Annotated in this window: 109 protein-coding genes, 2 tRNA genes, 1 pseudogene, 1 CRISPR repeat array and 3 other annotated features (2 of these 116 cut by a window edge); of the genes and pseudogenes, 91 read left to right on the top strand and 21 right to left on the bottom strand. The window is 41.1% G+C overall.

All coding sequences use genetic code 11. The features are described 5' to 3' along the window. The 17 genes from M594_RS02375 to trpA form a co-directional block, all read left to right on the top strand. A protein-coding gene (locus M594_RS02375; protein ID WP_094753359.1) for a CPBP family intramembrane glutamic endopeptidase crosses the window boundary here: on the top strand, positions 1–840 show its 3' portion. The gene continues 60 nt to the left of window position 1, outside the view; only the last 840 of its 900 coding nucleotides appear in the window; the start codon falls outside the window, past its left edge; it ends in the stop codon at positions 838–840. Further along, positions 824–1,111: an autorepressor SdpR family transcription factor gene (locus M594_RS02380; protein ID WP_000006510.1), complete on the top strand. Its 288-nt coding sequence runs from the start codon at positions 824–826 to the stop codon at positions 1,109–1,111. The genes M594_RS02375 and M594_RS02380 overlap by 17 nt, the downstream gene beginning before the upstream one ends. Further along, entirely contained in the window at positions 1,092–1,733 is a 642-nt protein-coding gene (locus M594_RS02385; protein WP_094753358.1) for an SdpI family protein, read from the top strand. Before M594_RS02380 ends, M594_RS02385 begins: the two co-directional genes overlap by 20 nt. A 126-nt stretch (positions 1,734–1,859) precedes the next feature. Further along, positions 1,860–2,315, top strand: coding sequence for a DUF3290 family protein (locus M594_RS02390; protein ID WP_000675331.1), 456 nt, complete (start codon positions 1,860–1,862; stop codon positions 2,313–2,315). Next, a complete protein-coding gene (locus M594_RS02395) occupies positions 2,312–2,947 on the top strand; it encodes a DUF421 domain-containing protein (protein ID WP_000174451.1) in 636 nt (211 codons plus the stop codon). The genes M594_RS02390 and M594_RS02395 overlap by 4 nt, the downstream gene beginning before the upstream one ends. 54 nt (positions 2,948–3,001) lie before the next feature. After that, positions 3,002–4,747: an ABC transporter ATP-binding protein gene (locus tag M594_RS02400; protein ID WP_173875862.1), complete on the top strand. Its 1,746-nt coding sequence runs from the start codon at positions 3,002–3,004 to the stop codon at positions 4,745–4,747. After that, a complete protein-coding gene (locus M594_RS02405; RefSeq protein WP_173875863.1) occupies positions 4,737–6,479 on the top strand; it encodes an ABC transporter ATP-binding protein in 1,743 nt (580 codons plus the stop codon). The genes M594_RS02400 and M594_RS02405 overlap by 11 nt, the downstream gene beginning before the upstream one ends. A 130-nt stretch (positions 6,480–6,609) precedes the next feature. After that, positions 6,610–7,302: a sugar transferase gene (locus M594_RS02410; protein ID WP_023943889.1), complete on the top strand. Its 693-nt coding sequence runs from the start codon at positions 6,610–6,612 to the stop codon at positions 7,300–7,302. Between the two features lie 42 nt (positions 7,303–7,344). Then, the gene (locus M594_RS02415; protein ID WP_020903539.1) at positions 7,345–8,574 is read left to right on the top strand and encodes a DegT/DnrJ/EryC1/StrS family aminotransferase; all 1,230 of its coding nucleotides are present in this window, start codon (positions 7,345–7,347) and stop codon (positions 8,572–8,574) included. Positions 8,575–8,608: 34 nt separating this feature from the next. After that, positions 8,609–8,840: a binding site (T-box leader), on the top strand. A 69-nt stretch (positions 8,841–8,909) separates the two neighbouring features. After that, the gene (gene trpB / locus M594_RS02420; RefSeq protein ID WP_000208440.1) at positions 8,910–10,088 is read left to right on the top strand and encodes a tryptophan synthase subunit beta; all 1,179 of its coding nucleotides are present in this window, start codon (positions 8,910–8,912) and stop codon (positions 10,086–10,088) included. After that, positions 10,079–10,310: a binding site (T-box leader), on the top strand. It overlaps the preceding gene by 10 nt. Positions 10,311–10,381: 71 nt before the next feature. Beyond that, a complete protein-coding gene (trpE, locus tag M594_RS02425) occupies positions 10,382–11,743 on the top strand; it encodes an anthranilate synthase component I (protein WP_173875864.1) in 1,362 nt (453 codons plus the stop codon). Further along, on the top strand, positions 11,740–12,306 hold the full coding sequence (locus tag M594_RS02430) for an aminodeoxychorismate/anthranilate synthase component II (protein ID WP_173875865.1): 567 nt from the start codon (positions 11,740–11,742) through the stop codon (positions 12,304–12,306). Before trpE ends, M594_RS02430 begins: the two co-directional genes overlap by 4 nt. A gap of 10 nt (positions 12,307–12,316) precedes the next feature. Next, the gene (gene trpD, locus M594_RS02435; RefSeq protein WP_000658706.1) at positions 12,317–13,321 is read left to right on the top strand and encodes an anthranilate phosphoribosyltransferase; all 1,005 of its coding nucleotides are present in this window, start codon (positions 12,317–12,319) and stop codon (positions 13,319–13,321) included. Beyond that, the gene (gene trpC, locus M594_RS02440) at positions 13,318–14,085 is read left to right on the top strand and encodes an indole-3-glycerol phosphate synthase TrpC (protein ID WP_173875866.1); all 768 of its coding nucleotides are present in this window, start codon (positions 13,318–13,320) and stop codon (positions 14,083–14,085) included. Before trpD ends, trpC begins: the two co-directional genes overlap by 4 nt. Further along, the gene (locus M594_RS02445) at positions 14,072–14,671 is read left to right on the top strand and encodes a phosphoribosylanthranilate isomerase (protein WP_173875867.1); all 600 of its coding nucleotides are present in this window, start codon (positions 14,072–14,074) and stop codon (positions 14,669–14,671) included. Before trpC ends, M594_RS02445 begins: the two co-directional genes overlap by 14 nt. Further along, positions 14,649–15,872, top strand: a complete 1,224-nt coding sequence (trpB, locus tag M594_RS02450; RefSeq protein ID WP_049491302.1) for a tryptophan synthase subunit beta — start codon at positions 14,649–14,651, stop codon at positions 15,870–15,872. Before M594_RS02445 ends, trpB (M594_RS02450) begins: the two co-directional genes overlap by 23 nt. Beyond that, positions 15,865–16,641 carry a tryptophan synthase subunit alpha gene (trpA, locus tag M594_RS02455; protein WP_084888814.1) on the top strand — a complete coding sequence of 259 codons (777 nt, stop codon included), beginning with the start codon at positions 15,865–15,867 and terminating at the stop codon, positions 16,639–16,641. Before trpB (M594_RS02450) ends, trpA begins: the two co-directional genes overlap by 8 nt. On the opposite strand, the gene M594_RS02460 is transcribed toward trpA, so the two are convergent. Beyond that, positions 16,613–17,272, bottom strand: a complete 660-nt coding sequence (locus M594_RS02460) for a prepilin peptidase (protein ID WP_000564998.1) — start codon at positions 17,270–17,272, stop codon at positions 16,613–16,615. The genes trpA and M594_RS02460 overlap by 29 nt on opposite strands. Positions 17,273–17,341: 69 nt before the next feature. Between M594_RS02460 and M594_RS02465 the strand changes: the two genes are divergently transcribed. After that, positions 17,342–17,797 (top strand): GNAT family N-acetyltransferase, encoded by a 456-nt coding sequence (locus M594_RS02465; protein WP_173876732.1) that lies wholly within the window; start codon positions 17,342–17,344, stop codon positions 17,795–17,797. Positions 17,798–17,845: 48 nt separating this feature from the next. On the opposite strand, the gene M594_RS02470 is transcribed toward M594_RS02465, so the two are convergent. Further along, positions 17,846–18,991 carry a low temperature requirement protein A gene (locus M594_RS02470; RefSeq protein WP_173875868.1) on the bottom strand — a complete coding sequence of 382 codons (1,146 nt, stop codon included), beginning with the start codon at positions 18,989–18,991 and terminating at the stop codon, positions 17,846–17,848. Positions 18,992–19,808: 817 nt separating this feature from the next. Between M594_RS02470 and M594_RS02475 the strand changes: the two genes are divergently transcribed. Both M594_RS02475 and M594_RS02480 read left to right on the top strand, forming a co-directional pair. Continuing rightward, positions 19,809–21,098 (top strand): hypothetical protein, encoded by a 1,290-nt coding sequence (locus M594_RS02475; RefSeq protein ID WP_004256070.1) that lies wholly within the window; start codon positions 19,809–19,811, stop codon positions 21,096–21,098. A 9-nt stretch (positions 21,099–21,107) separates the two neighbouring features. Further along, positions 21,108–22,196: an AI-2E family transporter gene (locus M594_RS02480; RefSeq protein WP_173875869.1), complete on the top strand. Its 1,089-nt coding sequence runs from the start codon at positions 21,108–21,110 to the stop codon at positions 22,194–22,196. A 140-nt stretch (positions 22,197–22,336) separates the two neighbouring features. Here the strand turns inward: M594_RS02480 and M594_RS02485 are convergent. From M594_RS02485 to M594_RS02500, 4 genes are all read right to left on the bottom strand, one after another. After that, positions 22,337–22,409: transfer RNA gene (locus M594_RS02485), tRNA-Lys, on the bottom strand. A 62-nt stretch (positions 22,410–22,471) separates the two neighbouring features. Beyond that, entirely contained in the window at positions 22,472–22,987 is a 516-nt protein-coding gene (locus M594_RS02490; RefSeq protein ID WP_033681462.1) for a DUF308 domain-containing protein, read from the bottom strand. Positions 22,988–23,338: 351 nt separating this feature from the next. Continuing rightward, positions 23,339–23,411: transfer RNA gene (locus M594_RS02495), tRNA-Lys, on the bottom strand. Positions 23,412–23,675: 264 nt separating this feature from the next. Further along, on the bottom strand, positions 23,676–24,947 hold the full coding sequence (locus M594_RS02500) for a replication-associated recombination protein A (RefSeq protein WP_173875870.1): 1,272 nt from the start codon (positions 24,945–24,947) through the stop codon (positions 23,676–23,678). 115 nt (positions 24,948–25,062) lie between these two features. On the opposite strand from M594_RS02500, the gene M594_RS02505 reads away from it, so the two are divergent. The 10 genes and pseudogenes from M594_RS02505 to M594_RS02550 all read left to right on the top strand — a co-directional run bounded on the left by M594_RS02505 (position 25,063) and on the right by M594_RS02550 (position 33,898). Next, positions 25,063–25,533, top strand: coding sequence for a DUF3013 family protein (locus tag M594_RS02505; protein ID WP_045605868.1), 471 nt, complete (start codon positions 25,063–25,065; stop codon positions 25,531–25,533). Between the two features lie 18 nt (positions 25,534–25,551). Further along, on the top strand, positions 25,552–26,619 hold the full coding sequence (locus M594_RS02510; RefSeq protein ID WP_049543075.1) for a M50 family metallopeptidase: 1,068 nt from the start codon (positions 25,552–25,554) through the stop codon (positions 26,617–26,619). Between the two features lies 1 nt (position 26,620). Next, on the top strand, positions 26,621–27,046 hold the full coding sequence (locus tag M594_RS02515) for an NUDIX hydrolase (protein ID WP_125454906.1): 426 nt from the start codon (positions 26,621–26,623) through the stop codon (positions 27,044–27,046). A gap of 3 nt (positions 27,047–27,049) precedes the next feature. Next, positions 27,050–27,946 carry a GIY-YIG nuclease family protein gene (locus M594_RS02520; RefSeq protein ID WP_173875871.1) on the top strand — a complete coding sequence of 299 codons (897 nt, stop codon included), beginning with the start codon at positions 27,050–27,052 and terminating at the stop codon, positions 27,944–27,946. 14 nt (positions 27,947–27,960) lie between these two features. After that, complete coding sequence (gene prmA / locus M594_RS02525) at positions 27,961–28,911, top strand: 50S ribosomal protein L11 methyltransferase (RefSeq protein WP_125453212.1); 951 nt, start codon at positions 27,961–27,963, stop codon at positions 28,909–28,911. Between the two features lies 1 nt (position 28,912). Beyond that, positions 28,913–29,656: a 16S rRNA (uracil(1498)-N(3))-methyltransferase gene (locus M594_RS02530; RefSeq protein WP_173875872.1), complete on the top strand. Its 744-nt coding sequence runs from the start codon at positions 28,913–28,915 to the stop codon at positions 29,654–29,656. A gap of 10 nt (positions 29,657–29,666) precedes the next feature. Then, positions 29,667–31,463: an oligoendopeptidase F gene (gene pepF / locus M594_RS02535; protein ID WP_173875873.1), complete on the top strand. Its 1,797-nt coding sequence runs from the start codon at positions 29,667–29,669 to the stop codon at positions 31,461–31,463. 20 nt (positions 31,464–31,483) lie between these two features. Continuing rightward, the gene (locus M594_RS02540; protein WP_125442967.1) at positions 31,484–32,266 is read left to right on the top strand and encodes a deoxyribonuclease; all 783 of its coding nucleotides are present in this window, start codon (positions 31,484–31,486) and stop codon (positions 32,264–32,266) included. A 61-nt stretch (positions 32,267–32,327) separates the two neighbouring features. After that, positions 32,328–33,119, top strand: a pseudogene (locus tag M594_RS02545) (DUF2785 domain-containing protein). Between the two features lie 110 nt (positions 33,120–33,229). Beyond that, positions 33,230–33,898 carry an MIP/aquaporin family protein gene (locus tag M594_RS02550; protein ID WP_173875874.1) on the top strand — a complete coding sequence of 223 codons (669 nt, stop codon included), beginning with the start codon at positions 33,230–33,232 and terminating at the stop codon, positions 33,896–33,898. Positions 33,899–34,061: 163 nt separating this feature from the next. Here M594_RS02550 and queF read toward each other — a convergent pair whose 3' ends face one another. The 7 genes from queF to M594_RS02585 form a co-directional block, all read right to left on the bottom strand. Beyond that, positions 34,062–34,553 (bottom strand): preQ(1) synthase, encoded by a 492-nt coding sequence (gene queF / locus M594_RS02555; RefSeq protein ID WP_000082575.1) that lies wholly within the window; start codon positions 34,551–34,553, stop codon positions 34,062–34,064. 18 nt (positions 34,554–34,571) lie between these two features. Beyond that, positions 34,572–35,288 (bottom strand): 7-carboxy-7-deazaguanine synthase QueE, encoded by a 717-nt coding sequence (gene queE / locus M594_RS02560; RefSeq protein ID WP_173875875.1) that lies wholly within the window; start codon positions 35,286–35,288, stop codon positions 34,572–34,574. After that, positions 35,281–35,724, bottom strand: a complete 444-nt coding sequence (gene queD, locus M594_RS02565; protein ID WP_070482978.1) for a 6-carboxytetrahydropterin synthase QueD — start codon at positions 35,722–35,724, stop codon at positions 35,281–35,283. The genes queE and queD overlap by 8 nt, the downstream gene beginning before the upstream one ends. Continuing rightward, positions 35,724–36,377 carry a 7-cyano-7-deazaguanine synthase QueC gene (queC, locus tag M594_RS02570; protein WP_000828768.1) on the bottom strand — a complete coding sequence of 218 codons (654 nt, stop codon included), beginning with the start codon at positions 36,375–36,377 and terminating at the stop codon, positions 35,724–35,726. The genes queD and queC overlap by 1 nt, the downstream gene beginning before the upstream one ends. A gap of 201 nt (positions 36,378–36,578) precedes the next feature. After that, positions 36,579–36,893 (bottom strand): thioredoxin, encoded by a 315-nt coding sequence (gene trxA / locus M594_RS02575; RefSeq protein ID WP_001029581.1) that lies wholly within the window; start codon positions 36,891–36,893, stop codon positions 36,579–36,581. Between the two features lie 15 nt (positions 36,894–36,908). Further along, positions 36,909–37,130, bottom strand: a complete 222-nt coding sequence (locus M594_RS02580) for a DUF4649 family protein (protein WP_000570256.1) — start codon at positions 37,128–37,130, stop codon at positions 36,909–36,911. Positions 37,131–37,229: 99 nt separating this feature from the next. After that, positions 37,230–37,610 carry a MarR family winged helix-turn-helix transcriptional regulator gene (locus tag M594_RS02585; protein WP_061590387.1) on the bottom strand — a complete coding sequence of 127 codons (381 nt, stop codon included), beginning with the start codon at positions 37,608–37,610 and terminating at the stop codon, positions 37,230–37,232. Between the two features lie 282 nt (positions 37,611–37,892). Between M594_RS02585 and M594_RS02590 the strand changes: the two genes are divergently transcribed. Further along, entirely contained in the window at positions 37,893–38,267 is a 375-nt protein-coding gene (locus M594_RS02590) for a CidA/LrgA family protein (RefSeq protein ID WP_000781325.1), read from the top strand. Continuing rightward, a complete protein-coding gene (locus M594_RS02595; RefSeq protein WP_001288952.1) occupies positions 38,264–38,959 on the top strand; it encodes an LrgB family protein in 696 nt (231 codons plus the stop codon). Before M594_RS02590 ends, M594_RS02595 begins: the two co-directional genes overlap by 4 nt. A 333-nt stretch (positions 38,960–39,292) precedes the next feature. Here M594_RS02595 and M594_RS02600 read toward each other — a convergent pair whose 3' ends face one another. Then, positions 39,293–40,156, bottom strand: a complete 864-nt coding sequence (locus M594_RS02600; RefSeq protein WP_173875876.1) for a helix-turn-helix domain-containing protein — start codon at positions 40,154–40,156, stop codon at positions 39,293–39,295. 187 nt (positions 40,157–40,343) lie between these two features. Between M594_RS02600 and M594_RS10090 the strand changes: the two genes are divergently transcribed. From M594_RS10090 to M594_RS02615, 4 genes are all read left to right on the top strand, one after another. Then, positions 40,344–40,517 carry a PhrA family quorum-sensing system peptide gene (locus M594_RS10090; RefSeq protein ID WP_000544605.1) on the top strand — a complete coding sequence of 58 codons (174 nt, stop codon included), beginning with the start codon at positions 40,344–40,346 and terminating at the stop codon, positions 40,515–40,517. Positions 40,518–41,079: 562 nt separating this feature from the next. Continuing rightward, positions 41,080–41,940 carry an ABC transporter ATP-binding protein gene (locus tag M594_RS02605; protein ID WP_001202678.1) on the top strand — a complete coding sequence of 287 codons (861 nt, stop codon included), beginning with the start codon at positions 41,080–41,082 and terminating at the stop codon, positions 41,938–41,940. Further along, positions 41,921–42,574, top strand: a complete 654-nt coding sequence (locus M594_RS02610) for an ABC-2 transporter permease (RefSeq protein ID WP_084930268.1) — start codon at positions 41,921–41,923, stop codon at positions 42,572–42,574. Before M594_RS02605 ends, M594_RS02610 begins: the two co-directional genes overlap by 20 nt. A 12-nt stretch (positions 42,575–42,586) precedes the next feature. Beyond that, positions 42,587–42,751 (top strand): hypothetical protein, encoded by a 165-nt coding sequence (locus M594_RS02615; RefSeq protein ID WP_153198681.1) that lies wholly within the window; start codon positions 42,587–42,589, stop codon positions 42,749–42,751. Positions 42,752–42,956: 205 nt separating this feature from the next. On the opposite strand, the gene M594_RS02620 is transcribed toward M594_RS02615, so the two are convergent. Genes M594_RS02620 through M594_RS02630 form a run of 3 tightly spaced genes read right to left on the bottom strand, consistent with a single transcriptional unit; the run spans position 42,957 to position 44,802 of the window. Continuing rightward, positions 42,957–43,721: a hypothetical protein gene (locus M594_RS02620; protein WP_125452812.1), complete on the bottom strand. Its 765-nt coding sequence runs from the start codon at positions 43,719–43,721 to the stop codon at positions 42,957–42,959. A 15-nt stretch (positions 43,722–43,736) separates the two neighbouring features. After that, on the bottom strand, positions 43,737–44,432 hold the full coding sequence (locus tag M594_RS02625) for an ABC transporter ATP-binding protein (protein WP_020903239.1): 696 nt from the start codon (positions 44,430–44,432) through the stop codon (positions 43,737–43,739). A gap of 4 nt (positions 44,433–44,436) precedes the next feature. Next, positions 44,437–44,802: a GntR family transcriptional regulator gene (locus M594_RS02630; protein WP_173875877.1), complete on the bottom strand. Its 366-nt coding sequence runs from the start codon at positions 44,800–44,802 to the stop codon at positions 44,437–44,439. Between the two features lie 139 nt (positions 44,803–44,941). Here M594_RS02630 and nrdR point away from each other — a divergent pair, with 139 nt between their 5' ends. The 24 genes from nrdR (at position 44,942) to M594_RS02745 (ending at position 72,158) form a co-directional block, all read left to right on the top strand. Further along, the gene (nrdR, locus tag M594_RS02635) at positions 44,942–45,415 is read left to right on the top strand and encodes a transcriptional regulator NrdR (RefSeq protein WP_001203672.1); all 474 of its coding nucleotides are present in this window, start codon (positions 44,942–44,944) and stop codon (positions 45,413–45,415) included. After that, positions 45,416–46,585, top strand: coding sequence for a replication initiation and membrane attachment family protein (locus tag M594_RS02640; RefSeq protein WP_173875878.1), 1,170 nt, complete (start codon positions 45,416–45,418; stop codon positions 46,583–46,585). Continuing rightward, the gene (dnaI, locus tag M594_RS02645) at positions 46,586–47,482 is read left to right on the top strand and encodes a primosomal protein DnaI (RefSeq protein WP_173875879.1); all 897 of its coding nucleotides are present in this window, start codon (positions 46,586–46,588) and stop codon (positions 47,480–47,482) included. Next, positions 47,479–48,192 carry an NADPH-dependent oxidoreductase gene (locus M594_RS02650; protein WP_173875880.1) on the top strand — a complete coding sequence of 238 codons (714 nt, stop codon included), beginning with the start codon at positions 47,479–47,481 and terminating at the stop codon, positions 48,190–48,192. The genes dnaI and M594_RS02650 overlap by 4 nt, the downstream gene beginning before the upstream one ends. 13 nt (positions 48,193–48,205) lie before the next feature. Then, positions 48,206–49,516, top strand: coding sequence for a ribosome biogenesis GTPase Der (der, locus tag M594_RS02655; RefSeq protein ID WP_001207696.1), 1,311 nt, complete (start codon positions 48,206–48,208; stop codon positions 49,514–49,516). 83 nt (positions 49,517–49,599) lie between these two features. After that, on the top strand, positions 49,600–49,935 hold the full coding sequence (locus tag M594_RS02660) for a hypothetical protein (RefSeq protein WP_173875881.1): 336 nt from the start codon (positions 49,600–49,602) through the stop codon (positions 49,933–49,935). Between the two features lie 65 nt (positions 49,936–50,000). Continuing rightward, a complete protein-coding gene (locus M594_RS10095) occupies positions 50,001–50,348 on the top strand; it encodes a hypothetical protein (protein ID WP_254597191.1) in 348 nt (115 codons plus the stop codon). 33 nt (positions 50,349–50,381) lie between these two features. Beyond that, on the top strand, positions 50,382–50,669 hold the full coding sequence (locus M594_RS02665; RefSeq protein ID WP_173875882.1) for a hypothetical protein: 288 nt from the start codon (positions 50,382–50,384) through the stop codon (positions 50,667–50,669). A 145-nt stretch (positions 50,670–50,814) separates the two neighbouring features. Next, positions 50,815–53,328 carry a preprotein translocase subunit SecA gene (secA, locus tag M594_RS02670; protein ID WP_045611122.1) on the top strand — a complete coding sequence of 838 codons (2,514 nt, stop codon included), beginning with the start codon at positions 50,815–50,817 and terminating at the stop codon, positions 53,326–53,328. A gap of 80 nt (positions 53,329–53,408) precedes the next feature. Continuing rightward, positions 53,409–54,440: a 3-deoxy-7-phosphoheptulonate synthase gene (locus M594_RS02675; RefSeq protein WP_049500894.1), complete on the top strand. Its 1,032-nt coding sequence runs from the start codon at positions 53,409–53,411 to the stop codon at positions 54,438–54,440. 1 nt (position 54,441) lies between these two features. Further along, the gene (locus M594_RS02680; RefSeq protein ID WP_140833763.1) at positions 54,442–55,473 is read left to right on the top strand and encodes a 3-deoxy-7-phosphoheptulonate synthase; all 1,032 of its coding nucleotides are present in this window, start codon (positions 54,442–54,444) and stop codon (positions 55,471–55,473) included. Between the two features lie 44 nt (positions 55,474–55,517). Next, entirely contained in the window at positions 55,518–55,880 is a 363-nt protein-coding gene (acpS, locus tag M594_RS02685) for a holo-ACP synthase (RefSeq protein WP_125458261.1), read from the top strand. Then, complete coding sequence (gene alr / locus M594_RS02690) at positions 55,870–56,973, top strand: alanine racemase (protein WP_173875883.1); 1,104 nt, start codon at positions 55,870–55,872, stop codon at positions 56,971–56,973. Before acpS ends, alr begins: the two co-directional genes overlap by 11 nt. 18 nt (positions 56,974–56,991) lie before the next feature. Beyond that, complete coding sequence (gene recG / locus M594_RS02695) at positions 56,992–59,007, top strand: ATP-dependent DNA helicase RecG (RefSeq protein ID WP_173875884.1); 2,016 nt, start codon at positions 56,992–56,994, stop codon at positions 59,005–59,007. 424 nt (positions 59,008–59,431) lie between these two features. Beyond that, positions 59,432–60,412, top strand: coding sequence for an acetylxylan esterase (locus tag M594_RS02700; protein WP_173875885.1), 981 nt, complete (start codon positions 59,432–59,434; stop codon positions 60,410–60,412). A 329-nt stretch (positions 60,413–60,741) separates the two neighbouring features. Continuing rightward, complete coding sequence (locus M594_RS02705) at positions 60,742–64,473, top strand: SIALI-17 repeat-containing surface protein (RefSeq protein ID WP_173875886.1); 3,732 nt, start codon at positions 60,742–60,744, stop codon at positions 64,471–64,473. Positions 64,474–64,727: 254 nt separating this feature from the next. Further along, entirely contained in the window at positions 64,728–65,426 is a 699-nt protein-coding gene (locus M594_RS02710; protein WP_001135679.1) for an N-acetylmannosamine-6-phosphate 2-epimerase, read from the top strand. Positions 65,427–65,539: 113 nt separating this feature from the next. Further along, complete coding sequence (locus M594_RS02715; RefSeq protein WP_120770461.1) at positions 65,540–66,868, top strand: ABC transporter substrate-binding protein; 1,329 nt, start codon at positions 65,540–65,542, stop codon at positions 66,866–66,868. A gap of 221 nt (positions 66,869–67,089) precedes the next feature. After that, positions 67,090–67,956, top strand: a complete 867-nt coding sequence (locus M594_RS02720; RefSeq protein ID WP_161683542.1) for a carbohydrate ABC transporter permease — start codon at positions 67,090–67,092, stop codon at positions 67,954–67,956. 15 nt (positions 67,957–67,971) lie between these two features. Then, positions 67,972–68,811 carry a carbohydrate ABC transporter permease gene (locus tag M594_RS02725; RefSeq protein ID WP_033676563.1) on the top strand — a complete coding sequence of 280 codons (840 nt, stop codon included), beginning with the start codon at positions 67,972–67,974 and terminating at the stop codon, positions 68,809–68,811. A 226-nt stretch (positions 68,812–69,037) separates the two neighbouring features. Beyond that, the gene (locus M594_RS02730; RefSeq protein ID WP_000575449.1) at positions 69,038–69,490 is read left to right on the top strand and encodes a YhcH/YjgK/YiaL family protein; all 453 of its coding nucleotides are present in this window, start codon (positions 69,038–69,040) and stop codon (positions 69,488–69,490) included. A 19-nt stretch (positions 69,491–69,509) separates the two neighbouring features. Next, positions 69,510–70,154, top strand: coding sequence for a YesL family protein (locus M594_RS02735; RefSeq protein WP_173875887.1), 645 nt, complete (start codon positions 69,510–69,512; stop codon positions 70,152–70,154). Positions 70,155–70,326: 172 nt separating this feature from the next. Further along, on the top strand, positions 70,327–71,244 hold the full coding sequence (locus M594_RS02740) for a dihydrodipicolinate synthase family protein (RefSeq protein WP_173875888.1): 918 nt from the start codon (positions 70,327–70,329) through the stop codon (positions 71,242–71,244). A gap of 17 nt (positions 71,245–71,261) precedes the next feature. Further along, positions 71,262–72,158: an ROK family protein gene (locus M594_RS02745; RefSeq protein WP_173875889.1), complete on the top strand. Its 897-nt coding sequence runs from the start codon at positions 71,262–71,264 to the stop codon at positions 72,156–72,158. Between the two features lie 109 nt (positions 72,159–72,267). On the opposite strand, the gene M594_RS02750 is transcribed toward M594_RS02745, so the two are convergent. Beyond that, on the bottom strand, positions 72,268–73,119 hold the full coding sequence (locus M594_RS02750) for a MurR/RpiR family transcriptional regulator (protein WP_173875890.1): 852 nt from the start codon (positions 73,117–73,119) through the stop codon (positions 72,268–72,270). A gap of 254 nt (positions 73,120–73,373) precedes the next feature. Here M594_RS02750 and pbp2b point away from each other — a divergent pair, with 254 nt between their 5' ends. From pbp2b to ileS, 14 genes are all read left to right on the top strand, one after another. Then, a complete protein-coding gene (pbp2b, locus tag M594_RS02755) occupies positions 73,374–75,416 on the top strand; it encodes a penicillin-binding protein PBP2B (RefSeq protein ID WP_302478539.1) in 2,043 nt (680 codons plus the stop codon). A 10-nt stretch (positions 75,417–75,426) separates the two neighbouring features. Further along, positions 75,427–76,023 (top strand): recombination mediator RecR, encoded by a 597-nt coding sequence (gene recR, locus M594_RS02760; RefSeq protein ID WP_000966748.1) that lies wholly within the window; start codon positions 75,427–75,429, stop codon positions 76,021–76,023. A 174-nt stretch (positions 76,024–76,197) separates the two neighbouring features. After that, complete coding sequence (locus M594_RS02765; protein ID WP_173875891.1) at positions 76,198–77,241, top strand: D-alanine--D-alanine ligase; 1,044 nt, start codon at positions 76,198–76,200, stop codon at positions 77,239–77,241. 84 nt (positions 77,242–77,325) lie between these two features. Further along, on the top strand, positions 77,326–78,699 hold the full coding sequence (locus tag M594_RS02770) for a UDP-N-acetylmuramoyl-tripeptide--D-alanyl-D-alanine ligase (protein WP_173875892.1): 1,374 nt from the start codon (positions 77,326–77,328) through the stop codon (positions 78,697–78,699). After that, positions 78,686–79,297 (top strand): NUDIX hydrolase N-terminal domain-containing protein, encoded by a 612-nt coding sequence (locus M594_RS02775; protein ID WP_173875893.1) that lies wholly within the window; start codon positions 78,686–78,688, stop codon positions 79,295–79,297. Before M594_RS02770 ends, M594_RS02775 begins: the two co-directional genes overlap by 14 nt. A gap of 90 nt (positions 79,298–79,387) precedes the next feature. Beyond that, complete coding sequence (locus M594_RS02780) at positions 79,388–80,092, top strand: TIGR02206 family membrane protein (RefSeq protein ID WP_173875894.1); 705 nt, start codon at positions 79,388–79,390, stop codon at positions 80,090–80,092. Positions 80,093–80,306: 214 nt separating this feature from the next. Further along, on the top strand, positions 80,307–81,686 hold the full coding sequence (gene ftsA, locus M594_RS02785) for a cell division protein FtsA (protein WP_033688313.1): 1,380 nt from the start codon (positions 80,307–80,309) through the stop codon (positions 81,684–81,686). A gap of 17 nt (positions 81,687–81,703) precedes the next feature. After that, the gene (ftsZ, locus tag M594_RS02790; protein WP_000144256.1) at positions 81,704–82,960 is read left to right on the top strand and encodes a cell division protein FtsZ; all 1,257 of its coding nucleotides are present in this window, start codon (positions 81,704–81,706) and stop codon (positions 82,958–82,960) included. A 4-nt stretch (positions 82,961–82,964) separates the two neighbouring features. Next, entirely contained in the window at positions 82,965–83,636 is a 672-nt protein-coding gene (locus tag M594_RS02795; RefSeq protein WP_173875895.1) for a YggS family pyridoxal phosphate-dependent enzyme, read from the top strand. 9 nt (positions 83,637–83,645) lie between these two features. Next, positions 83,646–84,179, top strand: a complete 534-nt coding sequence (locus tag M594_RS02800; RefSeq protein WP_049491094.1) for a cell division protein SepF — start codon at positions 83,646–83,648, stop codon at positions 84,177–84,179. Then, on the top strand, positions 84,179–84,442 hold the full coding sequence (locus M594_RS02805) for a YggT family protein (RefSeq protein WP_000576496.1): 264 nt from the start codon (positions 84,179–84,181) through the stop codon (positions 84,440–84,442). The genes M594_RS02800 and M594_RS02805 overlap by 1 nt, the downstream gene beginning before the upstream one ends. Next, the gene (locus tag M594_RS02810) at positions 84,439–85,224 is read left to right on the top strand and encodes an RNA-binding protein (RefSeq protein WP_173875896.1); all 786 of its coding nucleotides are present in this window, start codon (positions 84,439–84,441) and stop codon (positions 85,222–85,224) included. Before M594_RS02805 ends, M594_RS02810 begins: the two co-directional genes overlap by 4 nt. A gap of 8 nt (positions 85,225–85,232) precedes the next feature. After that, positions 85,233–86,018, top strand: coding sequence for a DivIVA domain-containing protein (locus M594_RS02815; RefSeq protein WP_173875897.1), 786 nt, complete (start codon positions 85,233–85,235; stop codon positions 86,016–86,018). After that, positions 86,019–86,230, top strand: a binding site (T-box leader). Positions 86,231–86,275: 45 nt separating this feature from the next. Then, complete coding sequence (ileS, locus tag M594_RS02820; RefSeq protein ID WP_173875898.1) at positions 86,276–89,068, top strand: isoleucine--tRNA ligase; 2,793 nt, start codon at positions 86,276–86,278, stop codon at positions 89,066–89,068. Positions 89,069–89,299: 231 nt separating this feature from the next. On the opposite strand, the gene M594_RS02825 is transcribed toward ileS, so the two are convergent. Further along, positions 89,300–90,091, bottom strand: coding sequence for a DUF4037 domain-containing protein (locus tag M594_RS02825; RefSeq protein WP_173875899.1), 792 nt, complete (start codon positions 90,089–90,091; stop codon positions 89,300–89,302). 478 nt (positions 90,092–90,569) lie between these two features. Between M594_RS02825 and M594_RS02830 the strand changes: the two genes are divergently transcribed. The 10 genes from M594_RS02830 to M594_RS02875 all read left to right on the top strand — a co-directional run bounded on the left by M594_RS02830 (position 90,570) and on the right by M594_RS02875 (position 106,920). Continuing rightward, positions 90,570–96,617, top strand: a complete 6,048-nt coding sequence (locus M594_RS02830; protein ID WP_173875900.1) for a ZmpA/ZmpB/ZmpC family metallo-endopeptidase — start codon at positions 90,570–90,572, stop codon at positions 96,615–96,617. 152 nt (positions 96,618–96,769) lie between these two features. Then, the gene (locus M594_RS02835; RefSeq protein WP_000240129.1) at positions 96,770–97,462 is read left to right on the top strand and encodes a phosphoglycerate mutase; all 693 of its coding nucleotides are present in this window, start codon (positions 96,770–96,772) and stop codon (positions 97,460–97,462) included. Between the two features lie 114 nt (positions 97,463–97,576). Then, the gene (locus M594_RS02840) at positions 97,577–98,278 is read left to right on the top strand and encodes an ABC transporter ATP-binding protein (RefSeq protein WP_173875901.1); all 702 of its coding nucleotides are present in this window, start codon (positions 97,577–97,579) and stop codon (positions 98,276–98,278) included. Then, a complete protein-coding gene (locus M594_RS02845; protein WP_173876734.1) occupies positions 98,274–100,982 on the top strand; it encodes an ABC transporter permease in 2,709 nt (902 codons plus the stop codon). The genes M594_RS02840 and M594_RS02845 overlap by 5 nt, the downstream gene beginning before the upstream one ends. A 144-nt stretch (positions 100,983–101,126) precedes the next feature. Beyond that, positions 101,127–101,396: a 30S ribosomal protein S15 gene (rpsO, locus tag M594_RS02850; protein ID WP_001018251.1), complete on the top strand. Its 270-nt coding sequence runs from the start codon at positions 101,127–101,129 to the stop codon at positions 101,394–101,396. Between the two features lie 505 nt (positions 101,397–101,901). Next, a CRISPR array of direct repeats spans positions 101,902–102,261; the repeat unit is 35 nt; unit sequence GTTTTATCGGTCACAATTTTGGAGACTACAAAAAC. A gap of 300 nt (positions 102,262–102,561) precedes the next feature. Further along, entirely contained in the window at positions 102,562–103,179 is a 618-nt protein-coding gene (locus M594_RS02855; RefSeq protein WP_173875902.1) for a CadD family cadmium resistance transporter, read from the top strand. A 234-nt stretch (positions 103,180–103,413) separates the two neighbouring features. Next, positions 103,414–104,460, top strand: coding sequence for a FecCD family ABC transporter permease (locus M594_RS02860; protein ID WP_173875903.1), 1,047 nt, complete (start codon positions 103,414–103,416; stop codon positions 104,458–104,460). 1 nt (position 104,461) lies between these two features. Further along, positions 104,462–105,217 (top strand): ABC transporter ATP-binding protein, encoded by a 756-nt coding sequence (locus tag M594_RS02865; RefSeq protein WP_173226952.1) that lies wholly within the window; start codon positions 104,462–104,464, stop codon positions 105,215–105,217. Positions 105,218–105,236: 19 nt separating this feature from the next. Continuing rightward, the gene (locus tag M594_RS02870) at positions 105,237–106,247 is read left to right on the top strand and encodes an ABC transporter substrate-binding protein (protein ID WP_173875904.1); all 1,011 of its coding nucleotides are present in this window, start codon (positions 105,237–105,239) and stop codon (positions 106,245–106,247) included. Next, positions 106,228–106,920: an alpha/beta hydrolase gene (locus tag M594_RS02875; RefSeq protein ID WP_173875905.1), complete on the top strand. Its 693-nt coding sequence runs from the start codon at positions 106,228–106,230 to the stop codon at positions 106,918–106,920. Before M594_RS02870 ends, M594_RS02875 begins: the two co-directional genes overlap by 20 nt. A 43-nt stretch (positions 106,921–106,963) precedes the next feature. On the opposite strand, the gene M594_RS02880 is transcribed toward M594_RS02875, so the two are convergent. Continuing rightward, positions 106,964–107,713, bottom strand: coding sequence for a lysophospholipid acyltransferase family protein (locus tag M594_RS02880; protein WP_045611210.1), 750 nt, complete (start codon positions 107,711–107,713; stop codon positions 106,964–106,966). Positions 107,714–107,845: 132 nt separating this feature from the next. Here M594_RS02880 and M594_RS02885 point away from each other — a divergent pair, with 132 nt between their 5' ends. The 6 genes from M594_RS02885 (at position 107,846) to M594_RS02910 (ending at position 114,953) form a co-directional block, all read left to right on the top strand. After that, positions 107,846–110,182 (top strand): cation-translocating P-type ATPase, encoded by a 2,337-nt coding sequence (locus M594_RS02885; protein WP_173875906.1) that lies wholly within the window; start codon positions 107,846–107,848, stop codon positions 110,180–110,182. Positions 110,183–110,282: 100 nt separating this feature from the next. Beyond that, positions 110,283–110,960: a tRNA (adenine(22)-N(1))-methyltransferase gene (locus M594_RS02890; protein ID WP_173875907.1), complete on the top strand. Its 678-nt coding sequence runs from the start codon at positions 110,283–110,285 to the stop codon at positions 110,958–110,960. After that, positions 110,947–111,744: a Nif3-like dinuclear metal center hexameric protein gene (locus M594_RS02895; protein WP_173875908.1), complete on the top strand. Its 798-nt coding sequence runs from the start codon at positions 110,947–110,949 to the stop codon at positions 111,742–111,744. The genes M594_RS02890 and M594_RS02895 overlap by 14 nt, the downstream gene beginning before the upstream one ends. Positions 111,745–111,760: 16 nt before the next feature. Then, positions 111,761–112,864 (top strand): NAD(P)/FAD-dependent oxidoreductase, encoded by a 1,104-nt coding sequence (locus M594_RS02900; protein ID WP_173875909.1) that lies wholly within the window; start codon positions 111,761–111,763, stop codon positions 112,862–112,864. Between the two features lie 102 nt (positions 112,865–112,966). After that, positions 112,967–113,986, top strand: coding sequence for a UDP-glucose 4-epimerase GalE (gene galE / locus M594_RS02905; protein WP_173875910.1), 1,020 nt, complete (start codon positions 112,967–112,969; stop codon positions 113,984–113,986). Beyond that, the gene (locus M594_RS02910; RefSeq protein ID WP_254597199.1) at positions 113,970–114,953 is read left to right on the top strand and encodes a glycosyltransferase family 2 protein; all 984 of its coding nucleotides are present in this window, start codon (positions 113,970–113,972) and stop codon (positions 114,951–114,953) included. The genes galE and M594_RS02910 overlap by 17 nt, the downstream gene beginning before the upstream one ends. Positions 114,954–115,010: 57 nt before the next feature. Here M594_RS02910 and M594_RS02915 read toward each other — a convergent pair whose 3' ends face one another. Beyond that, positions 115,011–115,208, bottom strand: coding sequence for a ferredoxin (locus M594_RS02915; protein WP_173875911.1), 198 nt, complete (start codon positions 115,206–115,208; stop codon positions 115,011–115,013). A gap of 45 nt (positions 115,209–115,253) precedes the next feature. Here M594_RS02915 and M594_RS02920 point away from each other — a divergent pair, with 45 nt between their 5' ends. Then, a protein-coding gene (locus M594_RS02920; protein ID WP_061590353.1) for an SAG1386/EF1546 family surface-associated protein crosses the window boundary here: on the top strand, positions 115,254–115,343 show its 5' portion. The gene runs 411 nt beyond the window's last position; 90 of the gene's 501 nt are visible here — the first part of the coding sequence; the start codon lies at positions 115,254–115,256; its stop codon lies off the right edge, out of view.

The raw sequence follows: 115,343 nt of genomic DNA on the forward strand, positions 1-115,343 counted from the left end.
ATATGGTTGGCACTATGGCTAAGTGGTGTTGGTCTAAATTCTCCATGGAGTCAACTTGCTAGTATTGTAGCCATGTGGATGCCTGCACTTGCAGTCTTTGTTTTAGGGAAAATCACGAATCAACCTAGTGGAATCAAATCTAAATTAGTCGTGAATCTCAAGAGGAACTGGCGCTTTTACTTACTAGCTATCTGGTTACCAGCAGTCATCAGTTTTTTAGGAGCGGGACTTTATTTTCTTGTATTTCCTAGCAATTTCAGCCTTGGTTTTGAATCTATTCAAGCCATCTTACAAGAAAAAGGTGTCTCTCAATCAGCCATTCCCTTATCTTCCTTGGTTTTGATTCAAATCCTAGCTAGTTTGACCTACGCTCCTTTTTTTAATAGTTTCTTTGCATTGGGGGAGGAAATTGGTTGGCGTGGCTATCTTTACCCAGTGCTAAGAGAACGCTTTTCACTAGTCCAGACTCATGTCTTACTTGCTCTCATTTGGAGTCTATGGCATTTACCAATCAATTTACAAGGATATAATTATGGTCTTACTTATTTTGCTTATCCCGTTTTGGGAGTTGTTGCTATGTTTCTATTTTGTTTTAGCGTAGGAATATTGTTGAGCTGGTTGTTGGAAAAGACAGGTTCTATCTGGGCTTCTGCCCTATTTCATGGGGCAATCAATGCAACTGCAGGTATTGGGTTACTCTTCCAATTACCAGGAGAAAAAGTTTCAAGCCTCTTGATTTTAGGCCCATCACCGACCGGAATGCTATCAGTTCTACCTTGCTTATTCCTAGCCCTACTAATATTACAAAGGGAAAGGAGTCATTATGAGTTTTGCAAATAGTTTTAAAGCCTTATCTCATCCAGTTAGGAGAGAGATTTTAAATTTACTCAAAGCAGGTAGATTATCTGCAGGAGAAATTGCCAGTCAATTTGAGTTGACTAGTGCAACTATTTCACACCATCTCACGATTTTGAAAGCAGCGGATTTGATTCATGAAATGAAAGAAAAAAACTTTATTTATTATGAGTTAAATACATCGGTTTTAGAGGACATAATGGTTTGGTTAGCAGATCTGAAAGGAGATCATTTTGATGAAGATAAAAATCAATAAGAAATTGGTATTATTTACGAGCATTCTCATCCTACTACCTTCCCTTGTAGGTTGTGTTTTCTGGAATCAATTACCAGAGGAGATACCCACTCATTTTAATCTACTGGGTCAAGCGGATGGCTACAATCATAAAATGTCTGCTATCTTTGGATTACCGACTCTCATGCTTTTGATGCATTGGTTGCTTCTATTTATAATGATTAAAGATCCTAAATCTAGCAATATCAGTTCAAAAATACAAGTTTTGATTTACTGGATTATTCCTTTTGTATCTTGTCTATTAATGATTTCTATCTTCGGAGAATCTTTGGGTTATTCCATGATGAGTGGGCTACTAGCTCAGATTTTTATGGGAGTCATGATGATCATAATTGGAAATTATCTACCAAAAACACACCGAAATTATATAATCGGTATTCGACTACCGTGGACCTTGGAGAATGATGAAAACTGGAGAAAAACGCATCGTCTAGCTGGAAAAATTTGGGTATTAGGAGGATTGTTATTGTTTCTAAATTCCTTTGTGCAACTATATGTTTACTGGGTATTCTTCTTGACACTTTTCTTTGTAGTGATAATTCCTAGTGTCTATTCTTATCAATTATCAAAATTAGAATCTTGAAACAGGTATTTGAGTCATTAGTTAGAGAAGTTGGTCTGATAAGTCTATTTCCCCAACGTATGGCTTGAAAAATCACTCTCTTTCGTTTATAATTAAGAATGATTTTATGAAAGGGAGTGAAAATAAATGAAATTTTACTCATATGACTATGTGCTTAGCCAAATCAGTCAACAAAATGGAATCATGATTGGCTTTGGAATTGTTCTCCTAGCTATCACAGGATTTTTTGCTTTTAAAGCCTATCGAGATAAAAAGGGGACTAAGTTTCGGGAATTGGTCATGATTTTGGCCTTGACCTTGGTGGCCATGCTTTTGGTGACAATCTCAAAATACCAGACCAATCAAGCCTCTAACAACCAATTTCAAACCTCCCTTCATTTCATAGAGGTTGTTTCCAAAGACTTGGGAGTGGATAAATCAGAAGTTTATGTCAATACTTCTGCAGCCACTGATGGAGCGCTTGTCAAGGTAGGTCCAAATTTCTACCGCGCCATGAACGGGAGCCAACCAGACAAGTATCTTTTAGAGAAATTAGAATTGCATCAAACAGACGCTATTGAATTGGTGGAGGTAAACAAATGACACTCAATTATATGGAAATTTTAATCAAACTGGCCTTGGGGCTCTTCTCGCTTGTTTTTGTTATCAATGTGACAGGAAAGGGGAACCTAGCACCTAACTCTGCGACAGACCAAATTCAGAACTATGTTCTTGGTGGTATCATCGGTGGGGTGATTTACAATAGTTCTATCAGCATTCTCCAGTATGCAGTGATTTTGATGATGTGGACGATTTTGGTCTTGACCCTAAAGTGGCTCAATAACAATGTTCGTTTTGTCAAACGCTTGATTGATGGAAAACCAACTCTCCTTATCAAAAATGGGCAGATTGACCCAGAAGCCTGTCGTTCAGTTGGTTTGTCTGCAGCAGAAGTTGCTCTCAAACTTCGTAGCCAAGGGATTTTCCAGATGAAACAGGTCAAATGCGCTGTGCAGGAGCAAAATGGCCAACTCATCGTGGTCCAAATGGGGGATGAAAATCCTAAGTATCCAGTTGTGACTGACGGTGTGATCCAAGTCGATGTTTTGGAATCGATTGGCCGTAGCGAAGAGTGGCTGCTTGATAATCTAAGCAAACAAGGACATGACAATGTGGCCAATATCTTTATCGCTGAGTATGACAAGGGTGCCGTCACAGTTGTAACCTATGAATAAGAAAAACCTGGGGTCTTGGCCTCAGGTTTCTATTTGCAATCAGAAAGGGATGTTATGTCCATTATTCAAAAACTTTGGTGGTTTTTCAAGTTAGAAAAACGCCGTTATTTAGTCGGGATTGTGGCTCTGGTCTTGGTTTCCGTCCTCAATCTCATTCCCCCTATGGTTATGGGGCGGGTCATTGATGCCATCACATCGGAGCAATTAACCCAGCAGGACCTTCTTCTTGACCTATTTTACTTGCTCCTTGCAGCCTTTGGGATGTATTATCTGCGCTATGTTTGGCGTATGTATATCCTCGGAACCTCCTACCGTTTGGGGCAGATTATGCGGTCTCGCTTATTTGAGCATTTCACAAAAATGTCTCCAGCCTTTTATCAGACCTATCGAACGGGAGACCTGATGGCACACGCTACAAATGATATCAATGCCTTAACCCGTCTGGCAGGCGGCGGTGTTATGTCTGCGGTGGATGCCTCCATCACAGCTTTAGTGACCTTGCTAACCATGCTTTTTAGCATCTCATGGCAAATGACCTTAGTTGCCATTTTGCCCCTGCCTTTCATGGCTTATGCGACCAGTCGTCTAGGGAGAAAGACCCACAAGGCCTTTGGTGAATCACAGGCTGCCTTTTCTGAACTCAATAATAAGGTGCAGGAGTCTGTATCAGGTATTAAAGTGACCAAGTCTTTCGGGTATCAGGCGGACGAGTTGATGTCCTTTCAGACAGTCAATGAATTGACCTTCCAAAAGAATCTCCAAACCATGAAATACGATAGTCTCTTTGACCCCATGGTTCTCTTGTTTGTTGGTTCGTCCTATGTTTTAACTCTCTTGGTCGGCTCTTTGATGGTTCAGAAAGGGCAAATCACGGTTGGGAATCTGGTCACCTTTATCAGCTACTTGGATATGCTAGTTTGGCCTCTTATGGCCATTGGTTTCCTCTTTAATATCACTCAGCGAGGCAAGGTTTCTTACCAACGGATTGAGGAACTTTTATCTCAGGAATCACCTGTAAAAGACCCTGAGTTTCCTCTGGACGGTATTGAAAATGGACGTTTGGAGTACGCTATTGACAGCTTTGCCTTTGAAAATGAGGAGACACTGACGGATATTCACTTTAGTTTAGAAAAAGGACAAACCCTAGGCTTGGTCGGACAGACAGGCTCTGGGAAAACGTCCTTGATTAAGCTCCTCTTGCGTGAATACGATGTGGATAAGGGAGCTATTTATCTAAACGATCACGATATTCGTGATTATCGTCTGACAGACCTTCGTGGTCTCATGGGCTATGTCCCTCAAGATCAGTTTCTCTTTGCGACCTCTATCTTAGACAATATCCGCTTCGGCAATCCTAATTTGCCCCTTTCAGCGGTCGAGGAAGCGACTAAACTAGCTCAAGTTTATAAAGATATTGTGGACATGCCTCAGGGATTTGATACGCTGATCGGTGAAAAGGGAGTCAGTCTCTCAGGTGGTCAAAAGCAACGTCTGGCTATGAGTAGGGCTATGATTTTAGACCCTGATATCTTGATTCTAGATGATTCCTTGTCAGCCGTGGATGCCAAGACAGAGTATGCGATTATCGACAATCTCAAGGAGACGCGCAAGGACAAGACAACTATTATTACAGCACATCGACTCAGTGCAGTTGTCCATGCAGATTTGATTTTAGTCCTGCAAAATGGCCAAATTATCGAACGAGGCAGGCACGAAGACCTGCTAGCTTTGAATGGCTGGTATGCCCAGACCTACCAGTCTCAACAGTTGGAAATGAAAGGAGAAGAAGATGCAGAATAAACAAGAACAATGGACTGTATTGAAGCGCTTGATGTCTTATCTCAAGCCTTATGGACTCCTGACTTTTTTGGCACTTAGTTTTCTCCTAGCGACTACAATCATAAAAAGTGTCATTCCCCTTGTGGCTTCCCACTTTATTGACCAGTATCTCAGCAATCTCAACCAACTCGCTTTGACCGTTTTGCTGGCCTACTATGGCCTTTATATCCTACAAACTCTGGTCCAGTATGTTGGCAATATTCTCTTTGCGAGGGTATCCTACAGTATTGTTAGGGATATTCGTCGCGATGCCTTTGCCAATATGGAGAAACTAGGCATGTCTTACTTTGACAAGACGCCAGCAGGCTCTATCGTCTCTCGTTTGACAAATGATACTGAGACCATCAGTGATATGTTTTCAGGGATTTTATCTAGCTTTATCTCAGCAGTTTTCATCTTTCTGACAACTCTTTATACCATGTTGGTATTGGATTTTCGTTTGACAGCATTAGTCTTGCTCTTTCTCCCCTTGATTTTCCTTTTGGTCAATCTCTATCGAAAAAAATCAGTGAAAATCATTGAGAAAACCAGAAGTCTCTTGTCAGATATCAATAGCAAGCTGGCTGAAAACATAGAGGGAATCAGAATAATCCAGGCCTTTAATCAAGAGAAGCGCCTACAGTCAGAGTTTGATGAAATCAACCAAGAACATTTGGTCTATGCCAACCGTTCTGTAGCCTTGGATGCCCTCTTTTTGCGTCCTGCCATGAGTTTGCTGAAACTCTTAGGTTATGCAGTCTTGATGGCTTACTTTGGCTATCGTGGCCTTTATCTGGGAATAACGGCAGGAACCATGTATGCCTTTATCCAGTATATCAATCGTCTCTTTGATCCTCTGATTGAGGTGACGCAAAACTTTTCAACCCTTCAAACGTCCATGGTGTCTGCAGGCCGTGTATTTGCCTTGATTGATGAGAGGACCTATGAGCCTCTTCAAGAAGATGGGCAAGCTAAAGTCAAAGAAGGCAATATCCGTTTTGAACATGTATGTTTCTCTTATGATGGCAAACATCCGATTCTGGATGACATTTCCTTCTCCGTTAACAAGGGTGAGACCATTGCTTTTGTGGGTCATACAGGTTCAGGGAAATCTTCGATTATTAATGTCCTCATGCGCTTTTATGAATTCCAGTCAGGGCGAGTTCTCTTGGACGATGTGGATATTAGGAACTATAGTCAGGAAGAGTTGAGAAAAAACATTGGTCTGGTCTTGCAGGATCCCTTCCTCTATCATGGGACCATTAAGTCCAATATCGCCATGTACCAAGAAATCAGTGATGACCAGGTCCAGGCTGCAGCAGCCTTCGTGGATGCAGATTCCTTTATTCAAGAACTTCCTCAGGGATATGACGCCCCTGTTTCTGAGCGTGGTTCGAGTTTCTCTACTGGTCAGCGTCAGCTTCTTGCCTTTGCCAGAACAGTCTCCAGTCAGCCTAAAATTCTGATTTTGGATGAAGCGACAGCCAATATTGACTCTGAAACAGAAAGTCTAGTTCAAGCTTCTCTGGCGAAGATGAGACAGGGGCGGACAACCATTGCCATTGCTCACCGCCTTTCTACCATCCAAGACGCCAACTGCATCTATGTTTTGGACAAGGGGCGCATTATCGAGAGCGGAACTCATGAAGAACTCTTGGCCTTGGGAGGGACCTATCACAAGATGTATAGCTTGCAGGCAGGGGCCATGGCCTAATACTCGTTGATTTTCATTGAGTGTAAGAAGGAAATCCTTCAAATTACAGATTTCTTTCACCGCCTTTTCCATTTTGTGGTATAATGAAAAATGTTGACAAATAGTATAATAAAAACAAAGGAGAAACAGCATGCTGAAATGGGAAGACTTGCCCGTGGAAATGAAATCAAGCGAGGTTGAGTCTTACTACCAGCTTGTCTCTAAAAGGAAGGGTTCGCTGATTTTTAAGCGTTGCTTGGACTGGGTTCTAGCCGTAGTCTTGCTGATTCTGACCTCTCCTATCTTTCTCATCTTGAGCATTTGGATCAAGTTGGATAGCAAGGGGCCAGTGATTTATAAGCAAGAGCGCGTGACCCAGTACAATCGACCTTTCAAGATTTGGAAGTTCCGTACCATGGTGACGGATGCGGATAAAAAAGGGAGTCTAGTGACTTCTGCTAACGATAGCCGCATTACCAAGGTTGGGAATTTCATCCGCCGTGTCCGTTTGGACGAACTGCCTCAGTTGGTCAATGTTCTTAAAGGTGAGATGTCCTTTGTAGGGACGCGTCCTGAAGTACCTCGTTACACAGAGCAGTATAGCCCTGAAATGATGGCGACCTTGCTCTTACCAGCAGGGATTACCTCTCCAGCCAGCATCAACTACAAGGATGAGGACACCATCATCAGTCAAATGACGGAGAAAGGTTTGTCAGTTGACCAGGCCTATGTCGAACACGTCCTTCCTGAAAAGATGCGCTATAACCTCGCCTATCTCCGAGAGTTTAGTTTCCTTGGAGACATCAAAATCATGTTTCAAACCGTGTTTGAAGTGCTAAAATAAAGTAGTCATAAGAAAATGAGTACAGATAAAAGGAGCAAATCAATGCCAAATTACAATATTCCATTTTCACCACCCGATATTACGGAAGCAGAAATTGCTGAAGTAGCGGATACCCTGCGTTCTGGTTGGATCACAACAGGTCCTAAGACAAAAGAACTAGAGCGTCGCTTGTCTCAATATACACAGACACCTAAGACCGTCTGCCTCAACTCTGCGACTGCCGCTCTTGAGTTGATTTTACGCGTTTTGGAAGTGGGACCTGGTGATGAAGTCATCGTTCCAGCCATGACCTATACAGCTTCATGTAGTGTCATCACTCACGTGGGAGCAACTCCTGTCATGGTGGATATCCAAGCAGATACGTTTGAGATGGACTATGACCTGCTTGAGCAAGCTATCACTGAAAAGACCAAGGTGATCATCCCAGTAGAGCTTGCAGGGATTGTTTGCGACTACGACCGTTTGTTCCAAGTTGTGGAGAAGAAACGTGATCTCTTTACCGCTTCAAGCAAGTGGCAAAAAGCCTTTAACCGTATCGTGATTGTTTCTGATAGTGCCCATGCTTTGGGATCTACTTATAAAGGGCAACCAGCTGGTTCTATCGCTGACTTTACTTCCTTCTCATTCCACGCCGTTAAGAACTTTACAACTGCAGAAGGTGGAAGTGCCACTTGGAAAGCCAATCCAGCGATTGACGACGAAGAAATGTACAAGGAGTTCCAAATTCTTTCCCTTCACGGACAAACTAAGGATGCTCTTGCTAAGATGCAACTGGGTTCATGGGAATACGATATCGTCACACCAGCCTACAAGTGTAATATGACCGATATTATGGCTTCCCTTGGTTTGGTACAATTGGACCGCTACCCAAGTTTGCTAGAACGTCGTAAGGAGATCGTGAACCGCTATGATCGTGGTTTTGCAGGTTCTCGTATCCATCCATTGGCACACAAGACTGAAACTGTCGAATCTTCACGCCACCTCTACATCACCCATGTAGAAGGAGCGAGTTTAGAAGAACGCAATCTTATTATCCAAGAATTAGCTAAAGCAGGAATTGCAAGCAATGTCCACTACAAACCGCTTCCGCTTTTGACAGCCTATAAGAATCTTGGTTTTGATATGGCGAACTATCCTAAGGCTTATGCCTTCTTTGAAAATGAAATTACGCTTCCTCTTCACACTAAACTAAGCGATGAAGAAGTGGATTATATCATTGAGACTTTCAAAACAGTTTCTGAAAAAGTACTAGCTTCATCAAAAAAATTGTAAAAAAGTCTTGACAAAGAAAAAACAAAGTATTAAAATAAATTCAACAAATCAGAAAAGTAACTATTTTTGATCTTCAGGGAGCCTGTGGTAATTGTGAACAGGTGGTTGGAAGTAGTGAAAGTGGGCTGATTTTAAAAATGAATTTGAAACAATGAAAATTCGGTGCGCACACCTTACAGTGCAACTTGTTGTTAGACAAGGCAGAGATGTAAAGGGGAATAGTCCCTTTATAATTGAGGTGGCACCGCGTTACCAACGCCCTCACATGGAATTTAATTCTGTGTGTGGGCTTTTTCATATCTTGAAATTAATACTGAAAAAAGAGGAAAAATTTTATGACAACTAAAGGTTATTTTGGACAATTTGGTGGTAGTTTTGTACCGGAACCGATTCAGGCTTTGTTGGATGAGTTGGAAGTGACATTTGACAAGTACAAGGATGATCCAGAGTTTTTGGCAGAGTTTCGCCATTACTTAAAAGACTATTCAGGTCGCGAAACACCGCTTTATTTTGCAGAAAGTTTGACAGATCACTTAGGTGGGGCTAAGATTTATCTCAAGCGCGAAGATCTTAACCATCTGGGTTCTCACAAGCTTAATAACGTTTTAGGACAAATTCTTCTTGCTAAACGTATGGGCAAAAAACGAGTGATCGCAGAAACAGGAGCTGGTCAACATGGTGTTGCGACAGCAGCGGCTGCAGCCAAGTTTGGTATGGCCTGTGATGTCTACATGGGGGCAGAGGATGTGGAGCGTCAACGTCTCAATGTCTTCCGCATGGAGATGATGGGAGCAACTGTTCACGCGGTTGAAACTGGAACTCGTACCCTCAAGGATGCGGTAGATGCAGCCTTTGGAGCATGGATGAATGACCTTGAAGCCTTCTACGTTTTGGGATCTGCTGTAGGCCCACATCCTTATCCTACAATTGTTCACGAATTCCAAAAGGTCATCAGTGAAGAATCTCGTCGTCAAATCTTGGAAAAAGAAGGACGTTTGCCAGATTACGTTATTGCCTGTGTCGGTGGTGGTTCAAATGCCATTGGTGCTTTTTCACAGTATGTGGCTGATGAAGAAGTCAAACTGGTTGGGGTCGAAGCTGCTGGTCACGGACTTGACACAGACAAGCACGCAGCGACTATGACAAAAGGAAGTATTGGAATTGTTGACGGCATGAAGACCTATGCAGTCTTTAAGGAAGATGGAGAGCTAGCTCCAGTTTACTCTATCTCAGCTGGTTTGGACTATCCAGGTGTCGGACCAGAACACGCCTACTTTAAAGACTCAGGTCGCGTGGAATATGTTGCTGCGACAGACGAAGAAGCTGTTCAAGCCCTGCTCCTTCTCAGCAAGACAGAAGGAATTATCCCAGCGATTGAAAGTTCGCACGCTATCGCAGAAGCGGTTAAACGTGCACCAAAACTAAGTAAAGATGAAATTATCATTATCAATGTCTCTGGTCGTGGAGACAAGGACGTAGCTGCGATTGCAGACTACCTAGAAGCTAAAAAATAATAGATGGAAAAATTACAGTTCTTTCTCTCACAGAGAGCTTGTGGTTGCTGGAAACAAGCAGAGAAAGCTGTAAGGTTGGGTCCATCTGAAACAAGAGAAGAAAACATAATTCTCAAGGGAGTGCCCTTTATCGCACAGCCTGTTACAGGAGGTATCTGAGACAGGAATGAGAGATAGGAGAAATCCTATAATTGAGGTGGCACCGCGAATTTCGTCCTCACGCAAGTTATTTTGCGTGGGGATTTTTCATACAGTCGCCACGGACTAGAAGTAGAACTGAAAGGGAAATGACAATGGAACGAATCATTCATGGAGATGTCTTATCACCAATCTTGGCTTATATGCGCCTAAAGGGGCAACACAAGGTTATCTTAGAGAGTATTCCGAGAGACAAGGAAACAGCTCGTTTTTCTATCCTAGCCTATAATCCTGTTTTTGAGATTAAGTTTGAAAATGGAGTCCTTTATCAAAATGGTCAAGTGATTGATCGTGATCCCTTGGATTTTCTTTATGAAGTGACTCATAAGAGACAGCACCATTCAGACCTCCCTTTTGGTGGTGGGGCAATTGGTTTTGTTGGTTACGATATGATTTCGCTTTATGAAGAAATTGGTCAAATCCCTCAAGATACGATTGGAACGCCAGACATGCATTTCTTCGTCTATGAGAGTTACATGGTCTTTGACCACAAGAAGGAAAAAATCCATGTCATCGAGGATGCTCTTTATAGTGAGCGTAGCCAAGAAGACTTGGAAGAAGCCTTGAACCAAGTGCTTGAGGAATTACGCATTCCTGCTCCAAATGAATTTGAAGACTTGGATCTATCTCCACTGGACTTCAAACCGCATATCGCTCCTCAGAAGTTTGAGGAAATGGTGGAAACAGCTCGTGACTTGATTCGTAATGGCGATATGTTCCAATGTGTACTCAGTCAGCGCTTCTCAGCAGAAGTTACTGGAAATCCATTTGACTTCTACAGAAATCTCCGCGTGACTAATCCTTCTAATTACCTTTATTTCTATGATTTTGGGGATTATCAAATCATCGGAGCTAGTCCAGAAAGTTTGGTTTCTGTCAAAAATGGCATCGTGACAACCAATCCGATTGCAGGGACACGACCAAGAGGCGCTACGGATGAAGAAGACAAGGATTTGGCGACAGACCTGCTTTCGGATGAGAAGGAAACAGCAGAGCATCGGATGTTAGTAGACTTGGGACGAAATGATATTGGCCGCATCTCTGAAACGGCCAGTGTTCAAGTCACTAAGTATATGGAAGTGGAGCTCTTCCGCTATGTCATGCATTTGACCAGTGTGGTCAAAGGGTGTTTGCTTCCAGACCTCACTGCCATGGATGCCTTGAAAGCAACACTTCCTGCTGGAACTGTTTCTGGAGCACCAAAAATTCGCGCGATGAGACGTATCTATGAACTGGAAACAGAAAAACGAGGCGTATACGCAGGAGCAATCGGCTACTTGTCTGCGACGGGTGATATGGACTTCGCCATTGCTATCCGAACGATGATTCTCAAAAATCAAACAGCCTATGTGCAGGCTGGGGCAGGGATTGTCTACGACTCTATTGCCCAAAACGAATACCAAGAAACCATTAACAAAGCAAAATCTATGACTAGAATTGGAGAACTAAGACCATGATTTTATTAATTGACAACTATGATTCTTTTACTTATAACTTGGCCCAATACATTGGGAATTTTGCAGAAGTTCAGGTCTTGAGAAATGATGATCCCAGGCTGTATGAAGAAGCTGGAAAAGCAGATGGTCTGGTCTTTTCGCCCGGTCCTGGTTGGCCAGTTGATGCTGGAAAGATGGAAGACATGATTCGTGATTTTGCTGGCAAGAAGCCGATTCTTGGGATTTGTTTGGGCCACCAAGCTATCGCAGAAGTCTTTGGCGGTAAGCTAGGCTTGGCTCCCAAAGTCATGCATGGGAAACAGAGCAATATCAGCTTTGAAGCGCCATCTGTTTTGTATCAAGGCATCGAGGACGGCCGTGCGGTCATGCGTTACCACAGTATTTTGATTGAAGAAATGCCAGAAGACTTTGAAGTGACAGCTCGTTCAACTGATGACCAAGCTATTATGGGAATTCAACACAAAAATCTTCCAATTTATGGCTTCCAGTACCATCCAGAAAGTATCGGAACGCCAGATGGCTTGTCTTCTATTCGGAATTTTATCGAGAAGGTTGTAAAGTGAGGAAACTAGGATGAAAGAGATTATTGAAAAACTAGCAAAATTTGAAAATTTATCAGGTGTGGAAATGACGGATGTCATTGAGCGTATCGTAACTGGGCGTGTAACTGAAGCGCAAATTGCTTCTCTCCTCTTAGCTCTTAAGATGAAGGGGGAAACACCTGAAGAACGCACAGCCATTGCCCAAGTCATGAGAGGGCATGCCCAACATATTCCAACTGAAATTCATGATGCCATGGACAACTGTGGTACAGGTGGGGACAAATCTTTTAGCTTTAACATTTCGACAACTGCAGCCTTTGTCTTGGCTGGTGGCGGTGTTCACATGGCCAAGCATGGTAACCGCTCGATTTCTTCTAAATCTGGTTCTGCAGATGTCCTCGAAGCCTTGGGCATCAACCTAGACCTCAAACCAGCTGAACTAGGTAAGGTCTTTGATAAAACTGGAATCGTCTTTCTCTTCGCTAAAAATATGCACCCAGCTATGAAATACATCATGCCAGCTCGTTTGGAATTGGGAATTCCAACCATTATGAACTTGACTGGTCCCCTGATTCACCCAATGGCCTTGGAAACACAGCTTCTTGGAATTAGTCGTCCAGAACTTCTAGAAAGTACAGCTCAGGTTTTGAAAAATATGGGTCGCAAACGTGCCATCGTGGTTGCTGGGCCAGAAGGACTGGATGAAGCTGGTTTGAATGGAACAACCAAGATTGCTCTTCTTGAAAATGGCGAAATCACCTTGTCAAGCTTTACTCCAGAGGATTTGGGGATGGAGCGCTACGCTATCGAAGATATCCGTGGTGGCAATGCTCAGGAAAATGCAGAAATTTTGCTCAGCGTTCTTAAAAACGAACCAAGTCCATTCTTGGAAACGACAGTTTTAAATGCTGGTCTTGGTTTCTATGCTAATGGTAAGGTGGCTAGTATTAAGGATGGAGTTGCCTTAGCTCGTCAAGTCATTGCTAGTGGCAAGGCCCTTGAAAAACTCAGACTGTTACAGGAGTACCAAAAATGAGTCAGGAATTTTTAGCACGAATTTTAGAGCAGAAAGCGCGTGAGGTTGAGCAGATGGAGCTGGAGAAAATTCAGCACCTGCGCCAGACCTATCGCTTGGCTGACTATCTAAAACAACACCAAGACCGTTTACAGGTAATCGCTGAAGTCAAGAAAGCTAGTCCTAGTCTGGGAGATATCAATCTCGATGTGGATATTGTGCAACAGGCCCAGACTTATGAAGCGAATGGCGCAGTGATGATTTCGGTTTTGACAGATGAAGTCTTCTTTAAAGGGCATTTGGATTATCTACGAGAGATTTCCAGTCAGGTAGAGATTCCGACGCTTAACAAGGACTTTATCATCGATGAAAAGCAAATCATCCGTGCTCGCAATGCAGGTGCGACAGTCATCTTGCTTATTGTCGCTGCCTTGTCAGAAGAACGCCTTAAGGAACTCTATGACTACGCGACAGAGCTTGGTCTAGAAGTCTTGGTGGAGACTCACAATCTAGCTGAACTAGAAGTGGCTCATAGACTTGGTGCTGAGATTATTGGGGTTAATAACCGCAATTTGACGACCTTTGAAGTCGACTTGCAGACCAGTGTAGATTTGGCCCAGCACTTTGAAGAAGGTCGCTATTATATTTCTGAATCTGCCATTTTCACAGGGCAGGATGCGGAACGAGTAGCACCATCCTTTAACGGAATTTTGGTTGGGACAGCTCTCATGCAGGCGGAAGATGTAGCCCAGAGAATCAAGGAGTTGCAGATTGACAAAGGTTAAGATTTGTGGACTATCTACCAAAGAAGCGGTAGAAACAGCCGTTTCAGCAGGAGCCGACTACATCGGTTTTGTCTTCGCACCTAGTAAAAGACAGGTGACCTTGGATCAGGCTGCTGAGTTGGCAAAGCCCATTCCTGCTAATGTTAAGAAGGTTGGCGTATTTGTTTCACCAAGTCGGGCAGAATTGCTAGAAGCGATTGAAAAAGTTGGCTTGGACTTGGTTCAAGTTCACAGTCAGGTGGCGAATGATTTGTTTGAGGATTTGCCTTGTGCCAGCATTCAGGCTGTACAGGTGGATGGAAATGGTCATGTGCCCAATTCTCAGGCAGATTATTTACTCTTTGATGCTCCTGTGGCTGGGAGTGGCCAGACCTTTGACTGGGGGCAACTGGATACGACGGAATTAGCTCAGCCCTTCTTTATCGCAGGTGGGCTTAATGAAGACAATGTAGCACAAGCAATTCAACACTTTACTCCCTATGCAGTCGATGTATCGAGCGGAGTGGAGACAGATGGACAAAAAGATCAGGAAAAGATTAGAAGATTTATAGAGAGGGTAAAGAATGGCATATCAAGAACCAAATAAAGATGGATTTTACGGAAAATTCGGCGGACGTTTCGTCCCTGAAACATTGATGACAGCAGTTTTGGAGTTGGAGAAAGCCTATCGTGAAAGTCAGGCAGACCCAAGTTTCCAAGAGGAATTGAACCAACTTTTGCGCCAGTATGTGGGACGTGAAACTCCTCTTTACTACGCAAAAAACTTGACCCAGCATATTGGCGGAGCCAAGATTTATCTGAAACGGGAAGACCTTAACCATACAGGGGCCCACAAGATTAACAATGCCTTGGGACAAGTTCTTCTGGCTAAACGTATGGGTAAAAAGAAAATTATCGCTGAAACGGGTGCTGGTCAGCACGGTGTGGCAACTGCAACTGCTGCAGCCCTCTTTAACATGGAATGTACCATCTATATGGGTGAGGAAGATGTTAAACGCCAAGCCCTCAATGTCTTCCGCATGGAGCTTTTGGGAGCCAAGGTTGAGGCAGTGACAGATGGTTCGCGCGTGCTCAAGGATGCAGTCAATGCAGCCCTTCGTTCATGGGTAGCTAATATTGATGATACCCACTATATCCTTGGTTCTGCCTTGGGGCCTCATCCTTTCCCAGAAATCGTTCGTGACTTCCAAAGTGTCATCGGTCGAGAAGCTAAGCAACAGTATCGCGATATGACAGGTCAAGATTTGCCAGATGCCCTAGTAGCCTGTGTTGGTGGTGGTTCTAATGCTATCGGCCTCTTCCATCCCTTTGTAGAAGATGAGTCTGTAGCTATGTATGGGGCTGAAGCAGCTGGACTTGGTGTAGACACAGAGCACCACGCAGCTACCTTGACCAAGGGTCGTCCGGGTGTCCTTCACGGTTCCCTCATGGATGTGCTCCAAGATGCCCATGGTCAAATTCTTGAAGCCTTCTCTATCTCAGCAGGTTTGGACTATCCTGGTATCGGTCCAGAACATTCTCACTACCACGATATTAAACGTGCCAGCTATGTTCCTGTGACAGACGAAGAAGCCTTGGAAGGATTCCAGCTCTTGTCTCGTGTGGAAGGGATTATCCCAGCCTTAGAATCTAGCCATGCTATCGCCTTTGCGGTGAAATTGGCCAAAGAACTCGGTCCAGACAAATCCATGATAGTCTGTCTATCAGGTCGTGGTGACAAGGATGTGGTTCAAGTCAAAGACCGCTTGGAAGCAGATGCAGCAAAGAAGGGAGAAGCTCATGCCTAAGACACTAACAGAAAAATTAAATGCTATTAAAGCAGCTGGAAAAGGAATTTTCGTTCCTTATATCATGGCTGGAGACCATGAGAAAGGTTTGGCTGGACTCGCTGAAACAATCAACTTTTTAGAAGATTTGGGTGTTTCGGCTATTGAAGTCGGTATTCCCTTTTCAGATCCTGTCGCAGATGGACCTGTTATAGAAGAAGCTGGCTTGCGCAGTCTAGCCCACGGAACTTCTACTCAGGCTTTGGTTGAAACCTTGAAAACCATTCAAACAGAGATTCCACTGGTCATCATGACCTACTTCAACCCCCTCTTTCAGTACGGTGTGGAGAACTTTGTCAAAGATTTGGCAGATACAGCGGTTAAGGGCTTGATTATTCCAGACCTTCCTCATGAGCATGCCAATTTTGTAGAGCCATTTTTGGCAGATACAGACATTGCTTTGATTCCTTTAGTAAGCTTGACCACAGGGATTGAGCGCCAGAAGGAGTTGATTGAAGAGGCGGAGGGATTCGTCTATGCTGTTGCCATCAATGGGGTGACAGGGAAATCTGGCAATTACCGTGCAGATTTGGACAAGCACTTGGCACAATTGCATCAAGTAGCCGACATTCCAGTCTTGACAGGTTTTGGTGTATCTAGTCAAGCCGATGTAGAACGCTTCAATGCGGTGTCAGATGGTGTTATCGTCGGTTCGAAAATCGTAAAAGCTCTCCACCAAGGAGAGCCGATTGAGGACTTTATCAAACAAGCAGTAGCTTACCAAAAATAATCAAACAAGCAGCGAGTAAGAGGAAAGGCACGAAAGGCAGTCTTTCCTTTTTCTTTTGCAGGAGAAAGGCTAGAATTCCTGTTGCAGAAGCAAACTGAATCAAGATGAGTAACTCGGTTGCGCTAAAGACGAGAGCGCAAGAAGCCAGAAAGAGGAAATCCCCTGCACCCATACGGATATCGATAAAATGAGCTAGAATTCCTAGGACAAGGAAAAAGACCATGACCAGATTCCAGCCTGAGTAGACCATTAGAGGCAGATGGAAAGTTATCCAGACCAGTAAGGGATATTCCTGATGGCGAAAGTCGTAGATGCCCAAGGTCAAACCAGCAGTGATTAGGATGACTTGCCCCAAGGAAAGAAAACCCCAAGACCAAGATAGAAAGAGGAGTCCTAAGCCTAGTTCAAAGAGGGCATACCAGACAGGATAAGGAGCCTTGCAGTAGCGACAGCGAAAGCGATTGAAGACCTGCGAGAGAATCGGAATCAAATCTAAGGGACGCAAGCGAGTCTGACAGGAATCGCAGTGACTGGCTGGACTGATAATGGATTGCTCTGGAAAACGGTCAATGACCAAACCAAGAAAGGAAGCGAGAATGCTCCCGACAAGAAAAAAATAAAAATCAATCATACTTATCTATTCGTAAAAAATAGGAGAAGTAGTATAATGGAGAAACATAAACAAGATAGTGAGGTCAAGATGACAATTCGTTTTGAAGAAAATGTGAGCACAGAAAACGCTCAGCTCGTATGCCAATGGTCCAACTTCCTTGGCAAATCCTTTCAAGAACAATGGATGGGAACAATGATTCCTTTTCCCTTGACAATTCAAGTTTTGCAAGATTTGGAAGGAATCTTTTCAATCTTTGAAGGACAAGAGTTTGTGGGGCTTATCCAGAAAATCAGGCAAGAAGACAGTAATCTTCATATTGGAAGATTTTTTATCAACCCCCAGAAACAGGGGCAAGGCTTAGGTAGCCAGGCTTTAAGGAAATTTGTTAGTTTGGCCTTTGAAAATGGAGACATAGATAGTATTTCTCTAAATGTCTACGAGGCAAATCAAACAGCTTACAATCTTTACCAAAAAGAAGGATTTGAAATCGTTCAAATGGTTGAAGAACCTGTACGGAAATACATCATGAAAAAGTTTAGGTAGAAAGCAAAAAAGCCTAGGTTCCCAAAGCTTTTTAATGTTATAAACTCATTAAAATAATCCCCAGTTAGATTTGGAATATTTTTTATTCTGTGTCATATAAAAATAAATAAAATGAATGGCTATAGCTAGAGCTAAAATGGTTATTATACTCACTACTATTATAGGATTAGAAGCAAAGATTAAAGAGAGAATCAAGGCAGCCAGATAGAGTGTCGCTTGGACACAGTAGTAACTTTTCGAATAGCGAAGATAGTGTTTGTTATAGGGCCCATTTACTAGGACAGCAGCTTGAAAGAGGCCAAATCCGATATAAGAGAAGCTGGTTGCAAAGAGACGATTAGCTTCAGGATTCAGAAGAAAACTCATCGAAACGGTCATCATAAGAAGTCCAATGAAAATAGGATAGTGACTGTAAATTAGAAATAGTTCCTTTTGATTAGATTTTTCATCAATAGCATGGTCGAATTGACCAAAATAAAACAAGAACAGAGAAATCATAATAATGAAATAAAGAACCGAATAAATCGAGAAATTCTCGATTGTAAAGAAGTTAGCTAGCTCCGTAATCATCTCTCCAAACATAATAATGACAAGAAGGGAGATGCGCTCGATTAAATGGGGGAGATTTACCTGGTAATGCTTATCTTTATTAAGCAAGATACTTGGCATAATAAATGTTAGCAGAATACTAGCAAATAAGATATAGACTCTAAGGTAAATAGGAAGAAGAGCTGCTAGATAGAATCCTAAACTTCCTAGACCTGTTATCCATAGAAAACCTTTGATACTTTCCCGATTAGCATCATCGGTTGATTTTCTAAAAAATTCAACCAAATATTGAAAAAATAAGGTAAGGGTTAATGTACCAATAGCCCAACAGAGATAATGAAAATATTGTTGCCAATCAGGTCCAATCATATTGGCTATAAAGAGTAAAATTCCCATTTTGATAAACATGATTACTATGTTAAATAAAGAGTTCTTTCCATAGCGATTGGTATAATCGGTTTGAATCATCCAGGAATCGATGAGAAACAAAGTAGCAATGAAAAAATCAAGGAAAGAATTCCAAGTCAAAATACCGTTATGAAGATGGTCAATTAAAGTAGTTACTTTTGAAATTGCAAAAACAAAAACTAGGTCATAAAAAAGTTCTGAAAATTCTACACGTTTATGTTTAATAAGAGTTGTCATCTTAAGACCTTTCTATTTTAGAAGTACAATTTATTATACCATAAAATGGTAATGAGAGAAAAGGAGATGCTTAAATAACTTTATGTGGCGCGAATGAACTGCGCCACAAAAGTTAGGTTTTTTCTGTCTAACTTTTGGGGTGCAGTTCAGAAGGGGTGTTTTTTCTATCGTTTTTTAGTGCTAAGACTACACAAAAAAGCCTTGATTCCAAGGCTTTTCCTGTTGTATGTAGATGCCCCCTACATGAATTTGTATGAAATTTTCATATTGAAAGTAATCAAAAATATTGAAATATAGATGATTTTCGGAAGGTACTTTTAGGTATTTTCAATGTCATGATTTAAAAATGGGACAAAAGTGGGGCAAAAACCATACAGATTCTAAACTGTATGGTTCTTTTTTTATCTAACCAAGAAAGGTTAAAACTTATTAAAACAAATGCAATCAACTGTTGAAAACTTTTTAGTCCGTGTAATATAAAAACAAGTAAAAAGTTGAACTATAGGGAATATTGTGTCATAATAGGTAATAGATGAATAATTAATAGATTGGAAATAATGCTTTCTTACCTTAACAAGTTGAATTGGTTATACATTTTTTCGTCGCAATTGTGTCTATCTCTCGAGTTTAGCTAGTTTTTATAAGCTCTGGTTTCTAATCAATATAACAAATTTTAGAAGTGCATAAGACAAGATGGTGACATTACTACAGTCATTTCTAGTCACCATATGTTGCTGGCACAGGCTGTTTGTAGTGTTGGCTATTTACTAGTCAGTTTAATCGGAGTGTTTAATTTTTATTGTTGAAAGGTTTTTATATGGCGAAAATTCTATCTTTAGGTCTGACAGGTAAGAAATTACTTGCTCAGGGGTTCTTGTTTGTTCTGCTAGGTCTCATCTTGATGGTCACGGGGACTTGGTTGCCAGTAAAGGTTATTCGACTGGTTCTGTTTTTAGCTTGGATAGCAACGGTCTTAGATTTAGTATTACGTATTTTCAAAAAAAGTCAGTCAACGGACACCTTGGGAGTTGCACTGGTTAAATTGTTAGTGCTGGGATATTTGCTTGGCTCCAATCTTGCGACGGATGTGCCGATTTATATTTTGGCTCTTGTGATTGGAGTTTATCAGATTTTTCATGCTAGTATTAACCTTGTCACCTATGTTCTCTACCGCAAAAACAAAATTCGACCTCGTTTTCGTCTCTTACTAGATGGACTCGTACTAGTTTTTCTTGGTGGGACTAGTCTTTTGTCCTCTACAGGAAATTCTGTCTTTCAACTCTTTGTATTAGGGGCTTATTTTTTTCTTTATGGTGTGTCCAATATCCGTGATGGTTTCTTGTTTGAGGAGGAAATTGGGAAAAACCATCTCAAACGTCGTATTAGAATTAGCTTACCTATTGTCCTAGCCGCTCTCATCCCTGCAAGAACTTTAGCAAAAGTTAACAAATTTATGCTGGAAAATGCTGATGAGGAAGAAGATATCCATCTTGGAATAGTGAAGTCTGGTAAGACAGCGGAGCTTGAAATTTTTGTTCATACAGCTGAGACCTCTCTGTTTTCGGCAATTGGTCATGTGGATATCTGCTATCAAGGCCGTGTTATTTCTTATGGCAACTATGATCCGTCTTCTGAGACCTTATTTGGCATGGTAGGAGATGGTGTCTTATATTTCTGTGATCGTGACAAGTACATTGACCTATGTAAACGTGAGAGTCAAAAAACGCTTTTTGGTTATGGGATAGATTTGACGCCTGAAATGGAAAAAGCAGTTCAGAAAAAGTTGGCTGAATTGAAACAACTGACGATTCCATGGGAGCCAAGTGCAGATAAAATCATGACAGGTGATGGTAAGGAAGACTACACCTACGCTTATAAAATCAGACATGAGACAGATGGGGAACTTTATAAATTTATCAAATCTAAGTTTAAATCCTACTTTGTCTTATCTACAAACTGTGTGCTCTTGGCTGATACCATAGTCGGTCAGGCTGGCACCGATATCCTCTCACCCAAAGGATTTATCGCTCCAGGAACTTACCAAGCCTACCTTAATCGAGAGTTTGAAAAACCAAATAGTATAGTCGTATCTAAACATGTTTATTAAGGAGAATTTATGAACTTAGTAAAAAAATACACCCCGTTAATACTTTTTATAGGGCTGGTTGCTCTTGTAATTCTGAATGCATCGAGCTTTATATCAGGAGCAATCTCTCTCTTTGATGTAATATCAACCTTGATTTATGGTGCTGTTATTGCTTTTGTGCTTAATGTTCCTATGAAAAAAATTGAACAGTACTTAGTTAAATTGAAGGTAAAGGCAGGGTTGCGTCGTCCGATTGCCATGGTACTTGTTTTCCTAGCTCTTATCTTAATCGTGATTGCTCTTTTGGTTTTGGTGCTGCCAACCCTAGCCCAGACTATTAGTCAGCTGGGAACAGTCCTTTCAACAGTCCTTACTCAACTTGGGAAATTGCTAGGCAGCTCGGAATTTGTAACCAAAGACATGTTGTCAACTATCGTATCAGGCATACAGGGACAGTCTAGCTCTATTAGCCAAGCTTTGATAGGTTTTTTATCAGGTCTGACTAGTAATATCGGCAATATTTTTTCAAGTTTGATGAATGCCTTTTTGATTATAGTCTTCACCTTTTTATTTTTATCCAGTAAGGAACATTTGGCAGCGATGACGAGTCGACTTCTAAAAGTTTTTCTTCCAGAGAAGGTGGTGATAAAGTTGACTTACATTGGACAAGTAGCACTAGAGACTTATGACCAATTTTTGATGAGTCAGCTGATTGAAGCAGTCATCATAGGAGTTATGATAGCGGTTGGTTACAGCGTGTTTGGGATACCCTATGGAGTAATGACAGGTATCTTTGCAGGAGTGCTATCGTTCATTCCTTATGTAGGGCCTATGATTGCTTGTGTTGTGGGAGCGATTTTTATCTTCACAGTGAGTCCTACTCAAGCCTTACTTTCTCTTCTTCTATATCAAGTTATACAGCTGATTGAAGGAAACCTTATTTATCCTAGAGTTGTAGGTCAGTCTATTGGTTTGCCAGCTATTTTCACGCTTGCGGCTGCTAGTATTGGAGGCAATCTCTTTGGCTTACTTGGGATGATATTCTTTACCCCCGTATTTGCTGTTATCTATCGACTGGTTAAAGAATTTGTCGTTGCAAAGGAAAATCAGCTAGATTAAGAAAAACTAAATTTAATAAGATATACTGAGAAGAGAGTGAGAGATTCTCTTCTCTTTTATTTTTAAATACTTTTCTACAAAAAGCTATTGGACGTTAAAAAAAGCCTTGGTTTCAAGGCTTATTTCTGTTGATTTAGATGTGCCCCCTGCAGGGCTCGAACCTGCGCCCCATAGCTTAAGAGTCTACTGCTCTACCAACTGAGCTAAGGAGGCAACAGAAAAAGCTGAGAATGTAACTTCCCAGCTTTTTTAATATGCCCAAAATGGCAGCTAGATTATTTACGAAAGGCATCAAGGATATAGGTGAAACCAACAATTAAAAATGCAAAGGCAACGACATAAACGACAAAGACACTTGTAGCTACTGGATTGAACAAAATCACTAGACCTAGTAAAAATGCAAGCAACGCTATCCACATGATATGGTTGCCAATAATAGGGAAAATCAATCCCAGACGATTGCCTTTAAAGAAAGCTATAATGGCTTCTACAATTAACCAAATTCCTAAAATAGTTGGAATGACAACTGGCAGCGTCACAAAGCCATAGGCAACGAGGTAAAGAGCTAAGAGAAGATTAACAATCCCTTGGAAAAGATGAGCTGGTGAGCGAAGCTCTTTTGGTACAGAGAAATAGCCTAAAATAGCTGCTATAGAAGAAACCAGTAAACCAAATGCAATCCACCAGCTGTAAACAACAAGATTAGCTACTGGGTTTGTAAATAGGAAAAGTCCTAAAAGGACAAAAACAACTCCTGCAAGGAATAGCAGTAAACGATTAGAAAATTTCATTTCAATACCCCCTATATAGTATAGTATAGTTTGATAATAAAAATATTATACACCTTTTTAGAGGAAATGTCAATAAACAAAATGGAAAATTTGGAAGTTTCAGTCTGATTTATGAAAAGAAAATCAGTTTTTATTATTTTGAAAATAAAAAGAGAAGATAAAATTTGTCTTCTCTACATGAAAATATTGTATGGAATCAAAGCAAAAGTAACTGGCTTTACACTATTTGTAAAGATGTAATTTGATTCAAAAAGAAAAGATAGATTTAAAAGTGGGGCAAATGATGAGGCAAATCAGTTATAGATAAGCAAAAAAGCCTTGGTTATCAAGGCTTTTCCTGTTGTATTTAGATGCCCCCTACAGGGATCGAACCTGTGACCCACGGATTAAGAGTCCGCTGCTCTGCCAGCTGAGCTAAGGAGGCAAAGAAAAAAGCTGTATTGGTGCCGAAACTTCACGGTTTGTATTGAACCCGCGCAATTAAGCAGGTGGGCAACTCGCTCTAACTGAAGCTGTTTCCGTGTGAGACGGCCTACATGCTGTTAGAAGACTTTTGTTTCCCTAATAATACAAAAAATAGTCGGTCAACACTTAAGTGTGAAGTCGTACACCACAGCGTTTCTATGTTTATATGATACCACTTTTTCAAAAAAAATCAAGAGGAAAGTGCAATTTTTTGAAAAGGATTTCAGATTTTTCGCAAACGGTCGATAGCTTCCTTTCTTTGAGCCAAAGCCCGTTCATATTTACCAGTATCTTCTGCTTGGAAATAGTGATGATTACGAATTTTTTCTGGTAGATAGTCTTGCTTGACCCAATTTCCAGGATAGTTGTGTGGATAGAGATAGTCTTGGGCATTCCCCAGTTCCTTGCTTCCGCTGTAGTGCCCATCACGCAGGTGCCGCGGAATAGGCAAGTGCCCTGATGTTTTGAGGTCAGCAAGTGCCTTATCCATAGCTACATAGGTTGAGTTGGATTTTGGAGAAAGAGCCAAATCAATCACGACGTTGGCAATGAGGATGCGAGCTTCGGGAAAACCAATCTTTTGGGCAGCATCCAGAGCAGTTACGGTGTGAACCTGGGCTTCAGGATTGGCTAAGCCGATATCTTCATAGGCGATAACAGTCAAGCGACGAGCGAGACTTGGCAAATCACCAGCCTCAATCAAGCGGGCAGCATAGTGGAGACTGGCATCCACATCTGAGCCACGGATAGACTTTTGCAGGGCTGAGAGAACATCATAGTGGCCATCTCCATCCTTATCCATAGTGATGTAGCTCTGCTGCAGGCTATTTTCCATGATGTCGAGGGTGATGTGGCGGATGCCCTTATCATTCTCAGGGGTAGAGAGAGCTGCCAAATCCAGTGAGTTGAAGGCAGAGCGAAGGTCTCCGTTTGTAGAGGTAGCAATAAAATCCAGCGCATCCTCATCTAGTTCTACTGGAAAATCAAAACCACGCTCAGGGTTACTTAGAGCTATTTGCAGAGCCTCTTTGATGTCTTGGTTAGACAGAGGTTCCAACTCAAAAATTTGAACTCGGCTACGAATGGCAGGAGTGACAGAGAAGAAAGGATTTTCAGTCGTAGCGCCAATCATGATGACCAGTCCACTTTCCAAGAGAGGCAAGAGGAAGTCTTGCTTGGTCTTGTCTAGACGATGAATCTCGTCTAGCAATAGGACGAGACCCCCGGAAAATTTAGCCTCTTCCGCGATTTCTTGCAGTCGTTTTTTACTGTCAACTGTCGCATTGAAGGTACGAAAGGCATACTTAGTAGTCCCAGCGATGGCAGAAGCAATACTGGTCTTGCCGATTCCAGGAGGTCCGTAGAGAATCATGGAAGACAGGCGGTTGGCTTCCACCATGCGGCGGATGATTTTTCCTTGTCCGACCAGATGTTCCTGACCAATGACCTGATCGATGGTTTTAGGGCGCATACGAAGCGCGAGATTGTCTGGCATAGCAGTCCTTTCTAACGTGGATTTTCTGATGTATATGTGGTAAGATGGTAGTATCTATTTTAGCATATTTCCGAGCAATCGGGGCGATTAAAGAGTCGCATAGAAAGAGGACAAAATGGCAACATACGGATTTTTAGATGTTTTAGAGGAAGAGTTGGAGAAGAATTTTCCCTTTGACTTTGAGATTAGTTGGGACAAGCGCAACCACGCGGTTGAAGTGAGTTTTCTGTTGGAAGCGCAAAATGCTGCAGGTGTGGAGATGGTGGGTGAAGATGGAGAGGTTTCATCAGATGACATTCTCTTTGAAGAAGCAGTGCTTTTTTACAATCCAGCCAAATCAACAGTCAATGAGGAAGACTATTTGACTGTCATCCCTTACTTGCCTAAAAAAGGATTTTCTCGCGAATTTTTAGCTTATTTTGCGCTATTCCTTAAAGATACTGCCGAGGTTGGACTAGATGCCCTCATGGACTTTTTGGAAGACCCAGAAGCCGAAGAATTTGTCATGGAATGGAACCAAGAAGTCTTTGAAGAAGGAAAAGTCGGCTTGGAAGAAGGGGAATTTTATCCTTATCCGAGATACTAGGAGTTGGTTGGAGGTTTTATGAAAAAAATTGGGACTTATTTGGTTTATGTGCTAGCCTTTGTCTTTATTATGCTAGCTTTTGCTTGTGGAACTATCGCATTTGCAGAGTTGGGGTATTCCGCAGTTTTAGCCTTCACTATTGGTTATTCCTTTGCTCTTCTAAGCATGTATTTAATTTTTATTCTTCATGAGCTGGGTCATGCTTTTTGTGGCTACTTGACAGGCTATCGGCTGGTGGCTTTTGGATTAGGACATTTTCTTTTGACCAAAAAGTCAGGCAGGTTTTATCTTAGTCGAACAGCCGTTATGAAAAATGTTGGTGCTCAGTATATTGGATTGAAAGAAGATGAAAGCGACCAAAGAATCATCCTGATGCTTTCAGGAGGCTTGATGGTTCATCTTAGCTTAATATTATTGGCGATATTGTTTGGATTTTTGACAAGAAGCTGGTATTTTGCTGGTACTTGGATTTTTCTTAATTTGTCTTTCTTCCTAAACAATGCTTTGCCAGTCGGTATCACCGATGGAGCAAAAATCTGGGAATTGCTACAACACCCTGAAAATACCAAATACGCCTACATGGTGTTGAGGCATTCTGCCCAGACCTTGTTAGCTCCTCAAGAATATGACTTGAAAGACTTTACCATGCCTGTTGATGAGGATGCGAGAGGGAGTTTTGCAGAAAGTGTTCAGACTCTTCAGGGATTGGTATTTATATTGGATGATAATATAGAGCTTGCAAAGCAACAGTTTCAGTCTGTGTTAGAGAAAACAGATAATCCAATGTCTAAAACTATTTCTCAAATATACCTTCTTCAAGTTGCTCTGATGGAAGGAGATAATAAGAAAGCGGAAGAATATGCAAGTATTCGAGGGGTCAAATCCTTTTTATCTATTAAAACAGCAGATATGCAGGTCATTCAAGCCTGGTATCAATTTAAGGTAAAGAAAGATGTAGTTCAAACTCACAAGGCTATGAAGATTGCTAGACATAAAATGAATAGCAGCCGGATGTTACGGGATGAGAAAATCTATTATCAAAACTGGTTAGCTGAGCTGGAAAAGGAATTAACCGAAGGAGTCTAATATGGAAATAGAGATTTCTGATTTCACAGGCTGTAAGATTGCTTTGTTTTGTGGAGATAAGCTTCTGACTATCTTACGCGATGATAAGGCAAGCATTCCCTGGCCCAATATGTGGGAACTGCCCGGTGGTGGGCGAGAGGGGGATGAAAGTCCTTTTGAATGTGTGGCGCGTGAAGTTTATGAAGAACTGGGAATTCATTTGACTGAGGATTGTCTACTTTGGGCGAAGGTTTATCCAAGTATGCTTTTTGCGGATAAACAATCTGTATTTCTAGTCGGTCTGTTGACACAGGAGCAATTTGACAATATCACCTTTGGTGATGAAGGACAGGGTTATCAGCTCATGAATGTTGAGGAATTTCTTAGTTCCAGTCAAGTTGTACCTCAGTTGCAGGATAGAGTGAGAGATTATATGGAGGAAGTTTGATAAATGGCGAAGCGTAGCAAAAATATCAATATGTTTCTCATGGATGGTGAAGTGACTGGAAAAATCAAATGTACTTTGTCAAATTGGACGGGAGTGATTTACAAAATACCTCGTATTCAGTTGGGAGATTTAAAGTCGCGTGATGAAATGAAACAAAGTGGTATTTATTTCTTATTTGGTCGAGATGAAGATAAACAGAAAGATGTGACCTATATTGGTCAGGCGACAACTCGGAAAAATGGTGAAGGGGTATTGTTGCGAATTCAAGAGCATACCCGTGATACTCATGCAGATTATTTTAATGATGTCATCATTCTAACAACTCAAAACAATTCTTTCGGTCCAACAGAAATTAGCTATTTGGAAAATAAATTTACTCAACTTGCTAAAGAAGCTGGTCGCTACATTGTGAAAAATGGGAATGATCCAAATCCTGGTAATGTAACTGAGGAAAAGGAATCTGAACTGGATGAAATTGTTGAAAATACGCTAATGATTATCGGCACTCTAGGTTATCGTGTTTTTGTTCCAATGACAAAGGAAGTTAGTCAAGATTTGACTGATAATCATTCAACTTATCTTTATTTAAAGCGTAAAACTAAGAAATCTAACAAAGTAATAGAAGCAACTTGTGAACGGACAACTGAAGGTTTTGTTGTTTTAGAAGGAAGTCAAGTAGAAATAAAGGATTCTCCATACCTTCCAGCAAGTTTAAAAGAAATGCGTCAGAATTTAATAGCTTCTCGGGTCATTCAAGATGGAGTGTTAAAAGAAAAACAACTCTTTTCTAGCCCTTCTTATGCAGCGGCTTTTTTGCTGGGTATGCAAACGAACGGTCGAACTGATTGGAAGGATCAGGATGGAAGAACTTTAAAAGAATTAGAAGAATTAATAGATTGATAAGGAAAAAATTTATGGAAACATGGCAAGAGTTAAAAGTTACAGTGAAGCGTGAGGGAGAGGAGCTGGTCTCTAATCTCTTGATTGAGCTAGGAGCGCAAGGTGTTGCGATTGAAGACAGCATGGACTATGTGGGAAATGTGGATCGTTTTGGTGAGATTTTCCCAGAGGTTGAGCAGCAAGAAGAAATCGTTGTAACAGCCTACTATCCTGATACGGTTGATGTGGCAGTGGTTGAGGCGGATTTGCAGGCTCGCCTGGCAGAATTGACAGACTTTATGGATTTGGGAGAGGTCAAGATGGGGACGACTGCCTTGGCTGAGGAAGACTGGGCAGACAACTGGAAGAAATACTATGAACCAGCTCGTATCACTCATGATTTGACCATCGTGCCATCTTGGACAGACTATGAGGCGACTGCGGGAGAAAAGATTATCAAGCTGGATCCTGGTATGGCCTTCGGAACTGGGACCCATCCAACCACTAAGATGAGCCTCTTTGCCTTGGAGCAGGTCCTTCGTGGTGGCGAAACGGTGCTAGATGTGGGGACTGGTTCAGGGGTTCTCTCTATTGCCAGCTCGCTGCTTGGTGCTAAGGAAATTTTCGCCTATGACCTAGATGATGTGGCAGTTCGTGTTGCTCAGGAAAATATTGAGCTCAACCCTGGTATGGAAAACATCCATGTAGCAGCAGGAGACTTGCTTAAGGGAGTTGAGATTGAGGCAGATGTGATTGTAGCTAATATCTTGGCGGATATCCTCATTCATCTGACAGACGATGCCTATCGTTTGGTTAAGGACGAAGGCTACCTCATCATGAGTGGGATTATCAAGGACAAGTGGGACATGGTGCGCGAGTCGGCTGAGTCAGCTGGATTTTTCCTTGAAACCCACATGGTTCAAGGGGAATGGAATGCCTGTGTTTTCAAAAAAACTAAGGATATTTCAGGTGTGATTGGAGGCTAGCATGCAGCAGTATTTTGTCAAGGGGAGTGCCATCTCTCCTGTCACCATCGAGGACAAGGAAACCAGCAAGCATATGTTTCAGGTTATGCGCTTGAAAGAAGATGATGAGGTTACTTTGGTCTTTGATGATGGAATTAAGCGCTTGGCGCGTGTGCTGGATGTGGAAGCCCGTCAGTTTGAGTTGGTCCAAGAATTGGCTGGCAATGTGGAACTGCCAGTCCAAGTGACCATTGCATCCGGCTTTCCCAAGGGGGACAAGCTGGAGTTTATCACTCAAAAAGTAACCGAGCTCGGAGCCAGCCAAATCTGGGCCTTTCCTGCCGATTGGTCCGTTGCTAAGTGGGATGGCAAGAAATTGGGTAAAAAGGTTGAAAAACTAGAAAAAATCGCCCTTGGAGCAGCAGAACAAAGCAAGCGTAATCTAGTACCGAGTGTCACACTTTTCGAGAAAAAATCAGACTTTCTAGCCCAACTGGACCAGTTTGACCGCATCGTAGTGGCTTATGAAGAGTCGGCCAAAGAAGGTGAAGCCGCTGCGTTCTTACAAGCGGTCTCTGGTCTTGAAAAAGGAGCCAAACTGCTCTTTATCTTTGGTCCAGAAGGTGGTCTGTCACCTGCAGAAATCGAAAGTTTTGAAGCTAAGGGAGCAGTCTTGGCAGGACTTGGCCCTCGTATCTTGCGAGCAGAAACAGCACCACTTTACGCCTTATCAGCCCTTAGTGTTTTATTAGAATTAGAGAAATAAGAGGAAGAAAATGGAACAAAAACACCGTTCAGAATTTCCAGAGAAGGAACTTTGGGATTTAACAGCCCTATACCAAGACCGCGAGGATTTCTTGCGTGCAATCGAGAAGGCTCGAGAAGACATCAATCAATTTAGCCGTGATTACAAGGGTAATCTTCATACTTTTGAGGATTTTGAAAAGGCCTTTGCAGAATTGGAACAAATCTACATTCAGATGAGCCATATTGGAAACTATGGTTTTATGCCTCAGACGACAGATTATAGCAATGACGAATTTGCTAATATTGCCCAAGCTGGCATGGAATTCGAAACAGATGCCAGTGTAGCCTTGACCTTCTTTGACGATGCTTTGGTGGAAGCTGATGAGGAAGTCTTGGACCGTTTGGGTGAATTACCTCATTTAACAGCTGCCATTCGTCAGGCAAAAATCAAAAAAGCCCACTATCTAGGGGCTGATGTGGAGAAGGCCTTGACCAATCTCGGTGAAGTTTTCTACAGTCCGCAGGACATTTATACTAAGATGCGAGCTGGGGATTTTGAAATGGCTGACTTTGAAGCCCATGGCAAGACATATAAAAACAGCTTTGTGACCTATGAGAATTTCTACCAAAACCATGAGGATGCTGAGGTTCGTGAGAAATCTTTCCGTTCCTTCTCAGAGGGACTCCGTAAGCACCAGAATACAGCAGCTGCAGCCTATCTAGCTCAGGTTAAGTCTGAAAAACTCTTGGCTGATATGAAGGGATATGACTCTGTCTTTGATTATCTTCTAGCTGAGCAAGAAGTGGACCGTGCCATGTTTGACCGACAGATTGACCTCATCATGAAGGACTTTGCACCAGTCGCTCAGAGATACCTCAAGCATGTTGCCAAGGTGAATGGTCTTGAAAAGATGACCTTTGCTGACTGGAAATTGGACTTGGACAGCGCCCTCAATCCTGAAGTGAGCATTGATGATGCCTATGATTTGGTCATGAAGTCGGTAGAACCTTTGGGGCAAGAATATTGTCAGGAAGTTGCTCGCTATCAAGAAGAGCGCTGGGTTGACTTTGCGGCCAATAGTGGCAAGGATTCTGGTGGATATGCGGCGGATCCATATCGCGTGCATCCTTATGTCCTCATGAGCTGGACTGGTCGTTTGAGCGATGTTTATACCTTGATTCATGAAATCGGGCATTCTGGTCAATTCATCTTTTCAGATAATCATCAAAGCTACTTTAATGCCCACATGTCGACCTACTATGTTGAAGCGCCGTCAACTTTCAATGAATTGCTTCTCAGTGATTACTTGGAGCACCAATCTGACGACCCTCGTCAAAAACGCTTCGCTCTGGCTCACCGCTTAACAGACACCTACTTCCATAACTTTATTACGCACCTCTTGGAAGCAGCCTTCCAGCGTAAGGTGTATACATTGATTGAAGAAGGAGAAACCTTCGGGGCAAGCAAACTCAATAGCATTATGAAGGAAGTTTTGACGGATTTCTGGGGAGATGCCATTGAGATTGACGACGATGCGGCTTTGACTTGGATGCGACAAGCTCACTACTACATGGGTTTGTATAGCTACACTTACTCTGCTGGTCTTGTTATCTCGACTGCAGGTTACCTTCATCTGAAACATTCAGAAACTGGAGCTGAAGACTGGCTCAATCTCCTCAAATCAGGAGGTAGCAAGACACCGCTTGAGTCAGCCATGATTATCGGAGCTGATATTTCAACAGATAAACCACTCCGTGATACAATCCAATTCTTGTCTGACACAGTTGACCAGATTATCGCCTACAGTGCCCAGTTGGGAGAGTAGGGGGAATTTAGGATAAGGATATGAACAGAATTAAAAAATGGCTGGAGCAGGATTCACAAAGAATACGTTTTATAAAAATAGGCCTAGTCTTGTTGGGAATCATTTTATTGATTGCTCTTCCTACTCTCTATCTTGTTTTGAGCGGAGTTGGTATTTGGTATTTTGTAAAGAAAGTACCAGATATTCGAAAAAGAAATTTAATGATAGGACTTTTTGTTGTTAGTTTTATTGTAGTTTCTCTTCAAACTCCGACAGTCACAAAGAAAATTTCATCTTCTCAATCAGAAACTAAGCAAACTGCGGCATCCACTGCTAAAGTAGAGTCAACAACCGATGCTTCATCTAGTACAGAAGAAGCAAAACGAGTTGAAGAAGAGAAAAAAGCTAAAGAAAAAGCAGAAGAAGAGAGAATTGCCAAAGAAAAAGCTGCAAATGAGTTGCAAGAAAAAGGTGAAACCTTAGTCAAACAATTGGAAGAAAGTCAAGATGCAAGTCAAGTGAAGTCTGCTAAAGAAACAGTTAATCAGATTGAAAATAATGATAAAAAGGCAGAATTACTTGGTAGGATAGATGCAGTTGAGTCTTTAATTTCTCAAAAAGAAGAAGAGAAAAGAATTGCACGTGAAGCTGATACTAAAGCCCAACAGCAAGATAGAATTGTCTATGTTGCAAACCATGGAAAATCAAAAGTTTATTGGTATAGTAAGGATAGAATGCCTTCAAAAACTATTAAATCTAATGTTGTCGAGATGACAGAGGCCGATGCAATTGCTGCAGGAAAAACTCTATCTCAAAAAGAATAAGATAGAAAGTTATCTTGGGACGGCTTTTTGAACAGTTGCTAGAAATGTAGAGGTATTGACCATGTATCAAGAGTTACTTAGAAAAATAGCAGAAGAAAAACCAAGTTATAACCAGGAGGGAATCCAGTGGCTACTTGATCATTTGGGAGATCCTTCTCCAGAAATTCGCGATGACCTTGTTTTTACAAGCTTTGCTAGAGGGATTCAGGAAGAGCTATTTACACAGGAACAATTTCATTTCATTGCTGAGGAAATTTTATCTGATGGAGGACTAGACAAAGAGATTGATAAGGTAGGCTTGTCAACCCTTGAACGTTCTTTTAGGGCGCTTATTTATGCAAATCTCTTGTCTGCTGATGCCAACCAGCAATCGGTTTTTTATCAGGGATTACAATCAGAAATTCGTAATGTCCTTTTAAATCAAGGTTTGTACTATCTTTCAAAAGAAAAGGATACAACAGGTTTTTCAAGTCAGTATGGTTGGGTTCATGCTTTTGCACATGGAGCCGATTTACTAACAGAGGTGGTTTGTCATCCAGACTTTCCTAAAAATAGAGTTCATGAAGTATTTGATATACTTGGCCAACTATTTAAAAGAATTTCGATTCGCTTTACAGATGATGAGGATTGACGTTTAGCAAGAGTGATCTATGAACCTATTTTACAAGGGAAGTTGAAGCAAGAGCAAGTAGCTTCTTGGATAAAAACTGTTGACTTTCCGATAGAAGAAAGGGAAGATTTTTATAAATTTTCCAACTTCAGATCCTGTCTGTTGGAAGTCTATGTCCAACTTGACCAGAGAAATAGTTTACAAGATGACTTGAAAGAAGCTATCCAGTCTTTTCAATACTAGAGATTAGCTAATAGTTCTATGATTTCCAAACAATTTCCAATCAATTCTCTTGAAACCCTTTCCCTCTTTTTATAGACTAGTATCTAGTTTTTGAAAAAAGGAGAAAGAAAATGAAAAAATTTGTCGCTGAGTTAATCGGTACGTTCATGCTTGTGTTCGTCGGAACAGGAGCTGTTGTTTTTGGAAATGGTCTTGATGGCCTAGGTCACCTTGGAATCGCCTTTGCCTTTGGTCTGGCAATCGTAGTTGCAGCCTACTCAATCGGAAATGTTTCAGGTGCTCACTTGAACCCAGCTGTTTCGATTGCTATGTTTGTAAACAAACGTTTGTCATCTTCAGAGCTTGTAAACTACATCCTTGGACAAGTAGTTGGAGCTTTTCTTGCGTCAGCTGCGGTATTCTTCCTCTTGTCTAACTCAGGTATGTCAACTGCTAGTCTTGGTGAAAATGCCTTGGCAAACGGTGTCACTGTCTTTAGTGGTTTCTTGTTTGAAGTTATCGCAACTTTCTTGTTTGTTTTGGTTATCATGACCGTGACTTCAGAAAGCAAGGGAAATGGAGCGATTGCTGGTTTGGTAATCGGTTTGTCATTGATGGCGATGATTCTTGTGGGCTTGAACATTACTGGACTTTCAGTAAACCCAGCTCGTAGCTTGGCACCAGCTGTTTTGGTAGGTGGCACAGCCCTTCAACAAGTTTGGATTTTCATCCTTGCGCCAATCGTTGGTGGAGTTTTTGCAGCCCTCGTTGCGAAAAACTTCCTTGGAACAGAAGAATAATTGAAACTCAAAAAGCCTTGCTCCTCGATTTGAGGAACAGGGCTTTTTCTTATCTGTTTATACTCAATGAAAATCAAAGGGCAAACTAGGAAACTAGCCGCAGGCTGTACTTGAGTACGGCAAGGCGACGTTGACGCGGTTTGAATTTGATTTTCGAAGAGTATTAACGGTTGTCAATTTTCTCTGGATAGAGGTCGTGTTGGAAGAGGCGTTGTTCTGCCAAGCCTTCATACTTAGTTCCTGGCTTACCGTAGTTGTAGTAGGGATCAATTGAGATGCCACCGCGTGGAGTAAATTTTCCCCAGACTTCTAAATAGCGTGGGTCTAGCAAGTTGACCAAGTCTTTCCCGATGGTGTTGATACAGTTTTCGTGGAAATCCCCATGATTTCGGTAGCTAAAGAGGTAGAGTTTGAGGGATTTTGACTCGACACAGAGCTTGTCAGGAATGTAGGAAATATAAATGGTCGCAAAGTCTGGTTGAGCAGTGATTGGACACAGTGAGGTAAATTCAGGACAGTTAAATTTGATGAAATAGTCATTTTCCACATGACGATTGTCAAAAGATTCGAGGACATCTGGTTGATAGTCAAAGATATAGTTGGTTTCTTTGTTGCCTAGTAGGCTGAGGTTTTTCATTTCTTCTTGTTGTGACATGATTTTTTCTTTCTAATCTTAAACACCACGTTTGTTATCGTAGAGGAGGGTATGGAGTTGAGGAAGGACGCGGACATTGCCCCAGCTATCGTCGGCAGCGACGCGTTCCCAGAGTTCTTTGAGACGGTCTAGTTGGTCTTGGATAATATTGCCTCTAGCCTTGGGCTCAGGATTTCCAGCTGATAAGAAAAGGACATCTGGTTGGTAGCGTTCTTGAATCCCTTTGGCAAAGGCCAAATCGGCATCGTCAAAGACAGGGATTTTAAAGGTGACCTTGTCTGGATCAAGTTGGGAAACGATAAAGTCCAGGGTCTCAAAGTTGACTTCCATCTTGGATGAAGGAGGTTTGGGACTCAGAGTGACCTGGTCGATGTCTTTCAACCAATTTTGCCAGCGAGAGCCTTGAGTTTCAACAGCCAGAGTGACACCACGTTCCTTGAGTTTGGTGACTAGCTCAGCCATGTTGGCTGCTAGGATAGCAGGATTTCCCCCAGATAGGGTTACATAGTCGTAGCTCCCTAATTTATCCAACTCAGCAATGACCTCGTCAGCTGTCATGCGAGTTGGTTTTTCAGAACCATCCCAAGTAAAGGCAGAATCGCACCAGTCGCAGTGGTAGTCGCAACCAGCAGTGCGGACAAACATGGTTTTCTGCCCGATTGCACGGCCTTCGCCTTGAAAGGTTGGGCCAAAAATTTCTAGAACTGGTAGTTTGAGGACACGTTCCCTAGTCATCTAACCACTCCCGTCTAAACTCCGCAAAGGCAGTCGGAGTCTCATAGAGGCGAACGTATTCCAAACGGAGACCACGTTCGTCTGGCAACTCTTGGTTCATGGTTTGGAAAATCCAGTAAACCATATTTTCAGCAGTCGTGTTCATATAAGGCAAAGTCTCATTGAGATAGCGATGATCCAAGTGGGGCTCTAAGTAGTTCTTGTAGATCGCTTTGATATCTCCGAAATCGTGGGTCATGCCACGTTCATCTAAAAATCCACTGACAGCAATCTGCAAATGATAGGTATGACCGTGCAGGGATTTGCATTTTCCCTCATAGTGAAAGAGGTGGTGGGCAGCATCGAAGGTAAACTCTTTTGATACCAAGGTTCTGTGAGGATTGTAGACAAGAGACTCCCCAGTTTCCTGTTTGATTTCTTTGGGTGCAAAAAACATTAGGCCTCTCCTTTCTGTGAGAGATAAACATCTAAACCATGTTGACGTAGGTGGCAGGCTGGGCAATCTCCACAGCCACTTCCAATAATCCCGTTGTAGCAGGTTAAGGTCTTTTCACGAACATAGTCAAAGGCACCGAGTTGGTCGGCTAATTCCCAAGTTTCAGCCTTGTCTAGCCACATGAGAGGTGTTTGGATAACGAAGTCGTAATCCATGGCAAGATTGAGGGTAACATTAAGGGATTTGACAAAGACATCCCGACAATCGGGGTAGCCTGAGAAGTCTGTCTCGCAGACACCTGTCACGATATCTTTAATGCCTCGTTGCTTAGCAAGGACGGCCGCAAAGGATAGAAAGAGGTGGTTTCGACCGTCAACAAAGGTATTGGGAACCTCTCCCTCTTTTTGCTCAATTTCCAAATCAGAGGTCAAGGCATTTTCAGTGATTTGCCCAAGCAGAGACATATCTAGGATATGATGACGAATCCCCTGTTCCTTAGCGATTTCTCTAGCGACTTGAATTTCGAGATGATGGCGTTGGCCGTAGGCAAAGGTGACGGCTTCAACCGTTTCATAGTGTTCTTTAGCCCAAAAGAGGCAGGTTGTAGAATCTTGACCGCCACTAAAGACGACCAAGGCTGATTGACGTTTCATAGTACTCCTTCCAAAATGGGAAATGTTCAGAGCACGCAAAAAGCTCCCTTGAGGGAGCTAAAAAATACCGAGTCAAGGTTTTTTTTAGCGATGGCATGTCCCAAACATCGTAATATTCTACTTACAGTCTAGCATATTTTTTGAAAAATGGCAAAGGGCAAGAAAAAAGAGACCAAAGAAAGTACTTGGTCTCTAATGTTATTAGCTCAATTCAGCAACGATGGCCTTGATTTGTTCTGCTGTGTGAACACCAGCAACTTGTTTCACCACTTGGCCGTCTTTTTTGAAGAGAAGAGTTGGGATAGACATGATTCCAAAAGCACGAGCTGTGTTTGGATTTTCATCAACGTCCATTTTAACGATTTTCAAAACATCTTCTGAAAGTTCTTCAGACAATTTATCCAAGATTGGACCTTGCATACGACATGGACCACACCAAGTTGCCCAGAAGTCTACCAAGACCAAACCGTCTTTTGTTTCTTGTTCGAATGTTGCATCTGTAATTGCTTTTGCCATTGTATTTCTCCTTTTTTAGTTATATTGGCTTAAATCTTGTTTCATGAGATAGAAGAAGACATCTCCATAAGTCCCATGGTAGTCCAAATCATGACCGTTGTAAGTTAATTTTTGGACAGGGTAGTAGTCTGCGACGCCGATAAGGCAAGCTTGTTGTGAACGATCAAAGTCTTCATAAGATTCGAAGGTTACAGTTCTTTCGTTCTTGCTGGCATCTAGATAGGTAATTTCAATCATGTTTAAAACTCCTTTGTTTAATGATGACTTTATTTTACTCCTTGTAAAAGAGAATGTCAAGAAAAATGATTGCGCACGCAACTTTTTTCTAAAATCATCTTAAATCAAGAAATCTAAACCAGTTTCCAAGCTTGCTTCGACAGCCTTTTGTAGCGAGGCCAGTGTCTTTTGCCCATCACCTGTCAGGCAGATAAAACTAGAGCGCCTATCTTGATCACAACACCTGCGACTAAGCAGACCACAATTTTTGGCTTCCAAGCGAGCCACCATCCGAGAAACAGCGCTCGGGCTCAGATGAAGCTTATCTGGCAGGTCAATCTGGCGTAGAGATTTTTCTTGAGCCAAGTCCAGATAGTAGAGGAGGTAGAATTCTTTCAAGGTCAGACTTTGCTCGCTCTGCTGGGCAATGGTCTCTTCCAAGAGACTTTCAATTTCTTTCTGACGCCGATTGAAGTCAAACCATTTTTCTAAATAGGTCATAGTATCTCCTTTCTTTTTAGAGTTATAAGATAGAAGAATGTCCATTCACGGACAATCTCTGCATCACAAGATGATTGCGCATGCAATAATTATACTACTTTTCAAGAAGGCTGGCAAGAAAGACGCTGAAATCTTTTATCCTAAATTACGCTGTTTTCACTAGTCTTTAATTGTCTGTATCCCCTTTCCTCTCTAATTTTTAATGACTTTTGTGCATTTCCTTGAAATTTTCTGAAAAAAGAGTAAACTGGTATGCAAGAAGTCTATTTCGTGGAGTTTAGGATGAAATTATATGTTCAATTAATGATTCTCTTTGTGATTTCTCTAATCGGAGAGGGAATTTCCAGTTTCTTTCATTTGCCTATCCCAGGCAGTATTATCGGTTTGATTATTCTTTTTCTAGCCCTACAATTCAAGTGGCTGAGAACTAGGCATGTCAACATGGTGGGGAATTTCTTGCTGGCCAATATGACCATTCTCTTTTTGCCGCCAGCAGTGGGAATCATGGAAAAGTTTGATGTGATTGCTCCCTATCTTTTGCCCATTGTTTTGATTGTCTTTTTTGCAGCAGTCATCAATATTATCCTCATAGCCTTGGTAGTTCAGTTCATCAAACGACGGTTTGAGGGAGATTATGAGAAAGGAGATGCCAAATGAGTGAATTTGTTTCCAATCCCCTGTTTGGGCTGGCCCTGTCTATCTTAGCCTATCTAGTGGGAATGCTGATTTACAGACGTTTTCCCCATCCATTGACAACGCCCTTGCTTTTGTCAGCTGTTTTCATTATCATCTTTCTAAAAGTGACGGGTATTTCTTACCAAGATTACTACCAAGGTGGGGTTTATTTGAACAACTTGATTGTCCCATCGACTGTTGCTCTAGGGATTCCCCTTTATAAGAGTTTTCACTTGATGAAGCACCATGCTCGGAGTATTCTCTTTGGTAGTCTGCTAGCAGTAGTTGTCAATACCTCTTTCACAGCCCTTGTGGCGAAAATATTTGGCATGGATTTTTTCCTAGCCATTTCTCTCTTTCCCAAGTCAGTAACAACCGCCATGGCAGTGGGAATCACAGAAAAATTGCAAGGTCTGACGACCGTGACCTTGGTGGTTGTAGTGGCAACTGGGATTTTAACCAGTGTCATCGGCCCAACCCTTTTGAAGTGGTTGAAAATTGACGACCCAGTAGCTGTTGGTCTTTCCCTTGGAGGAACAGGCCATGCAGTCGGAACAGGGACAGCCTTTCGATATGGCTCTGTAGCAGGAGCCATGGGTGGTTTGGCTATCGGTGTTACCGGTATTCTCTATGTCTTTGTCAGCCCTATCGTAGCCAGTTTGATATTGAGTTAAAAAGAGGCTGGGACAAAAAGATTTTGATTTTAGGAATTCTTTATTATAAAATTTTAAAATCGATAGATTAGATAAAAAAGCGAACAAAACAGAATTCTAAGTTTCAGATAACTCGTTTTGTTCGCTTTTTATATTTAAGGTTAGACTTTTGTCCCAGCCTCTTTTGATACCGAAAGTTCTATAATGAAGTTAGAAGATTAGAGAAATTTGCCAACATACTTGATAAAATAAAACCTCAAAATACCACTAATTTATGAAGTGAATTTGAATCAAGCTGGTTATTAGCTTTAGGGGTTATTCAAAGTTTAAGAAGAATTCTAATGATAGGATAAATTAAACAGTATCTAATTCCTTCAAATAATTTTCTATCTTCATCAACATTAAAGGATTGTTATAAATCTTACATAACTCTCTTGCTTCTATATAATAATTTTTGACTTGTTCTTTGTCTAGAAATTTGGCTCCAGCATTTCCTACAAGAATAAGTAGAGGAGCCAGTTGGTAGCTTGTCTGTCTTTGTTTACAGAGTTCAATCGTCTCAAGAGCTTCTTGGATGGCTTCGTTATATTTTTCCTTTGACATTAGGTAGTGAGCGTAGTTGTAACGAACTCTGATGTATCCAAATAAAAACTCTTGATGCTCAAAATTTTTTGTCTGATATAACTCCATTAAATGAGAGTAGTTTGCCTCATATTCTTGTTCACGACCCACTAAGGAATAGAAATTAGATAGAGTATTCAATACCTTTAAATAAATCAGAGTATTTGAAGAGACTTTTAATAATATATTTTCCAATGAAGAAATAGCCTCACACTTACTGTCATATTGATAGAAGTCAATAATAGCTTTAATCCATTCAAGGTAAGTTCGGTCTTCTAGTGTTAGAAAAGTACTTCGTTCAATCTCTATTCTATAAATATATTCCAAATCGTCATAATTTCTATCATCTAATAGGCGAGTAGATAATTGCTTGAAATTAGAGAGGTTAGATTTAATTTCAATTTGTTCATTGAAAAAGTAATCTAATGGTACTTCAAGTCGTTGTGAGAGTTTGAACAAAAGGTCTGCGGAGGGAATGAAATGCCCTCTCTCAATTTTACTAATCTGGCTTTGTTCACAAATTCCTTCTGCAAGAGTTTGTTGGGAGAGTCTCAACTCTTTTCTTTTCAATCTGAATTTCTCTGCGAGTGTATTCATTAAAGATAATAATCCTTCCTATTTGCTTAATTTCATTATAAAATTTTTAGTTCAAAATAGCAAGTTAAAGAAATAAATAATTCTCTATGGTAATAATAATAAAAAAAAGTTCAAAACGCAATAAAAATACTTGGCCAAATAATATATATATGTTAAAATAAAAACAAGGAAACAGAAAGGGGTTTCATTGCATGAGAAAAAACGTGGAATTAAAAAATTAGTTACATTTGCATTACTAGGTGTTTTTATGTTTAGTAATACAATTCCTTACCAACAATTCATTCAGAAGAATAAACAATTGGAGATTCGAGTGCAATCACAAAAGAAGTCCAATGGTCTTGATGTTGGGAAGGCTGATTAGTTGATTAAATGATGAAAATACTATTAACTATATAGTATTTCTGTTTTATCTAACTTTTAATTAGAAAGAAGTAATTCGAATGTAGTAGGGTTTGATTTGTTGATACTTCTAAAGGCAGTCATTGCTATTGTTAGATTTTAAGTGAAAGAAGTGAGGGCTTTACAATGAAGAAAAGCATAAAAAAAAATAATTACAACATCTTTACTTACACTGACTTTAGCTGGTGCAGGTGATTCGATTGTTTCAACTGTAACAGTTTGGTATAAAGGTAGTGCAGTTTATTGGAATTATGGTCGTACTGCTGGTCTTTGGAGCTATTCAAATGTTCAGGCTAGTGTTTACGAACACTCAGCAACTGCTAACGGGACATTCTCAGGCTGGCAATCCCCTGGAGTAGAAGAACATGTTTCTAAATTCATTGGAACTGTACAGCTGAATGTTACTGGAATTAAAAAAACTTAATGTGCCAAATAAAGTTAATATTTTATTGGCGAGTCTTATTTTTTTAGGGAATAGCTTAACGATTTTATACATGATGTTATAATTTAGATGAGGTGTTAACATGAGAGCCAGATCAATAGTTAATATAAAAAATTTAACCAAGCAGTATGGGGATTTTCAATTGCAAGTCCGTAACTTAGAGATTCCGGAAGGTAAGGTTATTGGACTGATTGGTGAAAACGGAGCTGGTAAATCTACTTTACTGAATCTGATTTTAAATCAACTACAGATTGAGAAGGATAGTATAAGGGTTTTTGAACAAACTTATTCAGAGCATGAGCAAGATATTAAATCGAAACTAGGGGTTGTCTTAGAACAAAACTTTTTTCCAGTTTCATTTTCGGTGGAGCAAGTTGAAAGAATGATGAGCATGATTTATCCTAGTTGGGATAAAAAGTTATTTTACACTTTTATTCAAAAGTTTAACTTACCATCTCAAAAACAGATGAAAGAATTTTCCAGAGGAATGGTGGTGAAACTTAATTTTGCGTCTGCACTCGCTCATCGCCCGAGACTATTAATTGCAGATGAGGCCACAAGTGGCTTGGATCCTATTGTTAGGCGAGAGATCTTATCTATTTTAGAAGAGTATGTTAAAAAAGAGAATATGACTGTAATCTTATCTTCACATATTTTGAGTGACTTAGAACAGGCGGCAGATTATTTTATTTTTATCCATAATGGGGAGATTCTTCTAGAGGGAGACAGAGAAAATTTATTGAACCGATTTATGATTAAAACAGAAATAAAGAACAATATGGATCAAGTAGACATTTATTATAAATTAGAAGAGGGTGATAGTGTTCGATATTTAGTAGTTGTATCTGACAAGAGTAAAGACGAGAGTAATTATGCAACGCTTTGGGAAATTTTATTGTTTTTAGTCAAAGGAGAACGAATAAATGAAAGGACTACTATATAAAGATGCGCAACTTATTTTAAATAAAGTAAAGATAATCAATAGAATATTTATTGCCTTAGCCTTATTCTTAATTACAATCTTTGCAAGAGAATCGGGGACAATTTTTTTACTAATAGTGTTACCAATAAGTTTAGCTTCTCTTCCCACAACTTTAGTTGTATCAGATAGTGAGAATGGTTGGAATCAATTTGTAGGAGTTTTTCCAATTTCAAAATCTAAGATAATTTTAGCGCGGTATCTCTCTTGTATTTCTTTTATTCTTTTGGTAAGTTCTATAGTATTGAGTTTAAGTCTTGCTACCCATGTCATGTTTAATCAATACAGTCTCAATCTACATTTAATTATGGCATTGATTGGAGTAATCTTTGGAATCATGTATGTAGCCTTATTGCTTCCTTCCGTATATGCCTTTGGTGCTTTTGGAAATACGATTGTCAATATACTGGTACTATCGTTAGTTATGGGATTAGTGTATGGTCTTCAGAAAACGACTTTCGGCATGATTTTCATTAACTGGATTAGTTCAGCTAATCATTTCCTTCTAGTTATAAGTATCATAATTTTGGTCAGTATCATGATTGGGGTTTCTTTTATACTTTCAACTAAAATCTATTGTAAAATATTTATGAAGTAAAGGAGCAGTGCTATGAATAATAAGAAAATATGTCGTCTAATATCTATATGTTTAGCAATCTTTTCAGCTGTTCTTGCAGTCGTTTTATTTGCATGGGGAGAAAGAGGGCAAGTTTTTATAGCTATGGTACCTCTCTTTTTATCAAAGTTCGTAGATAATATTGGAAAAAATAAATGACGAATGACTGTGCTTGGTAGGTAAAATGAAGTTGGTGTTTTGAGGCTGGGCAAAAACTCAATTAGAGGAGAAAATAAAGCAAATTTTCTAACAATAAAACGCATAATATCAAGGATTTTTAACACTTGATATTATGCGTTTTCTGATTTTAAAGACTTTTTGTCCTATGAGTATGTTATATATCTAGGTAAAAATTATTTAAAAACTATTGCAAATTAACCTTGTTTTTCAAAATATAGTAGGTTCCGAGGTAAAAGATAGCTATGAATATGAGTTCTTCAAAAATTCCTGTACTTGCTCCAATATAGAAATTATCATTAAATCCTGCAAGTGAATTGACATAGAAGTTAGTACTGGTATTGAAGAAAACTCCAATAAATCCTATGACGATTTGGATACCAATGTAGGCTGCAACAGCGAGTGCTGTACGGTATTCATTGAACAGTTGTCCAATGGAAATGGCCAAGTAGATGCAGAGGATTCCAGAAATGGTATTTAGTAGGAAGGATAAGACAGTAAGACTAAAGCCGGTAAAATGTTCTGCAACAAATGACAGAAGAGTAGAAAGTTGAACTTCATCAGAATTTGTTGACAATAAGATAATATAGATACATAGGAGTAAGACAGCAGTGCTAATCAACGACCAGATAAAGGCACCGATTAGTTTGGCTGTGATGATATGGTGTTCAGAAACTGGCAAGGTTAAAGTCAGATAGCCTTGTCGGTCATAGACACTTCCTTTGAATCGTTTAATAATCAAGAAGATAGTTGAAATCACAAGTGTAACCATCAAACCACCAAAGACAGTAGATAGAAAAAAAAGTAGAACAGATAGATTTTTTTCAGGTAGTTTGATTAAGGATTGTGTCTGAATTCCAATAAGAACAGAGAGGAAGAGAACAGCACCATAAAGAGCTAAATACCACTTGTTAACATTTTTAAATTCGTAGCGAACTAAATTCCAAAACATAATAATCTCCTTTGCTTAGGCCTTAAATTCCTGACGGAAGAGTTGGTCAATGGATTCACCTGACTCATAGCGAATATCGTCTACATTACCTTGACGAACGACTTTTCCATCTTTGAGGAAGATAATTTCATCCAAGATTGGCTCGATATCAGAAATCAAGTGGGTAGAAATCAAAACGGTAGAAGTTGGGGAGTAGTTGTTGATAATGGTATTGAGGATATACTCACGGGCTGCTGGGTCCACCCCACCAATGGGTTCGTCTAAAACGTAGAGACGAGCATCACGGCTCATAACTAAAATTAGTTGGACCTTTTCCTTGTTCCCTTTTGATAGTTTCTTGAGACGACTATTTTCATCAATGCCCAGATCTGCAAGCAGATGATGGGCGCGTTCAAGATTGAAATCTTTATAGAAGGTCTTAAAGTAGGTTAGGGCTTCTTTGACCTTCATTTGCTCATTGAGATAGGTCGTATCCGGCAAATAAGCTACGATAGCCTTGGTTGCTGGGCTTGGATCCATGTCGTTGATCAGGACACGTCCTTGATCTGGTTGCAAGAGGCCGTTGATTAGTTTAATCAGGGTTGTTTTTCCTGAACCGTTTGGCCCAAGGAGACCAACAATTTTTCCAGCGGGGATGTCAAGAGAAACATTTTCAAGGGCTGGGGTTGCTCCATAAGATTTGGATACATTTTCAAATGCTAGTAATGACATAGGCTTAAACTCCTTTAATATAATCGCCGACTACGCCTGGTAGTTCTTCTTTTTCATAGCCAAAATGGGTCATGGAGGAAACGAAGTGTTCCAATTCTTCTTCTGATAATAGTTTGCGTGATTGGGCGATTAGCTCCTTATCCTCAGTCACAAACCGTCCAGTTGTGCGCTTGCTGTAGACAAATCCTTCTCGTTCAAGGTCTGACAAGGCTCTTTGGATGGTGTTTGGATTGACACCGGCCTCGCTTGCTAGCTCTCTCACGGTTGGAAGTTGTTGATTGGGTTCCAGTGTATGGGAAACAATCTGAAGCTTGATTTTCTCCATAATTTGTAAATAAATGGGTTTTTTGTTGTCAAATGTCCAGGACATCTTGGTCTCCTTTCTTTTATCCTTTTGTCTTAATTAAATAATACAACAAAACAAAAAACTTGTCAAGCAAAAAGAAGAATTGTTTTGGGAATCGTTTAAAAAATGGTATAATGAAAAGAAAACGATAAGGAGGGAAAGGATGCGTTGTCCAAAATGTGGGGCTACCAAGTCAAGTGTTATCGATAGTCGCCAAGCAGAAGAAGGGAACACCATTCGTAGAAGACGTGAGTGCGATGAATGCCAACACCGTTTTACAACCTACGAACGAGTAGAAGAAAGAACCTTAGTGGTTGTTAAAAAAGATGGCACACGGGAACAATTCTCCAGAGATAAAATCTTTAATGGAATTATCCGCTCAGCCCAGAAACGTCCTGTGTCAAGTGATGAAATAAACATGGTAGTCAATCGTATCGAACAGAAACTCCGTGGTCGAAATGAAAATGAAATTCAAAGTGAGGACATTGGTTCACTCGTCATGGAGGAGTTGGCTGAGTTGGATGAGATTACCTATGTACGTTTTGCCAGTGTCTATCGTAGTTTTAAGGATGTGAGTGAGTTAGAGAGCTTGCTCCAACAAATCACCCAGTCCTCAAAAAAGAAAAAGGAAAGATAAATGAAGCCAATTGACCGTTTTTCTTATCTAAAGAATAATCGGGTGTCGCAAGATACCTCATCTCTGGTACAGTGCTACCTCCCGATTATCGGTCAGGAGGCGCTGAGCCTTTATCTTTATACGATTAGTTTTTGGGATAATGGTAGAAAGGAATACCTCTTTTCAAGCATTCTCAATCATCTCAACTTTGGGATGGATAGACTGATAAAATCCTTGAAAATCCTATCTGCTTTTAATCTCTTGACCCTCTATCAAAAGGGGGACGTTTATCAGCTAGCTATCCATGCCCCTCTTTCGAGTCAGGACTTCTTGGAACATCCTGTTTATCGCAGACTTTTGGAGAAAAAAATTGGCGATGCAGCTGTGGAGGATTTGAAACTTGAAAGTGCTGAGGGAGAAGAAATACCTGTCTCACTCAATCAAGTCTTTCCAGACTTAGCAGAACTGGGAAGTCAAGAAGACCTTGGTCTCAAGAAGAAAGTGGCCAACGATTTTGACTTGGACCATTTTCGTCAGCTTATGGCTCGAGATGGGCTTCGCTTTGCGGATGAGCAGTCCGATGTCTTAAATCTCTTTGCCATTGCTGAGGAAAAGAAGTGGACTTGGTTTGAGACCTATCAACTGGCTAAGTCAACAGCGGTTTCCCAGGTTATTTCAACCAAACGCATGCGGGAAAAAATCGCTCAAAAACCAGTTTCCTCTGACTTTAGTCCTAAGGAAGCAACCATTATCAAGGAAGCAAAAAGTAAGACTGCCCTGCAGTTCTTGGCAGAAATCAAGCAGACACGCAAGGGGACCATTACCCAAACAGAAAGAGAACTCTTGCAACAGATGGCTGGTTTGGGCTTGCTGGATGAAGTCATCAATATTATTCTCTTATTGACCTTTAATAAGGTGGATTCGGCAAATATCAATGAGAAATATGCCATGAAGGTAGCCAATGACTACACCTATCAAAAGATACATTCGGCAGAAGAGGCAGTCTTGCGCATCCGTGAGAGAGGGCAGAAAACAAAAACGCAAAAACAGAATCAGACTGCCCCAGCAAAAACCAATGTTCCTAAATGGAGTAATCCTGAGTATAAAAATACGTCATCCGCTGAGGAATTAGAAGAGATGGAACGCCAAACCCTAGAATTATTAGCAAAATTAGATAACGGAGGTGATTAGATGGAAAGTGTCGGAGATGTACTCAAACGTCAACCAAGTCGTTTTCACTATCAAGATTTGGTCCAGAAAATCATGAAGGATCCTGATGTTGCGGCCTTTATCCAGCAGGAGTCCCTCAATCAGGACGAGTTGAACCGTAGTATTTCCAAGTTTAACCAATACATCACTGAGAGAGATAAATTCCTCCGAGGAGATACAGATTATATTGCCAAAGGCTACAAGCCTATACTAGTCATGAACCATGGCTATGCGGATGTTTCTTATGAAGAAACTCCTGAACTAATCGCAGCTGAAAAAGAAGCGGCTATCAAGAAACGTCTCAACTTAATTAATTTTCCATCTAGCCTGAAAAATGTCAGTTTTTTAGATGTTTATCGTGATGATGTTCAGCGTTTCACTGTTCTAAAAAGAATGATAGAATTTGTTAACGATTACCCCAATAATTTGAAAGGTCTTTACTTGTATGGAGACTTTGGTGTGGGTAAAAGTTTCATGGTGGCTGCCTTAGCCCATGATTTATCAGAAAAACGTGGTGTTTCATCCACTCTCCTCCACTATCCTAGCTTTGTCATTGATGCCAAAAATGCCATTAGTGATGGCAGTGTTAAGACCTTGGTGGATGAGCTTAAACTTTCTGAAGTCCTGATTTTAGATGATATTGGTGCCGAGCAATCAACAGCTTGGGTGCGGGATGAAATCCTACAAGTTATTCTCCAATATCGGATGCAGGAAAATTTACCGACCTTTTTCACCTCCAACTTCAACTTTGAAGAATTGGAGCAGCATTTCGCTAAAGGGAAACATGGAAATGACGAAACCTGGGAAGCCAGACGCGTCATGGAACGCATCCGTTATTTGGCTGAGGAGACTCGTTTAGAAGGAGTGAACCGTCGATGACAGAAACGATTAAACTGATGAAAGCTCATAAGTCTGTTCGAAGATTTAAGGAGCAAGTCATCCCTCAGGAGGATTTGACTGAAATCCTGACAGCAGCCCAGATGGCCTCGTCTTGGAAGAATTTTCAATCCTACTCTGTGATTGTGGTACGAAGTCAAGAAAAGAAAGATGCCTTGTATGAATTGGTACCTCAAGAAGCCATTCGACAGTCAGCTGTTTTCCTTCTCTTTGTCGGAGACTTGAACCGTGCAGAAAAGGGAGCACGACTCCATACGGATACCTTCCAACCTCAAGGTGTAGAAGGTCTCTTGATTAGTTCGGTCGATGCGGCTCTTGCTGGCCAAAATGCTCTACTAGCAGCTGAAAGCTTGGGCTATGGCGGTGTCATTATTGGATTGGTGCGGTACAAGTCAGAAGAAGTAGCAGAACTCTTTAATTTGCCTGACTACACCTATCCTGTCTTTGGGATGGCACTAGGACTACCAAATGAAGAACATGAAGTCAAACCTCGCTTGCCATTGAATCAAGTGGTATTTGAGGAAGAATATCAGGAACAAACAGTTGATGTGATTGAGGCTTATGACCGTGTACAGGCTGACTATGCTGGGGCGCGTGCAACCACAAGCTGGAGTCAGCGCCTAGCAGAACAGTTTGGTCAAGCTGAACCAAGCTCAACTAGAAAAAATCTTGAACAGAAGAAGTTATTGTAGAAAGTGAGAAATTATGGCCCTACCAACTATTGCCATTGTAGGACGTCCCAATGTTGGGAAATCAACCCTATTTAATCGGATCGCTGGTGAGCGAATCTCCATTGTAGAAGATGTCGAAGGAGTGACACGTGACCGTATCTATGCAACGGGTGAGTGGCTCAATCGTTCGTTTAGCATGATTGATACAGGAGGAATCGATGATGTCGATGCTCCTTTCATGGAACAAATCAAGCACCAGGCAGAAATTGCCATGGAAGAAGCAGATGTTATCGTCTTTGTCGTGTCTGGTAAGGAAGGAATTACCGATGCAGACGAATATGTAGCCCGTAAACTTTATAAGACCCACAAACCAGTTATCCTCGCAGTTAACAAGGTGGACAACCCTGAGATGCGAAATGATATCTATGATTTCTATGCTCTCGGTTTGGGTGAACCACTGCCAATCTCATCTGTCCATGGGATCGGTACAGGAGATGTGCTAGATGCCATCGTGGAAAATCTTCCAAATGAATATGAGGAAGAAAATCCAGATGTCATTAAGTTTAGTTTGATTGGTCGTCCAAACGTTGGAAAGTCAAGTTTGATCAATGCTATCTTGGGAGAAGACCGTGTCATTGCTAGTCCCGTTGCTGGAACAACTCGTGATGCAATTGATACCCACTTTACAGATACAGATGGTCAAGAGTTTACCATGATTGATACGGCTGGTATGCGTAAGTCTGGTAAGGTTTATGAAAATACTGAGAAATACTCTGTCATGCGTGCCATGCGTGCTATTGACCGTTCAGATGTGGTCTTAATGGTCATCAATGCGGAAGAAGGCATTCGTGAATACGACAAGCGTATCGCAGGATTTGCCCATGAAGCTGGTAAAGGGATGATTATCGTGGTCAACAAGTGGGATACACTTGAAAAAGATAACCACACTATGAAAAACTGGGAAGAAGATATTCGTGAGCAGTTCCAGTACCTGCCTTATGCACCGATTATCTTTGTATCAGCCTTGACCAAGCAACGTCTCCACAAACTTCCTGAGATGATTAAGCAAATCAGCGAAAGTCAAAACACACGTATTCCATCAGCTGTCTTGAACGATGTGATTATGGATGCTATTGCCATCAACCCAACACCGACAGACAAAGGGAAACGCCTCAAGATTTTCTATGCGACCCAAGTGGCAACCAAACCACCAACCTTTGTTATCTTTGTCAACGAAGAAGAACTCATGCACTTTTCTTACCTGCGTTTCTTGGAAAATCAAATCCGCAAGGCCTTTGTCTTTGAGGGAACTCCGATTCATCTCATCGCAAGAAAACGTAAATAAAAAAGTAGAATCTGGAATGACATTTCCAGATTTTTTTGATAGAATGAAGTTGAAGAAAACGCTATCAAAAAGAGGTGCCGCTGATGGAACATTTATTTAAATTCTTACTTTTAGCACCGTACTTTTATTTTGATAACTGGATTGAAAAGGCCAACAGAAATAGTAAATTTTTCCCGATTTTTTACTATTTTTACTGGGTTTACATCCCCCTTTATTCTCTTTTTAGCCTTGCTTGGACAGTTGTTTCAGTTCTGTTTTTCAATATCGTCTTGAGAAATGTGACAGATATCAAGTTTTGGGGCATTTGGTTTCTTTTTCTTCTGCTAGCTATTGGTCTGAATTGGTTAACTTATTCCTGTTTCAGAAAAATGTTTCGCTTGAGACGGGAGCTAGGGAAGTCTAAAGGCGGCAAGCATTGATTTATATTGGTAATAACATTTAATAGAACGAAACTAAAGAAAACAATTTCAAAGAGGAGGTGTCGATGATGATACTGTCGTTTAATTGGTTTCATTTGATACTCTTATTTCCTTGTTTATATTTTTTCTATTGGATAGACAATGCTGACAGAAACAGTAAAATTTTCCCCATCTTATACTATTTTTACTGGATTTATATTTCCCTTTTAGCTCTGTTTAGCATGGATATGACAATTTTATCATTCTTATTTTTCCCTTTTGTTCTAAATTATGTATCAGATGCTAGTGATTGGGGTGTTTGGTTTCTTTTGATAGTCTTATCTCTAGGCAGTGACTGGTTAACCTATATCTTTTTCAAAAAAATGTTTCGCTTGAGACGGGAACTAGGACAATCTAAAGGCGAAAGGCATTGATTTATATCGGTTTCTATTTATAGGAGGTAGCTTATGGCACATCTAAAATCATTTATTACACGCTATTCCAAGGTTTATATTGGTTTAGTTCTGCTGATCTGGCTGGCTTTCTTCTTTGTTCCTTGGGGCAGTCCGATTCTGGGGGGGAAGATTGACCTCTTCAGCATACAGAAAGTCTTGCTAGTTTTTGGCATTCTGTCCATTTTGATGGCCTTGTTGTCCAAGAAAGTCAGTCTATTTGTTTTTGGACTTATCTGTTGTCTTTCTCTTTGGATTAATCTATTTATCCTATTTGCCATTTTGCCGATTTTTGGAAATTAAACACTTAAAAAATAGAGAGAGGTTAGCTTGGAAACTAGCCTCTTTTTCCATTTTGAAATGGGGATTCTTCCTTGAAAATAATCAGTAATTGTGCTAAAATTAAAAGAACATTCTAAAATATTCGGAATTTAAAGTAAGGAAAAACATGGCTAATATTTTAAAAACAATTATCGAAAATGATAAAGGAGAAATCCGTCGTCTGGAAAAGATGGCTGACAAGGTTTTCAAATACGAAGACCAAATGGCTGCTTTGACAGATGACCAACTAAAAGCAAAAACAGTTGAATTTAAAGAACGTTATCAAAATGGAGAATCACTGGATTCATTGCTTTATGAAGCATTTGCGGTTGTCCGTGAGGGTGCCAAACGTGTCCTAGGTCTCTTCCCATATAAGGTTCAGGTTATGGGGGGAATCGTTCTTCACCATGGTGACGTGCCAGAGATGCGTACAGGGGAAGGAAAAACCTTGACTGCGACTATGCCAGTATACCTCAATGCTCTTTCAGGTAAAGGGGTTCACGTAGTTACGGTCAATGAATATCTATCAGAACGTGACGCGACTGAGATGGGTGAATTGTACTCATGGCTTGGTTTGTCAGTAGGGATTAACTTGGCTGCCAAATCTCCAATGGAGAAAAAAGAAGCCTATGAGTGTGATATTACCTACTCAACCAACTCAGAAATCGGATTTGACTACCTTCGTGACAACATGGTCGTTCGTGCTGAAAACATGGTACAACGCCCGCTTAACTATGCCTTGGTCGATGAGGTTGACTCTATCTTGATTGACGAGGCCCGTACACCTTTGATCGTATCAGGTGCTAACGCAGTTGAAACCAGTCAGCTCTACCACATGGCAGACCACTATGTAAAATCTTTGGACAAAGACGACTACATCATCGATGTGCAGTCTAAGACTATTGGTTTGTCTGATTCAGGGATTGATAAGGCTGAAAGCTACTTCAAACTTGAAAATCTCTATGACATCGAAAACGTAGCTCTGACTCACTTTATCGATAACGCCCTTCGTGCCAACTACATCATGCTTCTCGATATTGACTATGTCGTGAGCGAAGAGCAAGAAATTCTGATCGTCGACCAATTTACGGGTCGTACTATGGAAGGTCGTCGTTATTCTGATGGATTGCACCAAGCCATTGAAGCTAAAGAAGGTGTGCCAATTCAGGATGAAACCAAGACATCTGCCTCAATCACTTACCAAAACCTCTTCCGTATGTACAAGAAATTGTCTGGTATGACGGGTACAGGTAAGACTGAGGAAGAAGAATTCCGTGAAATCTACAACATTCGTGTTATTCCAATCCCAACAAACCGTCCTGTTCAACGTATTGACCACTCAGACCTTCTTTATGCAAGTATCGAGGCTAAGTTTAAGGCGGTTGTTGAAGATGTTAAGGCTCGTTACCAAAAAGGTCAGCCTGTCTTGGTTGGTACAGTAGCGGTTGAAACCAGTGATTACATTTCTAAGAAATTGGTCGCAGCTGGCGTTCCTCACGAAGTCCTAAATGCTAAAAACCACTATAAAGAAGCCCAAATCATCATGAATGCTGGTCAACGTGGTGCCGTTACTATCGCAACAAACATGGCGGGTCGTGGTACTGACATCAAGCTTGGTGAAGGGGTTCGCGAATTGGGTGGACTTTGTGTTATTGGTACAGAACGCCATGAAAGTCGTCGTATCGATAACCAGCTTCGTGGACGTTCAGGTCGTCAAGGAGACCCAGGTGAGTCACAATTCTATCTCTCTCTTGAAGATGATTTGATGAAACGTTTTGGTTCTGAACGTTTGAAGGGAATCTTTGAACGTCTCAACATGTCTGAGGAGGCCATTGAGTCTCGTATGTTGACACGTCAGGTTGAAGCAGCGCAAAAACGTGTCGAAGGAAATAACTACGATACCCGTAAACAAGTCCTTCAATATGATGATGTCATGCGTGAACAACGTGAGATTATCTACGCTCAACGTTACGACGTCATCACTGCAGATCGTGATTTGGCACCTGAAATTCAGGCAATGATCAAACGCACGATTGGTCGTGTCGTTGATGGTCATGCGCGTGCCAAACAAGATGAAAAACTAGAAGCAATTTTGAACTTTGCTAAGTACAACTTGCTTCCTGAAGATTCTATTACGATGGAAGACTTGTCAGGCTTGTCTGATAAGGCAATTAAGGAAGAGCTCTTCCAACGTGCCTTGCAAGTTTACGATAGTCAGGTTTCAAAACTACGCGATGAAGAAGCAGTGAAAGAATTCCAAAAAGTCTTGATTCTACGAGTGGTGGATAACAAGTGGACAGATCATATCGATGCCCTCGATCAATTGCGTAACGCGGTTGGACTTCGTGGTTATGCTCAGAACAACCCTGTTGTTGAGTATCAGGCGGAAGGTTTCCGTATGTTTAATGACATGATTGGTTCGATTGAGTTTGATGTGACACGCTTGATGATGAAAGCACAAATTCATGAACAAGAAAGACCACAAGCAGAACACCATATCAGTACAACAGCGACTCGTAATATCGCTGCCCACCAAGCAAATATGCCTGAAAATCTGGATTTGAGCCAGATTGGACGCAATGAACTTTGCCCATGTGGTTCTGGTAAGAAGTTTAAAAACTGTCACGGTAAAAGACAATAAAATGAGATAGTTTAGAGGCGGATACCTTGTGAAAAGTAAATTTTTACTTGGTATCCGTTTACTTTATAAGGAGATGAGTTATGGTATTTACAGCAAAAAGTCCTAAAATTAATATTGAAGAAGTTCGTGCCTTATCAAAATTAGAAGGCCAAGCTTTGGAGAGAAAATCACAGCGCGATCAAGAGCTAGAAGCCATTATACGTGGAGAAGACCAGCGGATTCTCTTGGTAATCGGGCCATGCTCATCTGACAATGAAGAAGCTGTTCTTGAGTACGCTAAGCGTTTGGCAGCTTTGCAAGAAGAAGTGGCAGACCGTATCTTTATGGTTATGCGTGTTTATACTGCCAAACCTCGTACCAACGGAGATGGCTATAAGGGCTTGATTCACCAGCCTAATGCGACAGAAGCGCCTAGTCTTATAAATGGAATCAAAGCAGTTCGCCATCTTCATTATCGTGTTATCACGGAAACAGGTATGACGACAGCTGACGAAATGCTTTATCCTGAAAATCTTCCGCTTGTAGATGATTTGATTTCTTACATGGCAGTTGGTGCTCGTTCAGTTGAAGATCAGCAACACCGCTTTGTGGCCAGTGGAGCAGATTTCGCGACTGGCTTTAAAAATCCAACCTCTGGAAATCTCAATGTCATGTTTAATGGAATTTATGCTGCTCAAAATAAACAAAGCTTCCTTTTCTTAGGAAAAGAAGTGGAAACAACTGGGAACCCGCTTTCGCACGCCATTCTTCGTGGAGCGATCAATGAGTATGGTAAGAATATTCCTAACTACTACTATGATAATTTGATGGATACCATTGCCCAATATGAGAAAATGGGCTTGGAAAATCCTTTTATCATTGTGGACACCAATCATGACAATTCTGGTAAGCAATACATGGACCAGATTCGAATTGTCCGCCAGACCTTAATTAATCGTGATTGGAATGAAAAAATCAAGCAGTACGTTCGTGGCTTTATGATTGAGTCTTATCTAGAAGACGGCCGTCAAAACGAACCAGAAGTATTTGGCAAGTCTATCACGGACCCTTGCCTAGGCTGGGAAAATACAGAAGCCCTTGTCAGAGAAATCTACCAAACGCTAGGAGAATAAGATGGCATTTATTGAAAAAGGTCAAGAAATCGATATTGAAGCAATCAAGGCAGAAACCCAATTGTCTGCGGAAGCCTTGCGTCTAAAAGAGCGTCGTGATAGAGAATTGGCAGACATTATTTCAGGAGAAGATGACCGTATCCTTTTGGTGATTGGTCCTTGCTCTTCTGATAATGAAGAGGCTGTCTTGGAATATGCCCGCCGTTTATCTGCCTTGCAGAAGAAGGTGGCGGACAAGATTTTCATGGTTATGCGTGTTTATACTGCCAAACCTCGTACTAACGGAGACGGCTATAAAGGTTTGGTTCACCAACCAGATACTTCTAAGGCTCCAAGTCTGATTAACGGTTTGCAGGCTGTGCGCCAGTTGCACTACCGCGTGATTACAGAGACAGGTTTGACAACGGCAGATGAGATGCTTTATCCATCAAATCTGGTTTTGGTAGATGATTTGGTCAGCTACCATGCTGTGGGGGCTCGTTCTGTGGAAGACCAAGAGCACCGCTTTGTGGCCTCAGGGATTGATGCACCGGTCGGGATGAAAAATCCAACTTCTGGAAACCTTGGGGTCATGTTTAACGGTATCTATGCCGCTCAGAACAAACAAACCTTCCTCTTTCATGGTCAAGAAGTTGAAACTTCAGGAAATCCCTTGGCTCACGTCATCCTTCGTGGTGCAGTTAATGAATATGGGAAAAATGAGCCTAACTTTTACTATGAAACTTTGCTAAATGCCATTGAACGTTATGAGACAATGGGACTTGAAAATCCCTTTATCCTCATTGATACCAACCATGATAATTCTGGCAAGCAATATATGGAGCAGATTCGAATTGTTCGTCAGACCTTGCAGAATCGTGATTGGAATGAGAAGATTAAAAAGATAGTTCGAGGCTTTATGATTGAATCTTACCTAGCAGATGGTCGTCAAAACCAACCAGAGGTCTTTGGTTGCTCTATTACGGATCCTTGCCTAGGTTGGGAAAATACAGAGGCCTTGGTAGAAGAGATTTACGCTACCTTGACAAAATAAGTGAAAAGGATGGAGTTGGGGAATCTCAACTCCTTTTGATGAGAATGATAGTTGGACACGGAATTGACATCGAAGAATTGGCTTCGATAGAAAGCGCAGTTACACGACATGAAGGCTTTGCTAAGCGCGTGCTGACCGCTAAGGAAATGGAGCGCTTCACCAGTCTCAAAGGGCGCAGGCAAATAGAATATTTAGCTGGTCGCTGGTCGGCTAAAGAAGCCTTTTCTAAGGCAATGGGAACGGGTATTGGCAAGCTCAGTTTTCAGGATTTGGAAGTCTTGAATAATGAACGCGGGGCGCCTTATTTTAGTCAGTCACCATTTTCAGGAAAGATTTGGCTGTCTATCAGCCACACCGATCAGTTTGTGACAGCCAGTGTCATTTTGGAGGAAAATCATGAAAGCTAGTCCACATAGACCAACCAAGGCTCTGATTCATCTGGGAGCTATTCGACAAAATATTCAGCAAATGGGAGCTCATATCCCTCAAGGAACGCTCAAATTTGCAGTAGTCAAGGCTAATGCCTATGGGCATGGGGCTGTTGCTGTTGCGACGGCTATTCAAGATGATGTTGATGGTTTTTGCGTTTCGAATATTGATGAAGCCATTGAACTCAGACAGGCTGGACTCAGCAAGCGAATCCTCATTTTAGGAGTTTCTGACATCGAAGCTGTTTCTCTTGCTAAAGAATACGATATCACCTTGACTGTGGCTGGACTGGAGTGGATTCAAGCACTCTTAGATAAGGAAGTGAACCTAACTGGATTGACAGTCCACCTCAAGATTGATTCAGGAATGGGACGGATTGGTTTTCGAGAGGCCAGTGAAGCTAATCTGGCTCAAGACTTGCTCAAGCAACATGGTGCTCGTGTTGAGGGAATTTTTACCCACTTTGCTACTGCAGACGAGGAATCAGATGACTACTTTAATGCCCAGTTAGAACGGTTTAAAACTATTTTAGCCAGTATGAAAGGTCTTCCAGAGCTGGTTCATGCTAGCAATTCTGCAACGACCCTTTGGCATGCAGAGACTATTTTCAATGCGGTCCGTATGGGAGACGCTATGTATGGTCTTAACCCTAGTGGAGAGGTCTTGGACTTGCCCTATGACTTGACTCCAGCCTTGACCTTGGAATCGGCTCTGGTTCATGTCAAGACAGTTTCAGCTGGAGCTTGCATGGGCTACGGAGCGACCTATCAGGCGGATAGCGAGCAAGTCATCGCGACCGTGCCAATCGGCTATGCGGATGGTTGGACACGAGATATGCAGAATTTCATGGTCTTGGTAGATGGGCAAGCTTGCCCAATTGTTGGACGAGTTTCTATGGACCAAATCACTATTCGTCTGCCTAAGCTTTATCCCTTAGGAACCAAAGTCACCCTCATTGGTTCTAATGGGGGCAAGGAGATCACAGCTACTCAGGTAGCGACCTACCGTGGAACCATTAACTATGAAGTGGTTTGTCTTCTCAGCGACCGCATTCCGAGAGAATATTATTAGAAAAGAAAGGAGTGGAGCATGAATCTACATCAACCCTTGCATGTCTTACCTGGTGTGGGACCAAAGTCAGCAGAAAAATACGCCAAACTAGGAATTGAAAATTTGCAAGACCTCTTGCTCTACTTTCCTTTCCGTTATGAAGACTTTAAGACTAAGCAGGTGCTGGAGCTAGAAGACGGCGAGAAGGCGGTTCTTTCTGGTCAGGTCGTGACTCCTGCTAGTGTTCAGTATTATGGATTTAAGCGCAATCGCCTGCGTTTTAGCCTCAAGCAGGGAGAAGTCGTTTTTGCGGTGAATTTTTTTAACCAGCCCTATCTAGCAGATAAGATAGAGTTGGGAGCAACTCTTGCCGTCTTTGGAAAATGGGACCGTGCCAAGGCTAGTCTAACTGGGATGAAGGTCCTGGCTCAGGTGGAAGATGACCTCCAACCTGTTTATCGCTTGGCTCAGGGAATCAGTCAAGCCAGTCTGGTCAAGGTCATCAAGACGGCTTTTGATCAGGGACTGGACCTCTTGATAGAAGAAAATCTTCCCCAGTCTTTGCTGGACAAATACAAACTCATGTCCCGTTGTCAGGCTGTTCGTGCCATGCATTTTCCCAAGGATTTGGTAGAATACAAGCAGGCTCTTCGCCGTATCAAATTTGAGGAACTTTTTTATTTCCAAATGCAGTTACAGACGCTCAAGTCTGAAAATAGAATTCAGGGAAGCGGTCTGGTTCTGAATTGGTCTCAGGAAAAAGTGACAGCAGTCAAGGAAAGCCTTCCTTTTGCCTTGACACAAGCTCAGGAAAAGAGTTTGCAGGAAATTTTGGCCGACATGAAGTCCGACCACCACATGAATCGTCTCCTACAAGGGGATGTGGGGAGCGGAAAAACAGTAGTTGCTGGCTTGGCCATGTTTGCAGCAGTGACAGCTGGGTACCAGGCTGCTCTCATGGTGCCAACAGAGATTTTAGCAGAGCAGCATTTTGAGAGTTTACAGAACCTCTTTCCCGACTTGAAACTGGCTCTCTTGACAGGTTCCTTGAAAACTGCAGAAAAGAGAGAAGTCTTGGAGACTATTGCCAAGGGTGAGGCTGATTTGATTATCGGAACCCATGCTCTGATTCAGGATGGAGTGGATTATGCTCGTCTGGGCTTGATTATCATCGATGAGCAGCACCGCTTTGGTGTGGGGCAAAGGCGTGTTCTGAGAGAAAAAGGGGATAATCCAGATGTTCTCATGATGACAGCGACTCCTATTCCACGGACGCTGGCCATCACAGCCTTTGGCGATATGGATGTTTCCATTATCGACCAGATGCCAGCAGGGCGGAAGCCTATTGTGACACGCTGGATCAAACATGAGCAATTACCTCAGGTCTTGACTTGGTTAGAGGGGGAAATCCAAAAAGGTTCTCAAGCCTATGTCATCTCTCCCTTGATTGAAGAATCAGAAGCTCTGGATTTGAAAAATGCCATTGCCTTATCAGAGGAGTTGACGGCTCATTTTGCAGGAAAGGCAGAAGTTGCTCTTCTACATGGTAAGATGAAGAGTGATGAAAAAGACCAGATTATGCAGAATTTCAAAGAGAGAAAAACGGATATTCTGGTTTCGACAACGGTTATCGAGGTTGGGGTTAATGTTCCCAATGCGACAGTTATGATTATCATGGATGCCGATCGGTTCGGTCTCAGCCAGCTTCACCAGCTCAGAGGTCGTGTCGGTCGGGGGGACAAGCAGTCCTATGCTGTTCTCGTTGCCAATCCCAAGACGGATTCTGGGAAAGACCGCATGCGCATCATGACAGAAACCACCAATGGATTTGTCCTGGCCGAAGAAGATTTGAAAATGCGTGGTTCAGGTGAAATTTTTGGAACCAGACAGTCAGGTCTTCCAGAGTTCCAAGTGGCTGATATTATCGAGGATTTTCCGATTTTAGAAGAAGCCAGAAAGGTTGCTAGCTACATTAGTTCGATAGAAGCTTGGCAAGAGGATCCAGAATGGCGCATGATTGCCCTTCATATGGAAAAGAAAGAACATTTAGATTAATACTCTTCGAAAATCAAATTCAAACCACGTCAGCTTCGCCTTGTCGTACTCAAGTACTGCCTACGGCTAGCTTCCTAGTTTGCTCTTTGATTTTCATTGAGTATAAGCTTTCTATAAGGAAATCTTAAGCTAGCTTTCAGGTTTGGCCCTTATACTAGAATCATCAAAAAGAAACGAGGACTCTCACATGACCGTAACGATTAAAGTAAATTACCAAACCACTTTCCAAAAGAAAGAAGCAACAAAATAATATAAATATAAGGAAGAAAGAGCGAAATGCTCTTTTTTTGTTTCTAAAACTACTTTCATTTGGTAGGTTTGAAGAAAGGAAATCTAAATTCATTCTCTATTTACCCTTCTTTCTTGCAATGCCTTTCTAGATATGCTACAGTGGTGGTAGCGATTACAAAAAAAGGAGTATGTTATGAAAAATCCAGCTTTGTTAGAAGAAATCAAGACTTATAGAGGACGGGATGAGGTTCCAGAAGACTTTGATGCTTTCTGGGATGAGGAAGTGAAAAAAGTTTCAACACTTCCAGCCTACCAGTTGGAGGAGAGAGATTTCCACATTCCTCAAGTAAAGTGCTATGAATTAACATTTGAAGGAACCAATGAAGGAAAGGTCTATGCACGAGTTGTTCTTCCAAAGAGTGAGGAGAAGGTTCCGATAATCTTCCATTTCCATGGTTATATGGGACGTGGCTGGGATTGGGCCGACATGTTGGCCTTCACCGTAGCTGGTTACGGTATTGTTTCCATGGACGTTCGAGGTCAGTCGGGCTATTCACAAGACGGCTTACGTTCTCCTCTAGGAAATACGGTCAAGGGTCACATTATCCGTGGTGCTGTGGAAGGTCGGGCTCACCTCTTTTATAAGGATGTTTATCTGGATACTTACCAGTTGGTCGAAATTGTTGCTAGTCTGCCTGAGGTGGATGAGAAGTATCTTTCTAGCTATGGTGCCTCACAAGGAGGCGCTCTAGCCTTGGTTGCGGCAGCGCTCAATCCTCGGATTCAGAAAACAGTTGCTATCTATCCTTTCTTGTCAGACTTCAGACGAGTGCTTGAGATTGGGAATACTAGCGAGGCTTACGACGAACTTTTCCGTTATTTCAAGTTCCACGATCCCTTCCATGAAACAGAGGACGACATCATGGCGACCCTTGCCTATATCGATGTGAAAAATCTTGCCCATCGTATCAAGGGTGAGGTTAAGATGATTACGGGCTTGGACGATGATGTTTGCTATCCTATTACCCAGTTTGCGATTTACAACCGTCTGACCTGCGATAAGGCCTATCGCATCATGCCTGAGTATGCTCACGAAGCCATGAATGTATTTGTCAATGACCAAGTCTACAACTGGCTCTGTGGTAGTGAGATTCCTTTTAAGTACATAAAATAATGAATGAGAGAGTCCAGTAGCTCTCTTTTTGTATATGGAAATTGAAAGTACTTTTAAAAATATTAAAACATTAAAATATTACTGAAAGTAAAATCTATTCTATGGCAAGCTCGAGATAAACCTATGACTTTATTGTATAATAAAGAAAAAGTGTCTAGGAAAGGAGTGAAAGAGCTACTGTTTGGATTGCAGCTAGCTAAATGTTGAAAGAGAGAAGGAGAGCAACTCTCGTCCATTAATTGCTTTCTTGTGTTTTCCTATGATGGGGAGTAAAAATTTTAAAGCAAAAAGAAAGCGCTTTATTTTTTGTGAAATTGAAAGGTAGAAAGATGAATCAAAAGAATTTTGATAGAAAACAAAGATATGGCATTCGTAAATTTGCAGTGGGTGTAGCCTCTGTAATCATTGGTGCAGTGGTGTTTGGTGTAAATCCTGTATTGGCAAATGAACAAGGAAATTCAACTGTAACTGCTGCTGAAAATAATAATCAAGGTTTATCAGAATTACCAAAAGAAGCTTCTTCAGGAAGTCTTGCACATTTAGATAGTGAACTAGCTGGAAAATTGGCAACAGCGAAAGACAATGGTGTGGAAGTTGATCAGGATAAGTTAAAGAAAAATGAGACTACTGAAGCAGAGACGACAACTCCAACAAATAAACCTGCAGCTGAAAATACACCAGCTCCTGCTGATAAACCAGAAACAGATTCTGGAACTACAGAAGCCAGTAACAAGGACCAAGATAAAGAAGAAGAGGGCGTGATTCCTCGAGACTACTATGCTAGAGATATCGCAAACGCAACTCCAGTAGTGGAAAAAGAAGATGTTGAAACAAATTCGAAGAATGGTCAGCGTGTAGATTTAGCTAGTGAATTAAATGCATTGAAGAAACTTCAAAATGCGACCATTCATATGGAATTCAAGCCAGATGCCAAAGCTCCAGATTTTTATAATCTATTCTCAGTGTCTAGTGATAAGAAAAAAGATGAGTACTTCACCATGGCTGTTCTCAATAATACAGCCTTAATTGAGGGACGTGATGCTAATGGAACACAATTTTATGATAAATATACGGATGCTCCATTGAAAATTAAGCCTGGGCAGTGGAATTCAGTTACCTTTACTGTAGAAAGACCGAATGCAGAAAATCCAGGAGGAAAAGTTAGACTTTATGTAAACGGTGTTTTATCGCGTACCAGCTTGAAATCTGGTAAATTTATCAAGGATATGCCAGATATTACCCATGCTCAACTTGGTGCAACAAATCGGGCAGGGAGATCAGTTTGGGGAGCAAATTTACAGGTTCGTAATTTGAGTGTTTATGATCGTGTATTAACTCCAGAGGAAGTTCAAAAACGGAGCCAATTGTTTGAGAGATCTGATTTGGAACAAAAGCTACCAGAAGGGGCTAAAGTTACTGAAAAACAAGATGTCTTTGAAGGTGGTATGCATAATAAACCAAATAAAGATGGTATCAAGAGTTATCGTATTCCTGCTCTTCTTAAAACTGATAAAGGAACCTTGATTGCTGGTGCTGACGAACGCCGCTTACACCAATATGACTGGGGTGATATCGGTATGGTCGTCAGACGAAGTGAGGATAAGGGGAAAACATGGAGCGATCGAGTAACGATTACAAATTTACGAGACAATCCAAAAGCCTCTGATCCATCGATCGGTTCACCAGTGAACATCGATATGGTTTTGGTTCAAGATCCTGTAACAAAACGAATTTTTTCTATCTATGATATGTTCCCAGAAGGGAAAGGAATCTTTGGAATGGCTGCTCAAAGAGAAGAAGCCTATAAACAAATCGATGGCAAAACTTACCAAATTCTCTACAAAGAAGGCGAAGAAGGTTCCTATACAATACGCGAAAATGGCACAGTTTATACTCCAGATGGGAAACCAACCGATTATCGTGTTGTTGTAAACCCAGTTAAACCAGCTTATAGCGATAAAGGTGATTTGTATCAAGGGAATCAACTATTAGGAAATATTTATTTCACAAGCAATAAAACGTCTCCATTTAGAGTTGCTAAGGATTCTTATCTATGGATGTCTTACAGTGATGATGATGGTAAGACTTGGTCAGCACCTCAAGATATTACCCCAATGGTAAAAGCTGATTGGATGAAATTCTTAGGGGTTGGGCCTGGAACAGGAATTACTCTTCATACCGGACCTCATAAAGGTCGAATCATTGTACCTACTTATACAACTAATCAGACCAACCACTTAAACGGTTCTCAATCATCTCGGGTTATCTACTCAGATGACCATGGTAAGACTTGGCATATGGGAGGTGGTGTGAATGACCATCGTACGCTGACTGATGGCACTGTGATTGACTCAAGTACCATGAGTAATTATTATGCTCAAAATACTGAGTCCTCTGTTGTACAATTAAATAATGGAGATCTCAAGCTCTTCATGCGTGGCTTGACAGGGGACCTTCAAGTTGCTACTAGTAAAGATGGTGGAGTAACTTGGGAAAATGATATAAAACGTTATGCGGATGTCAAGGATGTTTACGTTCAATTGGCTGCTATTCATACGATGCATGATGGAAAAGAGTATATTGTCCTTAGTAATGCAGGTGGACCAGGACGTTTCAACGGTTTGGTACACTTAGCCCGTGTCGAAGAAAATGGAGAGCTGACTTGGCTTAAGCATAATCCTATTCAAAGTGGTAAGTTTGCCTACAATTCTATTCAAGATCTCGGGAATGGCGAATATGGATTGCTTTATGAGCATGCAGATAACAACCAAAACGAATATACCTTGTCTTATAAGAAATTTAATTGGGATTTCTTAAGCAAGGATATGATTTCTCCAACCGAAGCAAAAGTTACACATGCAGTTCATATGGGGCAAGGCATTATTGCCATGGAATTTGATTCAGAAGTATTGGTCAATCAAGCACCAACATTACAGCTTGCAAATGGTAAGACAGCTACGTTTATGACGCAGTATGATACCAAGACACTGTTGTTTACAGTAGATCCTGAGGATATTGGTCAAAAAGTTACAGGATTAGCAGAAGGTGCTATCGAAAGTATGCATAATTTGCCTGTTTCAGTAGTTGGTTCTAAAATTACTCATGGTGTAAATGGAAGCGAAGCTGCGACAAATGAAGTTCCAGAATTTATAGGTGGAGTTAATGGTGAAGAAGGAGCAGTTGCGGCAGAAGTTCCTGAATATACAGGACCATTAGCGACAGAAGTAGAAGAAGCACCAACAGTAGAAAAGCCAGAATTTACGGGTGGAGTTAATGGCGAAGAAGGAGCAGTTGCGGCAGAAGTTCCTGAATATACAGGCCAATTAGCGATGGCAGGAGAAGAAGTGCCAACAGTAGACAAGCCAGAATTTACAGGTGGAGTTAATGGAGAGGAGGCTGTAGTAACTGAAGAAGCTCCTGAATATACTGGTTCTCTTGCAACAGCAGGAGAAGAAGCCTTTGTTACGGAAGTTCCTGAATATACAGGTCAATTGGCAACAGTGGGAGAAGAACCAGCTCCAACAGTAGAAAAAACGGAATTCACAGGAGGGGTTAATGCGGTTGAAGCAGCGATCCATGATCTTCCAGAATTCACAGGAGGCGTAAATGCAGTTCTAGCAGCTTCAAATGATGTTCCTGAATATACGGGAGGTGCTAATTTTGTCTTGGCAGCTTCAAATGATGTTCCTGAATATACGGGAGGTGCTAATTTTGTCTTGGCGGCTTCAAATGATGTTCCTGAATATACGGGAGGTGCTAATTTTGTCTTAGCGGCTTCAAATGACCTTCCTGAGTATAAAGGAGGTGTCAACGGCGCTGAGGCGGCAGTCCATGAAGTGCCAGAGTACAAGGGAGAAGCCAAACCAGTCTTAGTAGCTGCAAACGAACGTCCAGCTAAGAAGTTATCTCTTGGACAAGATGCTACTTATCAAGCACCAATGGCTAAACAAAACGAACTACCAAATACTGGAAGTAAAGAAAACACAACCCTTATTTCTATGGGATTAGTGGCAGGTCTCTTATCTGTCTTGACATTTGGGAAGAAACGAAAAGAGGACTAGATTAGGTCTTGAATAAAATAAATTTTGCTCATCGTTAATGATAAAAGAGATGGCCTATTTGAAAGATGGCTATCTCTTTTTATCATTTTAGATACTGAGCGAATTGAAAATAAGACAGAGCTGAAACTACTTTCAGAAACAGCTGTTCTATAAAATACTTTTGAAACTGAAATCTATTCTACCACAAAGTATTGAAAGCGCTTTAAAAATAATATATAATGAACTCATAAGAACAAAGAAAAGGAGGAAAGAGGATGCCACAGATTACTAAAGAAGCCTTGATTGCACAAATCAAAGATGGAATCATCGTTTCTTGTCAGGCCCTTCCTCACGAACCGCTCTACACAGAAGCGGGAGGAGTCATTCCCTTGCTGGTCAAAGCGGCTGAGCAAGGTGGAGCAGTCGGTATCCGAGCAAATAGTGTTCGCGATATCAAGGAAATCAAGGAGGTCACAAACCTTCCAATTATTGGGATAATAAAACGAGATTATCCACCGCAAGAACCCTTCATCACTGCTACTATGAAAGAAGTTGATGAATTGGCAGAACTTGATATAGAGGTCATTGCTCTAGATTGTACCAAGCGGGAACGCTATGATGGTTTGGAGATTCAAGAGTTCATTCGTCAGGTTAAGGAAAAATATCCTAACCAGCTCTTGATGGCTGATACAAGTACTTTCGAGGAAGGATTGGCAGCCGTTGAAGCAGGAATTGACTTTGTCGGAACAACATTATCAGGATACACATCTTACAGTCCAAAGGTGGATGGTCCCGATTTTGAATTGATCAAAAAACTCTGTGATGCTGGTGTAGATGTCATTGCAGAAGGAAAAATTCATACACCAGAACAAGCCAAACAAATCCTAGGATATGGAGTGCGAGGCATTGTTGTTGGTGGCGCTATTACTAGACCAAAAGAGATTACAGAACGTTTTGTTGCTGGTCTCAAATAACACAATCTCAAAACAGAGGAGAGTGGTGGATGCGTCGGATAAAATGAAAACGTATACAAATGCAAAGAACTCATTATCCAATATGGATACGCTTATCAATTAGGAGAATACAAATGAAATTTAGAAAACTAGCTTGTACAGTACTTGCGGGTGCTGCGGTTCTTGGCCTTGCTGCTTGTGGAAATTCTGGCGGAAGTAAAGATGCTGCAAAATCTGGTAGCGATAGCGGAAAAACAGAAATTACTTGGTGGGCATTCCCAGTCTTCACTCAAGAAAAAACTGGTGACGGTGTTGGAACATATGAAAAATCAATCATCGAAGCTTTTGAAAAAGCAAATCCAGATGTAAAAGTGAAATTAGAAACCATCGACTTCAAGTCAGGTCCTGAAAAAATCACAACAGCTATCGAAGCCGGAACAGCTCCAGACGTACTTTTTGATGCACCAGGACGTATCATCCAATACGGTAAAAATGGTAAATTGGCTGAGTTGAACGACCTCTTCACAGACGAATTCGTCAAAGATGTTAACAACGAAAACATTGTACAAGCAAGTAAAGCTGGAGACAAAGCTTACATGTATCCAATCAGTTCAGCACCATTCTACATGGCTATGAACAAGAAAATGTTGGAAGATGCTGGAGTTGCAAACCTTGTAAAAGAAGGTTGGACTACTGATGATTTTGAAAAAGTTTTGAAAGCACTTAAAGATAAAGGCTACACACCAGGTTCATTGTTCAGTTCTGGTCAAGGGGGAGACCAAGGAACACGTGCCTTCATCTCAAACCTTTATGGAGCTTCTGTAACAGATAAAGATGTAACAAAATATACAACTGATGATCCTAAATTCGTCAAAGGTCTTGAAAAAGCAGCTAGCTGGATTAAAGACGGTTTGTTGAACAATGGTTCACAATTTGACGGTGGAGCAGATATCCAAAACTTTGCCAACGGTCAAACATCTTACACAATCCTTTGGGCACCAGCTCAAAACGGTATCCAAGCTAAACTCTTGGAAGCAAGTAAAGTAGAAGTGGTAGAAGTACCATTCCCATCAGATTCAGGTAAACCAGCTCTTGAATACCTTGTAAATGGATTTGCAGTATTCAACAACAAAGACGACAAGAAAGTTGCAGCATCTAAGAAATTCGTTCAATTTATCGCGGATGACAAAGAATGGGGTCCAAAAGACGTTGTTCGTACAGGTGCCTTCCCAGTTCGTACTTCATTTGGCAAACTTTATGAAGACAAACGTATGGAAACAATCAGTGGTTGGACTAAATACTACTCACCATACTACAATACTATCAATGGTTTTGCTGAAATGAGAACACTTTGGTTCCCAATGTTGCAATCTGTATCAAATGGTGACGAAAAACCAGCGGATGCTTTGAAAGCCTTCACTGAAAAAGCTAACGAAACAATTAAAAAAGCTACAAAACAATAAGCACTAAATCAGATTGACTCCTCCCTTTTCCCTGTGCATAGTCTATGTAAGAAAAGGGAGGATTTTGTTTGAAATGTAAGGAACTGTCACGAAATTAAAATGAAGTTCTTACATAAGCGAATCTTAAAAAATTTCATTTTGATTTTAAAACAGTTCAAGAAAATCCAAAAAATTCTATTTGTGAAAGAGAGGTGCCGACTGTGAAAGTCAATAAAATTCGTATGCGGGAAACAGTGATTTCCTACGCTTTCCTAGCACCAGTATTATTCTTCTTTGTCATCTTTGTATTGGCTCCTATGATTATGGGATTCATTACAAGTTTCTTTAACTACTCAATGACGAAATTTGAGTTTGTGGGCTTGGACAACTACATTCGTATGTTTAAAGACCCTGTCTTTATGAAGTCTTTGATCAATACCGTGATTCTGGTTATTGGATCTGTACCAGTTGTTGTTCTATTCTCACTCTTTGTAGCATCTCAGACCTATCATCAAAATGCCATTGCCAGATCCTTCTACCGTTTCGTCTTCTTCCTTCCTGTTGTAACAGGTAGTGTTGCCGTAACAGTTGTTTGGAAATGGATTTATGACCCACTATCAGGGATTTTAAACTTTGTCCTTAAGTCAAGCCATATCATCAGCCAGAATATTTCTTGGTTGGGAGATAAAAACTGGGCTTTGATGGCGATTATGATTATCCTTTTGACTACATCTGTTGGTCAGCCGATTATCCTTTATATCGCTGCTATGGGGAATATTGACAATTCATTGGTGGAAGCAGCTCGGGTTGACGGTGCGACTGAATTGCAAGTGTTCTGGAAGATTAAATGGCCTAGCCTCCTTCCAACAACTCTTTACATCGCAATCATTACAACAATCAACTCATTCCAGTGTTTCGCCTTGATTCAGCTTTTGACTTCAGGTGGTCCAAACTATTCAACAAGTACACTTATGTACTACCTTTACGAAAAAGCCTTCCAATTGACAGAATACGGTTATGCAAACACTATCGGCGTCTTCTTGGCAGTGATGATCGCTATCGTAAGCTTTGTTCAATTTAAAGTACTTGGAAACGACGTAGAATATTAAAGAAAGGAGACAGCTATGCAATCTACACAAAAGAAACCTTTAACAGCTTTCACTGTTATTTCAACTATTATCTTGCTCTTGTTGACCGTGCTGTTCATCTTTCCATTCTACTGGATTTTGACAGGTGCCTTCAAGTCACAACCTGATACAATCGTTATTCCACCACAATGGTTCCCTAAAATGCCAACCATGGAAAACTTCCAACAACTTATGGTGCAAAACCCTGCTATGCAGTGGATGTGGAACTCTGTGTTTATTTCATTGGTAACCATGTTCTTAGTCTGTGCGACCTCTTCTCTAGCAGGTTATGTACTAGCTAAAAAACGTTTCTATGGCCAACGTATTCTTTTTGCAATCTTCATTGCAGCCATGGCACTTCCAAAACAAGTTGTCCTTGTACCATTGGTACGTATCGTCAACTTCATGGGAATCCATGACACTCTTTGGGCAGTTATCTTGCCTTTGATTGGATGGCCATTCGGGGTCTTCCTCATGAAACAGTTCAGTGAGAATATCCCTACAGAGTTGCTTGAATCAGCTAAAATCGACGGTTGTGGTGAGATTCGTACCTTCTGGAGCGTAGCATTCCCAATTGTGAAACCAGGATTTGCAGCCCTTGCAATCTTCACCTTCATCAATACTTGGAACGACTACTTCATGCAGTTGGTAATGTTGACTTCACGCCAAAACTTGACCATCTCACTTGGGGTTGCGACTATGCAGGCTGAAATGGCAACCAACTATGGTTTGATCATGGCAGGAGCTGCCCTTGCAGCTGTGCCAATTGTAACAGTCTTCCTTGTCTTCCAAAAATCCTTCACTCAGGGTATTACTATGGGAGCTGTCAAAGGTTAATACTCTGCGAAAATTGAATTCAAACTACGTCAGCGTCACCTTGCCATACTTAAGTATTGCCTGCGGTTAGCTTCCTAGTTTGTTCTTCAATTTTCATTGAGTATAAGAGAATACAGAGTTATAAGTGTCTACAAAATGTTGGGTATTTGCTTACCTTAGAGATTTTGTCAGACACTTATAAACTTAAGAATGATTTTAGTTGACTATCAGAAACGAAGGAAAGAGTATGATTTTTGACGATTTGAAAAACATCACCTTTTACAAAGGGATTCATCCTAATTTAGATAAGGCTATCGACTATCTCTACCAACATCGTAAAGATTCGTTCGAATTAGGAAAGTACGAGATTGACGGAGATAAAGTCTTTCTAGTTGTTCAGGAAAATGTCCTCAATCAAGCTGAAAATGATCAATTTGAGCATCATAAAAACTATGCAGATTTGCATTTGCTGGTAGAAGGACATGAATATTCGAGCTATGGTTCACGTATTAAAGATGAAGCAGTAGCATTTGACGAAGCGAGTGACATTGGCTTTGTGCATTGTCATGAAAAATACCCACTCTTGTTGGGTTATCACAATTTTGCGATTTTCTTCCCAGGAGAACCTCACCAGCCAAATGGCTATGCAGGTATGGAAGAGAAGGTTCGCAAATATCTCTTTAAAATTTTGATTGATTAAAAAATCAGGAGGAGCAAACATGGCACAAAAAGGAGTAAGCCTTATCAAGGCAGCATTTGATACAGATAACTTTCTCATGCGTTTTAGTGAGAAGGTCTTGGATATCGTGACAGCCAATCTTCTTTTTGTCGTCTCTTGTTTGCCCATCGTGACGATTGGAGTGGCTAAAATTAGCCTCTACGAGACTATGTTTGAGATTAAGAAGAGCAGACGTGTGCCTGTCTTTAGAATCTATTTAAGAGCTTTCAAGCAAAATCTGAAACTAGGTCTTCAGTTAGGTCTGCTTGAGTTGGGCATTGTCTCATTAAGCCTTCTAGATCTCTATCTCTTCTGGGGTCAGACAGCTATGCCTTTCCAAATGGTGAAAGCTATCTGTCTAGGCGTTCTTATCTTCCTGACTATCGTGATGTTGGCTAGCTATCCCATCGCTGCGCGCTATGATTTGACTTGGAAAGAAGTGTTACAAAAAGGACTTATCTTGGCAAGTTTTAACTTTCCTTGGTTCTTCCTCATGTTAGTTATTATCTTTCTCATTGTGATAGTTCTTTATCTGTCCGCCTTCAGTTTACTTTTAGGTGGCTCAGCCTTCCTGCTTTTTGGGTTTGGACTCTTAGTCTTTATCCAGACTGGATTGATGGAGAAAATTTTCTCAAAATACCAATAGCATGGCTTGTCTATAAAACTACTTTCAAGCCCTAAACATTTCAAAATACATATCGAAACTAAAATCTAAGTGTACACAAGATATTGAAAGCGTTTTTCACAAGGTGTATACTAAACACGTAAAGAATAAATCCTGCTTTTAGCAGAAAAAAAGAAAACTTAGGAGAAAATCTATGTCAGATTTAAAAAAATACGAAGGTGTCATTCCAGCCTTTTACGCATGTTATGATGATCAAGGAGAAGTAAGTCCAGAGCGTACGCGTGCCTTGGTTCAATACTTCATTGATAAAGGTGTTCAAGGTCTTTATGTCAATGGATCTTCTGGTGAATGTATCTACCAAAGCGTTGAAGACCGTAAATTAATCTTAGAAGAAGTCATGGCAGTTGCCAAAGGTAAATTGACTATTATTGCCCATGTTGCTTGCAACAATACCAAAGACAGTATGGAACTTGCTCGCCATGCTGAAAGCTTGGGTGTAGATGCTATTGCAACGATTCCGCCGATTTATTTCCGCTTGCCAGAATACTCAGTTGCTAAATATTGGAACGATATCAGTTCTGCAGCTCCAAATACAGACTACGTGATTTACAACATTCCTCAATTGGCAGGAGTTGCTTTGACTCCAAGTCTTTATACTGAAATGTTGAAGAATCCACGTGTTATCGGTGTGAAGAACTCTTCTATGCCAGTTCAAGATATCCAAACCTTTGTCAGCCTTGGTGGAGAAGACCACATCGTCTTTAACGGTCCAGATGAACAGTTTCTAGGTGGTCGCCTCATGGGTGCCAAAGCTGGTATCGGTGGTACTTATGGTGCTATGCCAGAACTCTTCTTGAAACTCAACCAATTGATTGCTAACAAAGACTTGGAAACAGCGCGTGAATTGCAGTATGCTATCAACGCTATCATTGGTAAACTCACTTCTGCACATGGAAATATGTACGGTGTCATCAAAGAGGTCTTGAAGATCAATGAAGGACTGAACATTGGTTCTGTTCGCTCACCATTGACACCAGTGACTGAAGAAGATCGTCCAGTTGTAGAAGCAGCTGCAGCCTTGATTCGCGAAACCAAGGAGCGCTTCCTCTAATCCATAAGGAGGTATTTATGACACACTACGTTGCAATTGATATCGGTGGAACCAATATCAAATATGGTTTGATCGACCAAGAAGGCCAACTTGTTGAATCGCATGAAATGCCAACTGAGGCGCATAAGGGTGGTCCTCATATCTTACAAAAGACCAAAGATATCGTAGCTAGCTATTTAGAACAAGGTCTAGTAGCAGGTGTTGCTATTTCTTCTGCAGGGATGGTAGATCCAGATAAGGGGGAAATTTTCTATGCTGGGCCTCAAATTCCTAACTACGCAGGAACTCAGTTCAAAAAGGAAATCGAGACTAGCTTTAATATTCCTTGTGAGATTGAAAATGATGTCAACTGTGCAGGTCTTGCTGAAGCGGTATCTGGTTCAGGCAAGGGAGCGAGTATCACTCTTTGCTTGACTATTGGAACCGGTATCGGTGGTTGTTTGATTATGGATGGGAAAGTCTTCCATGGATTTAGCAATTCAGCCTGTGAAGTCGGTTATATGCATATGCAGGATGGATCGTTCCAAGATTTGGCTTCTACAACAGCTTTAGTGAAATATGTAGCAGCAGGTCATGGAGATCCAGTTGACCAGTGGAATGGTCGTCGTATCTTTAAGGAAGCCACTGAAGGAAACAAGATTTGTATGGCTGGTATTGACCGTATGGTAGACTATCTAGGAAAAGGTCTGGCAAATATTTGCTATGTGGCCAATCCAGAAGTAGTCATTCTCGGTGGCGGTATCATGGGACAAGAGGCTATCCTCAAACCCAAAATCCGTACAGCCTTGAAAGAAGCCTTGGTGCCAAGCCTCGCTGAAAAAACACGATTAGAATTTGCCCATCATCAAAATACAGCAGGTATGTTGGGTGCTTATTATCATTTTATACTCAATGAAAATCAAAGAGCAAACTAGGAAGTTAGCCGTAGGCAGTACTTGAGTACGACAAGGCGAAGCTGACGTGGTTTGAATTTGATTTTCGAAGAGTATTAAGACAAAACAATCCTAGTTTGGCTAGACCAAACTAGGATTTTCTTACACGTTTTTGTCTACGATAGCCATTGAGTTTTTTATTTTCCCAATAGCTATTAAAGATTTTCTCCTTGCTTTCACGATTGATTTCCAAAAAGTAGGCATAAATCAAATCGATAAAGAAGAGCATAGGAAGTTGAGCGGATATTCGTTGGATGTAGGAAGGCTGGCTGTGACTGGCTACAAGAACAGTCTCCGTATAGGCCTGACTATCTTTATTGGGAACACTTGTAAAGAGTACAGTATTTGCCCCCATCTCTTTCGCGTCTAATAGACTATCTAGAATAGAAGGAGTTGAGCCAGAAAGTGAGAAACCAAGTACTAGACAATTTTCATCCATAATGCTGGTTGTCCAGGCAAAACCGTCTTGGTCGGTTAAAGCCTCGCAGACCACACCCAGACGCATGAAGCGCAATTTCATTTCACGAGCGACAAGTCCAGAACTACCTGTTCCAAAGAAGTAGACACGATCAGCATCTTCGATTAACTGGGCGATTCGTTCTAGTTGTTCTTCGTCAATCAAGTCCTGTGTTTGTTCCCGCATGTGACTATAGCTTCGAAGAACTCGGTTGGTTAAAGGACTATGATTGTGAGAATGAGTCTCCTGTTTCTTTGCTTGGTGCTGGTATTGGAAAATAAATTCTCTATAGCCTGTAAAACCACACTTTTTAGAAAAGCGGGTCAGAGCAGCTTGAGAGATATGTAATTTTTGAGTGACCTGTTGGGAGGAAAGGTCATCTTGAATGGTTTCAGCTTGCAAAAAATAACGAGCGATTTCTTGCTCTAAATCTGTTAATTCTTCAAAATGAAAATCGATAATGGATGCAATGTCTGGCTTATTCATGGGGCTCCTTTTCATGAGTCAATTGCTTAAAAGTTGACAATTCCCTAACTATTATTATCATTATATCATAGAAGAATAGATAAAAACATAAAAAGCCATTTTCAATTAAAAGTCAAAAAAAGGTATCGATTTTTCTAAGAGTTTCTCCTTAAAATATGATACAATGAAGAGTAATAATCTTCTTTCAAGTTTTATATTTTTTAGTGAAAATGGGATGGAAGATGGAAATTTTTCTAGAAATGAGACATGGTTGTATGAGAAAATTTAACAGTCATTCGATTCCGATTCGACTTAATCTACTATTTGGAATAGTTATCTTGCTTTTCATGACGATTATTGGTCGTCTTCTTTATATGCAGGTATTAAATAAAGACTTTTACGAAACGAAATTAGCATCAGCAAGTCAAACGAGAGTGACAACTAGTTCGGCTCGAGGACAAATCTACGATGCAACGGGGAAACCTCTTGTTGAAAATACCATCAAGCAAGTTGTGTCTTTTACAAGGACTAACAAGATGACGGCAGCTGAACTCAAAGAGACTGCAAAAAAACTTCTTACTTATGTGAATGTCAGCTCTCCTAATCTCACAGACCGTCAGATTGCTGATTATTACTTGGCTGACCAAGAAATTTATAAAAAAATAGTCGATGCTTTGCCACGTGATAAGCGTTTGGATTCGGATGGAAATCTTCTTTCGGAAGCAACTCTTTACAACAATGCAGTGGAAAGTGTTGATGTGAGTCAGCTCAACTATACGGATGATCAGAAAAAAGAAATTTATTTATTTAGTCAGCTAAATACTGTTGAAAATTTTGCTACAGGAACAATCGCAACGGATTCTTTAGATGACACACAAGTTGCTCTTGTCGCCTCAGCCTCCAAGGATTTACCAGGAATTAGCATTTCTACTTCATGGGATAGAAAAGTCCTAGACACTTCTTTGTCTTCAATTGTAGGTAGTGTATCAAGTGAAAAATCAGGTCTTCCAGCAGAGGAAGTGGATGCTTATTTGAAAAAAGGCTACTCTCTGAATGACCGAGTGGGGACTTCGTATCTTGAAAAGCAGTACGAAGAAGTACTACAGGGAAAACGTTCTGTTAAAGAAGTATATCTTGATAAACATGGCAACATGGAAAGTGTTGAAAATGTAGAGGAAGGAAGCAAAGGGAACAACATCAAACTAACGATTGACCTAGCTTTCCAAAATGGAGTGGATGATCTGCTTAAGAGTTATTTTAATTCGGAGCTAGGTAACGGAGGAGCTAGATATTCTGAAGGAGTGTATGCAGTAGCACTTAATCCTAAAACAGGAGCCGTCCTTGCCATGTCTGGGATCAAGCATGATACTGAGTCAGGTAAATTGAGTTCAGATTCCTTAGGGACAGTCACCGACGTGTTTGTGCCAGGGTCAGTAGTTAAGGCCGCTACCATCAGCTCAGGTTGGGAAAATGGTGTTTTATCAGGAAACCAAACCTTAACAGATCAGCCTATTGTTTTCCAAGGTTCAGCTCCAATTAATTCTTGGTATACATTGGCATATGGATCTTTTCCTATTACAGCTGTGGAAGCCTTGGAGTATTCATCTAATACTTACATGGTTCAAACCGCTCTTGGAATCATGGGCCAGACCTATCAACCAAATATGACGGTTGCAACAGGGCAATTAGAGGCTGCTATGGGTAAATTACGTTCGACCTTTGGAGAATATGGACTTGGAACTTCGACTGGAATCGATCTTCCAGATGAATCGACAGGATTTACACCAAAAGAATTTGATTTGGCTAATTATATTAATAATGCTTTTGGCCAGTTTGATAACTATACTCCTATGCAATTGGCCCAGTATGTTGGAACCATTGCCAACAATGGTGTTCGGATTGCACCTCACATTGTTGAGGGAATTTATGGAAATAATGAACAAGGTGGCTTAGGCAATCTGCTTCAAGAGACGACTAGCAAAGAAATGAATAAGATTAATATCTCAGAGTCAGATATGTCTATTCTGCAACAAGGATTTTATCAAGTTTCACATGGTGGTAGTGCTTTGACAACTGGTCGTGCCTTTTCAAATGGTGCAGCTGTATCCATTAGTGGAAAAACAGGTACTGCCGAAAGTTATGTTAATGGGGGGCAAAAAGCTAATAATACTAACGCAGTCGCTTATGCACCAACCGAAAATCCTCAAATCGCGGTCGCAGTTGTCTTCCCGCATAACACCAATCTTACAAATGGTGTCGGACCTTCCATTGCGCGCGATATTATCAATCTTTATCACCAAAATCATCCAATGAATTAGAAAGGAACTTATGCTTTATCCAACACCTATTGCCAAGCTAATTGACAGTTATTCCAAGTTACCGGGTATCGGGATTAAGACGGCTACCCGTCTGGCCTTTTATACTATTGGAATGTCTGATGACGATGTCAATGAATTTGCTAAAAATCTCCTTTCTGCTAAGAGAGAGCTGACCTATTGTTCTATTTGTGGTCGTTTGACTGATGACGATCCTTGCTCTATCTGTACCGATCCAAGTCGTGACCAGACAACGATTTTGGTGCTAGAGGATAGTCGTGATGTGGCAGCCATGGAGAACATCCAAGAATACCATGGACTCTATCATGTCTTGCATGGACTCATTTCTCCCATGAATGGTATCAGTCCGGACGATATCAATCTCAAGAGCCTCATGACTCGTCTGATGGATAGTGAAGTTTCAGAGGTAATCGTAGCAACAAATGCTACAGCAGATGGTGAAGCGACATCCATGTATCTTTCTCGTTTGCTCAAGCCGGCTGGTATCAAGGTTACGCGTCTAGCACGAGGTCTCGCTGTGGGAGCGGATATCGAGTATGCAGATGAAGTCACACTCTTACGAGCCATTGAAAATCGGACAGAGTTGTAAGTGGAGACAAATTAACAAACTCAATTCATTTATACAAAAATCAAGGAGGCCGATATTTATTTTATCGGTCTCTTTTTAGATTTCTTGAAGACTAGTATCAGGTTCAAGTTTCAAAAAAGAAGCAAATATGATATACTAAAGAGCGAGTATTCTATTAGAATTAGGACAAGTAATATGAAACAAATGATTATTCTTTTATACGGTGGACGTAGTGCAGAGCGTGAAGTCTCTGTCCTTTCAGCTGAGAGTGTCATGCGTGCGGTTAACTACGATCGTTTCACAGTCAAGACTTTCTTCATTAGTCAGTCAGGTGACTTTATCAAAACCCAAGAATTTAGCCAGACTCCAGGTCAAGAGGACCGTCTCATGACCAATGAAAACATTGATTGGGATAAGAAAGTTGCACCAAGTGCTATCTATGAAGAAGGAGCAGTGGTCTTTCCAGTCCTTCATGGCCCAATGGGAGAAGATGGCTCTGTTCAAGGATTCCTTGAAGTTTTGAAAATGCCTTACGTTGGTTGCAACATCTTGTCATCAAGTCTTGCTATGGACAAAATCACGACCAAGCGTGTTCTAGAATCTGTCGGAATTGCCCAAGTTCCTTATGTGGCCATTGTCGAAGGTGATGATGTGACTGCTAAAATTGCCGAAGTTGAAGAAAAATTGACTTACCCAGTTTTCACAAAACCATCAAACATGGGTTCTAGTGTCGGTATTTCTAAATCTGAAACTCAAGAAGAACTCCGCCAAGCCTTGAAACTTGCCTTCCAATATGACAGCCGTGTCTTGGTTGAGCAAGGAGTGAATGCCCGTGAAATCGAGGTTGGTCTCTTGGGGAACTACGATGTCAAGAGCACGTTGCCAGGAGAAGTTGTCAAGGATGTTGACTTCTACGACTATGACGCCAAGTATATTGATAACAAGATTACTATGGATATTCCAGCCAAAATCAGTGATGATGTGGTAGCTGTCATGCGTCAGAATGCAGAAACGGCTTTCCGTGCCATTGGTGGCCTCGGTCTCTCTCGTTGCGATTTCTTCTATACAGATAAGGGAGAGGTTTTCCTAAACGAGCTTAATACCATGCCAGGTTTCACCCAGTGGTCTATGTATCCACTACTTTGGGACAATATGGGAATCAGTTACCCAGAACTAATCGAGCGTTTGGTTGACCTTGCTAAGGAAAGTTTTGACAAGCGCGAAGCGCATTTGCTATAAAAATGAAAGAGAGGGTAGAAGCCAGAACCATCACTGCAAGGTGACTAGAGTTCTCGAGCTTCGACCCTTTTTAAAGGAGTAGAAATGAAATTAACAATCCATGAAGTGGCTCAAGTTGTAGGAGCTAAAAATGACATCAGCATCTTTGAGAACACCCAGTTAGAGAAGGCTGAGTTTGACAGTCGTTTGATTGCGACAGGGGACTTGTTTGTGCCCCTCAAAGGTGCGCGTGACGGTCATGACTTTATCGAAACAGCTTTTGAAAATGGCGCTGCTGCAACCCTGTCTGAGAAAGAAATCGAGAATCATCCCTATATTCTAGTAGATGATGTTCTGACTGCCTTTCAGCAACTAGCAACCTACTATCTTGAAAAAACGACTGTTGATGTCTTTGCGGTTACGGGTTCAAATGGCAAGACAACGACCAAGGATATGTTAGCTCACTTGCTATCAACAACCTACAAAACTTACAAAACACAAGGCAACTACAATAATGAGATTGGTCTTCCTTACACAGTTCTCCATATGCCTGAAGGAACAGAAAAGTTGGTCTTGGAGATGGGGCAGGATCACTTGGGCGATATTCATCTCTTGTCTGAATTGGCTCGTCCAAAAACAGCCATCGTGACCTTGGTTGGAGAAGCCCATTTGGCTTTTTTCAAAGACCGTTCTGAAATTGCTAAAGGAAAAATGCAAATTGCAGACGGGATGGCATCTGGTTCCTTGCTTTTAGCCCCAGCTGACTCGATTGTAGAGGACTACTTGCCAACTGATAAAAAGGTAGTTCGTTTTGGGCAAGGGGCAGAGTTGGAAATTACCGACCTGGTAGAACGTAAGGATAGCTTGACCTTTAAGGCCAATTTTTTGGAGCGAGCTCTTGATTTGCCAGTAACTGGCAAGTACAATGCCACCAATGCTATGATTGCATCCTATGTTGCCCTACAAGAAGGAGTTTCAGAGGAGCAAATTCGTCAGGCCTTCCAAAATCTTGAATTGACGCGTAACCGTACCGAGTGGAAGAAAGCAGCTAATGGAGCAGATATCCTTTCAGATGTTTACAATGCCAACCCAACTGCTATGAAGCTGATTTTAGAGACTTTCTCTGCCATTCCAGCCAATGAAGGTGGCAAGAAAATTGCAGTGTTAGCGGATATGAAGGAACTTGGTGAACAGTCTGTTCAACTTCATAATCAGATGATTTTGAGCTTTTCTCCAGATGTGCTGGATACCGTTATTTTCTACGGAGAAGATATTGCTGAATTAGCCCAATTGGCCAGTCAAATGTTCCCAATTGGCCACGTTTACTACTTCAAGAAAACAGAAGACCAAGACCAATTTGAAGACCTAGTCAAGCAGGTTAAAGAAAGCCTTGGAGTCAATGACCAAATCCTACTCAAAGGCTCTAACTCTATGAATCTAGCCAAGTTGGTAGAAAGTTTAGAAAATGAAGCCAAGTGATTTTGTTAAGTATCTGCAAAGAATGCTTGCCCTTACAGATACTGGCTTAACCTTTACAAAAGATCCTTTTGACCGTGAGCGCTATGAAGACTTGCGAAGTCTGTTATCTGAAATGTTGAATCAAGCATCAGACCTTGATGCCGAAGAAGTGGCAGAAGTTTTGAAGCCAACTTCCGCTTATGCAACTCCGTTAATGGACGTCCGTGCTTGGATTGTTGAGGACGAAAAGATTTGTCTGGTTAGGGGACAAGGAGAGAATGATTGGGCTTTGCCAGGTGGCTTTGGTGAGGTTGGTTATTCTCCAACAGAAAATATTCTCAAGGAAATTGAAGAAGAAACCGGTTTTGAAGCTAAAGTAGAAAGACTACTAGCTGTTTTTGATACAAATCGTTTCCAACTACAGAGCAATCAATATGCAAAGTTTGTTTTTGAATGTAAGCTTCTTGATGGACAATTCCAAGAAAATCAAGAAATTGCTGACCTTCAATTTTTTGCAATTGACCAACTACCGAACTTATCTGAAAAACGCATTACCAAGGAGCAAATAGAGATTCTTTGGCAGGTTTATCAAGGTCAGAGGGAGCAATATCTTGACTAAGAAGATGATTATCGTATTTCTAAATCCATTTTTGACAAATAGCATGGTATAATAATATGCAGGAAAATTTTGAATCATGAGGAAGACTAGATGAATTTATGGGATATTTTCTTTACTACCCAAGCAACAGAACCACCCAAGTTTGACCTTTTTTGGTATGTTAGCCTATTTACGCTCTTAGCCTTAACCTTTTTTACAGCCTATCGCTATCGTGAAAAGAAGGTTTACCAACGATTTTTCCAAATCTTACAGGCAGTTCAGTTGATTCTACTTTATGGTTGGTATTGGGTCAATCATATGCCGCTGTCAGAAAGTTTACCTTTTTACCATTGCCGTATGGCTATGTTTGTGGTGCTCTTGCTTCCTGGTCAGTCTAAATATAGGCAGTATTTTGCACTACTAGGAACATTTGGGACATTAGCAGCCTTTGTTTATCCAGTGCCAGATGCCTATCCTTTCCCACATATTGCGATTTTATCCTTTATCTTTGGGCACTTAGCTCTCTTGGGGAACTCTTTGGTTTATCTCTTGAGACAGTACGATGCACGATTGTTGGATGTGAAGGGAATTTTTCTCATGACCTTTGCTCTAAATGCCTTGATTTTTGTGGTCAATTTGGTAACAGGTGGAGATTACGGATTCTTGACAAAACCGCCATTGGTTGGAGACCATGGCTTAGTAGCTAATTATTTAATCGTTTCTCTAGCCTTGTCAGCGGCGATTACGTTGACAAAGAAAATTTTGGAACTATTTTTAGAACAAGAAGCAGAAAAAATGATTACAAAGAAAGCTTAGAAATGAGCTTTCTTTTTTTCATAAATCTGATTTTTTATAACTTGTTTGGAAAATAAAAAAATTTGATGAGCGAATGTGAAAAAATGGTAAGTAAATTTAGGAAAAACTAAGCACGATTGGATTTTTTGTGTTATAATATTCTGTGAATAGCTATGCCCTGTTTTAGCTATATTGAATAGAAGTTTGAAACTTGGAAGAGAGAGGATGCGATGTAATGGCTAGAGATGGTTTTTTTACAGGCTTAGATATCGGAACCAATTCGATTAAGGTGTTGGTTGCCGAGCTTAGAAATGGTGAACTAAATGTAATTGGTGTAAGTAATGCCAAGAGTAAAGGTGTAAAGGATGGGATTATCGTTGATATTGAAGCAGCAGCAACTGCTATCAAGTCAGCTATTTCCCAAGCAGAAGAGAAAGCTGGCATTTCAATCAAATCAGTGAATGTTGGTTTGCCTGGAAATCTTTTGCAAGTAGAACCAACTCAAGGAATGATTCCAGTTACATCTGATACAAAAGAAATTACAGATCAAGATGTTGAAAATGTTGTTAAATCAGCCTTGACAAAGAGTATGACACCAGATCGTGAAGTCATTACGTTTATTCCAGAAGAATTTATCGTAGATGGTTTCCAAGGTATTCGTGACCCACGTGGTATGATGGGGGTTCGTCTTGAAATGCGTGGTTTACTTTACACAGGTCCACGTACTATTCTTCACAATTTACGCAAGACAGTTGAGCGCTCAGGTGTTCAGGTTGAAAATATTATTATTTCACCATTGGCTTTGGTTCGTTCAGTCTTGAACGAAGGAGAGCGTGAATTTGGAGCTACTGTGATTGATATGGGAGCAGGTCAAACAACTGTTGCTACAATCCGTAATCAAGAACTCCAGTTTACAAATATTCTTCAAGAAGGTGGAGATTATGTCACAAAAGATATCTCTAAAGTCTTGAAGACTTCACAAAAACTAGCTGAAGGATTGAAATTGAACTATGGTGAAGCCTACCCTTCACTTGCAAGCAATGAAACCTTCCAAGTTGAAGTGATTGGTGAAGTAGAGCCTGTAGAAGTTACAGAAAGCTACCTAGCAGAGATTATTTCAGCTCGCATTAAACACATTTTTGAACAAATCAAACAAGAGTTGGAAAGAAGACATTTGTTGGATCTTCCAGGTGGGATTGTTCTGATTGGTGGAAATGCTATTTTACCAGGTATTGTAGAACTTGCACAGGAAGTATTTGGCGTTGGTGTTAAACTTTACGTTCCAAATCAAGTTGGAATCCGTAATCCTGCCTTCGCTCATGTGATTAGCTTGTCTGAATTTGCTGGTCAATTGACTGAGGTGCATTTATTAGCGCAACGAGCAGTCAAGGGTGAAGATACTTTGCGTCACCAACCAATTAATTTTGGTGGGATGATTCAACGCGTTACGCAGGTAGCACAACCGACCCCTATTCAACCAGTTCAAAATACTGAGGTAGAGCAGTCAGCTTCTACGAACGTAGTTGCTCCGAAAGAAGATAAAGTATCTTCTCAAAATAAACCAAAAATCGCAGATCGTTTCCGTGGCTTAATCGGAAGCATGTTTGATGAATAAAAGAGGAAAAATAAACTATGACATTTTCATTTGATACAGCAGCAGCTCAAGGTGCAGTTATTAAAGTAATCGGTGTTGGTGGAGGTGGTGGTAACGCCATTAACCGCATGGTTGACGAAGGTGTTGCAGGCGTAGAATTTATCGCAGCAAACACAGATGTACAAGCTTTGAGTAGTACAAAAGCTGAGACTGTAATTCAGTTAGGCCCTAAATTGACTCGTGGTTTGGGTGCTGGCGGTCGACCTGAAGTTGGTCAAAAGGCAGCTGAAGAAAGCGAAGAAGCCTTGACTCAAGCTATTACTGGAGCAGATATGGTCTTCATTACTGCAGGTATGGGAGGTGGCTCTGGTACTGGTGCAGCTCCTGTTATTGCCCGCATTGCTAAAGATTTAGGTGCTCTTACAGTTGGTGTTGTGACACGTCCTTTTGGTTTCGAAGGAAGCAAACGTGGTCAGTATGCTGTCGAAGGAATCAATCAACTTCGTGAGCATGTAGATACTCTATTGATTATTTCAAACAACAACTTGCTTGAAATTGTTGATAAGAAAACTCCACTTCTTGAAGCTCTTAGCGAAGCAGATAACGTACTTCGCCAAGGTGTTCAAGGGATTACTGACTTGATCACAAATCCTGGTTTGATTAACCTTGACTTTGCCGATGTGAAAACAGTTATGGCAAATAAAGGAAACGCCCTAATGGGTATCGGTATCGGTAGTGGTGAAGAACGTGTGGTAGAAGCAGCTCGTAAGGCAATCTACTCACCACTTCTTGAAACAACTATTGACGGTGCTGAGGATGTCATCGTCAACGTTACTGGTGGTCTCGACTTGACTTTGATTGAGGCAGAAGAAGCTTCAGAGATCGTCAACCAAGCTGCTGGCCAAGGAGTGAATATCTGGCTCGGAACATCTATCGATGAAAACATGAAAGATGAAATCCGTGTTACAGTTGTGGCAACTGGTGTTCGCCAAGATCGTGTTGAAAAAGTTGTTGGTCATGCACCAAGACAAGCTGTTCGTCATGAGCAAGCAAGTCCTAGCCATGCACACAATCATAATCGTCACTTTGATATGGCTGAAACTGCAGAAATTCCAAGTCCAGCACCTCGCCGTACAGAAACTTCTCAAACTTCAGCATTTGGTGATTGGGACTTGCGTCGTGAGACAATTGTTCGTCCGACTGATTCAGTTGTATCACCAGTTGAACGTTTCGAAGCGCCATCTTTACATGATGAGGATGAATTAGACACTCCTCCATTTTTCAAAAATCGTTAAGTAAATGAATTTGAAAGAAAATACAGAACGTGTTTTTCAACAAATAAAAGATGCAAGTCAACAGTCAGGAAGAGAAGCCAATTCTGTTTCGGTTGTTGCTGTTACAAAATATGTAGACGTACCGACAGCGGAGGCTTTGCTTCCGCTAGGTGTGCATCATATTGGTGAAAATCGTGTGGATAAATTTCTTGAGAAATATGAAGCTTTAAAAGATAGAAATATTACCTGGCATTTGATTGGAACCTTGCAAAGACGCAAGGTCAAAGACGTCATTCAGTATGTTGATTATTTTCACGCTTTGGATTCATTAAAGCTAGCAGAGGAAATTCAAAAAAGAAGTGACCGAGTTGTTAAGTGTTTCTTACAAGTAAATATCTCAAGGGAAGAGAGCAAACATGGTTTTTCAAGGGAAGAACTATTAGAGCTCTTGCCAGAATTGACCACCTTAGATAAAATTGAATATGTCGGCTTGATGACCATGGCTCCTTTTGAAGCTAGTAGTGATGAGTTGAAAGAAATTTTTAAAGCTACGCAGGATTTGCAACTAGAAATTAGAGAAAAACAAATTCCCAATATGCCAATGACGGACTTGAGTATGGGTATGAGTCGTGACTACAAGGAAGCGATTGAATTTGGCTCAACATTTGTCAGAATTGGTACAGCATTTTTTAAATAGGAAAGAAATATGTCTTTAAAAGATAGATTTGATAAATTTATAGATTATTTTACAGAAGATGGAGAAGATGTTGGTACTGCATACCAGTCTAAAGCTGAAGAGCCGATTGTGACTCCAGTCCCTTCTGTTCAAGAGTTGCCTCAACAAGCTGCTAGTACGCCATCTAAAGATAAAAACATCACTCGTCTTCATGCCCGTCAACAAGAGTTGGCTATGCAAAGTCAACGTTCTACTGATAAGGTGACAATTGATGTTCGTTATCCACGTAAATACGAAGATGCCACAGATATTGTTGATTTATTAGCTGGTAACGAAAGTATTTTGATTGATTTCCAATATATGACAGAAGTTCAAGCACGTCGTTGTTTGGACTATCTGGATGGGGCACGTCACGTTTTAGCTGGTAACATGAAAAAGGTAGCATCTACTATGTACCTGCTGACACCAGTTGATGTTGTCGTCAATATTGAAGATATCAAAATTCCAGATGAATCACAAAATGGTGAATTTGGCTTTGATATGAAACGTACGAGAGTAAGATAATGATCTTTCTCATTCGTTTTGTTCAAAATGCAGTGGATATCTATTCACTGATTTTAATCGTGTTTGCTCTGATGTCTTGGTTTCCCAATGCTTATGAATCACGTCTTGGACGCTTGATTATTAGTTTAGTGAAACCGATAGTAGCTCCCTTGCAACGTTTACCCCTCCAGATTGCAGGTCTTGATTTGTCTGTCTGGATTGCGGTATTACTAGTTCACTTCCTAGGGGAACAGTTGATTCGACTTTTAGTGATCTTTCTATGAACAAGATGATTTATCAACACTTTTCTAAGAATGATTCGTCTTTTATTGATAAGGGAGTAGAATGGATAAAAAAGGTAGAAGATTCTTATTCTCCTTTTTTAACACCCTTTGTAAATCCCCATCAAGAAAAGATTTTAAAGGTGCTAGCATCAACCAACGGCATCTCCTATATGAGCAGTCGGCAGTTTCTTGAAACTGAATATGTACGAGTTCTACTGTATCCTGATTATTTTGAGCCAGAATTCTCTGATTTTGAACTTTCCTTGCAAGAAATTGTCTACCCTAATAAGTTTGAACGCTTAACGCATGCAAAAATATTAGGGACTGTTTTAAACAAGCTGGGAATTGATAGGAAGCTATTTGGTGATATCTTAGTCAACGAAGAGAGGGCACAGATTATCATTAATCGACAGTTTATGCTCCTTTTTCAAGACGGCATGACGAAAATTGCTCGTTTACCGGTTCGTCTAGAAGAACGGGATTTTACTGAGAAAATTGCTACAGTAGAAGATTATCAAGAATTAGATATTTGTATTGCTAGTTCTAGATTAGATGTTTTTCTAGCAGGTGTCTTAAAGCTGTCTAGAAATCAGGCAAGTCAGTTAATTGAAAAACAGGCAGTCCAAGTTAATTACCATTTAGTTGAAAAATCAGATTATGCAGTTCAAGTTGGTGATTTGATTAGTGTGAGGAAATTTGGTCGATTGAAACTTGTTAGAGATAATGGGCAAACAAAAAAAGATAAAAAGAAATTAACGGTCCAATTGTTATTAAGTAAGTGAGGAAAAATATGCCAATTACATCGTTAGAAATCAAAGATAAAACCTTTGGTACAAGATTTAGAGGTTTTGATCCAGAAGAAGTTGAAGAATTTCTTGAAATTGTTGTTCGTGATTATGAAGATTTGGTTCGCTCTAATCATGATAAGGATTTACATATTAAGAGTTTGGAAGAGCGTTTGTCTTACTTTGATGAGATGAAAGATTCTTTGAGTCAATCAGTATTGATTGCTCAAGATACGGCAGAGCGTGTAAAACAAGCTGCTCAAGATCGTTCTAATAATATTATCCAACAGGCAGAACAAGATGCCCAACGTTTGCTTGAAGAAGCAAAATATAAGGCTAATGAGATCTTGCGTCAAGCTACTGATAATGCCAAGAAAGTTGCTGTTGAGACTGAAGAATTGAAGAACAAGAGCCGTGTCTTCCACCAACGTCTCAAATCTACAATTGAGAGTCAGTTAGCAATTGTTGAATCATCAGATTGGGAAGATATTCTGCGCCCAACAGCAACTTATCTTCAGACAAGTGATGAAGCATTTAAAGAAGTTGTTGGTGAAGTTCTTGGTGAGTCAGTATATTCACAGCCAGAAGAAGAACCAATCGATATGACTCGTCAATTTACACCTGAAGAAATGGCTGAGTTACAAGCTCGAATTGAGGCTGGTAATAGAGAATTAGCTGAATTTGAAGCTCAACAACATCATTATGTGGAAGAACATTTAGAGCCAGTTGAAGTCGAAGGCCCTTCATCGAATGAGGAAGATACAAATAAAGAATCTGTCCTTATCTTATAATGAATAGTGATATGTGAGAACAATATCTTATCCTTATATTTCCAGCGAGCAGGAGATGGTGTGAGTCCTGTAATCCCTATTGATAAGATTATCCTCTCAAAAACTCAAGTCTGAAGCTAGTAAGATTTGACGTTCCCCACGTTACGGGAAAAGAGGGAGAAAGACTAGATCTTTTTCCGAACAAAGGTGGTACCACGATTTTCGTCCTTTTTGGCAGTCGTGGTTTTTAATTTGTTATTATTTATAAAGGAGATACCATGAAACTCAAAGATACCCTTAACCTTGGGAAAACAGCTTTCCCAATGCGTGCAGGCCTTCCTACCAAAGAGCCAGTTTGGCAAAAGGAATGGGAAGATGCAAAACTTTACCAACGTCGTCAAGAATTGAACCAAGGAAAACCTCATTTCACCTTGCATGATGGCCCTCCATACGCGAACGGAAATATTCACGTTGGACACGCGATGAATAAGATTTCAAAAGATATCATTGTTCGTTCAAAATCAATGTCAGGTTTTTACGCACCATTTATCCCAGGTTGGGATACTCATGGTCTGCCAATCGAGCAAGTTTTGGCAAAACAAGGTGTTAAACGCAAAGAAATGGACTTGGTTGAGTACTTGAAACTTTGCCGTGAATACGCACTTTCTCAAGTAGATAAACAACGTGAAGACTTTAAACGTTTGGGTGTTTCTGGTGACTGGGAAAATCCATATGTGACGTTGACTCCTGACTATGAAGCAGCTCAAATCCGTGTATTTGGTGAGATGGCTAATAAAGGTTATATCTACCGTGGTGCCAAGCCAGTTTACTGGTCTTGGTCATCTGAGTCGGCTCTTGCTGAAGCGGAGATTGAATACCATGATTTGGTTTCAATTTCTCTTTACTATGCCAATAAGGTAAAAGATGGCAAAGGTGTTCTAGATACAGATACTTACATCGTTGTCTGGACAACTACTCCATTTACTATCACAGCTTCTCGTGGTTTGACTGTTGGAGCGGATATTGATTACGTCTTGGTTCAACCTGCTGGTGAAGCTCGTAAGTTTGTGGTTGCTGCAGAATTGTTGACTAGCTTGTCTGAGAAATTTGGCTGGGTTGATGTTCAAGTATTGGCAACTTACCGTGGTCAAGAACTCAACCACATCGTAACAGAACACCCCTGGGATACAGCTGTAGATGAGTTGGTTATCCTTGGTGACCATGTTACAACTGATTCTGGTACGGGTATTGTCCATACAGCCCCTGGTTTTGGTGAGGATGACTATAATGTTGGTATTGCTAATGGTCTTGAAGTCGCAGTGACTGTTGACGAACGTGGTATTATGATGGCCAATGCTGGTGCTGAGTTTGAAGGTCAATTCTATGAAAAGGTAGTTCCAACTGTTATCGAGAAACTTGGTAACCTCCTTCTTGCCCAAGAAGAAATCTCTCACTCATACCCATTTGACTGGCGTACTAAGAAACCAATCATCTGGCGTGCAGTACCACAATGGTTTGCCTCAGTTTCTAAATTCCGCCAAGAAATCTTGGATGAAATTGAAAAGGTTAAATTCCACTCAGAATGGGGTAAAGTCCGTCTTTACAATATGATCCGTGACCGTGGCGACTGGGTTATCTCTCGTCAACGTGCTTGGGGTGTTCCACTTCCTATCTTCTATGCTGAAGATGGTACAGCAATCATGACTGCTGAAACGATTGAGCATGTAGCTCAACTCTTTGAAGAACATGGTTCAAGCATTTGGTGGGAACGTGATGCCAAAGACCTCTTGCCAGAAGGATTTACTCATCCAGGTTCACCAAATGGTGAGTTCAAAAAAGAAACTGATATCATGGACGTTTGGTTTGACTCAGGTTCATCATGGAATGGAGTTGTGGTAAACCGTCCTGAGTTGACTTACCCAGCAGACCTTTACCTAGAAGGTTCTGACCAATACCGTGGTTGGTTTAACTCATCACTTATTACATCTGTTGCCAACCATGGCGTAGCACCTTACAAGCAAATCTTGTCACAAGGTTTTGCCCTTGACGGTAAAGGTGAGAAGATGTCTAAATCTCTTGGAAATACCATTGCTCCAAGCGATGTTGAAAAACAATTCGGTGCTGAAATCTTGCGTCTTTGGGTAACAAGTGTAGACTCAAGCAATGACGTGCGTATTTCTATGGATATCTTGAGCCAAGTCTCTGAAACTTACCGTAAGATTCGTAATACCCTTCGTTTCTTGATTGCCAATACATCTGACTTTAACCCAACTCAAGATTCAGTAGCTTACGATGAGCTTCGCTCAGTTGATAAGTACATGACTATTCGCTTTAACCAGCTTGTCAAGACCATTCGTGATGCTTATGCAAACTTTGAATTCTTGACAATCTATAAGGCATTGGTGAACTTTATCAACGTTGACTTGTCAGCCTTCTACCTTGATTTTGCCAAAGATGTTGTTTATATCGAAGGTTCAAAATCACTGGAACGTCGTCAAATGCAGACTGTTTTCTATGACATTCTTGTGAAAATCACCAAACTCTTGACACCAATCCTTCCTCACACAGCAGAGGAAATCTGGTCATATCTTGAGTTTGAAGCTGAAGACTTCGTTCAATTGTCAGAATTGCCAGAAGCAGAAACTTTTGCTAATCAAGAAGAAATCTTGGATACATGGGCTGCCTTCATGGACTTCCGTGGACAAGCTCAAAAAGCCTTGGAAGAAGCGCGTAATGCAAAAGTAATTGGTAAATCACTTGAAGCTCACTTGACAGTTTATCCAAACGAAGTGGTGAAAACTTTACTTGAAGCAGTAAACAGCAATGTAGCTCAACTTTTAATCGTGTCTGAATTGACCATCGCAGAAGGACCAGCTCCAGAAGCTGCCGTTAGCTTCGAAGATGTATCCTTTACAGTTGAACGCGCTGCAGGTGAAGTATGTGACCGTTGCCGTCGCATTGACCCAACAACAGCAGAACGCAGCTACCATGCAGTCATCTGTGACCACTGTGCAAGCATCGTAGAAGAAAACTTTGCAGATGCAGTCGCAGAAGGATTTGAAGAGAAATAATATTGAAAAGTCTAGGGAAAACTCAATTTGAGAAGAAAAGACAACTAATCTTATAGACTATAAAACGCATTGTATCACGTTTTTGAACATCTGATATGATGCGTTTTTATCATGTTTGTACCTTTTTGTCCTGCTCTTGTTTCAATCAACTCTACACCGTTATATATTGTGGAAATTCAAAAAGCTCATGATTCATCTGAAAAGAAGATTTCATGAGCTTTTATTGTAATTCTAAATAGATTCATTAATCAAGTGTTTGAGATTTAATAGGAGATGCTCTAAAGTTAGGACTGTTTTCTCATACTGATCTAGCTGGTAGAGATTTTGAAAATAGTCTTGGATATCGTCTTCAAAATATTGCGGTAGATGAGAGCAATTGTTTTTTGCGTACTGGAGCATGCGTTTTTCTCCTGGATGGAGCTGCTCATTGAAGGCAAAGAGCAAATCGAAATAAGAAGCGAAAAACTCGCTACTGCGGTGGTTGATGCTGAGTAAGTCTTTGCGTTTGAGGGCTTTTTTGATTTGTCTTGAAAAAGCTGGCATAGCTTGGTCGAGAAGTAGGAATTGCTTGTTGATGATATTCTTTTTCAGCTCAGCTGGATAAGGAAGATTATACTTTTTCTGGAGGGCAGCATAGTGACCATCTCGATCGTAGAGAATCTTACTGTTGAGCAGATTGTACCACATACAAGTAGTGTAAGAATTCTGGGCTTGGTGCTCTAAAACTACGACCTGTAAATCTTTGTCAAATTCGTCTAGAGAGCGGTAAATCAGCTCAATCTCGATACCATTATTGAGAATACAATCATCCTCCAATTCCCAAAATTGATTGCCGATTTCCATGTAGGAGCAGTATTTACTGAGAATTTCTTTTCGGATGTCTGGCGAGAGGGGAGCACTGAGATAGACATATACATCATAGTCAGAGTCTTTGTCAAAATCTTGTCCAGCTCGTGATCCTCCTAGAGCTAGTGCCTCTACTTGCTCCAGTTGAGTCAATTCTTTAAAGAGATGTTGTGGCATAATATTAACCTTCTTTATTTTTTGACATCATTCTAACAAAAAGTAAGGAGACTAGCAAGAGTGAAATGGAAATTTCTTACTACATATTTACTGATATTTGTTCAAAGCAACCCTACTGCCAAACAGCTAAATTTCCAAACTAAGTTCCACCGCTAATTCAATATGTTTTGTTATAGTGGACCGCATTTCTAACTCAATCGTCTTACACTTAATTCCACCATAAAATCCGTTTTAGACTAATTTCCACTTTGACCAACCAAGTGGAAGTTACTTTGAGAAATTACTACTGCTCAAATGAATTGAAGAATGCTGGTACTATTTTGGGACAAGTTAGAGAATTTATAGTATAATGATGGTTGTAGATTAAATATATCAAAATATATATAGAAGTATTTTTGTTTCTTGTAAGTTTATCATAGTGAGGAAGCAAAATGCTTCTTCTATTTTGAAATGGATAAAATAATAGAGAGGATATAGAATGAAAAAGTTTTTTGGAGAGAAGCAGCATCGTTTTTCCTTACGAAAGTTGGCGATTGGTCTTGTGTCTGCTTCAATTTCGAGCTTATTTTTTGTGTCCATTGCTAGCAGTGGGACCGTATTTGCTCAAGAAAATGTATCTATTCACTACAAATATGTGACAGATACAGAGTTAAGTAAGCAAGAAAAAGACTTGATTGTAAAGGATATTCCTAAAGTGGCTGAAGATAGTGAGAGCACTTACTATCTAGTCTACCGTATGGATGAGAAAGCACAGCTAGGTCAGTTGCCTAATACAGGTGGTCACAATAATCTGGTTACCGTTTTCACTGGTGGAGCCCTCGCTTCGATTGGATTCCTTATTTTTGCTGTTTCGAGAAAGAAAGGCAAGAAGAATGCACTGTTGAAGGTTGTTTTGATAACAGGCATGGGGAGTGGCTTGCTTTCTTCGGTTCAGGCTATTGAAAATCAACTCTTACTCCAATACAATCAAGAATATCAATTATCACAAGGAGATAGTCTGCCTCTGCCACGCACCCTATCGGGTTATACTTACCTAGGCTATATTAAGCAAGACAAGAACGGTATTCTTCAAGAAACTACTGCTAGAGGTCAGAAACTAGACGATACGGTTCAACCTCATCTCCAGACCAAGAATGATGGACAAAAGTTAGGAGATGAGCAGAAAGCTCAGTCTCCAACAAGCCCTGCTGAGAAGCCAATCCCTTCTCAAGATTCATCCAATCCAAAACCGTCTGGTATTGCTAGTGTGGATCCTCAGGACGAAGTCTTGGCTGGTCGTGTGAACAAACCAGAGCTCCTATACAAAGAACAAGAGATTGAAACCAAACTAGACTTTGCTGAAGTGGTTCAAGAAAATCCAGATCTAACAGAGGGAACCATTCGTGTCAAACAAGAAGGTCGTGCTGGGAAGAAGATTGAACTTGTTCGCATTTTCACTGTTGAAAACCAAGAAATTTCCCGAGAAGTTCTCTTGACTAAGGTAGACGAAGCCTTACCACGTATAGTAGAAAAGGGAACAAAGAAGGCAGTCACTCCGAGTGAAACACCATTCTCTGCAAGAAAAGGAGAGCCAGAGTCTCAGGCTTCCTTGCCAGAATATAGAGGTGAGCAATCGGGAGCTATTGTAGCCCCAGAGACAGCTGAAAAATCAGAATATAGAGGAACTCAGTCCGGAGCAGTCGTCGAACCCGAGAAAGTAGATTCGCAACCTGAGTATCAGGGAACTCAGTCCGGTGCTATTGTCGAACCTGAGACTCAGCCTTCTTTGCCAGAATATAAAGGCGAGCAGTCTGGAGCAATCGTAGATCCTGAACAGTTGCCACCAACACCAGAGTATACAGGAAGTCAATCGGGAGCTATTGTCGAACCTGAGACTCAGCCTTCTTTGCCAGAATATAAAGGTGAGCAATCAGGAGCTGTTGTAGCCCCAGAGACAGCTGAAAAACTAGCCTATACAGGCACCCAAGCAGGAGCAGTCGTTGAACCCGAGCAAGTCGCTCCATCACCTGAGTATCAGGGAACCCAAGCTGGTGCTATCGTCGAACCGGAAAAAGTTGATCCAGAGGTTGGGGGTGTCCAGTCAGGGGCTTTGGTGGAACCAGAAACGACTGACAAACCAGCCTATACAGGCGAGCAGTCTGGAGCAATCGTAGATCCTGAACAGGTGCTACCAACACCAGAGTATACAGGAACTCAATCGGGAGCGATTGTAGCCCCTGAGACAGCCGACAAACCAGAATATAAAGGTGAGCAATCAGGAGCTATCGTTGAACCAGAACAGATACCATCGAAACCATCTTATACAGGCACCCAATCCGGAGCGATTGTTGAACCCGAACAAGTAGCTCCACAACCAGAGTACACGGGAACTCAAGCTGGGACCATCGTCGAACCAGAGACCCATGCTTCCTTACCAGAATATAAAGGTGAGCAATCAGGAGCTGTTGTAGCCCCTGAGACAGCCGACAAACCAGAATATACAGGCATCCAATCTGGAGCAATAGTCGGACCAGAACAGGCACCATCGAAACCATCTTATACAGGCACCCAATCGGGAGCAATAGTTGAACCCGAACAAGTTGCCCCTCTTCCAGAATATACTGGCAATATTGAGCAAGTAAAACCGGAAACTCCATCTGAAAAACCACAAGAAAAAGATCCAGAAAAAACACTTGAATTAAGAAATGTTTCGGATCTGGAGTTGTATAGTCAGACCAATGGTACTTACAAACAACATGTTTCTTTAGACAGTGTTCCAAGTAATATAGACACTTATTTTGTTAAGGTAAAATCGTCGTCATTCAAAGATGTCTATCTACCTGTCGCTTCAATAACTGCAGAAATAAAAAATGGACAATCCGTTTATAAAATCATAGCCAAAGCTGAGAAACTCCAGCAAGAGCTAGAGAATAAATATGTCGATAATTTCACCTTCTATCTCGCAAAAAAGGCCACAGAAGAAACAACAACCTTCACTTCCTTTAGCAACCTGGTTAAAGCTATCAACAAGAATCTCTCTGGGACCTATCATTTAGCGGCCAGCTTGAATGCTAACGAAGTGGATTTGGGACCTGATGACAGATCTTACATCAGGGGCACCTTTACTGGTCAGTTGATTGGTGAAAAAGATGGTAAGCGGTATGCTATTTACAATTTGAAAAAGCCTCTTTTTGAAAGCTTGAGAGGGGCCACAGTAGAAAAGTTAAGCCTAAAAAATGTCTCTATTTCAGGTAAAGATGATATCGGTTCGCTGGCCAATGAAGCTACGGATAACACAAAGATTAAGCAAGTTCATGTCTATGGTGTTCTGGCTGGGGAACGTGGTATCGGTGGTTTGTTGGCTAAGGCAGACCAATCAAGCATCACAGAGAGCAGTTTTAAGGGAAGAATTGTTAATACCTACGAAACGACTGCTGCATACAATATTGGTGGTCTGGTCGGTCATTTGACAGGAGGCAGAGCTTCACTGACTAAGTCAAAAGCGACAGTAGCCATTTCCTCCAACACCAATAGTTCAGATCAGACTGTTGGTGGGCTAGCAGGTCTAGTAGACCAAGATGCCTATATACAGGATAGCTATGCTGAAGGTGATATCAACAATGTCAAGCACTTTGGTAGAGTTGCGGGTGTGGCTGGATATTTGTGGGATCGAAAGACGAATGAGGAACAGCATGCAGGAAGATTGACCAATGTACTAAGTGATGTCAATGTAACCAACGGGAATGCTATTACCGGTTACCACTATAATGAAATGAAGGTGGCTAATACATTCAGCAACAAAGCTAATAGAGTCTACAATGTCACCTTGGTCAGGGAAGAAGTCGTCAGCAAAGAATCCTTTGAAGAAAGAGGAACAATGCTAGATGCTTCTGAAGTGACGAATAAAAAAGCAGAAATCAATCCTCTCACCCCTCCAACAGTGGAGCCCCTTTCAACAAGTGGTAGTAAAGAAAGTGATTTTTCTAAGGTGAAGAATTATCAAGCTCAGCGTGCCTTGGCTTATAAAAATATTGAAAAATTGCTACCTTTCTACAACAAGGCAACCATCGTCAAATACGGAAACCTAGTTAACGAGAACAGTCTTTTATATCAAAAAGAACTCTTGTCAGCAGTCATGATGAAGGATGACCAAGTCATCACAGATATTGTTTCCAACAAACAGACTGCAAACAAACTCTTGCTCCATTACCAGGATCATTCCTCTGAAACATTCCAGCTCAAGTACCAGACTGATTTTGCTAAGTTAGCAGAATATAGTCTAGGAGATACGGGGCTTCTCTATACGCCAAACCAATTCTTGTATAACCAAGAAACGATTATCCGGCAAGTCTTACCAGAATTGAAGAAGGTAAATTATCATTCAGATGCTATTAGAAACACACTTGCTATTTCACCAAAAGTGAAGCAAACCGAGCTCTATTTAGAGGAACAGTTTACTAAAACAAAGGAACATCTAGAAGACAGTCTGAGAAAACTCTTGTCAGCGGATGCTGGTCTAGTGGAAAACAATCAAGTAATGACAGGTTACATCGTAGATAAAATCAAGCGCAACAAGGAAGCCTTGCTTCTTGGTATGAGCTATTTAGAGCGTTGGTATAACTTTAGCTATGGTCAGGTTAATATTAAAGACTTGGTCTTGTATCACCTTGATTTCTTTGGTAAAGGAAATGCATCTCCGTTAGATACTTTGATTGAGTTAGGGAAATCAGGATTTAATAATCTGCTTGCTAAGAACAACGTTGATACTTATGGTATCAGTCTTGCCAGCCATCATGGAACGACAGATTTGTTTAGCACGCTAGAAAATTACCGAAAAGTCTTTTTACCAAACACTAGCAACAATGACTGGTTTAAAAAACAGACCAAAGCTTTCATTGTCGAAGAAAAATCCACTATTGCAGAGGTCAAAGTTAAGCAAGAGCAAGCAGGGACTAAGTATTCTATCGGTGTTTATGACCGAATTACTAGTAGTACTTGGAAATACCGCAATATGGTCTTGCCTCTCCTTACTTTGCCAGAAAGATCTGTATTTGTCATCTCAACCTTGTCTAGCCTAGGATTTGGGGCTTACGATCGCTACCGCAACCGTGACTATAAGGCTGGAGATGAACTCAATAAGTTTGTTGAAGAGAATGCGCGTGAAACAGCCAAGCGTCAGCGAGATCACTACGATTATTGGTATCGTATTTTAGATAATCAGGGACGTGAAAAACTCTATCGTACGATCCTGCTTTATGATGCCTATAAATTTGGTGATGATTATACTGAAGGAAAGGCTTCAACAATTGCAGACTTTGAGAATTCAAATCCTGCAATGCAACATTTCTTTGGACCAGTTGGTAACAAGGTAGTTCATAATCATCACGGTGCATACGCAACAGGAGATGGTGTCTACTATATGTCTTACCGTATGTTGGATAAGGATGGCGCTATTACGTATACCCATGAAATGACCCATGATTCCGATCAGGATATCTATCTTGGTGGCTATGGTCGAAGAAGTGGTCTTGGTCCTGAGTTCTTTGCTAAAGGTTTATTACAAGCGCCAGATCATCCAAATGATGCGACCATTACCATTAATTCAATCTTGAAACATTTAAAATCAGATAGCTTAGAAGGATCCCGTCTACAAGTCTTAGATCCGACGGAACGATTCAAAGACGCAGCCGATCTCCAGAAATACGCTCATAATATGTTTGACCTCATCTATATGTTGGAATATCTTGAAGGGCAATCAATCGTTAAGAAACTGAATGTTTCCCAGAAAATGGAAGCTCTCAGAAAAATTGAGAACAAGTATGTGAAAGATCCAGCAGATGGAAATGAGGTTTATGCCACTAACGTAGTCAAAGAATTGACAGAAGAAGAGGCTAGAAACCTAACTAACTTTGATAGTTTGATTGACCACAACATCTTATCAGCTCGTGAGTACCAGTCTGGCGACTACGAGAGAAATGGATACTATACCATTAAACTCTTTGCCCCAATCTTTTCAGCTCTCAGCAGTGAGAAAGGCACGCCAGGGGACCTTATGGGACGTCGGATCGCTTACGAACTTCTGGCTGCCAAAGGCTTTAAAGATGGTATGGTCCCATATATTTCCAACCAATATGAAGAAATTGCTAAACAAAATGGTCAGACAATCAATCTCTACGGTAAAAAGCAAGGATTAGTGACAGATAAGCTTGTCTTAGAAAAGCTATTTGGTGGTCAGTATTCATCTTGGGCAGCCTTTAAAAAAGCTATGTATCAAGAGCGCGTTGCTCAGTTTGATCATTTGAATAAAGTTACTTTTAAAGATCCGACGCAATCATGGATGAGCAATGCCACGAAAACCATTCAAAGAGTAAATGAGTTGCAAGAACTGATGGACCAAGCTGTTTTACAGGATGCGGAAGGTACGCGTTGGAGTGATTATAATCCAGAGACTGACAGTGCGGTTCATAAACTTAAGAGAGCAGTCTTTAAAGCCTACCTAGATCAAACAAATGATTTTAGAACCTCTATTTTTGCAAATAAAAAGTAATGAATTATAGAAGTTCCTAATCAGGATGAGAGGACTTTACTTCCTGACTGTCAGAACTTATCGATTTTAACTAGCTTTTTTGTGAAAAATTGTGTAAAATAGAATAGATAAACGAGGGGAAACCTCGGAAAATTTAAAGGAGAATCCATCTAATGGTAAAATTGGTTTTTGCTCGCCACGGTGAGTCTGAATGGAACAAAGCTAACCTTTTCACTGGTTGGGCTGATGTTGATTTGTCTGAAAAAGGTACACAACAAGCGATTGACGCTGGTAAATTGATCAAAGAAGCTGGTATCGAATTTGACCAAGCTTACACTTCAGTATTGAAACGTGCGATCAAAACAACTAACTTGGCTCTTGAAGCTTCTGACCAATTGTGGGTTCCAGTTGAAAAATCATGGCGTTTGAACGAACGTCACTACGGTGGTTTGACTGGTAAAAACAAGGCTGAAGCTGCTGAACAATTTGGTGATGAGCAAGTTCACATCTGGCGTCGTTCATACGATGTATTGCCTCCAAACATGGATCGTGATGATGAGCATTCAGCTCACACTGACCGTCGTTACGCTTCACTTGACGATTCAGTTATTCCAGATGCTGAAAACTTGAAAGTGACTTTGGAACGTGCCCTACCATTCTGGGAAGATAAAATCGCTCCAGCTCTTAAAGATGGTAAAAACGTATTCGTAGGAGCTCACGGTAACTCAATCCGTGCCCTTGTAAAACACATCAAAGGTTTGTCAGATGACGAGATCATGGACGTGGAAATCCCTAACTTCCCACCATTGGTATTCGAATTCGATGAAAAATTGAACGTAGTTTCTGAATACTACCTTGGAAAATAATTTGTAAAAAGAAAGCCTAGGAATACCTAGGTTTTTCTTTTTATTCTAGTATCCAACTCTTCGAAAAAGCGTTATAATGATATTAAGAAGTAGTTAAAGAAAGTGAGGTTGATAATGGCTTATATTGAGATGAAACATTGTTACAAGCGTTATCAGGTTGGGGAGACGGATATTGTGGCCAATCGTGATGTGAATTTTGAGATTGAAAAGGGTGAATTGGTCATTATTCTAGGTGCATCTGGTGCAGGCAAGTCAACGGTTCTTAATCTTCTTGGGGGAATGGATACCAATGACGAGGGGGAAATCTGGATTGATGGTGCCAATATTGCAGACTACAATTCCCACCAGAGAACCAATTACCGCCGCAATGATGTCGGTTTTGTTTTTCAGTTTTATAATCTAGTTTCCAATCTAACCGCTAAGGAAAATGTGGAATTGGCCTCAGAAATCGTGATGGATGCCTTGAATCCTGAGCAAGTTTTGACAGATGTAGGTCTGGCTCATCGTCTCAATAACTTTCCAGCCCAGCTTTCTGGAGGGGAGCAACAGCGAGTCTCCATTGCACGCGCGGTAGCTAAAAATCCTAAAATTCTCCTTTGTGATGAACCAACTGGAGCCTTGGATTATCAGACAGGCAAGCAAGTCTTGAAGATTCTCCAAGACATGTCTCGTCAAAAGGGAGCGACGGTAATCATCGTGACTCACAATAGCTCGCTAGCTCCTATCGCAGATCGGGTGATTCACATGCGTGATGCCACTGTTATGAGAGTAACAATCAATGCGCATCCACAGGCTATCGATACATTGGAGTATTAGCATGAAAAAAACATACCGAAAAGACTTGCTCCAGTCGGTGACTGCTTCCAAGGGACGCTTTGCTTCTATCTTGACCTTGATGATGCTGGGTTCTTTAGCCCTAGTTGGCCTCAAAGTGGCCAGTCCAAACATGGAACGTACTGCAGAAGATTATCTCCGTAAAGGAAATACCTTGGATCTGGCCGTGATAGCTGATTATGGCTTGGATAAAAAGGATCAAGACGAACTAAAGACCCTTCAAGGAGCAAGTGTTGAGTTTGGCTATATGGCAGACCTAACCGTTGAAAATAGTGAAGAAGCGGTTCGACTTTATTCTAAGCCAGAGGGAATTTCAACTTTTCAAGTGACAGAAGGGCGACTGCCAGAAGCTGATGAGGAAATTGCCTTGGCAGATTTCTGGAAAGACCGCTATCAGATTGGGCAAACTATCACCTTTAGCAAGAAAGAAGAAGGGAAGACCGTCATAAAATCCCAATCTTTCACCATTACTGGATTTGTTCAGTCGGGTGAGATGCTTTCTCAAGAAGACTTGGGAGGGGCTAGTAGTGGAAATGGAAGCTTGACTGGTTATGGAGTGATTGTAGCTAGTCAGTTTGATACAGAAGTGTACAGTATTGCGCGTGTGCGCTATGATGATTTAAAAAATTTGGATGCTTTTTCATCAGACTATAGAAGCAAACGAGATCAACATCAGGAAGCATTGCAAGACTTGCTGGCTGATAATGGTCAAAAAAGATTGGCAAGTATCAAAGCAAATGGGCAAAAGAGCTTGGATGATGGAAAAGAGCAGCTCCAAACAGCTGAAAGTAACCTTCAAAAAGGCAAGAGTCAGTTAGAACAGGCTGAAAGTCGATTGAAAACTCAAGAAGAACAAGTGACCGCTTTTCCTGAGCCTCAAAAGAGTCAAGCCAAGGAGCAATTGACAAAATCTAAGAAAGAATTGGCTACAGAAAAAGAAAAAATGGCTCAGACAGAGAGTAATCTAGACAAGGAAAAAGAGAAGCTTGAACAACGACAGAAAGAGCTTGATGAACTGGCAGAGCCTACTTACCATGTATACAACCGCCAAACCATGCCAGGTGGTCAAGGCTATCTCATGTACAGTAACGCTTCAGCAAGCATTCGTTCCGTCGGGAATATCTTCCCCGTGGTGCTTTATATGGTCGCTGCAATGGTGGCCTTTACAACGATGACTCGCTTTGTAGATGAAGAACGCACCAATGCTGGTATTTTTAAGGCTCTAGGTTACCGAAATCGAGATATAGTTGCCAAGTTTGTTCTCTATGGTTTTCTTGCAGGAACTGTAGGTACTATCTTAGGAACACTTCTAGGACATTATCTCCTTGCAGGAGTGATTTCAGATGTTATAACTGCTGGGATGGTCGTTGGAAAAAGCCAGGAGTATTTTTACTGGTCTTATAGCCTCTTTGCCCTAACCTTAAGTTGGGTATCCAGTGTTTTGCCGGCTTATCTGGTGGCACGGAGGGAATTACACGATGAAGCAGCCCAACTCTTGCTTCCCAAACCTCCCGTTAAAGGATCAAAGATTTTGCTGGAACGGTTGAGCTTTATATGGAGTCGTTTGAGCTTCACTCATAAGGTTACTGCGCGAAATATTTTCCGTTATAAGCAACGGATGTTGATGACCATTTTTGGAGTTGCGGGTTCGGTTGCTCTCCTATTTGCAGGTCTTGGCATTCAGTCTTCTGTGGGAGGAGTTGTCGAGCGTCAATTTGAACAAATCCAGCAATACCAGATGATTGTAGCGGAAAAGAGCAGTGTAACGGAGCAAGAAAAAGTAGACCTAGAAAGTGCCTTGCAATCTGAGTCTATCCATGCTTATCAAAAAATTTACTCTAAATCCATTGAAAAAGATTTCAAAGGAAAAACAGGACTTCAGACTATCACCATAATGGTCACAAGCCGAGAAAATTTCAAACCCTTTATCGCACTAGAGGAAAATGGCCAAGAGGTGCAGGTCACAGATGGAGCAGTCGTAAGTCAAAAACTAGCTCAACTAGCAGGTGTTACGGTTGGAGATAAGCTGGAGCTTGATGGAAAAGAAATCAAGGTATCGGCTATTTCTGAAAACTATGTTGGACACTTTGTTTATCTCAACCGAGCGACATACGAACAAGTCTACGGTACCAGTCCACAAGACAATACCTACCTAGTAAAATTAAAAGAGCCAACACCATCCAATACGGAGAAAGAAGCTGCGGCCTTTATGAAAAAAACTGCTGTTTCTGGGGTGGTCCAAAATGCAACGGCTATCCACCTCTTTGAATCTGTAGCCAATTCTCTCAATAAAACCATGGCAATCCTTATCCTTGTTTCCGTCTTGCTAGCCATTGTCATTCTTTACAATCTCACCAATATCAATGTGGCAGAACGTATCCGTGAACTTTCGACCATCAAGGTTCTCGGTTTCCATAATAAAGAAGTGACCCTCTATATCTACCGCGAGACCATGGTGCTGTCTTTTGTGGGGATTGTTCTCGGTTTGGTGGCCGGCTACTATTTACATCAATTTTTGATTCAAATGATCTCACCTGCCACCATACTTTTTTATCCACGAGTCAGCTGGGAAGTCTATGCTCTTCCAATCGTCGCAGTGACTGTGATATTAGCCTTACTGGGTCTCTTTGTCAATCATCACTTGAGAAAGGTGGATATGCTTGAAGCTCTGAAATCAGTAGAGTAGGTCAAGTTTTTAAACAGTAAATCAGTTGACAAAGTCTCTGCTTCTTGGTAGAATAAGAACTGTCGTAAAGACAAATAACTTCTTCTTGGTTGCAGGCATGCCAACCTGTCACTCGGATGAAGCCAAATAAAAAGGAGAAACATCATGGCAATCTCAAAAGAGAAAAAAAATGAAATCATCGCACAATATGCACGTCACGAAGGTGATACAGGTTCAGTAGAGGTTCAAGTTGCTGTCCTTACTTGGGAAATCAACCACCTTAACGAACACATCAAACAACACAAAAAAGACCACGCTACTTACCGTGGATTGATGAAAAAAATCGGTCGCCGTCGTAACTTGCTTGCATACTTGCGTAAAAACGACGTTAACCGTTACCGTGAGTTGATCAACTCTCTAGGACTTCGTCGCTAATTCAAGATACAAAGGCCGTCAAAAGCACAAAGCAAAAATAGGAAAATTGACGAAGAAACTTCAGTTTCTAGGAGATTTTATCTTTTTTGCCAAGTGCTTAGGCCGTGTTCAATTGAGCATATCTTGATAATGAAGCTACTCTAAAATGGGTAGCTTTTTTACTTTTGTCACCTTACCTTGGTATGATCAAGTATTATCTTTGGTTACGGTTCCTAGCACTGTAAGGTAAAATAAACCAGAATGATTTCCCTTCGGGGAGATTTTTTTGTTTCACTAAAAATTTTGTACAATCTTCGGCTTGTCGCCTAGTCTATAAACGTTTTATACAGCAAGAATAAAGCTTTCTGATTTCAGAGAGCTTTTTGTTTTTATCCGCTTGCTTAGGCCGTGTTCAATTGAGCATATCTTGATAATGAAGCTACTCTAAATTGGGTAGCTTTTTTGTATGGATTTTATCCCAATCTCAAATCAGCTCTCTAATTTTCAGAGGGCTTTTTTTATTGAGGTTTTATCGGTCACAATTTTGGAGACTACAAAAACTGCGGCGACGAAGTATGGAACAGTTTATGTGTTTTATCGGTCACAATTTTGGAGACTACAAAAACTTCTGGTCGTCCAGAGAAGTTACGAGCAAAGTTTTATCGGTCACAATTTTGGAGACTACAAAAACTTACAGTCACACCCATTAGTGTCAAACTGAGTTTTATCGGTCACAATTTTGGAGACTACAAAAACTTGCTTTTTCATCTCTTAAATTATTTTCTAGTTTTATCGGTCACAATTTTGGAGACTACAAAAACTATCGGTCGAGCACAGTTATCTCAGACATCGTTTTATCGGTCACAATTTTGGAGACTACAAAAACCTCAAATGGTATCAGCTAATGACACCATAAAGGTGCGTAGCTACTCGGCTTTTCAAGCCGAGTAGCTGTCTGCAAGCCCCTTCGGAGAGCCCACACTTTACGAAGTAAAGTATAGTATGTTATACTTTACATGGAAGTGGTCACCGAATTCCAGTTAGAAATTACTTTGTAACTACGTTTTGAGGAGGAGTAAAATGCTTTCCTATGTTCGACATTACCCACTAGCGATAGCTAAATTAATGTGTCTGTGCTCTCCTAAAATCTGCTGATTTATTACTGACCAATACAGGAGGTTTTTTTATGGGACAGACAATCATATCTGCTATTGGTGTTTATATTTCCACCAGTATCGATTATTTAATTATTTTATTTATTTTATTTGCACAGCTATCACAGAATAAACAAAAGTGGCATATTTATGCGGGTCAATATCTAGGCACAGGCTTACTTGTAGGGGCGAGTTTAGTTGCTGCTTATGTCGTTAATTTCGTACCTGAAGAATGGATGGTTGGATTGCTTGGTTTAATCCCTATCTATTTAGGGATTCGCTTTGCAATTGTTGGAGAAGGTGAGGAAGAGGAAGAAGAGGAAGAAATTATTGAAAGATTAGAAAAAAGCAAGGCAAATCAACTGTTTTGGACAGTTACATTGCTGACAATTGCGTCTGGCGGAGATAATTTAGGTATCTATATACCTTATTTTGCTTCGTTAGATTGGTCACAGACCCTCGTGGCGTTGCTTGTGTTTGTAATCGGCATAATTATCTTATGCGAGATTAGTCGGGTGTTATCCTCTATTCCGTTAATATTCGAGACAGTTGAAAAATACGAGCGAATCATTGTGCCCTTAGTATTCATTCTACTTGGACTATACATCATGTATGAAAATGGCACGATAGAGACTTTTCTGATCGTGTAGATTTTTTTGTTTCACTAGGATTTTAGCCCGGGCTCAAATCAGCTCTCTGATTTTCAGAGGGCTTTTTATGTTGTCACCTTACATCGATATGCTCAAGTATAAATTTCGGTTACGGTTCTTAGCACTGTAAAACCAACTATATTCATTTTTCTCAGCTTGTTACATAGTTAAAAATATGGTATACTTTTCATGAGAATTTTCTAAATTTTTAAGATTCTATCAAAGGAGGTTTGCATGCTTTCCAAATTTTCTGGAAGCCGACAAGACCAGCAATTTGTGTTACTTTTAGTTATTTTGCTAGGTATTTTAGGGATTTCTCTTTTTCTAGCAGTTTCAATGGGATCTGTTGCGATTGATCTAGGAGATACCTATCGGATTATTTTGAGCAGGTTAGGATTTTCTCTTGAGATAGGAGAGGTTTCCAAGTCTACTCTTGCCATTGTATGGAACATGAGATTCCCCCGAGTATTGTTAGGTCTGATAGTAGGAGCAGGCCTTTCTATGTGTGGTAGCGTGATGCAGTCTACAGTGAACAATCCCATCGCAGAGCCTTATGTCTTAGGAATATCTGCGGGTGCAACTCTAGGTGCAACCTTGAGCATCATTTTTGGTTTAAAAGTGATGATTAGCCTTGGAGCTTTTCTTGGAGCTATTTTGGCAACAATTGCTGTCCTCATCATTGCCTCTATGCAGGGAAGGATGACGACTTCCAGTCTGATTTTATCAGGAACGGTGGTCAACGCTCTCTTTCTGGCTTTTTCAAACTTTATTATCTCAGTTGGCGCTAATGCGGATAGTGTGATGACCATTAAGTTTTGGACCATGGGTTCGCTCGCTGGGACTTCTTGGGCAGACTTGGTCCTGCCAACTATAGTAGTAGGAATAGCCTTTCTATTTTTCTCTACTCAGTATCGTGTTTTCAATGCGATGATGATGGGAGATGAGGCTGCTTTAACTTTGGGGATTCCCTTACGCTTTTATTGGTATCTTTATGTGACAATGGTGGCTGTGCTGACAGCAGTCTTGGTGGCAACCTGTGGGATTATTGGATTTGTCGGTCTGATTACTCCACATTTAGCTCGAGGGTTAGTAGGAACGAATTACAAGAGGCTTTTTCCTGTTGCAACCTTGCTAGGTGCCCTCTTTGTCATTTGGGCAGACGTACTCTCTCGTATCGTCATTCCAAACGCAGAGCTTCCTATTGGTATTTTCACAGCCTTGGTAGGTGCTCCCTTCTTTATCTACATTGTTGGAGGTAGGCGAAGGGAGGTGAGGATCTGATATGGACTTGATTTGTCAGGATATCCATTTTGGACTAGGAGAGAAAAAAATCCTTAAAGGAGTCTCTCTTAAGGTTAAAGGGAATCAATTTCACACGATATTAGGACCAAATGGAAGTGGAAAAACCAGTCTACTTAAACTCCTCTATCGTCAGGAAAAGGCGGACAAAGGTTTGATAAGCCTAGATGGAAAGCCTCTGGAACAATGGATGCTCAAAGAAACAGCCAAGCAAATGGCAGTTGTGACCCAGTTTAATCAACTGCAGTTTGATTGTACAGTTGAAGAAATCGTCTTGCTGGGAAGAACTCCCCACCTCTCTTTTTTACAGAAGGAAAGGGAAAGAGATTTTACACTCGTTCAAGATGCCCTCGTTAAGGTGGATATGCTCGAGAAGAAAACTCGTCTCTATTCGTCTCTGTCAGGGGGAGAAAAACAGCGAGTCTTACTAGCCCGCGCCTTGGCGCAAGAACCGACTCTTTTACTCCTAGACGAACCAACCAATCACCTGGATATCAGGTATCAGCTAGACTTGTTGGCCATTGTGAAAAATCTCAAGGTCAATGTTCTAGCTGTCCTACATGATATTCAACTTGCTTGTCGCTATTCGGATTATCTCTATTTGATGAAAGAGGGAGAAATCCTTTACCAAGGTACTCCAAAGGAGACCATCACCCCTGAGTCATTGCAAACTGTATATGGAGTTCAAAGTCAGGTGACTTGGACCGAGGATCAGCAAGCTATGATTCACTATTTATAAGAATGAAAAGGAAAACAAGATGAAAAAAACACTCAGTATTTTACTCGTGACAGTAGCTACCTTAACTTTGGCAGCTTGTGGTAACACTACTACAGAAAAAGCTACCACACAGTCTAGCACAGAAACAAGTCAAAAGGCGAGCACAGAGACGACTTATCCACTAACGGTCAAAACCTATGACGCGAAAGGGAATGAAGTCGAACAAGTCTTTGGCAAGGTACCTGAAAAAGTTATCACCAACAATCTTTCAACCACTGAAATCTTATTGGAGTTGGGGTTGAAGGATAAAATTGTTGGCATGCTCAATCCAGACAATGCTGTGACGGACAAATACAAGGATGCGATTGCGACTATTCCTCAAATTGGGGATAAAAAAACAGTCTCACAAGAGACAGTCCTTTCTTATGAGCCAGACGCTGTGATGGGTCGAAATATGATGTTTTCTGAAAAATCCTTGGGGACAGTTAGCACTTGGAATGAAAACAAAATCCCAGTTTATACTCAAAAAGCTTCTCTCTCAACAATTCAGCAAGATTTGGGGAATATCGTAGAAGATGTCAAAAATCTGGGAATGATTTTTAATGTTCAGGACAAGGCCAATGAATACGCAGCCCAATTACAAACTAAAATTGACGTTGTTAAGAAAGCAAACACAGTAAGTCAAGGTGAAAAGAAAAAGGCTTTGATTATGGTTGCTTATAATGATGAAACCTTCGGTGCCTACAAGTCTGCTTTGCAAGAAAGTTTGTTGAACCAACTTGGTTATACAAACGTTGCTACGGGGACATCAGGCTTGACCTTGGAAAATCTCGTGTCAATGGATCCTGAATTGATTATCTATGTAACCAGCGACCGCAATAAAAAATTGGATGAAAAAGCAGTAGAGTTGATGAAGGCAAATGCTGTTTTGGAAAGCGTTCCTGCTATTAAGAATCAAAAGATCATGACCATCTCTTACGATGAGTTGATGGATTATGGTCCAGCAGTGATTGATTCCCTTGAGAAAATCAATGACTTTATCAATAAATAATGAGTTTGATTGGGAAGGAATCCAAGTCAAGGTCAGCCTTCCTTCGATCTATGATCCCAATCAAACCTATCCAGTTATTCTCTTGAATGATGGAAACTTGGATTTTCTATCTTCCCTTTCCGAATCTGTGATTTTAGTGGGCTTGACCTCTAAAAATCGCCTAGACGACTACACTCCCTGGAAGGCATCTGCTCTGAGAGATAGGGCTCCAAATTTTGGTGGTCAGGCAAATGCCTATCATGGTCATTTATTTGGTGGTCTTTTAGACAGGTTGCAGTCGCTTTATCGCCTGGACAAAAATCGCCTTGCCTATGGGGGTTACTCACTAGGTGGTTTGGTGGCAGTCTACAGTCTTTTCAGCTTTGACAAGGTTTCCTGTGTCTTCTCCATCTGCGGTTCCTTTTGGTATCCTGATTTTGTGACTTACTGCAAGGCAGAGACAGTGAAAAATCTAGACTGTTTGCTGTATTTACAGAATGGTCAATCAGAAGGAGCATACCATACTAATCGCTTGGCTCAAGCACCAGTCTATGCTGAGCAGATTCATACCAGTCTTCAGAAATGCTATCCGAACGGTCAGTTTGTCTTTGACCCTTATGGACACCATGAACAAGTGGCTGAACGATTTTTAGCCTTTTCTAGCTGGTTGGCCCAAAAATGGAAAATCGAATAAAAGAGTTATCCCTTGGCTTTTGCCAAGGGATTGTTGTATTTGTTTAACCAAGGTTTTCTCTCTTTTTATCTGGATTCCATACGAAGCTCGCGATAAAGCTAAAGATGATAGTTAGGATAGCGAGGATAATGGCAAGGATGAGGGCAGGGATGCGGATAAACCACCAGAGTGGGTTTGGTTTTTTATCATTGTGCCATTGTTTCGTTTCTTGGTCCAGACGTTGGAATTCTGTTTGGATACGATTGGCGACTGTTTCAATGCCTTCATCATTCATTTTCTTGATATCTGAGATATCGATTGGATTTCCAAAGTTCATATCGACACGTTCACGGCTAACTAAGCCCTTCAAAGTCATGGGACCTGTGTAGGTAACCGGCATGATACGTACCTTGGCCATTTTGGCAATCAGGGCAACTCCACCCTTGACATCGTTTGAGTGACGGCTCCCACTTGGAAACATGATGAGAGAGCGGTCACTTTTTTTGAGGACATTGATAGGATATTTGATGGCTGAAGCACTAGGATTTTCACGGTCGATAGGAAAGGCCCCACACATACGAATCCACCAACCAAAGATACGGTTGGTAAAGAGCTCTTTTTTTGCCATAAAGATAAATTGTTTTGGCTTGGTCGCAAAGGCCATGTAAACAGGATCCCACCAGGTACGGTGTGGCGCAACCAGAATATAATTTTCATCTTGATTAGGAATTTTATCAGTATTATGATAATGGGCATTGCCATTGATGGACCATAGGAGCAAGACAACCAATCCACGTAAATAAGTATAAAACATGCGATCTCCTTCGATTCTTTTCTTGTTATTATTATACCTTATCAAAGGAGGGCTGGCAAACTTTTCCCTTGACTAGGTGCATATTTGGGATGAGATTAGAATTCTTTTAGAAAAAATGATATGATAGAATTTATGGATAAAAATAAGATTATGGGATTAACCCAAAGAGAAGTCAAGGAAAGACAGGCTAAGGGCTTGGTCAATGATTTTACTGCATCGGCCAGTACTAGCACTTGGCAAATCGTTAAACGAAATGTCTTTACCCTTTTTAACGCTTTGAACTTTGCCATTGCTTTGGCACTTGCCTTTGTGCAGGCTTGGAGCAATCTGGTCTTCTTTGCCGTTATCTGCTTTAACGCTTTTTCTGGAATTGTGACCGAGTTGCGGGCTAAACACATGGTGGACAAGCTCAATCTCATGACCAAGGAAAAGGTTAAGACTATTCGTGATGGCCAAGAAGTGGCTCTGAATCCTGAAGAATTGGTGTTAGGAGATGTCATTCGTTTGTCTGCTGGAGAGCAAATTCCCAGTGATGCCTTGGTTTTGGAAGGCTTTGCGGAAGTCAATGAAGCCATGTTAACGGGGGAAAGTGATTTGGTGCAAAAGGAAGTGGATGCCTTGCTTTTGTCAGGAAGTTTCTTGGCCAGTGGGTCAGTTTTAGCTCAAGTTCACCATGTAGGTGCAGACAACTATGCTGCCAAACTTATGCTGGAAGCCAAAACAGTGAAACCCATCAACTCCCGTATCATGAAATCGCTGGATAAACTAGCCGGTTTTACTGGGAAGATTATCATTCCCTTTGGTCTAGCTCTCTTGCTAGAAGCCTTGCTTTTAAAAGGCTTGCCTCTCAAGTCGTCCGTTGTAAATTCATCGACAGCTCTTTTGGGAATGTTGCCTAAGGGAATCGCCCTTTTGACCATTACTTCGCTCTTGACTGCGGTGATTAAGCTGGGCTTGAAAAAGGTTTTGGTGCAGGAGATGTATTCTGTTGAGACCTTGGCACGCGTGGATATGCTCTGTTTGGACAAGACGGGCACCATCACCCAAGGAAAGATGCAGGTGGAGGCTGTTCTTCCTTTGACCGAAGAGTATGGAGAGTCAGCGCTTGCTAGCATCTTGGCCAGCTATATAGCCCATAGTGAGGATAAAAATCCAACAGCTCAAGCTATTCGAAAGCGTTTTGTGGGAGAAGTTACTTATCCTATGATTTCGAATCTCCCCTTCTCGAGCGACCGCAAGTGGGGAGCTATGGAGTTAGAAGGTTTGGGAACAGTTTTCTTAGGGGCGCCTGAGATGTTGCTGGCTTCTGAGGTCCCAGAAGCCAGAGAGGCCTTGGAGAGAGGTTCACGTGTCTTGGTCTTAGCTCTCAGTCAGGAGAAATTAGACCATCACAAACCACAAAAACCATCTGATATTCAGGCTCTAGCCTTGCTGGAAATCTTGGACCCGATTCGAGAGGGAGCAGCAGAGACGCTGGACTATCTCCGTTCTCAGGAAGTGGGGCTCAAGATTATCTCTGGTGATAATCCAGTCACTGTTTCAAGTATTGCCCAAAAAGCAGGTTTTGTAGACTATCAGAGCTATGTAGATTGTTCGAAAATTACGGATGAGGAATTGGTTGCTATGGCTGAGGATACAGCTATTTTCGGACGTGTTTCCCCTCATCAAAAGAAACTCATCATTCAAACACTGAAAAAAGCGGGGCATACAACAGCTATGACAGGGGATGGAGTTAATGATATCCTGGCTCTTCGTGAGGCAGATTGTTCTATCGTGATGTCTGAGGGAGACCCAGCGACTCGTCAGATTGCCAATCTGGTTCTCTTGAACTCAGACTTTAATGATGTTCCTGAGATTCTCTTCGAGGGTCGTCGTGTAGTCAATAACATTGCCCACATCGCCCCGATTTTCTTGATAAAGACCATCTATTCTTTCTTGCTCGCAGTTATCTGTATCGTCAGTGCTTTACTAGGTCGATCTGAGTGGATCTTGATTTTCCCCTTCATTCCAATCCAGATTACCATGATTGACCAGTTTGTGGAAGGTTTCCCACCATTCGTTCTGACTTTTGAGCGAAATATCAAACCTGTCGAGCCAAACTTCCTCAGAAGATCCATGCTTCGTGCTCTACCAAGCGCTCTCATGGTCGTCTTCAGCGTCCTGTTTGTGAAAATATTTGGAAGTAGTCAAGGTTGGTCTGAGTTAGAAATCTCAACCCTACTCTATTATCTCTTGGGGTCAATTGGTTTCTTATCTGTATTTAGAGCCTGCATGCCATTTACCCTATGGCGTGTCCTCTTGATTGTTTGGTCAGTAGGTGGTTTCCTGGCTACGGCTCTTTTCCCGAGAATTCAAAAACTGCTTGAAATTTCAACCTTAACAGGACAAACTTTACCTGTTTATGGTGTCATGATGTTGGTCTTTACCGTAATTTTCATCCTGACTAGTCGCTATCAAGCCAGAAAATAAAGAAAGGCTGCAATCTGTGGATTGCGGTCTTTTTAGGTACAAGATTACCAGCTGAAATGTGGTATAATAAGGGGTAATAGAGTTTGGAAAGTGAGAGAAGATGATTTCAAAGAGATTAGAATTAGTGGCTTCCTTTGTGCCCCAGGGAGCCATTTTGCTAGATGTGGGAAGTGACCATGCTTATCTGCCTATCGACTTGGTCGAAAGAGGCCAAATCAAAAGCGCCATTGCAGGTGAGGTTGTGGAAGGTCCCTACCAATCTGCGGTCAAAAATGTTGAGGCTCACGGCCTAAAGGAGAAAATTCAGGTTCGTTTAGCCAATGGCTTGGCAGCTTTTGAAGAGCCTGACCAAGTGTCGGTCATCACCATTGCAGGTATGGGCGGCCGTTTGATTGCTAGGATTTTAGAAGAAGGCTTGGACAAGTTAGCTAATGTAGAGCGGTTAATCCTCCAACCTAATAATCGTGAAGACGACTTGCGCATTTGGTTGCAAGACAATGGGTTTCAGATTGTAGCTGAAAACATCTTAGAAGAAGCTGGCAAGTTTTACGAGATTTTGGTGGTGGAAGCAGGACAAATGAATCTATCAGCCAGTGATGTTCGCTTTGGTCCCTTCTTGTCCAAAGAGGTCAGTCCAGTCTTTGTCCAAAAATGGCAAAAAGAAGCTGTTAAGCTAGAGTTTGCCTTCGGACAAATCCCAGAAAAAAATCTGGAGGAACGTCAAGTTCTAGTAGATAAAATTCAAGCCATCAAGGAGGTTCTCCATGCTAGCAAGTGAAGTAATTAACGCATATGAAGCCTTTTGCCCTCAGGAATTTTCCATGGAGGGAGACAGTCGTGGCCTACAAATTGGCACTTTGGACAAGGATATCCAAAGTGTCATGGTTGCTCTGGATATTCGTGAAGAAACGGTGGCAGAGGCCATTGAAAAGGGTGTGGATTTGATTATCGTTAAGCACGCGCCGATTTTCCGTCCGATAAAGGACTTGGTTGCTAACCGTACACAAAATCAGATTTACATTGATCTGATAAAGCATGATATCGCAGTTTATGTCAGCCATACCAATATTGACATCGTTGAAAATGGTCTCAATGATTGCTTCTGTCAGATGTTAGGTATTGAGGAAACGACCTATCTTCAGGAAACAGGTCCAGAACGTGGAATTGGTCGTATTGGGAATATTCAGCATCAGACCTTTGGGGATTTTGCCCAGCATGTCAAGCAAGTCTTTGGCCTAGATAGTCTTCGAATGGTGCATTATCAAGAGAGTGATTTGCAGAAGCCTATCTCAAGAGTGGCCATCTGTGGTGGTAGTGGGCAGTCTTTCTATAAGGATGCTTTAGTTAAAGGAGCGGATGTCTATATCACTGGTGATATTTACTACCACACTGCCCAGGATATGTTGTCTGATGGCTTGCTAGCATTGGACCCAGGTCACTATATTGAAGTGCTGTTTGTGGAAAAAATCGCAGCATTCCTTAGTCAATGGAAAGAGGAAAAAGACTGGGATATTGATATTTTGCCTAGTCAAGCATCGACCAATCCTTTCCACCATATCTAGTTAGAAAGTGAAAACAATGAAAAAAGTTGCTATTATCGGAGCAGGAATTGTGGGAGCAACAGCTGCCTACTACCTCTCGAAAGAAAGTGACCTAGAGGTGACTGTTTTTGACCATGGACAGGGTCAGGCTACTAAGGCCGCAGCAGGAATTATCAGCCCCTGGTTTTCCAAACGCCGCAATAAGGCCTGGTATAAAATGGCGCGCTTGGGGGCTGACTTTTATGTGGATTTATTAGCTGATTTAGAGAAGTCAGGGCAAGAAATCGACTTTTACCAGCGTTCGGGAGTCTTTCTCCTGAAAAAGGATGAAACTAAGTTGGAAGAACTTTATCAACTAGCCCACCAGCGCAGAGAAGAATCTCCCTTGATAGGGCAATTAGCCATTCTGGACCAAGCATCAGCTAATGAATTATTCCCTGGTTTGCAGGGATTTGACCACCTGCTCTATGCTTCTGGTGGAGCGAGAGTAGATGGTCAACTCTTAGTGACTCGTTTGCTAGAAGCTAGTCAGGTCAAGCTGATCAAAGAAAAAGTGACTCTGACACCTTTAGCATCAGGTTACCAGATTGGCGAAGAGGTGTTTGATCAGGTTATTTTGGCGACGGGAGCTTGGTTGGGACACTTGTTAGAGCCTTTAGGTTATGAAGTAGATGTTCGTCCCCAAAAGGGGCAACTCCGAGATTATCAACTTGCCCAAGACATGGAAGCTTATCCTGTGGTTATGCCAGAAGGGGAGTGGGATTTGATTCCTTTTGCGGGTGGGAAATTGTCCCTAGGCGCTACTCATGAAAATGACATGGGATTTGATTTGACGGTAGATGAAACCTTACTCCAACAAATGGAGGGGGCAGCCTTGCCTCACTATCCAGTTTTAGCTAGAGCGACTTCAAGAGCTGAGCGTGTGGGAATCCGTGCCTATACCAGTGATTTCTCACCTTTCTTTGGGCAAGTACCTGGCTTAGCAGGTGTCTATGCTGCTAGTGGACTAGGTTCATCAGGCCTCACAACTGGTCCTATCATTGGTTACCATCTAGCTCAACTGATCCAAGACAAGGAGTTGACCTTGGCCCCTTTAAACTACCCAATTGAAAACTATGTCAAACGAGTAAAAAACGAATAAGAATTTTACTGAAATTTTAGCCTCCCCTCTAGGATGGCAAATGACATTCCCTATCAAAAATGGTAAAATAAGAAAAAATAATCCGAGAATCGAGGAAAGAAGATGCAAGAAAAGATTTTGGTAACGGGTGGAGCAGGTTTTATCGGAACCCACACAGTTATTGAGTTAATCCAAGCAGGTCATCAGGTTGTTGTGGTGGATAACCTTGTTAATAGTAGCAGAAAAAGTTTAGAAGTTGTTGAGAGAATTACAGGAGTTGAAGTGCCTTTCTATGAGGCAGATATCCGTGATACAGATACCCTTCGTGATATTTTCAAACAAGAAGAACCAACAGGGGTCATTCACTTTGCTGGCTTGAAGGCTGTAGGTGAATCTACCCGTATTCCTCTTGCCTACTATGACAATAATATCGCAGGAACTGTTAGTCTTCTAAAAGCTATGGAAGAAAACAACTGTAAAAACATCATTTTCAGTTCTTCTGCGACAGTTTACGGAGATCCTCATACAGTGCCAATCTTGGAAGATTTCCCACTTTCAGTGACCAACCCATATGGCCGCACCAAGCTTATGCTAGAGGAAATTTTGACGGATATTTACAAAGCAGACTCAGAATGGAATGTGGTCTTGCTTCGTTACTTTAACCCAATCGGAGCACATGAGAGTGGTGATTTGGGAGAAAATCCAAATGGTATTCCAAACAATCTCTTGCCATATGTGACGCAAGTAGCCGTTGGAAAATTAGAGCAAGTGCAAGTGTTTGGAGACGATTACGATACGGAAGACGGAACTGGTGTTCGTGACTATATCCACGTTGTCGACTTGGCTAAAGGTCACGTTGCAGCTCTGAAAAAAATCCAAAAAGGCTCAGGCCTAAACGTTTATAACCTTGGAACAGGGAAAGGCTACTCAGTTCTTGAAATTATCCAAAACATGGAAAAAGCGGTGGGACGTCCAATTCCTTACCGCATCGTAGACCGTCGCCCAGGGGATATCGCAGCCTGCTATTCAGATCCTGCAAAAGCCAAAGCAGAACTGGGCTGGGAAGCAGAACTCGGCATCACCCAAATGTGTGAAGACGCATGGCGTTGGCAAAGCAAGCATCCAAATGGATTTGAAGACTAAGATGGTGATGTCAATCATTGTCCCCTGTTTAAACGAAGAGGAAGTACTTCCTCTTTTTTATCAGGCTTTGGAAGCTTTACTTCCAGATTTGGAAACAGAAATAGAGTATGTCTTTGTCGACGATGGATCAAGTGATGGGACTTTGGAACTTTTAAAGACCTATCGGGAGCAAAATCCGGCAGTTCATTATATTTCTTTCTCGCGAAATTTTGGCAAAGAAGCTGCTCTATATGCAGGCTTGCAATATGCAACCGGAGATTTGGTGGTGGTGATGGATGCAGACCTCCAAGATCCTCCTAGTATGTTGCTTGAGATGAAAGCCTTACTAGACCAGAATACAGGCTTGGACTGTGTTGGGACACGGAGAATTAGTCGAGAGGGGGAACCCTTCTTTCGCAGTTTTTGTGCTAATCTCTTTTATGGCTTCATGAAAAAAATTAGTCCAGTAGCCTTGCCGTCAGGTGTCCGTGATTTTCGCATGATGAGAAGATCTGTAGTGGATGCCATTTTAAGCCTGACCGAGTCCAATCGTTTTTCAAAGGGGCTCTTTGCCTGGGTAGGCTTTAAAACTCACTATCTGGACTATCCAAATGTCGAAAGGCAGGCTGGCAAGACCAGTTGGAGTTTTAGGCAACTCTTTTTCTACTCTATTGAAGGGATTGTTAACTTTTCAGATTTTCCCTTGATTATCGCCTTTGTGGCTGGTCTCCTATCTTGTTTTATTTCTCTGCTTATGACCTTTTTTGTTGTGGTTCGGACTCTCATTTTGGGCAATCCGACATCAGGTTGGACCTCTCTGATGGCTGTTATTCTCTTCCTTGGTGGGATTCAACTCTTGACCATTGGGATTCTCGGCAAGTATATCAGTAAGATTTATCTAGAGACTAAAAAAAGACCACTTTATCTCGTCAAAGAAAAAAGTGATCTTCCTGATTTTACAGAAAAAAATAAAGAGAAAAGACTATAATTTTGCATGGAAATATGCTAAACTAGAAGGAGTGGAACGTTCTTGTCGATATTAGAATTAATCTTTAATCAAGGCACGTGTCGGACAGTTTCTAACAGCTTCTACGACGTCCTGGCTAGGAGAAATTTCTTTTTCTAGTTGGTCAGGGTTATCGTAAAAACGCACGATTCCATTATCGTGGTAATCAAATAATTCAGAATAAGTTTGGCAAAGCCCACAGGCGATGCAGCGTTCAGGTATAAGTGTGATTTTCATATTTATATTGTAATAAGAAAAGTAAAAAAAAACAAGGAGTAAGGTATGGCAAAAGAACCGTGGCAAGAAGATATTTATGAGAATCAGGAAGAACAGACGAGAACGGAACGACGCCAACGTAATCAAAAAGGTACA

This window comes from Streptococcus mitis, from assembly GCF_013305725.1.
Taxonomy (GTDB): Bacteria; Bacillota; Bacilli; order Lactobacillales; family Streptococcaceae; genus Streptococcus; species Streptococcus mitis_BO.

Bases quoted from the DNA above. Each gene is read 5' to 3' on its own strand.
- M594_RS02380 (WP_000006510.1), top strand. From the start codon at position 824: ATGAGTTTTGCAAATAGTTTTAAAGCCTTATCTCATCCAGTTAGGAGA.
- M594_RS02385 (WP_094753358.1), top strand. From the start codon at position 1,092: ATGAAGATAAAAATCAATAAGAAATTGGTATTATTTACGAGCATTCTC.
- M594_RS02390 (WP_000675331.1), top strand. From the start codon at position 1,860: ATGAAATTTTACTCATATGACTATGTGCTTAGCCAAATCAGTCAACAA.
- M594_RS02395 (WP_000174451.1), top strand. From the start codon at position 2,312: ATGACACTCAATTATATGGAAATTTTAATCAAACTGGCCTTGGGGCTC.
- M594_RS02400 (WP_173875862.1), top strand. From the start codon at position 3,002: ATGTCCATTATTCAAAAACTTTGGTGGTTTTTCAAGTTAGAAAAACGC.
- M594_RS02405 (WP_173875863.1), top strand. From the start codon at position 4,737: ATGCAGAATAAACAAGAACAATGGACTGTATTGAAGCGCTTGATGTCT.
- M594_RS02410 (WP_023943889.1), top strand. From the start codon at position 6,610: ATGCTGAAATGGGAAGACTTGCCCGTGGAAATGAAATCAAGCGAGGTT.
- M594_RS02415 (WP_020903539.1), top strand. From the start codon at position 7,345: ATGCCAAATTACAATATTCCATTTTCACCACCCGATATTACGGAAGCA.
- trpB (WP_000208440.1), top strand. From the start codon at position 8,910: ATGACAACTAAAGGTTATTTTGGACAATTTGGTGGTAGTTTTGTACCG.
- trpE (WP_173875864.1), top strand. From the start codon at position 10,382: ATGGAACGAATCATTCATGGAGATGTCTTATCACCAATCTTGGCTTAT.
- M594_RS02430 (WP_173875865.1), top strand. From the start codon at position 11,740: ATGATTTTATTAATTGACAACTATGATTCTTTTACTTATAACTTGGCC.
- trpD (WP_000658706.1), top strand. From the start codon at position 12,317: ATGAAAGAGATTATTGAAAAACTAGCAAAATTTGAAAATTTATCAGGT.
- trpC (WP_173875866.1), top strand. From the start codon at position 13,318: ATGAGTCAGGAATTTTTAGCACGAATTTTAGAGCAGAAAGCGCGTGAG.
- trpB (WP_049491302.1), top strand. From the start codon at position 14,649: ATGGCATATCAAGAACCAAATAAAGATGGATTTTACGGAAAATTCGGC.
- trpA (WP_084888814.1), top strand. From the start codon at position 15,865: ATGCCTAAGACACTAACAGAAAAATTAAATGCTATTAAAGCAGCTGGA.
- M594_RS02460 (WP_000564998.1), bottom strand. From the start codon at position 17,272: ATGATTGATTTTTATTTTTTTCTTGTCGGGAGCATTCTCGCTTCCTTT.
- M594_RS02465 (WP_173876732.1), top strand. From the start codon at position 17,342: ATGACAATTCGTTTTGAAGAAAATGTGAGCACAGAAAACGCTCAGCTC.
- M594_RS02470 (WP_173875868.1), bottom strand. From the start codon at position 18,991: ATGACAACTCTTATTAAACATAAACGTGTAGAATTTTCAGAACTTTTT.
- M594_RS02475 (WP_004256070.1), top strand. From the start codon at position 19,809: ATGGCGAAAATTCTATCTTTAGGTCTGACAGGTAAGAAATTACTTGCT.
- M594_RS02480 (WP_173875869.1), top strand. From the start codon at position 21,108: ATGAACTTAGTAAAAAAATACACCCCGTTAATACTTTTTATAGGGCTG.
- M594_RS02490 (WP_033681462.1), bottom strand. From the start codon at position 22,987: ATGAAATTTTCTAATCGTTTACTGCTATTCCTTGCAGGAGTTGTTTTT.
- M594_RS02500 (WP_173875870.1), bottom strand. From the start codon at position 24,947: ATGCCAGACAATCTCGCGCTTCGTATGCGCCCTAAAACCATCGATCAG.
- M594_RS02505 (WP_045605868.1), top strand. From the start codon at position 25,063: ATGGCAACATACGGATTTTTAGATGTTTTAGAGGAAGAGTTGGAGAAG.
- M594_RS02510 (WP_049543075.1), top strand. From the start codon at position 25,552: ATGAAAAAAATTGGGACTTATTTGGTTTATGTGCTAGCCTTTGTCTTT.
- M594_RS02515 (WP_125454906.1), top strand. From the start codon at position 26,621: ATGGAAATAGAGATTTCTGATTTCACAGGCTGTAAGATTGCTTTGTTT.
- M594_RS02520 (WP_173875871.1), top strand. From the start codon at position 27,050: ATGGCGAAGCGTAGCAAAAATATCAATATGTTTCTCATGGATGGTGAA.
- prmA (WP_125453212.1), top strand. From the start codon at position 27,961: ATGGAAACATGGCAAGAGTTAAAAGTTACAGTGAAGCGTGAGGGAGAG.
- M594_RS02530 (WP_173875872.1), top strand. From the start codon at position 28,913: ATGCAGCAGTATTTTGTCAAGGGGAGTGCCATCTCTCCTGTCACCATC.
- pepF (WP_173875873.1), top strand. From the start codon at position 29,667: ATGGAACAAAAACACCGTTCAGAATTTCCAGAGAAGGAACTTTGGGAT.
- M594_RS02540 (WP_125442967.1), top strand. From the start codon at position 31,484: ATGAACAGAATTAAAAAATGGCTGGAGCAGGATTCACAAAGAATACGT.
- M594_RS02550 (WP_173875874.1), top strand. From the start codon at position 33,230: ATGAAAAAATTTGTCGCTGAGTTAATCGGTACGTTCATGCTTGTGTTC.
- queF (WP_000082575.1), bottom strand. From the start codon at position 34,553: ATGTCACAACAAGAAGAAATGAAAAACCTCAGCCTACTAGGCAACAAA.
- queE (WP_173875875.1), bottom strand. From the start codon at position 35,288: ATGACTAGGGAACGTGTCCTCAAACTACCAGTTCTAGAAATTTTTGGC.
- queD (WP_070482978.1), bottom strand. From the start codon at position 35,724: ATGTTTTTTGCACCCAAAGAAATCAAACAGGAAACTGGGGAGTCTCTT.
- queC (WP_000828768.1), bottom strand. From the start codon at position 36,377: ATGAAACGTCAATCAGCCTTGGTCGTCTTTAGTGGCGGTCAAGATTCT.
- trxA (WP_001029581.1), bottom strand. From the start codon at position 36,893: ATGGCAAAAGCAATTACAGATGCAACATTCGAACAAGAAACAAAAGAC.
- M594_RS02580 (WP_000570256.1), bottom strand. From the start codon at position 37,130: ATGATTGAAATTACCTATCTAGATGCCAGCAAGAACGAAAGAACTGTA.
- M594_RS02585 (WP_061590387.1), bottom strand. From the start codon at position 37,610: ATGACCTATTTAGAAAAATGGTTTGACTTCAATCGGCGTCAGAAAGAA.
- M594_RS02590 (WP_000781325.1), top strand. From the start codon at position 37,893: ATGAAATTATATGTTCAATTAATGATTCTCTTTGTGATTTCTCTAATC.
- M594_RS02595 (WP_001288952.1), top strand. From the start codon at position 38,264: ATGAGTGAATTTGTTTCCAATCCCCTGTTTGGGCTGGCCCTGTCTATC.
- M594_RS02600 (WP_173875876.1), bottom strand. From the start codon at position 40,156: ATGAATACACTCGCAGAGAAATTCAGATTGAAAAGAAAAGAGTTGAGA.
- M594_RS02605 (WP_001202678.1), top strand. From the start codon at position 41,080: ATGAGAGCCAGATCAATAGTTAATATAAAAAATTTAACCAAGCAGTAT.
- M594_RS02610 (WP_084930268.1), top strand. From the start codon at position 41,921: ATGAAAGGACTACTATATAAAGATGCGCAACTTATTTTAAATAAAGTA.
- M594_RS02615 (WP_153198681.1), top strand. From the start codon at position 42,587: ATGAATAATAAGAAAATATGTCGTCTAATATCTATATGTTTAGCAATC.
- M594_RS02620 (WP_125452812.1), bottom strand. From the start codon at position 43,721: ATGTTTTGGAATTTAGTTCGCTACGAATTTAAAAATGTTAACAAGTGG.
- M594_RS02625 (WP_020903239.1), bottom strand. From the start codon at position 44,432: ATGTCATTACTAGCATTTGAAAATGTATCCAAATCTTATGGAGCAACC.
- M594_RS02630 (WP_173875877.1), bottom strand. From the start codon at position 44,802: ATGTCCTGGACATTTGACAACAAAAAACCCATTTATTTACAAATTATG.
- nrdR (WP_001203672.1), top strand. From the start codon at position 44,942: ATGCGTTGTCCAAAATGTGGGGCTACCAAGTCAAGTGTTATCGATAGT.
- M594_RS02640 (WP_173875878.1), top strand. From the start codon at position 45,416: ATGAAGCCAATTGACCGTTTTTCTTATCTAAAGAATAATCGGGTGTCG.
- dnaI (WP_173875879.1), top strand. From the start codon at position 46,586: ATGGAAAGTGTCGGAGATGTACTCAAACGTCAACCAAGTCGTTTTCAC.
- M594_RS02650 (WP_173875880.1), top strand. From the start codon at position 47,479: ATGACAGAAACGATTAAACTGATGAAAGCTCATAAGTCTGTTCGAAGA.
- der (WP_001207696.1), top strand. From the start codon at position 48,206: ATGGCCCTACCAACTATTGCCATTGTAGGACGTCCCAATGTTGGGAAA.
- M594_RS02660 (WP_173875881.1), top strand. From the start codon at position 49,600: ATGGAACATTTATTTAAATTCTTACTTTTAGCACCGTACTTTTATTTT.
- M594_RS10095 (WP_254597191.1), top strand. From the start codon at position 50,001: ATGATGATACTGTCGTTTAATTGGTTTCATTTGATACTCTTATTTCCT.
- M594_RS02665 (WP_173875882.1), top strand. From the start codon at position 50,382: ATGGCACATCTAAAATCATTTATTACACGCTATTCCAAGGTTTATATT.
- secA (WP_045611122.1), top strand. From the start codon at position 50,815: ATGGCTAATATTTTAAAAACAATTATCGAAAATGATAAAGGAGAAATC.
- M594_RS02675 (WP_049500894.1), top strand. From the start codon at position 53,409: ATGGTATTTACAGCAAAAAGTCCTAAAATTAATATTGAAGAAGTTCGT.
- M594_RS02680 (WP_140833763.1), top strand. From the start codon at position 54,442: ATGGCATTTATTGAAAAAGGTCAAGAAATCGATATTGAAGCAATCAAG.
- acpS (WP_125458261.1), top strand. From the start codon at position 55,518: ATGATAGTTGGACACGGAATTGACATCGAAGAATTGGCTTCGATAGAA.
- alr (WP_173875883.1), top strand. From the start codon at position 55,870: ATGAAAGCTAGTCCACATAGACCAACCAAGGCTCTGATTCATCTGGGA.
- recG (WP_173875884.1), top strand. From the start codon at position 56,992: ATGAATCTACATCAACCCTTGCATGTCTTACCTGGTGTGGGACCAAAG.
- M594_RS02700 (WP_173875885.1), top strand. From the start codon at position 59,432: ATGAAAAATCCAGCTTTGTTAGAAGAAATCAAGACTTATAGAGGACGG.
- M594_RS02705 (WP_173875886.1), top strand. From the start codon at position 60,742: ATGAATCAAAAGAATTTTGATAGAAAACAAAGATATGGCATTCGTAAA.
- M594_RS02710 (WP_001135679.1), top strand. From the start codon at position 64,728: ATGCCACAGATTACTAAAGAAGCCTTGATTGCACAAATCAAAGATGGA.
- M594_RS02715 (WP_120770461.1), top strand. From the start codon at position 65,540: ATGAAATTTAGAAAACTAGCTTGTACAGTACTTGCGGGTGCTGCGGTT.
- M594_RS02720 (WP_161683542.1), top strand. From the start codon at position 67,090: ATGCGGGAAACAGTGATTTCCTACGCTTTCCTAGCACCAGTATTATTC.
- M594_RS02725 (WP_033676563.1), top strand. From the start codon at position 67,972: ATGCAATCTACACAAAAGAAACCTTTAACAGCTTTCACTGTTATTTCA.
- M594_RS02730 (WP_000575449.1), top strand. From the start codon at position 69,038: ATGATTTTTGACGATTTGAAAAACATCACCTTTTACAAAGGGATTCAT.
- M594_RS02735 (WP_173875887.1), top strand. From the start codon at position 69,510: ATGGCACAAAAAGGAGTAAGCCTTATCAAGGCAGCATTTGATACAGAT.
- M594_RS02740 (WP_173875888.1), top strand. From the start codon at position 70,327: ATGTCAGATTTAAAAAAATACGAAGGTGTCATTCCAGCCTTTTACGCA.
- M594_RS02745 (WP_173875889.1), top strand. From the start codon at position 71,262: ATGACACACTACGTTGCAATTGATATCGGTGGAACCAATATCAAATAT.
- M594_RS02750 (WP_173875890.1), bottom strand. From the start codon at position 73,119: ATGAATAAGCCAGACATTGCATCCATTATCGATTTTCATTTTGAAGAA.
- pbp2b (WP_302478539.1), top strand. From the start codon at position 73,374: ATGAGAAAATTTAACAGTCATTCGATTCCGATTCGACTTAATCTACTA.
- recR (WP_000966748.1), top strand. From the start codon at position 75,427: ATGCTTTATCCAACACCTATTGCCAAGCTAATTGACAGTTATTCCAAG.
- M594_RS02765 (WP_173875891.1), top strand. From the start codon at position 76,198: ATGAAACAAATGATTATTCTTTTATACGGTGGACGTAGTGCAGAGCGT.
- M594_RS02770 (WP_173875892.1), top strand. From the start codon at position 77,326: ATGAAATTAACAATCCATGAAGTGGCTCAAGTTGTAGGAGCTAAAAAT.
- M594_RS02775 (WP_173875893.1), top strand. From the start codon at position 78,686: ATGAAGCCAAGTGATTTTGTTAAGTATCTGCAAAGAATGCTTGCCCTT.
- M594_RS02780 (WP_173875894.1), top strand. From the start codon at position 79,388: ATGAATTTATGGGATATTTTCTTTACTACCCAAGCAACAGAACCACCC.
- ftsA (WP_033688313.1), top strand. From the start codon at position 80,307: ATGGCTAGAGATGGTTTTTTTACAGGCTTAGATATCGGAACCAATTCG.
- ftsZ (WP_000144256.1), top strand. From the start codon at position 81,704: ATGACATTTTCATTTGATACAGCAGCAGCTCAAGGTGCAGTTATTAAA.
- M594_RS02795 (WP_173875895.1), top strand. From the start codon at position 82,965: ATGAATTTGAAAGAAAATACAGAACGTGTTTTTCAACAAATAAAAGAT.
- M594_RS02800 (WP_049491094.1), top strand. From the start codon at position 83,646: ATGTCTTTAAAAGATAGATTTGATAAATTTATAGATTATTTTACAGAA.
- M594_RS02805 (WP_000576496.1), top strand. From the start codon at position 84,179: ATGATCTTTCTCATTCGTTTTGTTCAAAATGCAGTGGATATCTATTCA.
- M594_RS02810 (WP_173875896.1), top strand. From the start codon at position 84,439: ATGAACAAGATGATTTATCAACACTTTTCTAAGAATGATTCGTCTTTT.
- M594_RS02815 (WP_173875897.1), top strand. From the start codon at position 85,233: ATGCCAATTACATCGTTAGAAATCAAAGATAAAACCTTTGGTACAAGA.
- ileS (WP_173875898.1), top strand. From the start codon at position 86,276: ATGAAACTCAAAGATACCCTTAACCTTGGGAAAACAGCTTTCCCAATG.
- M594_RS02825 (WP_173875899.1), bottom strand. From the start codon at position 90,091: ATGCCACAACATCTCTTTAAAGAATTGACTCAACTGGAGCAAGTAGAG.
- M594_RS02830 (WP_173875900.1), top strand. From the start codon at position 90,570: ATGAAAAAGTTTTTTGGAGAGAAGCAGCATCGTTTTTCCTTACGAAAG.
- M594_RS02835 (WP_000240129.1), top strand. From the start codon at position 96,770: ATGGTAAAATTGGTTTTTGCTCGCCACGGTGAGTCTGAATGGAACAAA.
- M594_RS02840 (WP_173875901.1), top strand. From the start codon at position 97,577: ATGGCTTATATTGAGATGAAACATTGTTACAAGCGTTATCAGGTTGGG.
- rpsO (WP_001018251.1), top strand. From the start codon at position 101,127: ATGGCAATCTCAAAAGAGAAAAAAAATGAAATCATCGCACAATATGCA.
- M594_RS02855 (WP_173875902.1), top strand. From the start codon at position 102,562: ATGGGACAGACAATCATATCTGCTATTGGTGTTTATATTTCCACCAGT.
- M594_RS02860 (WP_173875903.1), top strand. From the start codon at position 103,414: ATGCTTTCCAAATTTTCTGGAAGCCGACAAGACCAGCAATTTGTGTTA.
- M594_RS02865 (WP_173226952.1), top strand. From the start codon at position 104,462: ATGGACTTGATTTGTCAGGATATCCATTTTGGACTAGGAGAGAAAAAA.
- M594_RS02870 (WP_173875904.1), top strand. From the start codon at position 105,237: ATGAAAAAAACACTCAGTATTTTACTCGTGACAGTAGCTACCTTAACT.
- M594_RS02875 (WP_173875905.1), top strand. From the start codon at position 106,228: ATGACTTTATCAATAAATAATGAGTTTGATTGGGAAGGAATCCAAGTC.
- M594_RS02880 (WP_045611210.1), bottom strand. From the start codon at position 107,713: ATGTTTTATACTTATTTACGTGGATTGGTTGTCTTGCTCCTATGGTCC.
- M594_RS02885 (WP_173875906.1), top strand. From the start codon at position 107,846: ATGGATAAAAATAAGATTATGGGATTAACCCAAAGAGAAGTCAAGGAA.
- M594_RS02890 (WP_173875907.1), top strand. From the start codon at position 110,283: ATGATTTCAAAGAGATTAGAATTAGTGGCTTCCTTTGTGCCCCAGGGA.
- M594_RS02895 (WP_173875908.1), top strand. From the start codon at position 110,947: ATGCTAGCAAGTGAAGTAATTAACGCATATGAAGCCTTTTGCCCTCAG.
- M594_RS02900 (WP_173875909.1), top strand. From the start codon at position 111,761: ATGAAAAAAGTTGCTATTATCGGAGCAGGAATTGTGGGAGCAACAGCT.
- galE (WP_173875910.1), top strand. From the start codon at position 112,967: ATGCAAGAAAAGATTTTGGTAACGGGTGGAGCAGGTTTTATCGGAACC.
- M594_RS02910 (WP_254597199.1), top strand. From the start codon at position 113,970: ATGGATTTGAAGACTAAGATGGTGATGTCAATCATTGTCCCCTGTTTA.
- M594_RS02915 (WP_173875911.1), bottom strand. From the start codon at position 115,208: ATGAAAATCACACTTATACCTGAACGCTGCATCGCCTGTGGGCTTTGC.